Origin of the sequence: Methylophilus sp. OH31, from assembly GCF_000576615.1 — a bacterium.
Classification (GTDB): Bacteria; Pseudomonadota; Gammaproteobacteria; order Burkholderiales; family Methylophilaceae; genus Methylophilus.
Map to the genome: position 1 here is coordinate 169,245 of NZ_BAUS01000007.1, position 113,111 is coordinate 282,355.

General features: G+C 50.9%; 115 protein-coding genes and 1 tRNA gene (2 of these 116 cut by a window edge). 75 read left to right on the forward strand and 41 right to left on the reverse strand.

Annotation, left to right across the window (positions count from 1 at the left end):
• The 9 genes from OH31_RS10050 to OH31_RS10090 form a co-directional block, all read left to right on the forward strand.
• Positions 1-636 carry the end of a TonB-dependent siderophore receptor gene (locus OH31_RS10050; RefSeq protein WP_024930617.1) on the forward strand. 1,542 nt of this gene lie to the left of the window's left edge, so the window shows 636 of its 2,178 coding nt (coding positions 1,543-2,178); its start codon lies off the left edge, out of view; the stop codon is at positions 634-636.
• 8 nt (positions 637-644) lie between these two features.
• Positions 645-1,325 carry a Fe2+-dependent dioxygenase gene (locus OH31_RS10055; protein ID WP_024930618.1) on the forward strand — a complete coding sequence of 227 codons (681 nt, stop codon included), beginning with the start codon at positions 645-647 and terminating at the stop codon, positions 1,323-1,325.
• A 6-nt stretch (positions 1,326-1,331) separates the two neighbouring features.
• Entirely contained in the window at positions 1,332-2,372 is a 1,041-nt protein-coding gene (locus OH31_RS10060; RefSeq protein WP_024930619.1) for an alpha-hydroxy acid oxidase, read from the forward strand.
• A gap of 18 nt (positions 2,373-2,390) precedes the next feature.
• Complete coding sequence (locus OH31_RS10065; RefSeq protein ID WP_019883411.1) at positions 2,391-2,672, forward strand: PepSY domain-containing protein; 282 nt, start codon at positions 2,391-2,393, stop codon at positions 2,670-2,672.
• Positions 2,673-2,679: 7 nt separating this feature from the next.
• Entirely contained in the window at positions 2,680-3,225 is a 546-nt protein-coding gene (locus tag OH31_RS10070) for a cytochrome b/b6 domain-containing protein (RefSeq protein WP_024930620.1), read from the forward strand.
• 195 nt (positions 3,226-3,420) lie between these two features.
• A complete protein-coding gene (locus OH31_RS10075) occupies positions 3,421-4,836 on the forward strand; it encodes a TolC family protein (protein WP_024930621.1) in 1,416 nt (471 codons plus the stop codon).
• A 15-nt stretch (positions 4,837-4,851) separates the two neighbouring features.
• Positions 4,852-6,105: an efflux RND transporter periplasmic adaptor subunit gene (locus tag OH31_RS10080; protein ID WP_024930622.1), complete on the forward strand. Its 1,254-nt coding sequence runs from the start codon at positions 4,852-4,854 to the stop codon at positions 6,103-6,105.
• A 4-nt stretch (positions 6,106-6,109) separates the two neighbouring features.
• Entirely contained in the window at positions 6,110-6,826 is a 717-nt protein-coding gene (locus OH31_RS10085; protein ID WP_024930623.1) for an ABC transporter ATP-binding protein, read from the forward strand.
• Positions 6,819-8,048 carry an ABC transporter permease gene (locus OH31_RS10090; protein ID WP_024930624.1) on the forward strand — a complete coding sequence of 410 codons (1,230 nt, stop codon included), beginning with the start codon at positions 6,819-6,821 and terminating at the stop codon, positions 8,046-8,048. The genes OH31_RS10085 and OH31_RS10090 overlap by 8 nt, the downstream gene beginning before the upstream one ends.
• Positions 8,049-8,073: 25 nt before the next feature.
• On the opposite strand, the gene OH31_RS10095 is transcribed toward OH31_RS10090, so the two are convergent.
• Positions 8,074-9,864, reverse strand: coding sequence for a GspE/PulE family protein (locus OH31_RS10095; RefSeq protein ID WP_024930625.1), 1,791 nt, complete (start codon positions 9,862-9,864; stop codon positions 8,074-8,076).
• Positions 9,865-10,621: 757 nt separating this feature from the next.
• Complete coding sequence (gene nadC, locus OH31_RS10100) at positions 10,622-11,494, reverse strand: carboxylating nicotinate-nucleotide diphosphorylase (protein WP_024930626.1); 873 nt, start codon at positions 11,492-11,494, stop codon at positions 10,622-10,624.
• A gap of 176 nt (positions 11,495-11,670) precedes the next feature.
• On the opposite strand from nadC, the gene OH31_RS10105 reads away from it, so the two are divergent.
• From OH31_RS10105 to OH31_RS10120, 4 genes are all read left to right on the forward strand, one after another.
• Positions 11,671-12,294, forward strand: a complete 624-nt coding sequence (locus OH31_RS10105; protein ID WP_024930627.1) for a glutathione S-transferase family protein — start codon at positions 11,671-11,673, stop codon at positions 12,292-12,294.
• Positions 12,295-12,554: 260 nt separating this feature from the next.
• Positions 12,555-12,743 (forward strand): hypothetical protein, encoded by a 189-nt coding sequence (locus tag OH31_RS10110; RefSeq protein ID WP_019883400.1) that lies wholly within the window; start codon positions 12,555-12,557, stop codon positions 12,741-12,743.
• Between the two features lie 158 nt (positions 12,744-12,901).
• Positions 12,902-13,564 carry a PEP-CTERM sorting domain-containing protein gene (locus OH31_RS10115; protein ID WP_019883399.1) on the forward strand — a complete coding sequence of 221 codons (663 nt, stop codon included), beginning with the start codon at positions 12,902-12,904 and terminating at the stop codon, positions 13,562-13,564.
• Positions 13,565-13,649: 85 nt separating this feature from the next.
• Positions 13,650-16,004: a TonB-dependent receptor domain-containing protein gene (locus OH31_RS10120; RefSeq protein WP_242402256.1), complete on the forward strand. Its 2,355-nt coding sequence runs from the start codon at positions 13,650-13,652 to the stop codon at positions 16,002-16,004.
• Positions 16,005-16,071: 67 nt separating this feature from the next.
• Here OH31_RS10120 and OH31_RS10125 read toward each other — a convergent pair whose 3' ends face one another.
• From OH31_RS10125 to OH31_RS10145, 5 genes are all read right to left on the reverse strand, one after another.
• Positions 16,072-17,004 (reverse strand): PEP-CTERM sorting domain-containing protein, encoded by a 933-nt coding sequence (locus OH31_RS10125; protein ID WP_024930629.1) that lies wholly within the window; start codon positions 17,002-17,004, stop codon positions 16,072-16,074.
• On the reverse strand, positions 17,001-17,669 hold the full coding sequence (locus tag OH31_RS10130) for a PEP-CTERM sorting domain-containing protein (protein WP_024930630.1): 669 nt from the start codon (positions 17,667-17,669) through the stop codon (positions 17,001-17,003). The genes OH31_RS10125 and OH31_RS10130 overlap by 4 nt, the downstream gene beginning before the upstream one ends.
• Before the next feature lie 472 nt (positions 17,670-18,141).
• The gene (locus OH31_RS10135) at positions 18,142-18,471 is read right to left on the reverse strand and encodes a hypothetical protein (RefSeq protein ID WP_024930631.1); all 330 of its coding nucleotides are present in this window, start codon (positions 18,469-18,471) and stop codon (positions 18,142-18,144) included.
• An 80-nt stretch (positions 18,472-18,551) separates the two neighbouring features.
• Positions 18,552-19,646, reverse strand: a complete 1,095-nt coding sequence (mnmA, locus tag OH31_RS10140) for a tRNA 2-thiouridine(34) synthase MnmA (RefSeq protein WP_019883394.1) — start codon at positions 19,644-19,646, stop codon at positions 18,552-18,554.
• The gene (locus tag OH31_RS10145) at positions 19,643-20,074 is read right to left on the reverse strand and encodes an NUDIX hydrolase (RefSeq protein WP_019883393.1); all 432 of its coding nucleotides are present in this window, start codon (positions 20,072-20,074) and stop codon (positions 19,643-19,645) included. The genes mnmA and OH31_RS10145 overlap by 4 nt, the downstream gene beginning before the upstream one ends.
• Before the next feature lie 281 nt (positions 20,075-20,355).
• On the opposite strand from OH31_RS10145, the gene OH31_RS10150 reads away from it, so the two are divergent.
• Together OH31_RS10150 and OH31_RS10155 are read left to right on the forward strand one after the other, a co-directional pair.
• Complete coding sequence (locus tag OH31_RS10150; RefSeq protein WP_024930632.1) at positions 20,356-21,405, forward strand: ATP/GTP-binding protein; 1,050 nt, start codon at positions 20,356-20,358, stop codon at positions 21,403-21,405.
• A 2-nt stretch (positions 21,406-21,407) separates the two neighbouring features.
• Positions 21,408-21,914, forward strand: a complete 507-nt coding sequence (locus OH31_RS10155; protein WP_024930633.1) for a hypothetical protein — start codon at positions 21,408-21,410, stop codon at positions 21,912-21,914.
• 143 nt (positions 21,915-22,057) lie between these two features.
• On the opposite strand, the gene OH31_RS10160 is transcribed toward OH31_RS10155, so the two are convergent.
• Together OH31_RS10160 and OH31_RS10165 are read right to left on the reverse strand one after the other, a co-directional pair.
• Positions 22,058-22,693 (reverse strand): YchE family NAAT transporter, encoded by a 636-nt coding sequence (locus OH31_RS10160; protein ID WP_024930634.1) that lies wholly within the window; start codon positions 22,691-22,693, stop codon positions 22,058-22,060.
• Between the two features lie 72 nt (positions 22,694-22,765).
• Positions 22,766-24,700: a U32 family peptidase gene (locus tag OH31_RS10165; protein WP_024930635.1), complete on the reverse strand. Its 1,935-nt coding sequence runs from the start codon at positions 24,698-24,700 to the stop codon at positions 22,766-22,768.
• A gap of 110 nt (positions 24,701-24,810) precedes the next feature.
• Between OH31_RS10165 and OH31_RS10170 the strand changes: the two genes are divergently transcribed.
• From OH31_RS10170 to OH31_RS10205, 7 genes are all read left to right on the forward strand, one after another.
• Complete coding sequence (locus OH31_RS10170) at positions 24,811-25,095, forward strand: CopG family ribbon-helix-helix protein (protein WP_024930636.1); 285 nt, start codon at positions 24,811-24,813, stop codon at positions 25,093-25,095.
• Positions 25,095-25,394, forward strand: a complete 300-nt coding sequence (locus tag OH31_RS10175) for a type II toxin-antitoxin system RelE/ParE family toxin (protein WP_019883388.1) — start codon at positions 25,095-25,097, stop codon at positions 25,392-25,394. The genes OH31_RS10170 and OH31_RS10175 overlap by 1 nt, the downstream gene beginning before the upstream one ends.
• Positions 25,395-25,528: 134 nt before the next feature.
• The gene (gene bioA / locus OH31_RS10180) at positions 25,529-26,782 is read left to right on the forward strand and encodes an adenosylmethionine--8-amino-7-oxononanoate transaminase (RefSeq protein ID WP_024930637.1); all 1,254 of its coding nucleotides are present in this window, start codon (positions 25,529-25,531) and stop codon (positions 26,780-26,782) included.
• On the forward strand, positions 26,782-28,191 hold the full coding sequence (gene dacB / locus OH31_RS10185; protein WP_024930638.1) for a D-alanyl-D-alanine carboxypeptidase/D-alanyl-D-alanine-endopeptidase: 1,410 nt from the start codon (positions 26,782-26,784) through the stop codon (positions 28,189-28,191). The genes bioA and dacB overlap by 1 nt, the downstream gene beginning before the upstream one ends.
• Before the next feature lie 112 nt (positions 28,192-28,303).
• A complete protein-coding gene (locus OH31_RS10195) occupies positions 28,304-28,717 on the forward strand; it encodes an FKBP-type peptidyl-prolyl cis-trans isomerase (RefSeq protein WP_198289772.1) in 414 nt (137 codons plus the stop codon).
• A 135-nt stretch (positions 28,718-28,852) separates the two neighbouring features.
• Positions 28,853-29,278, forward strand: a complete 426-nt coding sequence (locus OH31_RS10200) for an OsmC family protein (protein ID WP_019883384.1) — start codon at positions 28,853-28,855, stop codon at positions 29,276-29,278.
• 9 nt (positions 29,279-29,287) lie between these two features.
• Complete coding sequence (locus OH31_RS10205) at positions 29,288-29,692, forward strand: VOC family protein (protein WP_024930639.1); 405 nt, start codon at positions 29,288-29,290, stop codon at positions 29,690-29,692.
• A gap of 86 nt (positions 29,693-29,778) precedes the next feature.
• Here OH31_RS10205 and OH31_RS10210 read toward each other — a convergent pair whose 3' ends face one another.
• Genes OH31_RS10210 through OH31_RS10220 form a run of 3 tightly spaced genes read right to left on the reverse strand, consistent with a single transcriptional unit; the run spans position 29,779 to position 32,268 of the window.
• The gene (locus OH31_RS10210; protein WP_024930640.1) at positions 29,779-30,096 is read right to left on the reverse strand and encodes a DUF2322 family protein; all 318 of its coding nucleotides are present in this window, start codon (positions 30,094-30,096) and stop codon (positions 29,779-29,781) included.
• 25 nt (positions 30,097-30,121) lie between these two features.
• Positions 30,122-30,781 carry a 2-polyprenyl-3-methyl-6-methoxy-1,4-benzoquinone monooxygenase gene (coq7, locus tag OH31_RS10215; protein ID WP_024930641.1) on the reverse strand — a complete coding sequence of 220 codons (660 nt, stop codon included), beginning with the start codon at positions 30,779-30,781 and terminating at the stop codon, positions 30,122-30,124.
• 59 nt (positions 30,782-30,840) lie between these two features.
• Positions 30,841-32,268, reverse strand: coding sequence for a S41 family peptidase (locus tag OH31_RS10220; RefSeq protein WP_019883378.1), 1,428 nt, complete (start codon positions 32,266-32,268; stop codon positions 30,841-30,843).
• Positions 32,269-32,441: 173 nt separating this feature from the next.
• Here OH31_RS10220 and OH31_RS10225 point away from each other — a divergent pair, with 173 nt between their 5' ends.
• Positions 32,442-32,738, forward strand: a complete 297-nt coding sequence (locus OH31_RS10225) for a SelT/SelW/SelH family protein (RefSeq protein WP_024930642.1) — start codon at positions 32,442-32,444, stop codon at positions 32,736-32,738.
• 35 nt (positions 32,739-32,773) lie between these two features.
• On the opposite strand, the gene OH31_RS10230 is transcribed toward OH31_RS10225, so the two are convergent.
• Positions 32,774-33,328, reverse strand: a complete 555-nt coding sequence (locus OH31_RS10230; RefSeq protein ID WP_024930643.1) for a C40 family peptidase — start codon at positions 33,326-33,328, stop codon at positions 32,774-32,776.
• A gap of 186 nt (positions 33,329-33,514) precedes the next feature.
• Between OH31_RS10230 and OH31_RS10235 the strand changes: the two genes are divergently transcribed.
• Both OH31_RS10235 and arfB read left to right on the forward strand, forming a co-directional pair.
• Complete coding sequence (locus tag OH31_RS10235) at positions 33,515-35,467, forward strand: ATP-dependent DNA helicase (RefSeq protein ID WP_024930644.1); 1,953 nt, start codon at positions 33,515-33,517, stop codon at positions 35,465-35,467.
• Positions 35,464-35,865, forward strand: coding sequence for an alternative ribosome rescue aminoacyl-tRNA hydrolase ArfB (gene arfB / locus OH31_RS10240; RefSeq protein WP_024930645.1), 402 nt, complete (start codon positions 35,464-35,466; stop codon positions 35,863-35,865). The genes OH31_RS10235 and arfB overlap by 4 nt, the downstream gene beginning before the upstream one ends.
• A 672-nt stretch (positions 35,866-36,537) precedes the next feature.
• Here arfB and argJ read toward each other — a convergent pair.
• Positions 36,538-37,764 (reverse strand): bifunctional glutamate N-acetyltransferase/amino-acid acetyltransferase ArgJ, encoded by a 1,227-nt coding sequence (gene argJ / locus OH31_RS10250; RefSeq protein WP_024930646.1) that lies wholly within the window; start codon positions 37,762-37,764, stop codon positions 36,538-36,540.
• 208 nt (positions 37,765-37,972) lie between these two features.
• Between argJ and OH31_RS14425 the strand changes: the two genes are divergently transcribed.
• On the forward strand, positions 37,973-38,668 hold the full coding sequence (locus OH31_RS14425) for a hypothetical protein (RefSeq protein WP_024930647.1): 696 nt from the start codon (positions 37,973-37,975) through the stop codon (positions 38,666-38,668).
• On the opposite strand, the gene OH31_RS10260 is transcribed toward OH31_RS14425, so the two are convergent.
• Positions 38,669-39,610, reverse strand: a complete 942-nt coding sequence (locus tag OH31_RS10260; protein WP_148296205.1) for a hypothetical protein — start codon at positions 39,608-39,610, stop codon at positions 38,669-38,671. It lies immediately after the preceding gene.
• A 15-nt stretch (positions 39,611-39,625) separates the two neighbouring features.
• A complete protein-coding gene (gene cysS / locus OH31_RS10265; protein ID WP_024930649.1) occupies positions 39,626-40,984 on the reverse strand; it encodes a cysteine--tRNA ligase in 1,359 nt (452 codons plus the stop codon).
• A gap of 263 nt (positions 40,985-41,247) precedes the next feature.
• On the opposite strand from cysS, the gene OH31_RS10270 reads away from it, so the two are divergent.
• The 6 genes from OH31_RS10270 to OH31_RS10295 all read left to right on the forward strand — a co-directional run bounded on the left by OH31_RS10270 (position 41,248) and on the right by OH31_RS10295 (position 48,613).
• A complete protein-coding gene (locus tag OH31_RS10270; RefSeq protein ID WP_024930650.1) occupies positions 41,248-42,339 on the forward strand; it encodes a tetratricopeptide repeat protein in 1,092 nt (363 codons plus the stop codon).
• A 109-nt stretch (positions 42,340-42,448) separates the two neighbouring features.
• Entirely contained in the window at positions 42,449-43,696 is a 1,248-nt protein-coding gene (locus OH31_RS10275) for a L,D-transpeptidase family protein (RefSeq protein WP_024930651.1), read from the forward strand.
• Complete coding sequence (locus OH31_RS10280) at positions 43,696-44,265, forward strand: peptidylprolyl isomerase (protein ID WP_024930652.1); 570 nt, start codon at positions 43,696-43,698, stop codon at positions 44,263-44,265. The genes OH31_RS10275 and OH31_RS10280 overlap by 1 nt, the downstream gene beginning before the upstream one ends.
• 45 nt (positions 44,266-44,310) lie before the next feature.
• Entirely contained in the window at positions 44,311-44,805 is a 495-nt protein-coding gene (locus OH31_RS10285) for a peptidylprolyl isomerase (protein WP_019883364.1), read from the forward strand.
• Between the two features lie 3 nt (positions 44,806-44,808).
• Positions 44,809-45,567 (forward strand): UDP-2,3-diacylglucosamine diphosphatase, encoded by a 759-nt coding sequence (locus tag OH31_RS10290; protein ID WP_024930653.1) that lies wholly within the window; start codon positions 44,809-44,811, stop codon positions 45,565-45,567.
• Between the two features lie 205 nt (positions 45,568-45,772).
• A complete protein-coding gene (locus tag OH31_RS10295) occupies positions 45,773-48,613 on the forward strand; it encodes a diguanylate cyclase domain-containing protein (protein ID WP_024930654.1) in 2,841 nt (946 codons plus the stop codon).
• 74 nt (positions 48,614-48,687) lie between these two features.
• On the opposite strand, the gene nusB is transcribed toward OH31_RS10295, so the two are convergent.
• From nusB to OH31_RS10310, 3 genes are read right to left on the reverse strand one after another with little or no spacing between them, the layout of a single operon-like run.
• Complete coding sequence (nusB, locus tag OH31_RS10300; protein ID WP_024930655.1) at positions 48,688-49,167, reverse strand: transcription antitermination factor NusB; 480 nt, start codon at positions 49,165-49,167, stop codon at positions 48,688-48,690.
• Positions 49,164-49,613 carry a 6,7-dimethyl-8-ribityllumazine synthase gene (gene ribH, locus OH31_RS10305; RefSeq protein ID WP_024930656.1) on the reverse strand — a complete coding sequence of 150 codons (450 nt, stop codon included), beginning with the start codon at positions 49,611-49,613 and terminating at the stop codon, positions 49,164-49,166. Before ribH ends, nusB begins: the two co-directional genes overlap by 4 nt.
• A 60-nt stretch (positions 49,614-49,673) precedes the next feature.
• Positions 49,674-51,236 carry an OFA family MFS transporter gene (locus OH31_RS10310; RefSeq protein ID WP_036299090.1) on the reverse strand — a complete coding sequence of 521 codons (1,563 nt, stop codon included), beginning with the start codon at positions 51,234-51,236 and terminating at the stop codon, positions 49,674-49,676.
• 267 nt (positions 51,237-51,503) lie between these two features.
• On the opposite strand from OH31_RS10310, the gene phoB reads away from it, so the two are divergent.
• The 6 genes from phoB to lnt all read left to right on the forward strand — a co-directional run bounded on the left by phoB (position 51,504) and on the right by lnt (position 57,670).
• On the forward strand, positions 51,504-52,208 hold the full coding sequence (phoB, locus tag OH31_RS10315) for a phosphate regulon transcriptional regulator PhoB (RefSeq protein ID WP_019883356.1): 705 nt from the start codon (positions 51,504-51,506) through the stop codon (positions 52,206-52,208).
• 112 nt (positions 52,209-52,320) lie between these two features.
• The gene (locus tag OH31_RS10320; RefSeq protein WP_024930658.1) at positions 52,321-53,949 is read left to right on the forward strand and encodes a hypothetical protein; all 1,629 of its coding nucleotides are present in this window, start codon (positions 52,321-52,323) and stop codon (positions 53,947-53,949) included.
• A gap of 47 nt (positions 53,950-53,996) precedes the next feature.
• On the forward strand, positions 53,997-54,974 hold the full coding sequence (locus OH31_RS10325; RefSeq protein WP_024930659.1) for a glycosyltransferase family 2 protein: 978 nt from the start codon (positions 53,997-53,999) through the stop codon (positions 54,972-54,974).
• Positions 54,975-54,981: 7 nt separating this feature from the next.
• Positions 54,982-55,356 (forward strand): GtrA family protein, encoded by a 375-nt coding sequence (locus OH31_RS10330; RefSeq protein ID WP_024930660.1) that lies wholly within the window; start codon positions 54,982-54,984, stop codon positions 55,354-55,356.
• 8 nt (positions 55,357-55,364) lie between these two features.
• Entirely contained in the window at positions 55,365-56,195 is an 831-nt protein-coding gene (locus OH31_RS10335) for a ChbG/HpnK family deacetylase (RefSeq protein WP_024930661.1), read from the forward strand.
• A complete protein-coding gene (gene lnt / locus OH31_RS10340; protein ID WP_024930662.1) occupies positions 56,192-57,670 on the forward strand; it encodes an apolipoprotein N-acyltransferase in 1,479 nt (492 codons plus the stop codon). The genes OH31_RS10335 and lnt overlap by 4 nt, the downstream gene beginning before the upstream one ends.
• Positions 57,671-58,296: 626 nt before the next feature.
• On the opposite strand, the gene OH31_RS10345 is transcribed toward lnt, so the two are convergent.
• The 4 genes from OH31_RS10345 to OH31_RS10360 form a co-directional block, all read right to left on the reverse strand.
• Positions 58,297-61,371 carry an efflux RND transporter permease subunit gene (locus tag OH31_RS10345; protein ID WP_024930663.1) on the reverse strand — a complete coding sequence of 1,025 codons (3,075 nt, stop codon included), beginning with the start codon at positions 61,369-61,371 and terminating at the stop codon, positions 58,297-58,299.
• A 3-nt stretch (positions 61,372-61,374) separates the two neighbouring features.
• Positions 61,375-62,463, reverse strand: coding sequence for an efflux RND transporter periplasmic adaptor subunit (locus OH31_RS10350; protein ID WP_024930664.1), 1,089 nt, complete (start codon positions 62,461-62,463; stop codon positions 61,375-61,377).
• A complete protein-coding gene (locus OH31_RS10355) occupies positions 62,460-63,740 on the reverse strand; it encodes a TolC family protein (RefSeq protein WP_024930665.1) in 1,281 nt (426 codons plus the stop codon). Before OH31_RS10355 ends, OH31_RS10350 begins: the two co-directional genes overlap by 4 nt.
• A 63-nt stretch (positions 63,741-63,803) precedes the next feature.
• The gene (locus OH31_RS10360; protein WP_024930666.1) at positions 63,804-64,238 is read right to left on the reverse strand and encodes a hypothetical protein; all 435 of its coding nucleotides are present in this window, start codon (positions 64,236-64,238) and stop codon (positions 63,804-63,806) included.
• A 153-nt stretch (positions 64,239-64,391) separates the two neighbouring features.
• On the opposite strand from OH31_RS10360, the gene glyQ reads away from it, so the two are divergent.
• From glyQ to OH31_RS10385, 5 genes are read left to right on the forward strand one after another with little or no spacing between them, the layout of a single operon-like run.
• Complete coding sequence (glyQ, locus tag OH31_RS10365) at positions 64,392-65,333, forward strand: glycine--tRNA ligase subunit alpha (protein WP_024930667.1); 942 nt, start codon at positions 64,392-64,394, stop codon at positions 65,331-65,333.
• Positions 65,330-67,426: a glycine--tRNA ligase subunit beta gene (glyS, locus tag OH31_RS10370; protein WP_024930668.1), complete on the forward strand. Its 2,097-nt coding sequence runs from the start codon at positions 65,330-65,332 to the stop codon at positions 67,424-67,426. The genes glyQ and glyS overlap by 4 nt, the downstream gene beginning before the upstream one ends.
• 24 nt (positions 67,427-67,450) lie before the next feature.
• Positions 67,451-67,993, forward strand: coding sequence for a D-glycero-beta-D-manno-heptose 1,7-bisphosphate 7-phosphatase (gmhB, locus tag OH31_RS10375; protein ID WP_024930669.1), 543 nt, complete (start codon positions 67,451-67,453; stop codon positions 67,991-67,993).
• Positions 67,993-68,706: a 1-acyl-sn-glycerol-3-phosphate acyltransferase gene (locus OH31_RS10380; RefSeq protein WP_036299102.1), complete on the forward strand. Its 714-nt coding sequence runs from the start codon at positions 67,993-67,995 to the stop codon at positions 68,704-68,706. Before gmhB ends, OH31_RS10380 begins: the two co-directional genes overlap by 1 nt.
• Complete coding sequence (locus tag OH31_RS10385) at positions 68,703-69,416, forward strand: M48 family metallopeptidase (RefSeq protein ID WP_024930671.1); 714 nt, start codon at positions 68,703-68,705, stop codon at positions 69,414-69,416. The genes OH31_RS10380 and OH31_RS10385 overlap by 4 nt, the downstream gene beginning before the upstream one ends.
• 12 nt (positions 69,417-69,428) lie before the next feature.
• Here the strand turns inward: OH31_RS10385 and OH31_RS10390 are convergent, their stop codons facing one another.
• The 6 genes from OH31_RS10390 to OH31_RS10415 all read right to left on the reverse strand — a co-directional run bounded on the left by OH31_RS10390 (position 69,429) and on the right by OH31_RS10415 (position 73,137).
• Entirely contained in the window at positions 69,429-69,935 is a 507-nt protein-coding gene (locus OH31_RS10390; RefSeq protein WP_024930672.1) for an SRPBCC family protein, read from the reverse strand.
• Positions 69,936-70,001: 66 nt separating this feature from the next.
• Positions 70,002-70,925 (reverse strand): DMT family transporter, encoded by a 924-nt coding sequence (locus OH31_RS10395; RefSeq protein ID WP_024930673.1) that lies wholly within the window; start codon positions 70,923-70,925, stop codon positions 70,002-70,004.
• A 114-nt stretch (positions 70,926-71,039) separates the two neighbouring features.
• Complete coding sequence (locus OH31_RS10400) at positions 71,040-71,267, reverse strand: bacterioferritin-associated ferredoxin (RefSeq protein WP_019883336.1); 228 nt, start codon at positions 71,265-71,267, stop codon at positions 71,040-71,042.
• A gap of 133 nt (positions 71,268-71,400) precedes the next feature.
• Positions 71,401-71,877, reverse strand: coding sequence for a bacterioferritin (bfr, locus tag OH31_RS10405; protein WP_024930674.1), 477 nt, complete (start codon positions 71,875-71,877; stop codon positions 71,401-71,403).
• A gap of 9 nt (positions 71,878-71,886) precedes the next feature.
• Entirely contained in the window at positions 71,887-72,375 is a 489-nt protein-coding gene (gene bfr / locus OH31_RS10410; RefSeq protein ID WP_024930675.1) for a bacterioferritin, read from the reverse strand.
• Between the two features lie 171 nt (positions 72,376-72,546).
• Complete coding sequence (locus OH31_RS10415) at positions 72,547-73,137, reverse strand: SCO family protein (protein WP_024930676.1); 591 nt, start codon at positions 73,135-73,137, stop codon at positions 72,547-72,549.
• A gap of 130 nt (positions 73,138-73,267) precedes the next feature.
• Between OH31_RS10415 and OH31_RS10420 the strand changes: the two genes are divergently transcribed.
• Entirely contained in the window at positions 73,268-74,185 is a 918-nt protein-coding gene (locus OH31_RS10420; protein WP_019883331.1) for a branched-chain amino acid transaminase, read from the forward strand.
• 46 nt (positions 74,186-74,231) lie between these two features.
• Positions 74,232-74,420, forward strand: a complete 189-nt coding sequence (locus OH31_RS10425) for a zinc-finger domain-containing protein (protein ID WP_019883330.1) — start codon at positions 74,232-74,234, stop codon at positions 74,418-74,420.
• 825 nt (positions 74,421-75,245) lie between these two features.
• On the opposite strand, the gene murI is transcribed toward OH31_RS10425, so the two are convergent.
• Positions 75,246-76,028 carry a glutamate racemase gene (murI, locus tag OH31_RS10430; protein ID WP_024930677.1) on the reverse strand — a complete coding sequence of 261 codons (783 nt, stop codon included), beginning with the start codon at positions 76,026-76,028 and terminating at the stop codon, positions 75,246-75,248.
• A 62-nt stretch (positions 76,029-76,090) separates the two neighbouring features.
• On the opposite strand from murI, the gene OH31_RS10435 reads away from it, so the two are divergent.
• The 5 genes from OH31_RS10435 (at position 76,091) to panB (ending at position 80,044) form a co-directional block, all read left to right on the forward strand.
• Positions 76,091-76,642, forward strand: coding sequence for a cob(I)yrinic acid a,c-diamide adenosyltransferase (locus OH31_RS10435; protein WP_024930678.1), 552 nt, complete (start codon positions 76,091-76,093; stop codon positions 76,640-76,642).
• A gap of 37 nt (positions 76,643-76,679) precedes the next feature.
• Positions 76,680-78,026 (forward strand): polynucleotide adenylyltransferase PcnB, encoded by a 1,347-nt coding sequence (gene pcnB, locus OH31_RS10440; protein ID WP_024930679.1) that lies wholly within the window; start codon positions 76,680-76,682, stop codon positions 78,024-78,026.
• On the forward strand, positions 78,026-78,511 hold the full coding sequence (gene folK / locus OH31_RS10445) for a 2-amino-4-hydroxy-6-hydroxymethyldihydropteridine diphosphokinase (RefSeq protein WP_024930680.1): 486 nt from the start codon (positions 78,026-78,028) through the stop codon (positions 78,509-78,511). The genes pcnB and folK overlap by 1 nt, the downstream gene beginning before the upstream one ends.
• Before the next feature lie 22 nt (positions 78,512-78,533).
• The gene (locus OH31_RS10450) at positions 78,534-79,172 is read left to right on the forward strand and encodes a deoxynucleoside kinase (RefSeq protein WP_081755152.1); all 639 of its coding nucleotides are present in this window, start codon (positions 78,534-78,536) and stop codon (positions 79,170-79,172) included.
• Positions 79,173-79,234: 62 nt separating this feature from the next.
• Positions 79,235-80,044, forward strand: coding sequence for a 3-methyl-2-oxobutanoate hydroxymethyltransferase (gene panB / locus OH31_RS10455; RefSeq protein ID WP_024930682.1), 810 nt, complete (start codon positions 79,235-79,237; stop codon positions 80,042-80,044).
• A 791-nt stretch (positions 80,045-80,835) separates the two neighbouring features.
• Here panB and OH31_RS10460 read toward each other — a convergent pair.
• Positions 80,836-81,513, reverse strand: a complete 678-nt coding sequence (locus OH31_RS10460) for a PEP-CTERM sorting domain-containing protein (RefSeq protein WP_024930683.1) — start codon at positions 81,511-81,513, stop codon at positions 80,836-80,838.
• Positions 81,514-81,681: 168 nt separating this feature from the next.
• On the opposite strand from OH31_RS10460, the gene tsaB reads away from it, so the two are divergent.
• The 9 genes from tsaB to OH31_RS10505 all read left to right on the forward strand — a co-directional run bounded on the left by tsaB (position 81,682) and on the right by OH31_RS10505 (position 88,693).
• Positions 81,682-82,383, forward strand: a complete 702-nt coding sequence (gene tsaB, locus OH31_RS10465; protein ID WP_024930684.1) for a tRNA (adenosine(37)-N6)-threonylcarbamoyltransferase complex dimerization subunit type 1 TsaB — start codon at positions 81,682-81,684, stop codon at positions 82,381-82,383.
• A 5-nt stretch (positions 82,384-82,388) separates the two neighbouring features.
• A complete protein-coding gene (rimI, locus tag OH31_RS10470) occupies positions 82,389-82,850 on the forward strand; it encodes a ribosomal protein S18-alanine N-acetyltransferase (RefSeq protein WP_024930685.1) in 462 nt (153 codons plus the stop codon).
• Between the two features lie 13 nt (positions 82,851-82,863).
• Positions 82,864-83,517 carry a hypothetical protein gene (locus OH31_RS10475; protein WP_242402258.1) on the forward strand — a complete coding sequence of 218 codons (654 nt, stop codon included), beginning with the start codon at positions 82,864-82,866 and terminating at the stop codon, positions 83,515-83,517.
• Between the two features lie 78 nt (positions 83,518-83,595).
• On the forward strand, positions 83,596-84,192 hold the full coding sequence (locus OH31_RS10480) for a LemA family protein (RefSeq protein ID WP_024930687.1): 597 nt from the start codon (positions 83,596-83,598) through the stop codon (positions 84,190-84,192).
• 8 nt (positions 84,193-84,200) lie between these two features.
• On the forward strand, positions 84,201-85,070 hold the full coding sequence (locus OH31_RS10485) for a YgcG family protein (RefSeq protein WP_024930688.1): 870 nt from the start codon (positions 84,201-84,203) through the stop codon (positions 85,068-85,070).
• A gap of 17 nt (positions 85,071-85,087) precedes the next feature.
• Entirely contained in the window at positions 85,088-85,597 is a 510-nt protein-coding gene (locus tag OH31_RS10490; protein ID WP_024930689.1) for a TPM domain-containing protein, read from the forward strand.
• Entirely contained in the window at positions 85,503-86,210 is a 708-nt protein-coding gene (locus tag OH31_RS14440) for a hypothetical protein (protein ID WP_242402259.1), read from the forward strand. The genes OH31_RS10490 and OH31_RS14440 overlap by 95 nt, the downstream gene beginning before the upstream one ends.
• Before the next feature lie 67 nt (positions 86,211-86,277).
• Positions 86,278-87,987: a proline--tRNA ligase gene (locus tag OH31_RS10500; protein ID WP_024930691.1), complete on the forward strand. Its 1,710-nt coding sequence runs from the start codon at positions 86,278-86,280 to the stop codon at positions 87,985-87,987.
• A 64-nt stretch (positions 87,988-88,051) separates the two neighbouring features.
• A complete protein-coding gene (locus tag OH31_RS10505) occupies positions 88,052-88,693 on the forward strand; it encodes a lytic transglycosylase domain-containing protein (protein ID WP_024930692.1) in 642 nt (213 codons plus the stop codon).
• 63 nt (positions 88,694-88,756) lie between these two features.
• Here the strand turns inward: OH31_RS10505 and OH31_RS10510 are convergent, their stop codons facing one another.
• Together OH31_RS10510 and queA are read right to left on the reverse strand one after the other, a co-directional pair.
• Positions 88,757-89,629, reverse strand: a complete 873-nt coding sequence (locus OH31_RS10510) for a hypothetical protein (RefSeq protein WP_024930693.1) — start codon at positions 89,627-89,629, stop codon at positions 88,757-88,759.
• 56 nt (positions 89,630-89,685) lie between these two features.
• Entirely contained in the window at positions 89,686-90,726 is a 1,041-nt protein-coding gene (gene queA, locus OH31_RS10515) for a tRNA preQ1(34) S-adenosylmethionine ribosyltransferase-isomerase QueA (protein ID WP_024930694.1), read from the reverse strand.
• Between the two features lie 56 nt (positions 90,727-90,782).
• On the opposite strand from queA, the gene OH31_RS10520 reads away from it, so the two are divergent.
• The 4 genes from OH31_RS10520 (at position 90,783) to OH31_RS10535 (ending at position 92,317) form a co-directional block, all read left to right on the forward strand.
• Positions 90,783-90,867 (forward strand) — tRNA-Leu (locus OH31_RS10520).
• 165 nt (positions 90,868-91,032) lie between these two features.
• On the forward strand, positions 91,033-91,248 hold the full coding sequence (locus tag OH31_RS10525) for an Arm DNA-binding domain-containing protein (protein ID WP_024930695.1): 216 nt from the start codon (positions 91,033-91,035) through the stop codon (positions 91,246-91,248).
• Positions 91,242-91,943 (forward strand): hypothetical protein, encoded by a 702-nt coding sequence (locus tag OH31_RS14585; protein WP_024930696.1) that lies wholly within the window; start codon positions 91,242-91,244, stop codon positions 91,941-91,943. The genes OH31_RS10525 and OH31_RS14585 overlap by 7 nt, the downstream gene beginning before the upstream one ends.
• Before the next feature lie 140 nt (positions 91,944-92,083).
• Complete coding sequence (locus OH31_RS10535) at positions 92,084-92,317, forward strand: hypothetical protein (protein WP_024930697.1); 234 nt, start codon at positions 92,084-92,086, stop codon at positions 92,315-92,317.
• A gap of 110 nt (positions 92,318-92,427) precedes the next feature.
• Here the strand turns inward: OH31_RS10535 and OH31_RS10540 are convergent, their stop codons facing one another.
• Both OH31_RS10540 and OH31_RS14450 read right to left on the reverse strand, forming a co-directional pair.
• The gene (locus OH31_RS10540) at positions 92,428-92,952 is read right to left on the reverse strand and encodes a hypothetical protein (RefSeq protein WP_024930698.1); all 525 of its coding nucleotides are present in this window, start codon (positions 92,950-92,952) and stop codon (positions 92,428-92,430) included.
• Positions 92,953-92,982: 30 nt separating this feature from the next.
• On the reverse strand, positions 92,983-93,474 hold the full coding sequence (locus OH31_RS14450) for a hypothetical protein (protein ID WP_148296206.1): 492 nt from the start codon (positions 93,472-93,474) through the stop codon (positions 92,983-92,985).
• Between the two features lie 332 nt (positions 93,475-93,806).
• On the opposite strand from OH31_RS14450, the gene OH31_RS10550 reads away from it, so the two are divergent.
• On the forward strand, positions 93,807-95,063 hold the full coding sequence (locus OH31_RS10550; protein WP_024930700.1) for an AAA family ATPase: 1,257 nt from the start codon (positions 93,807-93,809) through the stop codon (positions 95,061-95,063).
• 330 nt (positions 95,064-95,393) lie between these two features.
• Here the strand turns inward: OH31_RS10550 and OH31_RS10555 are convergent, their stop codons facing one another.
• Positions 95,394-96,212: a DUF2189 domain-containing protein gene (locus OH31_RS10555; protein WP_242402260.1), complete on the reverse strand. Its 819-nt coding sequence runs from the start codon at positions 96,210-96,212 to the stop codon at positions 95,394-95,396.
• 568 nt (positions 96,213-96,780) lie between these two features.
• On the opposite strand from OH31_RS10555, the gene OH31_RS10570 reads away from it, so the two are divergent.
• From OH31_RS10570 to OH31_RS10590, 5 genes are all read left to right on the forward strand, one after another.
• Positions 96,781-97,242: a DUF2244 domain-containing protein gene (locus OH31_RS10570; protein WP_024930702.1), complete on the forward strand. Its 462-nt coding sequence runs from the start codon at positions 96,781-96,783 to the stop codon at positions 97,240-97,242.
• A 20-nt stretch (positions 97,243-97,262) separates the two neighbouring features.
• A complete protein-coding gene (gene coxB / locus OH31_RS10575) occupies positions 97,263-98,429 on the forward strand; it encodes a cytochrome c oxidase subunit II (RefSeq protein WP_019883304.1) in 1,167 nt (388 codons plus the stop codon).
• A 26-nt stretch (positions 98,430-98,455) separates the two neighbouring features.
• Entirely contained in the window at positions 98,456-100,051 is a 1,596-nt protein-coding gene (ctaD, locus tag OH31_RS10580; protein WP_024930703.1) for a cytochrome c oxidase subunit I, read from the forward strand.
• Positions 100,052-100,247: 196 nt separating this feature from the next.
• Positions 100,248-100,784, forward strand: a complete 537-nt coding sequence (locus OH31_RS10585) for a cytochrome c oxidase assembly protein (protein WP_019883302.1) — start codon at positions 100,248-100,250, stop codon at positions 100,782-100,784.
• A 45-nt stretch (positions 100,785-100,829) separates the two neighbouring features.
• The gene (locus OH31_RS10590; protein ID WP_019883300.1) at positions 100,830-101,762 is read left to right on the forward strand and encodes a cytochrome c oxidase subunit 3; all 933 of its coding nucleotides are present in this window, start codon (positions 100,830-100,832) and stop codon (positions 101,760-101,762) included.
• Between the two features lie 50 nt (positions 101,763-101,812).
• Here OH31_RS10590 and OH31_RS10595 read toward each other — a convergent pair whose 3' ends face one another.
• The gene (locus OH31_RS10595; protein ID WP_024930704.1) at positions 101,813-102,013 is read right to left on the reverse strand and encodes a twin transmembrane helix small protein; all 201 of its coding nucleotides are present in this window, start codon (positions 102,011-102,013) and stop codon (positions 101,813-101,815) included.
• Positions 102,014-102,062: 49 nt separating this feature from the next.
• On the opposite strand from OH31_RS10595, the gene OH31_RS10600 reads away from it, so the two are divergent.
• Genes OH31_RS10600 through cyoE form a run of 4 tightly spaced genes read left to right on the forward strand, consistent with a single transcriptional unit; the run spans position 102,063 to position 105,311 of the window.
• A complete protein-coding gene (locus OH31_RS10600; RefSeq protein ID WP_024930705.1) occupies positions 102,063-102,788 on the forward strand; it encodes an SURF1 family protein in 726 nt (241 codons plus the stop codon).
• Positions 102,789-102,790: 2 nt separating this feature from the next.
• Complete coding sequence (locus OH31_RS10605; protein ID WP_024930706.1) at positions 102,791-103,411, forward strand: hypothetical protein; 621 nt, start codon at positions 102,791-102,793, stop codon at positions 103,409-103,411.
• A 3-nt stretch (positions 103,412-103,414) separates the two neighbouring features.
• The gene (locus OH31_RS10610) at positions 103,415-104,398 is read left to right on the forward strand and encodes a heme A synthase (RefSeq protein ID WP_024930707.1); all 984 of its coding nucleotides are present in this window, start codon (positions 103,415-103,417) and stop codon (positions 104,396-104,398) included.
• Between the two features lie 16 nt (positions 104,399-104,414).
• Positions 104,415-105,311 carry a heme o synthase gene (cyoE, locus tag OH31_RS10615; protein WP_024930708.1) on the forward strand — a complete coding sequence of 299 codons (897 nt, stop codon included), beginning with the start codon at positions 104,415-104,417 and terminating at the stop codon, positions 105,309-105,311.
• Between the two features lie 51 nt (positions 105,312-105,362).
• Here cyoE and OH31_RS10620 read toward each other — a convergent pair whose 3' ends face one another.
• From OH31_RS10620 to OH31_RS10630, 3 genes are all read right to left on the reverse strand, one after another.
• On the reverse strand, positions 105,363-106,943 hold the full coding sequence (locus OH31_RS10620) for a bifunctional diguanylate cyclase/phosphodiesterase (RefSeq protein ID WP_024930709.1): 1,581 nt from the start codon (positions 106,941-106,943) through the stop codon (positions 105,363-105,365).
• Positions 106,944-107,127: 184 nt separating this feature from the next.
• Positions 107,128-107,415 carry a PsiF family protein gene (locus OH31_RS10625; RefSeq protein WP_019883291.1) on the reverse strand — a complete coding sequence of 96 codons (288 nt, stop codon included), beginning with the start codon at positions 107,413-107,415 and terminating at the stop codon, positions 107,128-107,130.
• A 139-nt stretch (positions 107,416-107,554) separates the two neighbouring features.
• Positions 107,555-109,498 (reverse strand): SMP-30/gluconolactonase/LRE family protein, encoded by a 1,944-nt coding sequence (locus OH31_RS10630; RefSeq protein WP_024930710.1) that lies wholly within the window; start codon positions 109,496-109,498, stop codon positions 107,555-107,557.
• Positions 109,499-109,650: 152 nt separating this feature from the next.
• On the opposite strand from OH31_RS10630, the gene OH31_RS10635 reads away from it, so the two are divergent.
• Positions 109,651-110,649 carry an AraC family transcriptional regulator gene (locus OH31_RS10635; protein WP_024930711.1) on the forward strand — a complete coding sequence of 333 codons (999 nt, stop codon included), beginning with the start codon at positions 109,651-109,653 and terminating at the stop codon, positions 110,647-110,649.
• 183 nt (positions 110,650-110,832) lie between these two features.
• The gene (locus tag OH31_RS10640) at positions 110,833-111,876 is read left to right on the forward strand and encodes an NAD(P)-dependent alcohol dehydrogenase (protein ID WP_024930712.1); all 1,044 of its coding nucleotides are present in this window, start codon (positions 110,833-110,835) and stop codon (positions 111,874-111,876) included.
• Between the two features lie 65 nt (positions 111,877-111,941).
• Here OH31_RS10640 and OH31_RS10645 read toward each other — a convergent pair whose 3' ends face one another.
• Positions 111,942-113,111 carry the 3' portion of an ABC transporter ATP-binding protein gene (locus OH31_RS10645; protein WP_242402261.1) on the reverse strand. The gene runs 627 nt beyond the window's last position, so the window shows 1,170 of its 1,797 coding nt (coding positions 628-1,797); its start codon lies off the right edge, out of view — the gene reads right to left on this strand; the stop codon is at positions 111,942-111,944.

The window sequence follows — 113,111 nt, forward strand, 5'->3', positions numbered from 1 at the left end:
GGTAGCAAATGGCTGTTCCTGGATGGCGACCTGTCTTTCCGTACGGCTTTGTTCAGTACAACAAAAGACTGGGAGCGTAACCAGGACTTGGAAGCAACGGCTGCAATCCTGACCAACCGTCGCCGTACCAATGGTGTCGAGTTTGAAATGACCGGTAAGTTGACCGATCGTTGGGATGTGTTTGCAGGTGTTGCTTTCCTGGATGCACGTATTATCAACGTAGCGCAGATACTGAATACCACGACAGGTGCGGTGACTTATGCAGACGAGCGCCTGGCCGGTCAGCGTGCACGTAACACCCCAATTGGTACGTTCAACTTGTGGACAACCTATGCATTGAACGATGCGTGGAAAGTCGGCGGCGGTGTTGAAGCCAAAGGCGAGCGTTATGCTTACAACCCGAGTGCAGCGAACGCCAATGCCAGCTTTACGAATGGTCACTTCAACCCGAATGCTGCACCAGGTTACGCTCGCGTTGACTTGATGGCCGCATACGAGCAACCTAAATGGGCCGTGCGCTTGAACATCAAAAACTTGCTGAATAAAGAGTATTATGATGCCGTGTATGACAACGGTGGTTTGGTGACTCCGGGCAATAAACGCCAGGCGATCATCACTACCGAGTATAAATTCTAGGAGTTGATTTGCTGCTGACGTTACCGGATGTATTGCTGAAAGAAGAACTAACTTCCATCCGAGGCCTGCTTAAACAGGCGCAATGGATAGATGGTCGCAATACTGCCGGGGCGCAGGCAGCACAAGTCAAAAATAACCAGCAACTGGCCGAACAGGATCCGTTGCTGGCAAACATTCGAGGGATCGTGTTGCAGGCATTGCATCGCGATCCTTTATTTTTTTCGGCGGCCTTGCCGGACAAAATTCTGCCGCCGTTTGTGAACCGTTATGCGGGGCAAAACAATCACTACGGCTTTCATGTGGATAGTGCGATGCGTAGCATGCCGGATGGCAGTGCGCGCGTGCGGGCAGATGTGTCTGCCACCTTGTTTTTTAATGATCCGGATGAGTACGATGGCGGCGAACTGGTGGTGCAGGATGTGTTTGGCGATCAGCGCATCAAGCTCAAGGCCGGGTCTATTGTGATTTACCCTTCCAGCTCAGTGCACGCGGTGACGCCTGTGACGCGTGGTGAGCGCTTGGCCAGTTTTATGTTTATCCAGAGCATGGTGCGTGACGCCGCACACCGGCGCATGTTGTTTGATATGGATATGGCGCTGGTCAGGCTGCGTCAGCAGCATGGTGAAACGGCTGAAGTGGTTCAGCTCACTGGGGTTTATCACAATCTTTTACGGCAGTGGGCTTTATAAACACGCATGCAAGTACTTCCCTTATTGCAACACTACGCGCAACAAGCGCAATCTGGTTTAACTGCTGATATCTGGCACTATTTACAATCTGATGCAGGCAGCGGGCAGCAGAGCCTGGCGAATGTGCAAGCCTGGCAGTCGATCAAGCTTTACCCGCGACCGCTGGCGACTTTAAACCATCCTAATACTCGTTGCGAGCTGTTTGGTGAGCGTTGGGAGCACCCGATTATGCTGGCGCCGGTGGCTTATCAAAAGTTGTTTCATGCCGACGGCGAAGTAGGCACTGCGGTGGCGTGTAATGCCCAGCAGGGGCAAATGCTGGTGAGCAGCCTGGCTAGCCAGCCACTTGAAGAGATTATTACGCAGGCACAGCAACCATTATGGTTTCAGTTGTATTGGCAGGGTGACCGTCCGCGCACATTGGCCTTGCTGCAAAAAGCCCTGGCTGCCGGATATAGCGTCGTGGTGTTTACTGTGGATGCGCCAGTCAAGCAGGCGGTGATGGATTTGCCCGAAGGTATTGCTGCTGTTAATTTGAGCCAACCCTTGACGCCTAATGCGATTGGGCCTGGGCAAAGCCAGGTGTTTGATGGCTGGATGTCGCAAGCCCCTGATTGGGAGGATGTCGCCTGGCTGCGCGAGCAATGCCCCGTGCCGTTTTTACTTAAGGGTCTGATGCATGTCGAAGACGCCATACAAGCCGCAGGCCTTGGCTGTGATGGGCTTGTTATTTCCAACCACGGTGGGCGCGTACTGGATACGACGCCCACCGTGGTGGACGTATTGCCTGCGATTGCGGATGCTGTCGGCGGACAATGCAAACTGATTGTCGATAGCGGTATACGTAGTGGGCAAGATGTATTTAAAGCGCTGGCATTGGGCGCGGATGCAGTCTGTATCGGGCGGCCTTATGTCTGGGGGCTGGCAGCAGAGGGGGCGTTGGGCGTCGCTAAAGTCATCCGCACACTACGTGATGAACTGGAAATGACCATGGCATTGACCGGGGTTGCCAATTTAAAAGCGCTACACAAAGTAGCCCTGTTTTAATGATTGAAAGGAAGTAACGTGAATACATTATTCATCCGCATAGTATTGGCTGCAACACTCTCTATCTCAGCCACGAGCGCGTTTGCCGCTGCAGACTGTAAATCCTACCCTAAAGAAGAGTGGGCTTCTGAAGATACGCTGAAAGAGGCGATGGAAGCCGAGGGTTATACCATCAAGAAATTCAAGATTGATGGTAACTGCTATGAAATTTATGGCCGTAGCAAAGAGGGTAAAAAGGTCGAGATTTATTTCGATATGAAAACCCTGGCGATTGTGAAAGCGATTGGCCTCAAAGACTAGTACTTTCATGCAAACACGCGCGGATATCTTGTGGCCCTGGTGGCTGCGGCTTAGTCACTGGCTGGTGGCTGCGGGCGTGATTGCTTTGTGGTTGATGAGCTATGCTTGGTATGAAACCGACTGGATACATCGTTCAGTCGGCTATATGGTGCTGGGCATTGTGGCTGTGCGTATCGCGCTAGGCTGTTGCACTAGGCTAAGCAGCGCGCGTTTTTATCTGCCGCGCTGGCGTGCTATACGCACGCATATCGCCGAGATGCGGCAAGGACATCTTAGTCCTCATCAAGGGCACAATCCCTTGGGGCAATGGTCAGTCTACCTGATCTGGCTACTGATTGCCGCGCTCTCACTGACTGGCTGGCTCAGCCGTATAGATGCTTTATGGGGTGAAGACTGGCCGGTAGATCTGCATGCTGTGCTTAGTCTGGGTTTGCTTGGTCTGATTGTGATACATGTGCTGGCAGTGGTTGTGGTGTCACGGCTGTCTGGCCAGCATTTGTTATCACAAATGCTACATGGGCGTTCGGCGCCACTTAAACGCAAATCTCGCTGAATGCGGATGCCAGCTGGCATGATCTCCGTATTCTCCCCCCAAATCCTGCCTGTTTTTACTTTGTATAAAAGTATCAAAATGTATCGCTCTCTTTAGTCGCGCAGCGGCTTCATTTAAGATGGCACATCTGCTGATATCCGTGATGACTTATGAATCTTATTCTGTGGCGCTGTCTTGTTGATTTCGAGTGATCGCATGCGCAAATATTTATGTTTAATCTTGCTGCCGGGCCTGGTGTATGCGCAGGAGTCGCTTTGGTACGATGATGGTGATCCGCTGGACACACAGGTACACACGCTGCCAAAAATCCCGGGTGAGTATCGTGGCAATGCCGCTGACTGCAGCCCTGTAGACTTGCAGCAGCCACTGACGCTGGCCGATGTGGTCGATATCAGTTTGTGCCATAACCCGCAGACCAGCGAAGTCTGGGCCAGCGCCCGTGTGCAGGCAGCGCAATTGGGTGTGGCTAAATCGGCCTATTTACCCAGCGTGACCAATACTGTTTCTAGTAATATGGGCGTGCTCAGCCCTGAATCTGCGACGCGCGGTAATCCCAACCTGAATATCGCTAACAGTGTGGTGGCGAGCTATCTTTTGTATGACTTCGGCAACCGTAAAGCCAATGTAGAGAATGCGCGCCAGTTACTGCTAGCTGCCAGTGCTACCCAGAGCAGTACGGTACAAACCGTGTTGCTGAATACGATTATTGCTTACTACCAGGTACAGGCCAATATTGCGGCACTGACAGCCGCCCAACAGGCAGAGCGTGCAGCAGAAGAAAGTTTTAAAGCGGCCAATGCGCGTTACCAGGCTGGTGTGGCGACGCCCGCCGATAAATTGCAGGCGCAAACTGCCTATGCCCAGCTCACGTTGCAACGCATTACCATAGAAGGCACACTCCGCGTCGCTTATGGTGCATTGGTGAACCTGATGGGATTGCCTGCCAACCGGCCAGTGAAGTTAGCCGCTAGTATGAATGACGCACCGCCCAGCATTCTTGACGATGTCAGCGCATTGATTGAGCAGGCCGGGCAGCGCCGCCCGGATTTGATGGCCAGTGAAGCACAGGTACGCGCGGCCGAGGCCAGCATTGCTGCCAGTCAAGCGGCCAGCAAACCGACCATCAGCATGGGTGTTTCCAATAATCTGCAAGATGGCTCACAGTATGCAGCCAATAGCGCAACCACATTGGGCGTCACCGTTTCTATTCCACTGTTTGCTGGATACGCGCCCACCTACCGCATACGCGCGGCTGAGGCGACGGCTGACCTGCGGCTTGCCCAGCGTGACCGTTTACGTTTGCAGATTTCGCTGGATGTGTGGAGTGCCTATCAAAACTTGCGCACCGCATTGCAAGCGATGACAGCCAGCAAAACCCTGCTGGAAAGTGCCGAGCAATCGTATCGGGTGGCGCTAGGGCGGTATAAGGCCGGTGTCGGCAATATCATTGATACACTCAATGCGCAAAGCGCACTGGCGTTGGCACGTCAGCAAAACATCCAGGCCGGACTGAATGCCAATATCGCACGTGCCACCCTGGCACAAGCCATTGGCGAGCTTGACCATGCCATGATTCAGTCACTGCCAGGCGCTCACGCGACCTCTAACTAAAACGGACACGTATTTATGAAGCGCATCAAAAACATACTGGTGGTATTGCTGTTAATCGCGATAGCCGCGGCAGCCTATTGGTATTACAAGCAGACTCACCAGCCCAAGCCGGAAGATTTATACCGCCTGGATGAAGTGACACAAGGGCATGTTGAGCAAACGGTATCGGCGAATGGTACGCTCAACCCGGTTAGCCTGATCAGCGTTGGTACCCAGGTCTCGGGTATTGTGAGAAAAATGTATGTCGATTTTAATGATGTGGTTAAAAAAGACCAGGTGCTGCTAGAGCTGGACAGTACTTTATTCAATGCGCAGATTGCGCAATCTAAAGGCAGCGTCAGGAATAATGAGGCTGCGGTGGAACTGGCGATTGCCAATGAAAAACGTATGCGCCAGTTATATGCGCAGGAGTATGTCTCTAAGCAGGAGCTGGATACCGCCGTGCAGGTATTGAAGTCAGCCAGGGCGCAACTGGAGACTGCACGCGGCTTACTGGCACGCGATGTGACCAACCTCAATTTTAGTATTATCCGCTCGCCGGTATCTGGTGTTGTTGTCAACCGGGTGGTCGATGTAGGGCAAACTGTCGCTGCCAGTTTCCAGACGCCGACCTTGATCCAAATTGCACAAGACTTGGCCAATATGCAGATTGACACCAGTTTTGCCGAGGCGGATATCGGCAAGATTAAAGAAGGGCAGAAAGTGAATTTTAATGTCGATGCCTTCCCTGACCGTAGCTTTGAAGGGGTAGTGAAACAACTGCGTTTGAATTCAACCAACACTTCGAATGTGGTGACCTATAACGTGGTGGTGTCGGTTGATAACCAGGATCTAACCTTGCTGCCTGGCATGACTGCCTACGTGAATATTATCGTGGATAAAGCCCGGCATGCTTTGCTGGTACCGAATGCCGCCTTGCGCTATAAACCCAAACTGAGTGCCTCTGCGACGCCCGATCGGTCAGTACCAGAGGTGGGTGGCGGTGAAGGTAAGCGAGGCTGGCGCAAGCATGGTGCTAAAGGCGAAGGGCAAGGCCCATCTACTAGCGCAGCGACTGGTGGTGCCATGGGCAAGATTTATGTATTGAGGGCTGGCCAAGCAGTGATGGTGCGCGTGCATACCGGCATTACCGATGGCCGCTCAACCGCGGTGTCTGGTGAGGGTCTGGCTGCGGGTGATAAGGTGATTGTCAGCGAGTTGCAAAGTGACAACGCTGCCAATAAAGGGCAGGGTAATAATAATGGCCCGCGTGGGCCGAGAATGTTCTAAACGCATGCAAAAATCAGTGATTGAGGTACATCATCTCTACAAAGCCTATCAAACGGCGGCAGGTGATTTTCCGGTATTAAAGGACGTCAACTTGCAGGTGTTGGCTGGGGATTATGTTGCCATCATGGGTCCTTCCGGCTCCGGAAAATCGACCTTTATGAATATTCTGGGTTGCCTCGACATGCCTACGGCAGGCAGTTATGTGCTGGATGGCTACGCGGTGGCGACCATTGCTGCGGACCAGGTGGCAAAGGTGCGTAATCAAACGATAGGTTTTGTGTTTCAGGGCTTTAACCTGCTGGCGCGCGCGAGCTTGCTGGATAACGTGGCCTTGCCGCTGGTTTATGCCGGTGTGAGTAAAGAAGAGCGTCATGCACGTGCCAGGGTATTGCTGGAGAAAGTGGGGCTGAGCAAGCACATGCATTCCCATCCCAACCAGATTTCTGGCGGGCAGCAGCAGCGGGTCGCCATTGCCCGTGCTTTGGTTAATCAGCCACGCTTGATTCTGGCTGATGAGCCCACTGGTAACTTGGACAGTACCACCAGTGAAGAAATCATGGCCATTTTTGATAGCCTCAACCAGGAAGGTATCACCATTGTGCTGGTCACACACGAAACCGATATTGCTGAACATGCCAAGCGGCAGGTACGGTTTCTGGATGGCAAGATAGTGCAGGATACCGGTAGTGCATCAAGTGTCGCCGGGAGTGCGTATGTTTAGCGCCATGCTGGGGGAAGCCTGGCACGCCATGGGCGCTAATCGCTTACGCACGTTTCTGACCATGCTGGGGATGGTGATCGGTGTGGGCGCGGTTGTGCTGATGATGGCGATCGGGCAAGGGGCTGAAGCCTCGGTCAAACGTTCTATCAGCGCCATGGGCAGCCATTTGTTCGTGGTACTTTCCGGCCCACCAAGAATGGGCGGTGCCCGCACCGCAACCGGTAATGCGCCTTCGCTCAATGTGCGCGATGCGAATGCGATTGGTGAGCTATATGGCGTGGTCGGCGTCGCGCCAGTGACCATGGGCAAAGGGCAAGTCGTCTATGCCAGCAATAACTGGAATACCGATATTATTGGCACCACGGCAGAGTATATGGACATCCGTGGCTGGGGATTGTCGGCCGGCTATCCGTTTTCAGCTTCGGACACCCGCTCTGCCACACGTGTTGCCTTGCTGGGCAAAACCGTGGTGCAAAACCTGTTTGGCGAAGACGAGGATGTTGACCCTATCGGTAAAACAATCCGTATTAACCAGCGCCCATTTGTTGTGCTAGGCGTGCTGGATAGCAAAGGTCAAACGCTGGACGGGCGTGACCAGGATGACACTATTATTGTGCCGCTGACAACGGCGCAGCGAAAGCTGTTTGGTAACCAGCTGCCCGGTACGGTGCGGCAGATTATGGTGCAGGCCGAGTCTGATAATGTGATGAGTATGGTAGAAGAGGCGCTGAATAGCTTGCTTAACCAGCGTCATAATATTCGCGAAGGCGCTGATAGCGATTTTTCGGTACGTAACCTGACGGCGATTGCCAATTCGGCGGCTGAAACTGCGCGCACCATGTCTTTGCTGTTAGGGGCGATTGCTTCAGTGTCTTTACTGGTCGGTGGCATCGGCATTATGAATATTATGCTGGTGTCGGTGACTGAGCGTACGCGCGAAATTGGTATCCGCATGGCCATTGGGGCGAGGGAAACAGATATTCTGATGCAGTTTCTGCTGGAGGCCATCATGATCTCCATCGTTGGCTGCTTGATCGGCATCGTCATTGGTGTGACGGGCGCGGTGCTGGTGAGTGTGTTCACGCAGGCCGAAGTGATTATCTCAAGCGCATCAGTATTGATTGCATTTAGCGTCGCCGCCAGTATTGGTGTGTTTTTCGGCTTTTATCCGGCCAGAAAAGCGGCCCGCTTAAATCCGATTGAAGCTCTGCGCTATCAATAGCAATGCATTGTTTGGGATAGGACTGCTAGTCCATTTCAATCGGTGGGGCGACTTTAAGCACTTCTTCAACCGTGGTCAGGCCCGCTGCCACTTTTTCTGCCCCATTTAACATCAATGGTTGCAGGCCTGCCTGTGTGGCGGCTTGCCGCAACTGCAACAAGTCCGTTTCCGGGGTAATCAGTTTGCGCAAGGCCGGTGTAAGGGTCAACATTTCATAAATGCCGGTGCGGCCACGGTAGCCGGTTTTCCGGCACTCCTGACATCCCACTGCCTTCATGACTTTTGCCGGTTTCTTGGCTTTAAACGGGCGCGTGACGCTGGCCCATTCATCCTCTGAAATCTCGGCTTCGGTTTTGCAATGCGGGCATAGCGTGCGCACCAGACGTTGTGCCATGATGCCAAGCAAACTGGAGTGAATCAGGTAAGCCGGCACGCCCAGGTCCAGTAAGCGGGTCACGGCAGAAGGCGCATCGTTAGTGTGCAGGGTAGATAACACCAGGTGGCCAGTCAGCGCAGCCTGGATCGCCATATCCGCGGTTTCCTGATCGCGAATCTCGCCGACCATAATAATGTCCGGGTCCTGCCGCATCAGGGTGCGTATGCCTTCGGCAAAGCCCAACCCGATATTTTGTGTCACCTGCATCTGGTTGAAAGCAGGTTCAATCATCTCAATCGGGTCTTCCACCGTACACACATTCACTTCATCGGTCGCCAGTTGTTTCAGCGTGGTGTAGAGCGTGGTGGTTTTACCAGAACCCGTCGGCCCGGTGACCAGAATGATGCCATTCGGTTGACGCGTCCATTGCGCCCATTGTTCACTCTGGCGTTTAGAAAAACCGAGTAGCTGGAAGTCCTGTACCAGAATATCCGGTTTGAAAATCCGCATCACCAGCTTCTCGCCAAACGCAGTGGGCATGGTCGATAAACGCAATTCGATTTCCTTGCCATCCCCGCTGACCGTTTTGACACGGCCATCCTGCGGGCGGCGTTTTTCCACCATGTCCATGCGGCCCAGCAGTTTAATACGGCTGGTAATCGCGTTCATGATATTGCTGGGCAACTGGTACACCTGATGCAATACGCCATCAATACGAAAGCGCATCAAGCCCATATTGCGGCGCGGTTCAAGGTGGATATCACTGGCACGTTGCTCAAACGCATATTTAAACAGCCAGTCGACGATATTCACCACATGTTGTTCATTGGCATCCAGCTGGCGGTCCTTGCCTAGCTCGATCAATTGTTCAAAGTTTTGTACGCCGACAATTTGCCCGGCCTTGGCCGCGTTGGCAGATTGAATTGCAGCAGAGAGTTGGTATATCTCGGGCAAATAGCGCTGTAAGTCCAGCGGATTCACCATCACCACCTGTATGCGCAATTTGAGCAGGCGCTCCAGGTCGTGCAGCCACTCCTGGTGAAACGGGTCGGCGGTGGCAATAGTCGCGATGCCATCCTTGACCGTGATTGGCATAATGCGCAAACGTTCGGCATAGGCTTGCGACACAATTTGCGCGGCAGCACTGAAGTCGAGTTTCAGCGGGTCAATATGGTAGTAAGGGACTTCGGCCTTATCCGCCACATAGCGGCTTAGGCTCTCCACCGTCAGTAATTGTGACGACTGTCGCTGGTCTGGCCACTTTTGTTCGGCCACAATTACAATCGGGTGGATTTTGGAACTATCGCGCTTGCGGTCCTGATGCAATTTCTCTGCCCATGCCTTGTCGATGTGACCATCTGAAACCAGCATGCGTAGCAAATCACCCAGACGCAGGCTTTCCAAGGTTTTGGGTAGATTAAATGGGGCTGGGCTATTCATGTCATGTTTGGGCAGGAGTACCAGCCTATGGTGCAAAAATCATGCCATGGAAAAGTGGCAGGAATGGTCACTTTGGGGTAAGTGATCATGCAGAGAAAAAGTATTCTTTTTTCAGATTGTGTGAGGACTCTTTTCGCCTTTTTGGCGAGTTACTTTTCTTTGCTTGCCCAAAGCGAAGACTATTCTATGATTGATCTATTTCGCCCTTTCGGCGACCGTTCTTTCTTATGCTTGTCCATAAGAAAGAAGGCAAAGAACAAGACACCCCAGCTTCCGCTTGTATCCTGCGCTACTCGGCTTGTCGGGCGGCAATCAAAAACTCGCTCCTACGGAGCTCAAACAGTTGCTTGCCGAAAACTCCCGTCAACCCTGCGTTGCTCGGCGCGGCAGATGGGGACCCCGAACACCCGCGAGCGCCATCGTTTAGCGGGTTTAATAAAATAATCTGGTTTTTGAGCTATCCACATTTCTTCGATGTGAGTTTGGCGAGATAAATCCCATCCCATCACGCTGAGTAGCGGAGACAAAATAAGAGTAGAGGGAGCGACTGTTCGAATCCCGCGGTGGGCTGCGTATTGTGCAGCCCGCTAGGATGAGTTTCGTGACCGCTTATTTTGTTGAGCAACGCAAGGGAGCCGCAAGGCCGTGATGGCTGGGTGTCTTCCTCTTTGGTTACTTTCTGGGGGACAAGCACCAGAAAGTGACTCGCCTAGAGGCGAAAAGGAGTTTCTGCTCAATGAATTACTTTTAAGCTGATCTATAGCTTCATCTGAATCCGCATACTTAAGTCCACCGCTTGTATATTTTTAGTCAGCGCACCAATCGAAATTCTGTCCACGCCTGTTTCTGCAATCGCCCGCACCGTCGTTAAATCCACATTGCCCGAGGCCTCGAGCAAAGCGCGTTTCTGATTCATGGCGACGGCTTGACGCAGTGCTTCCAGCGTAAAGTTATCCAGCAAAATGCTGGTGGCACCAGCAGCCAGCGCTTGTTGCAGCTCATCCAGGTTTTCCACCTCAATCTGGATATTCTCAGTCTGCCGTAATGCAAACGCGGCTTGTAACACGGCGGTGATTGAGCCCGCGGCAGCGATATGGTTTTCCTTGATTAAAATACCATCGTACAAGGCTAGCCGCTGGTTGGCGCCACCGCCGGTGAGCACGGCGTACTTTTGCGCCAGGCGTAAGCCGGGCAGTGTTTTTCGCGTGTCGAGAATCTTTGTCGGCAAACCAGCAATGGCATCTACATAGCGACGGGTATGTGTTGCCACGGCCGACAAGGTTTGCAGGAAATTAAGGGCTGGCCGTTCTGCACTCAGCATGGCGCGCGCATTCCCCTGAATATTGACCAGCGGCTGGTTGGCTTGCACACGCTCACCATCCTTTACCAGCCAGGTCAGTTGTATCGCCGGGTCCAACTGCTCAAAGCACTGTGCGAGCCAGGCAGAGCCACAGATGACGGCGTCTTCGCGGCTAATGATGGTCGCCGAGGCTTGTGTGCCAGCCGGGATCAGGGCGGCTGTCAGGTCGCCGTTACCGATGTCTTCTGCCAGGGTCGCGCGTACCTGTTCAGCGATGATGGCCTGGTCAAGATAAGCGGGTAAGTGTTGGTAAAGCGGGAATGTGGTCATCTGGTTGCCAGCAAGGTTAAAAAATATGCATGTGACATTCTAAGCCCATGCCAAAAGCTATTATAATAAAAGCGCCCCAAGACATACGATAAGATCAGCGTTTTTTAAGCATAAGCTTTTCGTGATGGGGTATTTTTTTCGGTTAAAAGTATCAATCTTCTGGCTCACATCACACTATGCAGCTTTTATATACGGTAAACAGTCCTTACGCGCGCAAAGTGCGTATTGTGGCCATCGAAAAACATGTCGATCTGACCTTAACCGAGGTGGTGTTGTCGGCACCTGATTGCCCGGTGAGCCAGCATAACCCCTTAGGTAAAGTGCCTGTGCTGGTGCTGGATGATGGCGATGCCTTGTATGATTCGCGTGTCATTGTTGAATACCTGGATCACCGTACGCCGGTGGCGCACCTGATTCCACAAGATCATTCAGCCAAGATTAAAGTACGCCGCTGGGAAGCCCTGGCGGATGGCATCTGTGATGCGGCGGTCGCGGTGATGCTGGAACAACGCAAACCAGAGGCACAACGGTCTGCTAGCTGGATTGAAAAGCAGTTTGCCAAGGTGACCGCTGGTTTGACCGCCCTGGATGAAGATTTGCTCAAAAAGAAGTGGTGTGTCAACGAAACCTTCAGCTTGGCCGATATTGCGCTGGGCACCGCGCTGGGTTACCTGGATTTGCGTTTTAAGAGTGTCCAGTGGGAAGGTAAATACTGGCAAGAGAAGTTTCCCAACCTGGCCAAGCATTATGGCGTGCTGGTGAAACGCCCTAGCTTCAAACAAACCATGCCACAGCCCTAACCTGGCTTCATGAAAGAGTGCCTGCTATCAATGCGGGTATTCTGCTTCGTTTTTCCTCTCATTCACGGTCTTGTTCCTGACGATAGTCACAGGGTGAGACGCTATTCTCCTAAGCCATTGTTCCGGTTTTGTTTTTCTCTGAAACTCGCATTTTTACCATTAACCATTCTTTACGCGTGCACTTTGTTAATTTATTATTGATAAACTAAATGATAATTGTTATCATTTAAAAATAAACAAGACAATGATGAATAAATTCTATGCAAGCTGTCAATGCGCCGGTCAAAAAAAGATTGCTCGAATTACTGGATGAGCTGATTGCTCATGATGGTTTTGGCAGCATCAAGGTAGACATCCGCTTGTTAAAACGCGGGCAAAAAGAAGTGATTATCGATTGCGGCAAGCAGTACCGCTTTGTGGTCGACTTTGACGCCATCGTAGAAAAATAAGCAGAACTTATTCTCTCCATTTCAGTTTTACAACCATGCGAATATCAGCATGGAGATTGAAATACTCAACGGTGTGGGTCCGTGAGACTTAATTTTAGAGGTAGCGCGATGGCCTTCGAGAGGAAGGGGAACAAGCGCTCGTTGAGGAGAATTAAATTATGAAAGTTTCAGCGTTAATTATCGCTTTGGGTATGGCATTCAGCAGTTCTGCTTTTGCGACGACGGAAAAATGGGACTCAGCAACCCCTTGGGGTAGCGCGACTACTGCGCAATATGCAGAGTGGAATGTATTTTCTTATGTAGATCCTTTCGTCAAGCAAGACAATACACCTGACGTTGCATTGACTGGCGCCACTGCCACGCTGACCGAAACGTCTGGTACAAGCTTTATTACCGGCAGCCAGAATATTTACAGCTTCTCATCTCCAACTGCCTTCACAGCAACGTTAACTGGCGCCACTAGTGGTGTTTTTGATGTTTACCTGCGTGTGGCTGCATTTGGTGTGATGCCTTCATTGACTGCAACCTTAAACGGTACTTCTGCGACGGCAGTGACTCAGCTTTTAGGTACCACTAACAGTTCATTCGGTACTGTGGATGAAGGTGAGTACTACTGGAAATGGAGCAATGTCACAGCTTCGTCCTTGTATACCTTTAAATTCAACGCTTCTAGCTCAAGCATGAGCTTGGATCAGTTGGCATTGGCTACTGTTTCTGTTCCAACGGTGACACCTGTTCCAGAACCAGAAGCATTCAGCATGATGGCCTTGGGCTTGGGCCTGATGGCATTTGCTGCACGCCGCTCTGCAAAAAAAGCCTAATTTAGCTTAGTGCGATGACAACAAAGGGGCTGATAAAGCCCCTTTGTTTTTATATACCGCTTATGAATGAAGTAGTGAACGCTTTATGATGACACGTCTCAACGATTACTGGCGATTGATAATAAAAAACACTTACGCTGTTTGCCAATGCGGTCTGGTCTGTTTAGTGTTGGTATTTTCGCTGCAGCATCAGGTGCTAGCAGCAGAAGATATTGTGAAAGATAAAGAGTCTGACACAGTTGAGAACTCTTCAGACAATCTCGAACAACAGGCAGTCACGCCTAAGCAGAATAAAAAAGCGGAGTTGGACGATGTTGATACCTTACCTGAAGTGTCCGTCAAAGACGTCAGAGTAAAAGAGGATTCTGGGATTAACTCAACGCAATCCATCACAACAATTACCTCAGAACAATTACAACGATCACAGTTCAGTAATATTTTTGAGGCAGTGCGATCCGTGCCTGGCGTTTCTACCTCTGGCGGACCACGCGCCAGCGGCATGACTTTCAGTATACGTGGCTTTGCGGATAACGAAGATGTTGTGGTTAAAGTAGATGGCGCACCGAAGGCTTTTGAGAAGTACCGAATGGGAGGGACTTTTATTGAGCCAGAGCTGCTTAGAAGTATTGAAGTGCAACGTGGGCCTCAAATTTCCAGTGGCTCTGGTGCCCTGGGCGGCACCATTATTGCGCAGACAAAAAATGCTGCCGACTTTTTGCGGCCGGGGCAAACCGTGGGTGCTAAAGCCAAATTCGGCTATGGCAATAATAATGATGAATATTCGCGCTCATACATGCTTTATGCACGCCCTCATGAGCGTATAGATATTCTTTACAATTACTCTAACCGTCAATCCAATAATATCACCTTAGCAGACAAAACTAAGCTCGACAATTCTGCCATTGAGTCCATCTCGCAGTTACTTAAAGTTTCAATCTTTCCTACAGATGATCTGGAAATGATTACCTCTCTGGTGAAGTTTACTGATACAGGCATGCAGCCTTATGATGCCACTGGCGGCCAACCAGGGTTTTTTGGATATGTGCGTCGCGCGACTGATGATTTCAGTTGGACCGAAACTTTAAATTACACGCCGGACAATCCCTTGCTTAATCTGAAGGCCGTGTTTGCCGGGGGCTATACAAACTTACACGATCTTCTGAAACCTGGCTGGTCCAACATTAACCCCAGCAATAGTTTCTGTAATGGCATCATTTTTACACCTAATCCCAGTAATAAAACAATCTGTCCGGGTGACCTGAATGATTACTACAATTACAAAACCAGAACGATAGATTTGAGTAATACCGCTATCATTGCCAAAACTGACAATGTGGAGCTGAGCCTTCTGGCTGGCTGGCAATACAATAGTCGCGAGCGCGAAGTGTCAAGGTTCTATGAGAACAGTAATTCATCTGTCCAGGTGAATAGTTATCCCGGAGGGCAAAACCTCACTGCGCCATCAGGTAATCGGTCCTATAAGGCGTTTTATCTGCAGCCAAATATACAATGGGGGCAGCTCAATATTAAACCCGGTTACCGGCGAGATGATTATGAGGTGGAGGTCACTGGTGCACTCACGAAAAAGAGGCTGGCTCAATTTGGCCAGTCAGACAAAATAGAGTTTACTGCGGAGACTTTTAGTCTGGGTCTCGCTTATGACCTGTTCCGGCGTAATAGCCCTGAAAAATTGACGATTTATAGTAATTATGCGCAAGGTTTCAGGCCGCCTTTGTTAGATGAGTATTTTACTGCTGGTGGTTTTGGCAGCAGATGCCTGTTTCCACAAACACCGTCAACAATCTGTGGTGATTTATATAATTTGCAGAATTCCGAGTCAACTGAGGCAGGCATCAGTTATCAGAACCCAAGGCTATGGGGGACGAATGTTTTTCTGAGTAGCAAACTTAACTTTTACCATATCTATACTGGAAATTTATTTACTTCAATGCGCTATGATACCGCGCAAGGAAAATATACGCAGGATGGCTGGGAGCGGCGTAATGGCATAGAGTTTGAGAGTTTCCTGCAATACCAAGGGTGGTTTATGCGAGGATCTTACTCAAAAATCTCGGGTGAGTTGAACAATGGATTAACGGCTGTGCCTTTGTATACCGTTCCTGGCAATGCATTGAATATCAATATCGGTAAAGAAATTACGAGCAGTATTGATGCCAATCTGACTTTCCGTAAGATATCAGATCGTGATGTGATTTTGTCAGGGGACGGCAGCGCTTCTTCCCCTTACAACTATGGTATACAGAACGGTTATGTATTATGGAATGCGGGTGTTAACTGGCGAGCATCGCCGAATGTGACTTTGCGGTTGATTGGTGAGAATTTGACTAACAATCAATATCGATTTGACAACGCCATGGGAGGTTCGGGTATTCTTGGCCCCGGTCGTAATGTGAAGTTTTTTGCTGAACTCATGTATTAATCTTGCAAAAGAGCTGGTCAGAAAAAGCCCCAGAAAAATTCTGGGGCTTTTTTTACGGATGGCGAACTTAAGCTGCCCGGCGACGCGATGATAAACCGATCAAAGCCAACCCTGTCAGTAGCAGGGCGTAAGTATCAGGTTCAGGCACAGTGGTTACATTGACCTGCCAGCCAATATCTTTGAAGGCGGCATAATCTAATAGGGTTGGTAGTTCACGGGTGCCTGGCATTGTGCTTGGATCCATCAATGTTTCCTGTGCCACGCCCTGATAGGTGCTCATGGTGTCATTGGCCCAATGACTGCCATATTGATCAAGTGGCACGGCGCTGCCGTAAGCAGCCACGGAGGCGGCTCCGGTGAAGTAGCCGTTATCAATTTGTGCCAGCCAGGAGTCTGCTTCGCCGTAACCCAGAATGTGCCCAAGTTCATGTGTTGCTGTGGTCAGGAAGTCTGGGTGGCCTGCGGTCAAGCCGCTGGTATCACTGCCAAAATACCAGTCATTGGCAGCATTGAACCAAATCATCCCGCCCCAAACTCCATAATCTGTTGCTGTTGATCCAGTGGTATTTTCTTGTCCACGTGTGGTGACTGCATCAATAAAAGTATCAGAACCACTGGCTGTCAGATTGAATCCTGTGTTGGCAAAGCCCAGAACGCCGGGCGCAGAGTTTGAGCCGCCGACATAAATGCGCAAGGTGTCCGCAGCAATATCGATATTGCTCAGTGTGATCAAGGGGCCGCCTAAGCTTGGATGCGTGATTTGCACCGACCAGCTATCGCCTGCTTGGGGTGTAATGGCGGTCAGGGCGTCTGTAAAGCCACTATAGAATGACGCAGCTTGCTCTAGTAAGGCCCTGCGTTCAGTCATCGGCGTGCCTGTCGTCAGGTCGGTAAAAAAGCCTCTGGTGTCATAAGTGTAGTCAAACTCTATGGTCAAGGCATGTGCGGGCAGGGCGAGCAGCAAGCCTGCTGCCGTGAGTACTTTGTGTAATGATTTCATGTGGGCTTTCTTTCTCGTCGGCCAAGTATTAACAGTGACAGTCCGGCCAGCAGTAATGCCCAGGTGTTCGGTTCAGGCACCGTTGACAGTGGTGTGACTGAACCAAGCCCTGCGCCATATACATTTTGGAGTGCCGTGATCATCATGCTATCTAATGGGAAAATGGGGCCGGTATATGCAGCATTTGCTATTGTGTCGTCAGGCGACTCATCTGCATTGATGTAATGACCCATGCCTAAAGAGTGTCCAAGTTCATGTTGGGCAACTGAATAGAAGATTGTTTGTGTCCAGCCCAGGCCAAAACGCTGGCCATTAAAGACGACATCACCAGCCAGTCCATTGACCGCTGTATTTTGTGGAAAATAAGCGTAGGCATTTGCATCGCTGATGTAAGGGACGACACCGATACGGATATCTGCCAAGCCTGTGGGGTCGTATTGTCCGGTTTCCGGCAATGGGCCGCCGGCGTCAGCAACTTCAATAAAGTGAATGGGCAAGACTGCAGCATAGTCAGCAAACGCCTGTTCAAACGCGCTGCGCATGATGTCTACTGAAAGCGATTGCCCATTGGTGCTGATTACGCCGCCGTCGAACAGATTGCTGAAGCTGTAGGTCAGCGTGATGTCTGAGCCTATGCCATTAGGCTGTGGCCAGCTCGCGTACATAGGATAGTAACCACCCCACGCGGTGCCAGAGAGCAGGCATGTCAGTAGCGATGCGTTTCGTATATGTTTCAACCAGGGGCTCATCGCTGCCCCCCGTTTCTTTTCGCGGCAAATATGCATGCCAGTGAAATCAGTACGCTGTGAGTGTGTGTCATGTGAACCTCTCCTCATTATTTTATAAATCCTTTGGGAATCTATATGCTAATTGATAATGAGAATGATTGTCAATTTCATGTATGGGTGACAATAGGCATTGAGGTTATGCGACATGGGTGAGCAATGATGCTGAATTAAAAGCTTTGTCGATTGCTGAGGCAGGGTATAAGTGAGTGGACACTTTTATAGCTGGTGAAGCTGTCTGCGCTTGTAAACAAAGCGCTATATGTATAGATATCAGGCAGAAGGGCGGGGCGTACAGTATTGTTGCAGGAATTTTCTGATTAAGCAGACAATTCCTGCACGTGCATAGGGATTACAGCGGCGGTATGTCGTCGTCAGCCAGCAGATGCAGGTTGTTTTTATGACGCAGGGTTTGCCGCTCATTCAGGCGTTTTTGCGCCGGGCTTGGGAAGTCGGTAAAGCTGATCAGGCTGCGATCAATCAATATGCTGATTAAGTCTTCCAGCACACGTGCCAACTGGATATCACTTTCACGAAAGGTGTGGTGTTTTTTTAGCTCATCATCCAGAAAACACAGATATTCGGTATCTGCATTATCAATTTCAACCCAGTCCGCGGCCACTTGCGTATCTGGGCTTGCCGCAATAATTGCACCTTCTTTATTTTTTAATACGTAGGCCATTAGGTGTCATTCCTCGTCACTTGGCGTTCATTTTGATTATATTATGCAAGCAGAAGCAATAACCATGCCTTGCGAATGGGTTAAATGGCACCGGTAATAATGCCGCCGCCCAGGCAGACATTACTTTCATACACCACCACGCTCTGGCCTGGGGTGATTGCCCACTGGTGCTGGCCAAAGCGAATGGTGGCTTCTTCAGCATTCACCGCATCCACTTCACAAGGCGCATCGGGTTGGCGGTAACGTGTTTTGGCCGCGTATACCCAGTTAGTTTGAGGCTCTTCACCGCTGATCCAGTGTAACTGGCCCGCTTTTAAACCATCGCTTTGTAGCAGTGGGTGATCATGACCTTGCACGACAATCAACTCGTTATCCGCCATATGCTTGGCGGCAACAAACCATGGCTCGCCATTGCTCTCGCGGCTACCGCCAATTTTAAGGCCCTGGCGCTGGCCGATGGTGTAATACATCAAGCCTTCGTGTTCACCAACCACTTTGCCTTCAGGCGTGCGCATGATGCCAGGATGACGTGGTAAATAGCGTTGCAAAAACTCCTGGAACGGACGTTCGCCAATAAAGCAAATACCGGTGGAATCCTTTTTTTCTGCATTGGCCAGGCCATGCTCACGTGCAATTTCACGTACTTCACGTTTAAGGTGTTTGCCCAGCGGAAACAATGTTTTTGAAAGCTGTGCCTGATTCAGGCGCGACAAAAAGTAACTTTGGTCTTTACTGCCGTCATCGGCTTTGAGCAGTTGAAAGTTGCCAGGCTGAATCGGGTTTTCACGTACTTGCGCATAGTGGCCGGTGGCGATCAAATCCGCCCCCATGCCCATGGCATGATCCAGAAATGCCTTAAATTTGATTTCGGCATTACACAGAATATCCGGGTTAGGCGTACGACCAGCCTGGTATTCCTGTAAAAAGTTAGCGAACACTCGCTCTTTATACTCGGCGCTAAAATTCACGGTTTCGATGTCGATACCGATCTTGTCAGCCGCAGACACGGCATCAATCAAATCCTGACGTGAAGAACAGTATTCGTCAGTATCATCGTCTTCCCAGTTTTTCATAAACAAACCGGTGACCTGGTAGCCTTGTTGTTTTAACAACAAGGCCGTGACGGAGGAATCTACGCCGCCGGACAACCCGACGATGACATGTGGCTTACTCATAATGCTTGGCCCAAATGCTTCAAAATGTCTAAAGAATAACGTTTACCTGCCAGGTAATCCTGCACACACAATAACACTTGCGGACTACGCATCAGCTCGCCTTCCGCAGCGATCTCGGCTTCAGATTTCCACACCGTGCGGAGTATGCCATCGTCCAATGCCTGCGCTGGGTAATGCGCGCCCAGCTTGCCAGTAAAGGCAAAGCGCAAATAGGTAATACCGTTGAGCGGATGCTGCCAGTGATAAATGCCCACCAATGCTTCAGGCGTGAAGTCGTAAGCGGTTTCTTCCAGCGTCTCACGGATCGCCGCAGCGATAATCGTCTCGTTTTCTTCCAGGTGCCCGGCAGGCTGGTTAAAGCGGTTACCACGGTCTGTGGTTTCTTCAACCAGCAAAAACTTGCCGTCCTGTTCAATGATGGCAGCCACGGTGACGTTGGGCTTCCATTGCTGGGAGGATTTCGATGGATTTGAAACAGTGGAATTCAAAATGCGCAGGTTTCGTTAAAAGCGCTATTTTACCGCTAAGTGGTTGATTGGGGGAGTAGTAGTTAGAGTCTGAATGTTAAGAGGTTGATTAGGGGCGATTGATGATTACTGAAAATGAAGTTCTGTATATACTCTGTGAAGTATAATAAATGGTGAATCGGTTAGTTCAAAGATATTATGTTTGCTTACTTAACTATTAATAGTGGCTACAGAGGACCTACATGCTCAAAAAGATGACTCTCAGAAATTTGACCGTATTTTCTGATGCTAATCTAGATTTCGGCAAGAACCTAAATGTAATCGTTGGAGAAAATGGTGCGGGCAAAACCCATCTTTTGAAAATGATCTATGCAGTATTGGCGGTCAGTGCCGACAATGCTCGGAAAAATCAAAATCTCCTGCCTACTAAAACAGCACTGCAAACTCAACTTGCCAATAAACTTGTTAATATCTTTCGTCCAGAGTATCTAGGGAGACTCGCCAGACGCAAGCAAGGCAGAGAGCGTTGCGATATACACCTAAAATTCTCCGATGCAAGTCAAAACATTAGTTTTGGATTTGCAACTCAGAGTAAATCAGAGGTCAATATTGACGATCTTCCGAAGGCTTGGGTTGATACGTCTCCAGCATACTTGCCAACGCGAGAACTACTCACAATTTTTCCAAACTTCATTTCAATATACGAGGGTCATTACCTTGAGTTTGAGGAAACTTGGCGGGATACGTGTTTGCTTCTTGGTGCGCCTCTACAAAAAGGTCCAAAGGAAGAGCGAATTAGAAAACTATTGCAGCCCTTAGAAGAGGCTATGGATGGAGCAATAGAGTTAGATAAAAATGGCCGATTTTACTTAAAAAACCAAGCCGGCCGCATGGAAATGCCATTGGTAGCTGAGGGGTTGCGGAAACTTGGAATGTTGGCACGACTGATTGCAACTGGTGCATTATTGGATAAAGGATATTTATTTTGGGATGAGCCAGAAGCAAATCTCAATCCGCGTTTAATCAAAGGAATCGCCCGCAGCATTCTCGACTTAAGTACTAGCGGTATTCAGGTTTTCATTGCCACACATAGTCTATTCTTACTTCGGGAAATCGAGATGCTGCTTACCGAGAAAAAGAATGAGCAGCTCAAATCAAGATTCTTTGGTCTTCACGCCTCCGAAAATGGTGTAATTGTGGAACAAGGTAACTCCGTGGATGATATTGGTGATATTGCCGCACTCGATGAAGAGTTAGCTCAATCTGATCGTTACCTAGCCAGTGAGGTTTAGCGATGCAGCGTTTAAATGTGGATGGACTGGATTTTGATTTTCTTGATGATTGGCAAGTTGGTAAGTTTGATGAGTGGGTGTTTTACCGTAATCAGTTTTCGCGGATGCGGAATGGTATAAAGTCTATTGACTTGCTAGTTGTCTGCCCGGCCCAAACATCTTGGTTCATCGAAGTAAAGGATTATCGAGATCACCAACGTACCAAGCCAACTGACTTGGCTGATGAAGTGGCTCAAAAGGTATTTGATACCCTAGCTGCCTTACTCCCCGCCAAACTCCACTCCACCGAAGCAGAGGAGCAGGCATTGGCCCAAGTGGCTTTGGAGGCGAGTCGTATTCGAGTGGTTTTGCACCTTGAGCAACCTGCCAAGCACTCCAAGTTAAGGCCTCGAGCGATTAATCCTGCTGATGTAAAACAAAAGCTATCCAAATTACTCAAACCCATCGATGCTCATCCGATCGTTTCTGAAAAGGCAAGAATGGGATCACTGCAATGGGATGTGACCTAACGTGGTTGGGTGCAGGACCTTAGCGCAGATTCTCGCCATTAAAGTAACTTCTCTCATTTGTCGCTAATTGTTGGCAATCAATGGATTCAGGCAAATTACATCGCAACAATCTAAACCTATTTATTCTAAGTATCATAAACTAGCTATCCAATTAGCCTAGGAAACAATCCTGTCAGCCCATGCGCGATAAACTCCACTGACATGGCTGCCAGAATTAGCCCCATCAGGCGCGTCACGATATTAATGCCTATGGTGCCGAGGTAGTGAGTGATGCCATCGGCCAATTGCAGCAGGCCCCAGATAAATAAAGCAATTAGCGCGACAGGCAGCACTAGGCTTAAATGCCCCCAAAAGCCCGGGTGTTGTTGTGCGGTAAGAATCATGCTGGAAATAGCCCCTGGCCCGGCCAGTAGCGGGATGCTGAGCGGCACAATGGCGATCACTTCACGCTCGGCCATGTCTTGTGCCTCTTCAGCAGTTTGGCGCGTCCCGCCTTGCTTGCCATGCATCATGGAGATCGAAATCAGTAGCAGCAGGATACCGCCGCCGACCTGGAATGAGGGAATGGTGATGCCGAAGAAGTCTAGAATGAGGTCACCAATAAAAGCGGAGACGCACAGCACGATCATGACAGTCATGGCGACCGTGCGTGCAGTGCGCGCCCGTTCTGCCTTGCTCCAGCCGCTGGTAGCACTGATAAAAATAGGCAGGCAACCGATGGGGTTAACGATGGCAATTAGGGCAATTGCTACTTTGAGCAGATAAGCGTATTCAGTCATGGCTAGGATCTTTTAAGCGTGGCATCAGCTTGCCTGAAAACAACAACGTTGGCAATTTAATGCCGCCGCACCTTAGGCTGGGCGTTTGTCGAAGAAGGTAATCGGCTGCGGTGGTGCAATCTGCAGGATATGTTTGCGCACTTTGCCCATGACATGCATTTCGCATGGTTTGCAGTCAAATTTGAGCGTATAGCGATCGTTGCCGCTGATAAGCGTCATTGGCTCCGCCGTGACAGTGCCTTGTACGCCAATCACGCCTTTAGCCTCTTTAGGGCACAAGCCATGGCTAAAGCGTAAACAGTGTTTGGTGATCATCACCGGCACTTCGTCCAGTTCTTCATTGGCTTCATAAGCGCTGGCGATCAGTTTGACACCGTGCTTGTGATAAAAGTCGCGTGCTTTCTGGTTGTAGACGTTGGCCAGGTAGCTCAGGCTATCTTGCGGGTAAATGGCTGATGGTTCGGCTGCAGCGCGTAGTGGCGGGCGCTCATAGCCCATGGTTCTGATTTCCAGCAATTGTTCAACAGCATCGCGGCGTAATTGATTGACCACAGAGGCAGGCAAGAACCAGAATTGAGTGAGCTCCAGGCTGATTTCTCTGGCAACAAAGTCGGTATTGCCTAGTTTGGCTAGATTCTCCCTGAGCGAGGCTTCGGCTTTTTGCGTGTCGTTAGCAAGCTGTTTCTCGGCATCGTATTGAGCCGTGGCGCTAAAGCCTTGTTCGTCATTCAGTGTGAGTGCAAAGCCATCTTTGGTTTCGTAAAACACGGCATCCAGTGCGATTTTGCGTGTGGCTGAGTCTTTTTCCAGCAGGCGCATAAACGCATGGTCGCGGTTGCGATACAGTTGCGTATTGTTGCGGATATCCGCTGGCATTTCGTTTGGAAACAGACGGTACGTGTATTTGTCCAGCGCCTGCACCGTGTTCACGCGCAAGCCGACCAACTCTTTATGCACATCAAAAAAGCAGACGCCGTCGCCATTGTGCAATGCAATGTCAGTGGCAACATCGATAAAATCCTTACCGACTTTGCGTACCGTACCCAATGTTTCTCCCGAGAATTTTGGAGTATCAAACGCACCAATATCCGCCTGGCGGCCATTGGCAAAATAATCGGTGGCACTACGGTTAAAGGTTTTTTCCGGCTGCGGCGTGAAGGTGTAAGTAGCGTGACCGGCGGAAGATTTAGCGTATTGCGGCATCTCTTCCAGAATCTCGTCCAGCAACTGGCGATAATGCGCCGTGGCATTTTTGACATAAGGCAGGTCTTTGTAGCGACCTTCAATCTTGAAGCTGCTTACTCCCGCTGCGATCAGGGCGCGCAGGTTGGCACTCTGGTCGTTATCTTTCATCGACAGATAATGTTTGTCTTTGCCGATGATGCGGCCTTTCTGGTCTTCCAGCGTATAAGGCAAGCGGCATTCCTGCGAGCATTCGCCGCGGTTGGCGCTACGCCCCGTATGCGCGTGGCTGATAAAGCACTGACCGCTAAACGCCACACATAGTGCGCCGTGGATAAAGTATTCCAGATTGGCAGTGGTCGCGTCTGCGATTTTTCTCACCGTGGCAATATCCAGCTCACGCGCCAGCACAATCTGGCTAAAACCTACCTGGTCCAGAAACTGCGCTTTTTCAACGGTGCGGATATCAGTTTGTGTACTGGCGTGTAGCTGGATCGGCGGTAAATCCAGTTCCAGCAAGCCCATGTCCTGCACGATCAGGGCGTCGACGCCGCTGTCATACAGTTGATGCACCAGCTGGCGTACGCCTTCAAGCTCGTTATCGTGAAAGATGGTATTCAGTGCGACAAACACTTCGGCATGAAATTTATGCGCATGTTGCACCAGGCGCGCAATGTCCTGCACCGTATTCGGCGCCTTGGCGCGCGCACCAAAGGCCGGGCCGCCGATATACACCGCATCGGCGCCGTGATTAATGGCTTCAATGCCGTAATCGGCATTTTTGGCCGGGGCGAGCAGTTCGAGATGTTTGCGGGTTTTTTGCATGGATTATGCATATAAATCAATAAGATGCGAACTATATCATAAAGCGGCGTTTGACAGGTAAAGGTTGAGGTGTTACCTTGGTAACACTTTTGTATGTGAAAGGCCTTGCAATGGCTACAACCAGTTTAAAGCTTTCGGACGAACTTAAAGAGCGCGTGGCGAAACTTGCAGAAGCGAGTGGCAAAAGTGCGCATGCATTCATGGTGGATGCGATTGCGACGGAGGCTCAGCGCATCGAAGAGGATCAAGCATTCTTGGCGCGTGCAGAAGCTTCGCTCAAACATTACAAAGAAACTGGTATTTCTTACGCTGCAGAGGATGTGCATGCTTACATCTATGCAAAGCTCAAGGGTGAACCACTGCCAGCGCTTATCCCGGTAAGAGATAAGAAATAATGGTTGCTAAAGCCACACTTGAATACTCGTTAGAGTCACAAAGTGACCTTCTCAGATTAAGTCTTTTTCTGTTTGAAAAAGATCCAGAAGCGGCCTTGGACGTATTTGAAATTATCAAAAGTGCGATAGCAATGCTTGCAGACCACCCGTTGGCCGGTCGCTTAGTCGGACTTGCATTGAGAGAGCTAGTGATTTCTCACGGAAGGACTGGATATGTGGCCAGCTACCATTACGACAGGCTGGAACATAAAGTACTCATTCTTGCGATCAAACACCAGCGGGAAAATGATTACCATTAGTCGCATGCACATGGTGTTACCTACTGCCGCTCAAGTCATGGAACTCAAAGCTCTTGAAAAATAATAGCCAGCCTTTATCAAATCAATTTCTTCTGTCTCGCTCCCTGCAAGCCGTCTGGCATCCTTGCACGCAAATGAAACACCACGAACGTTACCCGCTGGTGCCTATCGCCCGCGGCGAAGGTGCATGGCTGTTCGATAGCGAAGGCAAAGCTTATCTGGATGCGGTGAGTAGCTGGTGGGTGAATCTGTTTGGGCATAACCAGCCGGTGATTAAAGATGCGATCAAAGCGCAGCTTGATCAGTTGGAGCACGTGATGCTGGCCGGGTTTACACATGCGCCCGTCGTTGAGTTGTCAGAAAAACTTGCCGCGTTAACCGGCTTGGGCCACGCGTTTTATGGCTCAGACGGCGCCAGTGCTACCGAAATTGCACTGAAGATGAGTTTTCATTACTGGAGCAATATCGGGCAGCCGCAAAAAACCAAATTTATCAGCCTGCAAAACAGTTATCACGGCGAAACATTAGGGGCGCTTAGTGTCACTGATGTAGCGATTTTTAAAGATACCTATGCGCCATTGATTCTACAATCGGCGCAAATGCCGAGTCCGGATAGTCGTTTGGCTGAATCAGGTGAATCAGACGAGGCTTACGCTTTACGTTGTGCTGAAGCGCTTGAAGCCTATGTCGCTGAGCATCATGCCGAATTAGCCGCGTTTATTATTGAGCCGCTGGTACAAGGTGCTGCGGGCATGGCAATGTATCACCCGGTGTATTTGCAGCGGGCGCGTGAAATTTGCAGCCGTTACCAGGTGCATATCATTGCTGATGAAATCGCCGTCGGTTTTGGCCGTACCGGTACCTTGTTTGCGTGTGAGCAAGCGGGTGAACGCGTGAGTGATATTGCGGATTTTATCTGCCTTTCAAAAGGTATTACCGGCGGTTATTTGCCGCTGTCGGTGGTGCTGACGACCGATAAGGTTTATCAGGCCTTTTATCATGACCAGACAGTAAAAGGTTTTTTGCATAGTCATAGCTACACCGGCAATCCCTTGGCGTGTGCTGCCGCATTGGCAACCTTGAAACTGTTTGAAACGCGTGATGTACTTGGTGATAACCAGCACACTGCGCAGCAATTATGGTCGGCGGCCACAGGATATGATTTGCCGCTGGGGCATGTGCGGCAACGCGGCATGATTACTGCATTTGAAGTGGATACCCGGAACCAGCAATTTGCCCGTGACTGCTATGCCACTGCCTTGAAGCATGGCTTGCTGTTAAGGCCGATAGGCAACACGGTGTACTGGATGCCGCCCTATTGTCTGACCGCAGCCGATATTGCGCATCTGGTACAAACAACGCGAGCCGCCATCGTGGAGAGCTTGTAATGCGCTGGCTGCTGATATTGTGTGGTTGCTGGGTGACCGTGGCCCACGCTGTGTTACCAACCAACTTGCAAGAGGCGTTAAACAAAGCACAATTGCCTGCTGATAGCGTGGCAGTCGTGGTGCAGCCTGTGGATGGCGGCGGGCCTATCATCAGCCATAATGCCGCCAAAGCCATGAATCCGGCCAGCGTGATGAAGCTGGTCACCACATATGCAGCACTTGAAGCACTCACGCCCGCTTACCGCTGGAAAACAGAGGTTTATCGCAATGGCACACTGAATCAGGGCGTGCTCGATGGTGATTTAATCATCAAGGGCTATGGCGACCCCGCATTGAATATCACTGAGTTTTGGCGCCTGTTGCAACAAGTGCAGCAGCAAGGCATCCGTCAGGTCAAAGGCAATCTCATTCTGGACTTGTCCGTGTATGCGCCAGAAGTCAGCCAGCGGCCCGTGCTGGACGACGAGCCCTGGCGTGCCTATAACGCTAATCCGAGCGCCTTGTTGCTCAATGGCCGCAATACCAGTTTCCGTTTTGCGGTCTCTAGTCAGGCCAATAAGCCAGTGGTACAAATCTCGCAAGAATTCGAGTTACCGCAAATCCGTGTGATTAATACCATGCAGACTCGCAAAGGGGCGTGTAACGATTGGCGTGGCGACTTGCATTACAGCATCACGCCGCAAGCGGATGGCGTGACGGTGGCGTTTAGTGGTACCTTGCCTGACCAGTGCGATGAGCGCTACCTGGAGCTAAGCGTGCTTAGCGACACGCAATATGTATTTTTCAGCTTTAAAAAATTGTGGGCGCAATTGGGTGGGCAGTTCAACGGCCAGTTAGTGCTGGCGCCAGCGACGGACGCCAATACACTGGTGACGACCTGGTTATCTCCACCTTTGGATAGCGTGGTGCGCGATATCAATAAGTGGAGCAATAATGTGATGGCGCGCCAGTTGCTGCTGACCATCGGGCAAGAGGCTGGATTTACTCCAGCAGATGAGGCAGGTGCGGCATTGGCGCTTAAACAGGTCTTGCGTCAGCGTGGCTTGCAGTTCCCTGAGCTGGTGCTGGAAAATGGTTCCGGCTTATCGCGCAATGAGCGTATCAGTGCGGAACATTTGGCACAGTTGCTCGTCACAGCCTACCAGCGCCCGCTGATGCCGGTACTTATGGCATCTATGCCCATACTCGGCATGGACGGCACTACCAAAAAGCGCTTGGCAGAGGGGAGTAGCAAAGGCATGGCTTACCTCAAAACTGGCTCGCTGGAGGGGGTGAGCAGCATTGCGGGGTATGTGCAGGATATGGCTGGTAAACGTTATGTGCTGGTGGTGATTGCCAATCACGCGCGTGCTTCTGCAGTACGCGCGGTGCAGGATGCCTTGCTTAAACAATTGATTGAAGGCCGTTAGCCTGTGTCTGATAATTTGTGGTTAAAAACGCGTAAAATAATGGTCGTTTTCTGGGAGTAAATAAGTGAAATCTGCAATCAAACTAATCGGTCTCAGCGTATTGCTGCTGGCCATGACAGGTTGCCAAGCGCAATCTAACTCGTCAAATACGAAGGAATCTGCACAAATGTCTGCCAATGTGACTGAATTACAAAAAATTGATACGGTGGTCGGTTCAGGTCGCGAAGCTGAAGTCGGCTTTAACGTCACCGTGCATTACACCGGCTGGCTGTATGACGCCAGCAAAGAAGACCACAAAGGCCAAAAGTTCGACAGCAGCCTGGACCGTAATTCGCCATTCAATTTCTTTTTAGGTGGCAGCCAGGTCATCGAGGGTTGGGATGTCGGTGTGCAAGGCATGAAAGTGGGAGGCAAGCGTACGCTGATTATTCCTTCTGACATGGGTTATGGCGCACGTGGTGCAGGTGGCGTGATTCCACCGAATGCGGCCTTGGTGTTTGATGTTGAACTGCTGGGCGTGAAATAAAAATAATTCTGTTTATCGCAACAACTTGGTGGGCATGGTGGGCAGCAATACTTTGTGTGGCTTGTGTCTATGGTGCATCGCCCCCAAGTAGAGAATGTTGGCGATAGATAAACACTCAATGATTGGAAAGTCATAATGCAAGTCCAAGTGAAATGGATAGATGGTGTCAGTTTTGTCGGTGAATCCGAAACGGGTCATGCAGTGGTATTAGACGGCGCGCCTGAAAATGGCGGCCGCAATATTGGCATGCGCCCAATGGAAATGTTGCTGATAGGCATGGGCGCGTGTACTTCGTTTGATGTGGTGACCATATTGAAAAAATCCCGTCAGCCGATTGTCGATTGTGTAGCCGAGATTCAGGCGGAACGTGCTGACACGGTGCCTAAGGTGTTCACCAAAATTCACGTGCATTTTGTGGTGACCGGTGAAGGCTTGAATGAGTCACAGGTGGAGCGTGCAGTGAAACTATCTGCTGAGAAGTATTGCTCTGCCAGCATCATGCTGCAAAAGGCGTGTGAGATTACGCACGGTTATGAAATCAAAGCGCCAAGTTTTGAGTAACGGAGTCGCATGAGCATTCCTAAAGGCATGGTAGGCATCCGCCATGTGGCCTTGTTTATCAAAGAGCTTGAGTCTGCGATTGATTTTTATACGCGGATTGTCGGTATGCACATTGAGTGGCAGCCTGATCCAGACAATATTTATTTAAGCAATCATGGCGATGTGTTTGCCTTGCATCGCGTAGATTACAAAGCAGACCCATTGCAGCGACTGGATCATATCGGCTTTGTGCTGACAGATGCGCAGGCCGTGGATGACTGGTATACGCACATGGTCGCCCATGGGGTGCGGATTACCGAGGCGCCAAAAAGTCATCGCGATGGTTCGCGCGGATTTTATTGCCTGGACAGTGTGGGGCATTTGCTGGAGTTTATTTACCACCCGCCTATTACACGCCATTTGCAAAGTGCATGATGTCTGGTGTGTCGGCACATTGACCTTGCCAGATAGTAAAAAAGCCTCCAACGATTGGAGGCTTTTTTATGGCTGCTTGTGCGGGCTTATTCGGTCACAAGCTTGATTGAAAGCGTTTGCTCTTTATCCAGTACATTGAGCAGGCGATCAATATTCGGGTGTTTGCCCGGGTGGTCTTCGGCGTCCTCGGTGTGCTCGGCGTAAAGCGCCAGGCCTTCTACCGCTGCATCGGTATTGATCTCACCAAACACCTTGAACAGGTGATGATAGACCTTGATGGAGCCCTGGGTGCCTGGCTTGTTTTCAAGCACACCAACTGGCTGATTGTTTTCATCATACAGTTCAATGCGTTTCACGTGCTCGGCATTGTCCAGTGTGAGGAGGTTGTCACTAAATTTTTGCATGGTTGACTCTAGGTTACTACAAATCTTACAAGTGATACGCCGTGCGGGTCATCACTTTTGAGGCCAAGCGCATCGCTAGCTTGACCGGGGCAGGTAAGGCGGCACCGCCCAATTGTTCGGCTGTTTGCGCGTGGTGCTCTTCGTCTTCTTTCATCTGAGCGACAATGGCGCGCGAAGCATGATCTTGTGCGGGCAGTTCCTGCAAATGGCTCTGCAAATGTGTTGAGACCTGATGTTCAGTTTCTGCCAAAAAGCCCAGGTTCCATTTGTCGCCCAGCAGGCCTGCTGTGACGCCCAGGCCAAAGCTGGCGCCAAACCACAGAGGATTCAACAGGCTCTTGCGGCCACCCAATTCCTGCATGCGCTGTTCACACCAGGCCAAATGGTCGACTTCATCCCGTGAGGCTTGTTTCAAGGCTTCCACATTGGCTTGGTCACGCGATACCAGTGCCTGGCCGCTATACAGTGCTTGTGCACAGACTTCACCGACATGATTGATGCGCATCAGTGCTGCCGCATGTTTGCGTTCACTCTCCGTGAGTGTCGAGTCAGCGCCGATGTCGGCCGCCGGATAAGGCCGACTGGCAATGGCCGGGCTAAACACCGTGCGCAGGCCCATATCCAGCACATTGATGGCTTTATCCAAGCTTAGTGGAGGTAGGCTCAATGGTGGTAAAGTCAACATGTACGCTTCCTTAGAGTGGCGTCTGCTTACCGAGCTTGGGCTGGTAAGCAGAACAGGCATCATGGTTTCGCTGTGCTTACTTTAGCAGGTTCTTGCGACTTCTGAACTGGCAAGCCTTTTAACAAGTTCATGGCTTGCGTGAACTGGAAGTCATCTTTGCTGGCTGGTTCAATCGGGCCGCGTGTTTCAGCATGCTTCTCTTCTTTCAGCTTTTCAGCGGCTGCACGAGATTTTGCTTCATCCGCTGCTTTGCTGTCCACATTGCCTTTGGCATCGGTCGGGTTAGACAGGTGACGTTTCAGGTCGGCTTCATGCAAGCTCAGGCTTGGATCAGAACCGTCATCTACCGTGATATCCGGCACAATGCCCTTGGCCTGAATCGAACGGCCGTTAGGGGTAAAGTAACGTGCTGTCGTCAGTTTGATGGCGCTGCCGTTATTCATCGGCAGAATGGTTTGTACTGAACCCTTACCAAAGCTCTGGATACCCATGATGGTGGCGCGCTTATGGTCTTGCAAGGCACCGGCCACAATTTCAGATGCAGAAGCAGAACCGGCGTTAATCAGCACCACGATAGGCACAGACTTGAACTCTTCAGGCAAGTCTTTCAGGTAATCTGATTTGCCGCGACGCGCATAATCCATAGGCGTTGCATTCAGGCGCATTTTGGAATCGACTACACGTCCTTCTGTGTACACCACCAGGTCATCTTTAGGTAAAAATGCGGCCGATACACCAACGGCTGCATCCAGCAAACCACCAGGGTTGTTACGCAGGTCGAGTACCAGGCCTTTCAGTGGCGTTTTGTTTTCAGTCTGCAAGCTTTTCAACGCTTTGGCCAGGTCTTCACCGGTGCGTTCCTGAAACTGTGTGATGCGGACATAGCCATAGCCTTGTTCAATCCATTTGTTTTTCACGCTTTGTGATTTGATGATGGCGCGGGTCAAGGTGAAAGTGAGTGGTTTGTCCTCGCCTTTGCGAATCACCGTCAACACGATTTTGGTATCCGGTGTGCCGCGCATGCGTTTCACTGCATCGTTAAGTGTCAGGCCACGCACCTGGGTGTCATCCAGTTTCATGATCAGGTCACCAGACTTCAGGCCTGCTTTGTAAGCAGGGCTGTCTTCAATCGGTGTCACTACTTTGACCAGGCCGTCTTCCATGGCAACTTCAATGCCCAGGCCGCCAAACTCACCTTGTGTGCCTGCCTGCAGTTCTTTGTAAGCATCGGCATCCATAAACGTAGAGTGCGGGTCCAGGCCTTGCAACATGCCGGACAATGCCTCGTTGATCAGTTTCTTGTCTTCTACCGGTTCAACGTAGTCAGATTTAACTTTAGCGAACACTTCGGCAAATACACGCAACTCATCGATAGGCAGTTGCGACACGGAGGTTCTGTCTGCCCAGGCGGAAATGTTGATACTCACCAGGATACCTACAAACACGCCTGCACCCAGCAAGCTGAATTTTTCTAATTTGGAACGCATACCATGCCTTGTGTGATCAATTAAGCGAAGAATATTACTTTAATAAGAGTCAAGTTGCATCTGTTGATGACAGCCTGTTTGCAGAGAGTGGACAGAACGCTGTTAAGTTCATTTTCCGCTATTTCAATAAAATTGACTATACTCTTCACGCAAATAAATGTTTAGAGTGAAATATGCAAAAGCCTATCGTAGAAATTGAGTTTTGTACACAGTGCCGTTGGTTGTTGCGCGCCGCCTGGCTGGCGCAGGAGTTGTTGACGACGTTTGATACCGATTTAAAATCGGTGAGCCTGGTGCCGGGGACCGGCGGTGTTCTTGAAGTGCGTTGTGATGGCGCCGTGATTTTTTCACGCAAAGAAGCCGGGCGTTTTCCCGAGGCCAAAGAACTGAAGCAATTAATCCGCGACCTTATCGATCCAGAGCGCTCGCTGGGGCATAGTGATACGCCAGTGAAAGGTGCTGGCGAGTAAAGGTAGTGAGTAAACGCGTGCTGTGCAGAGAGGCGTTATTTTGACGCTTCTACTTCCATGCGCTTGGCGCCGTTGTAGCGAGTGCTCCAGTAGCGTTCGTCCATGTTTTCAATACGCACTTTGGCGCCCGCTCTCGGGGCGTGAATAAACTGATTGTTGCCGACGTAGATGCCGACATGCGAAAACGCTGATTTCAATGTGTTGAAAAATACCAGGTCGCCGGGCTGTAATTCTTCGCGTTTGACGGTATTGCCCATTTCGCTAATGGTGCGTGCCGAGGGCGGCAGGGAAATCTGGGCAGCGTGTTTAAATACATATTGCACGAAGCCACTGCAATCAAAGCCGGTTTCCGGGCTGCGGCCGCCATATTTATAGTCAACGCCAGTCAGGCTCAGGGCGCGAATCATGATTTCTTCCACTTTTTCTGACCAGGAACCCGCAATGCCGGACTGGCTTTCCATCACTTGCTCTTGTGAGTAGCTGTAAGCGTTTTGCCAGCGCTTATCATCGCCGGGCGCGGCGACACTTTTGCATTGGCATAACAGCATGCTGACCAGTAAAGCAGCCAGCCGAATAAATGATTTATTCATCACAATCAAGGGCTTGGATAAGAGGATTTTTGGTGACACAGAAGTGACTACGGCCTAAACCTTGCCATACTTTAACAGCATGCGCAAGTTTTTTAGCCTTTTTGCTGCTGTTGTGGCTGCTTTTAATCGATGTAATTCTTGAAAAATGCTTGTCTGATTTATTCTGGCTCGTGGGATAATTAGCGTATGTCTTTACAGCAACAGGTCAGTTCCGCGTTTTTAGAGAATGGGTGTTTGGCGCAAGCCATGCCTGATTTCCGCAGCCGTCCGCAACAGCAGGAAATGGCACAAGCGATTGCTGAAGCCATTGAACAGCAGCAGCAATTGGTGGCCGAGGCGGGCACCGGTACCGGTAAAACGTATGCTTACCTGGTACCTGCCTTATTGTCTGGCGGTAAGGTGATTATTTCTACCGGCACCAAAACCCTGCAAGACCAATTGTATCAACGCGACCTGCCCGCAGTGCGCGAAGCACTTAAAGTGCCAGTGACGGTGGCCATGCTTAAAGGCCGCGCCAACTATATCTGCCACTACCATTTGCAACGCGCCAGCCAGGAAGGCCGCTTTCAGTCGCGCGAAGATGCGCAATACATTCCCATCTTGCAAAGCTTTGCCGAGAACAGCACAAGTGGCGATAAAGCTGAACTGGTTGAAGTCCCTGAACAGGCGACCGTCTGGCAGCAGGTCACCTCTACGCGCGATAATTGCGTGGGTCAGGATTGCCAGTTTTACAAACAATGTTTTGTGATGGAGGCGCGCAAGCAAGCTCTCGCCGCCGATGTGGTGGTGGTCAATCACCACCTGTTTTTTGCCGATGTCATGTTGCGTGATGAAGGCGTCGCCGAGTTATTGCCTAGCGCCAATACCGTGGTGTTTGACGAAGCGCACCAATTGCCGGAAGTCGCCGGCCTGTTTTTTGGTGAAGATATTTCCACCTCACAATTGATGGACCTGGCGCGTGATAGCCAGATGGCCTACCTGACGCTGGCCAAAGACTGCGTGCCGCTGAGTGAGGCTGTGCCGCCACTGGAGAAAGCCTGCCGTGATTTCAGGTTGGTATTCCAGTTTGAAGGTGCGCGCATGCCGGTGCAGAAAGCGCAATCATTAAAGAACTTTGATGATGCTTACCAACGGTTGCTGGAAACGTTGAGCACCCTGACCGCAGTGCTCGAAACACAAGCAGGGCGAGATCCTTTGCTCGAAAAATGCTGGCAACGTGGCGAGGCGCTGTTGGCCTTGCTTGAGGCCTGGTTAAAAGGTAATCATGCCAATCTGGTACGCTGGGTCGAAGTATTCAGCCAAAGTGTGCAATTACACGCGACGCCACTCAGTGTGGCCGATGGTTTTGGCAAGCAACTCAATGCGCAGCCGCGCGCCTGGATTTTTACTTCCGCGACGCTGGCGGTGAAAAGTGACTTTACCCACTACCAAGGCCAGATGGGCTTGCTGGCGGCACAGACCAAACATTGGCAAAGCCCGTTTGATTATGGCCAGCAGGCCTTGCTCTACGTGCCCTCCGGCATGCCTGAGCCCAACAGCAGCGCGTACACGGCGGCAGTCGCGGCCATGAGTTTGCCAGTATTGCAAGCCAGCCGCGGTCGTGCCTTTGTGTTGTGCACCTCGCTCAAAGCCATGCGCGAAGTGCATGCGCTGCTTAAGCAGGCATTTGAAGAGCAAGGCATGGACTATCCGCTGCTTATGCAAGGCGAGAGTAACCGCACCGAATTGCTGGATAGATTCCGCGCCCACGGCAACGCCGTGCTGGTCGGCTCGCAAAGTTTCTGGGAAGGTGTGGATGTGCGTGGTGAAGCCTTGTCATGCGTCATTATCGACAAGTTGCCATTTGCGCCGCCAGACGACCCGGTGCTTTCTGCGCGCATCGAAAAAATGAACGCCGAAGGCAAAAATGCTTTTATGGACTATCAATTGCCTTATGCCGTGATCACGCTCAAGCAAGGTGCCGGGCGCCTGATTCGCGATGAGCAGGATTTCGGTGTGCTGATGATTTGCGATCCGCGCCTGGTCGATAAACCTTATGGGCGCCGTATCTGGCAAAGCCTGCCACCCTTCAGGCGCACCCGCGTGCAGCAAGAAGTGGATGACTTTTTTACTTACATCAATAACGCCCTGCAAGCATGATCACGATCGCCGCCCACGAGTACACACTCAGCGCCATACGTGCACAAGGGGCGGGTGGTCAAAACGTCAATAAAGTCTCTTCAGCCATCCATCTGCGCTTTGATATTCACAGCTCTAGCCTGAGTGAAGTGATTAAAGCACGGTTGTTGCATAGCACAGACCAACGCATCACGGCGGAAGGTGTGCTGGTGATCAAAGCCCAGCAATACCGTACGCAAGAGGCCAATAAACGGGATGCGATTGCACGGTTGCATGAGGTTGTACGTGCGGCTAGCCATGTGCATGCGGTGCGCTATGCGACACGGCCGACGCTGGCATCGAAGAAACGGCGGGTAGCGGGGAAGATGCAACGTGGGGTGGTGAAGCAGGGGCGGGGTAGGGTTGTTGGGGATGATTGATAATAAGGTCATTCTTTCTACGCTTATTGGTAAGGCTGCTTTTCGCCTTGTTGGCGAGTTACTTTTCTTTGCTTGCACAAAGAACAAGTAACCAAAAGAAATGCACCCCAGCTTCCACTTGATTCCTGTGCTACTCGGTTTGTCGGGCGGCCATCGAAACTCGCCCTGGCTGCTTGCACAAAACGCAAGCCACTGCGGAGCTCAAACAGCCGATGGCCGACTACCCCCGCCAACCCTGCGTTGCTCGGCGCGGCAGATGGAGACCCCGAACACCAACTGAGCGCAACCATTCTTGGTGGTTATCGGCAAAGCTGAAGAATTATGCTTCCGTTAAATTTTCACTAATGGTCGTTTGGCGAGATCAATCCCATTCATCACGCTGAGTAGCGGAGACAAAATAAGGAAGAAGGGAGCGACTGTTTGAGCACCGCGGCGGCTTGCGCAGTGTGCAAGCTGCTAGGGCGAGTTTCGTGACCGCTTATTTTGTTGAGCAACGCAAGGAAGCCGCAGGCCGTGATGGCTGGGTGCCCTCCTCTTTGGTTACTTTCTGAGGGGCAAGCATCAGAAAGTGACTCGCCTAGAGGCGAAAGAAAAAAGCCACCCAAACTGCCTAAGCGTTAAGGTGGCTTTCTAGTGCCATGAAGGAACTCAGTGCGAGTTCATTTCTGCGTATTACGATCTGTAATCCGCATTAATCTTCACATAATCATAAGAAAAGTCGCAGGTCCACACCGTGGCATCAGTATCGCCACGATTCAACACCACGCGCACCAGAATATCGCTTTCCTTCATCACGGCTGCGCCTTGTTCTTCAGCATAACTCGCTGCACGACCGCCTTTTTCGGCGACCAATACATCACCCAGATATAGCTGCATGGTGTTCACGTCCAGGTCATCAATGCCCGCGTAGCCAATTGCGGCCAAGATGCGGCCCAGGTTTGGGTCTGAGGCGAAAAATGCGGTTTTAATCAGCGGCGAGTGGGCGATGGCGTAAGCGACTTTGCGGCATTCTTCTTCATTTTTACCCGCTTCAACCTGGATAGTCATAAACTTGGTGGCGCCTTCACCGTCGCGCACAATGGCTTGTGCCAGTTCTGTTGCGACTTCGGTCAGCGCATCACGCAAGGTTACAAAATCAGCGCTTTGCTCGTTGATGACTGCGTTGCCTGCCTGGCCGGTGGCCATCAGAATCAGGCTGTCGTTGGTGCTGGTATCGCCATCGACCGTGATGCAGTTAAATGATTTATTCACGGCGTGCTGGATGATGCTGTCGAGCGCGGCCTGGCTGATGGCGGCATCGGTGGCGATATACCCCAGCATGGTGGCCATATTGGGGTGGATCATGCCGGAACCTTTGCTGATACCAGTAATTGTGACTGGTTTGCCGTCAATGATTAATTGACGTGAAGTACCTTTGGCCACAATGTCGGTGGTCATAATCGCTTCTGCGGCATTCAGCCAGTTGTTTTCTTGCAAGTTGTCGACAGCCGGGGCGATGCCTGCCAGCAGTCTTTCCATTGGCAGGGTTTCCAGAATCACGCCAGTGGAGAAGGGCAATACTTGTTCTGGGCTGATGTTGAGTGCTTGTGCGACGCCGATACAGCTGGCGCGGGCATCGTCAAGGCCTTGCTGGCCGGTGCCTGCGTTGGCACAGCCGGTATTCACCAACAGCGCGCGGATGCCTTTGTTATGCTGCAAATGCTGTTTGCAGACCGTCACGGGCGCCGCACAAAAGCGGTTAAGCGTAAACACGCCAGAGACACTGCTGCCCTCAGGCACAGTGATGACCAGCACATCTTTGCGGTTGGGTTTGCGAATATGCGCCTGGGCAAAACCCAGTTGTACGCCTTTGACGGGCAATAACGTTTCGGCAGCAGGGGCAGACAGTTTGACGGGCATTCGATTTCTCACATGGATTTAGTTTTTAAGCAGCTTGATATTTTACAAGAGAATTGTGACGGAAAACGTTTTCAGTTGGGGTGATAAGCACACATGTAGGTAGCACGGTTTTAAATTACTGCTAGTGCTGTGGTAACCTTTAATTGTTAAAACTTAACAGGTAAGCAAGTTTTGACGGTCGATTAATCTTAATAAAAATGGAAGAAAAATGAGAAGAGTAGTTTCGATAGTATTGATGCTTGGGCTTGTCGGGTGTGCGACAGTACAAAAGCCCGTTGCTTTGGATAATCATTTCTGGGAGAACCGTAAACCGGTGATTGGACTGGCGAAAACAACAGTACCAAAACCGGATGCATTTATGACGGGTAATATGGGTTTGCTGGATATAGCTATTAATCGTGGTAACGCAAAGTCGCTGGTGACGCATCTGGAAAAGCTTGATACATCCAAGGTGCAAGCAATGGATAGCGAATTTGTGGCGCAATTGCAGGCTAGAGGATTTCAGGTTAAAAAGATTGATCAGACGATCGATTTACAAAAGATGCAGAAGTTTTCCGGTAAGTCTGAGACTGTTCAATATGCGGAGTACGACTTCCGTAGCTTGAAATCGAATGATGTTGATTATGTGTTGCTGTTGGCCGTCGAACGGGTTGGTACGATTAGAAACTATTATGGATTTATGCCTACCGGTGCCCCAATGGCTGATTTCAAGTACAAGGGTTTTTTGGTTGATTTAAATACAAACGAACTCAAGTGGTACGTGGATGATGTGAGCAACATGCCTATTTCTGAGCCTTGGGATCAAGCGCCCGGCTTTCAGAATGTCACTACCGCTGTGAGTACCAATGTGGATCGAGGGATTGATAGTCTTGGTAACGCCTTTTTTGGCGGTAATTTGAAGTAATTAAGGCGCTGCTTGACTAATGATTTGTGATTTAGGGATTGAAATGAGTTGAGCAGCATCGTGTGCAAACATTCGGCCAGCAATCCGGTCGGATGTTTCCACCAACGGAAATAAATTGTTTTTGGTTGTTTTACCGGAATGCGTGTCAATAAAAGAAACTTCTCTGGCAATGGATTCCGGCCCGGTTTTCCAAGTTTTGTCCAGAAAGTCTTGGGTGAACATGTCAACAGATGCTTGTACGCCATCTCTGATGGATTGCTTCAGGCGCTCACCATCGTTTTGCGTCCAACTTGTTTTTAACAGGCTTTTGTCCTGGCTGATGACCTGATGAGAGATGTATTTGATCTCGGATAAATAGAACGGATTGACTTTATCTTTCATCCATAAGCGGGGGCTGGTTTCAAAGCAAAGCGATTGAAGCTTGCTATCAAAGTAGATGCGGTTTTCGAAGGTTAGGATGTAGTTTTGTTTGATTCTGACAAGTAATCCTGCCTGATTGAGTGTATTTCTGGACTCTACACTTTCAAACTCGAATTGCGCAAGTGTAAGTCGTTCCGATAACGTGCGTTTTAACGCTAAACTAAACTCCTGACTAATGTCTATTGTTTGCAGTATTGCGCTGAGCTCTGCAGTAAACCTGGCTGTTGCGTCATTTTCTTTTGAGTTTTGACTGTTGATGATGCTGGTTGCAATCAGCGCTCCGACCAAGGATGAGATGGGGTCCGCGCCTGGGACCTGGGGTGTCGTAATATATGCCGCGTTGTGGCGCGATACAGGAAAAATGCTGAATTTACTTGTATGCGTCATGACATGTAACGTATCGACTTTTTCTAAAAACGCCGGAATGTCCATCGCAATCGAATGCTGATAACTTATTTCTTCAGCATTGATTGTGGTTGTCAGTGCGATGAGCAATAACGCTATGTGTTTTGGAAAGCGCATATTGAGGCCTTTCAATTATGCACGGCGCCAAGTAGTACCTTGCGCAGAGTCTTCCAATACGATGCCTGCATCGGCCAGCTCTTTGCGGATACGGTCAGCTTCAGCGTAATTTTTGGCTGTTTTGGCAGCAATGCGCGCTGCGATCAGGCTTTCGACGTCGAGCGTGCCGTCGCTTTCGCCTTGCATAAAGCTTTCCGGGTCACGTTGCAACAGGCCGATAATCGCAGCCAATTGTTTCAATAATGCGGCAGTAGCGGCGGATTTGTCTTTGTTTAAATCGTTGGCGAGTTCAAATAAGACGGCGATGGCTTCTGGTGTATTGAAGTCGTCGTCCATGGCGGCCTTGAATTTGGCGGCCTGTGGCTGATCCCAGTTGATGGCGCTGTCAGCAGCGTCTATGCCACGCAATGCGGTATACAGGCGCGTCAAAGAGGCTTTGGCGTCGTCCAGGTGTTTGTCGGAGTAGTTGAGCGGGCTGCGGTAATGTGCGCGCAGAATGAAGAAGCGCACGACTTCCGGGTCATATTTTTCCAGCACTTCACGGATGGTGAAGAAGTTGCCCAGGGATTTGGACATTTTTTCGTCATCAACGCGGATAAAGCCGTTGTGCATCCAGTAGTTGGCCATGGTGCAGCCATGGGTGGCTTCGGATTGGGCGATTTCGTTTTCGTGGTGCGGGAACTGCAAGTCCTGGCCGCCGCCATGGATGTCAAAGTGCGCACCAAGGTGTGCCGCGCTCATGACTGAGCATTCAATATGCCAGCCCGGGCGGCCATTCCCCCAGGGCGATTCCCAGTAAGGTTCGCCCGGCTTCACCGATTTCCATAATACGAAGTCCAGCGGATCTTGCTTGAAGGTGTCGACATCGACGCGTTCGCCTGCGCGCAGGTCCTCCAGTGATTTGCCGGACAGTTTGCCGTAGTCGTTGAAACTACGCACTTTGTAAAACACATCGCCATTGCTGGCCTGGTAGGCAAAGCCTTTTTCTATGAGCTGGCTAATCATGTCCAGCATGCCTTGCACGTGCTCGGTGGCGCGTGGCTCAATGTCGGGGCGGATAATGCCGAGTTTGGCCGAGTCTTCATCCATTGCGGTAATAAAACGCTGCGTCAGGCTTTGGATGCTTTCGTTGTTTTCATTGGCACGTTTGATGATTTTGTCGTCAATATCGGTGATATTGCGTACGTAAGTCACTTTATAGCCGCTGGTGCGAAACCAGCGTGCCACCATGTCAAACACCACCATGACGCGTGCGTGGCCCAGATGGCAAAAGTCATATACGGTCATGCCGCAGACGTACATGCTGACGGTTTTTTCTGTGATGGGCTGGAAGACTTGCTTGCTGCGGGAAAGGGTGTTGTGTAGTTTTAACATGCTAACGAAATGTAAAAAGGATTAATGCGTGATAAAATTAGCAGAAATATTGTAGTGTTTAATTTATGTTAACACGTGTGGTGCTTTTTGTTTTTGCGTCGGCGAGGGTTGCCATTGCTTGATTGTTTGTTGTCAGGTAAACCACGCAGGACACAAATTGGTGCTGAATCATCGTGTAATAATCACCTAAATACGCACTGTCTCTTGTACAATCCAAGTATAACATACTGCTAAAAATCAACGATTGCTCAGGTAATAAACTCATGAACGCAACATTAAAAAAATCTTTGCTGGTGTTGGCTGTCCTTTTAAGCCAGGTCGCCTTGTCTCATTCTACTTTTGCGGGCCAAACCAATGTGGAACTACGTGAGATCAACCAGTTGTCCGAGCAGGGCAACCAGGCGGCCGCTTTGGAGCGTGTGAATAATTATCTGTCTGCCAACCCTAAAAACGCTGAAGCCATGTTTATGCGTGGCGTGATTCTGGTAGAACTGGGTAAGCGCGATGAGGCGATCAAGTCATTTACCGAACTCACTGAAAAATACCCTAACCTGCCTGAGCCTTATAACAATCTGGCCGTGCTGTATGCGGATCAAGGTCAGTATGATAAAGCCAGAAAAGCGCTGGAATCTGCGATCAAAACGCATCCTAGCTACGCCACTGCGCATGAGAATCTGGGCGATATTTATGCACGTTTGGCATCAGAAGCTTATGACAAGGCGCTAAAGCTTGATACTTCCAATAGCCGTGCGCAAAGCAAGCTGGCCATGATTACCGATTTGTTCGGTGGCAAGCGTACTGTGGCACGTACTACAGCGACTGTGCCGCCTGCGCCAGCAGCCACTACGCCTGCGGTGACCCCGCCGCCAGTCAATACTGCGGTAGTGAATCCGCCTTCAGCAGCGCAGCCATCGACACCGCCAACGGTTACACCGCCTGTGGTCGCTGAGACCAAAAAACCAGCGGTGGTTGAATCCAAGCCTGTGGAAGCAAAGCCAGCCACTGATCACCAGGAACGTGTCGTGCTGGATGCTGTGAATGCCTGGGCAGATGCGTGGGCAGCACAAAATGTAGACAAGTATCTGGATAGCTACGCCAAAGACTTTAAAACACCAGCAGGCGAATCACGCAAGCAGTGGGAGTCTACCCGTCGTGATCGCGTCAGCCGCCCAAGCAAGATTTCAGTCAAGCTGAGTAATCTGGCAGTTAAAATCGAGAGTGACAGTGCAGCCAAAGTGACCTTCCGTCAGGCCTATAAAGCCACTGGCCTGGATGCAAACTCGAACAAAACACTGAATCTGGTGAAAGAGGGCGGTCGCTGGTTAATTCAGCAAGAGCGCGTCGGTAAGTTCTAAAGTTGTTCTAAGCTAAATTAAAGCGTGCGCTGTTCGATGGCACGCCTTTAAAATCGCTAAATAAGGGGCGAATTTGGCTGGTTAAGCGCGCAAGATTTTAATTAAACAAATGTATAATATCGGTATGAGGAGTTTAAGAAAGTACTGCTATATTGCGTTTGTCAGTGCTGCGTTATTGCCTTGGAATGCAACCGCGGTTAACCACGAAGCGTTAACTGCGCGTTTGTTCGTCCAAAATAAAAACACCAATGCGGTTGAACGCATGTTGGTGCAAACTCTGCAATCGATTAAAGAAGGCCGTTTGCAACAGGCGCTGGATTATGTTGACCAGTTGCTGACGATCTCTCCCAACTTTGCCCTTGCCCATCTGATTCATGGCGATTTGCTTTCTGCCAAAGCCAGGATTCTAAACAGTTTTGGTGATGCTAATACGGCAGATGTCACCCGCATTCAGGATTTCAAAGAAGAAGCTGAAATCCGTATCCGCAATTATTTTGACCGTAACCGTGGCTTGACCCAGCCCAATATGCTGGTGGAGTTGTCAGAAAAGCAAAGCCACGTCCTGTTTGTCGATACCGCGCGTTCACGCCTGTATGTCTATGAAAAAGGGCAGGGCGATGTGTTGCGCTATGTCGCTGATTATTATGTCACTATCGGTAAAAACGGTATCGGCAAAAAAGACCAGGGTGACAAGCGTACGCCAATAGGCGTTTATTTTGCCTCGCGTAAACTTAATCGCCCCTTGCCGGACTTGTATGGCGATGCAGCGTATCCGCTCAATTATCCAAACGAGATTGACAGCTACGAACGCAAGACTGGTTCCGGTATTTGGATACATGGCACGCCCAGGGATACTTACAGCCGTCCGCCGCGTGCCAGTGATGGTTGTGTGGTGTTGTCCAACCCTGACATGAAAGCCCTGCAAGAAGTGTTGCAGGCGGGCAATACGCCGGTCGTGATTGGTGTCAATTTTCAGTGGGTGAATCCAGATTCTGTGCGACATCAGGACCGTCACAAAGCGGATCTTAAATCAGCGATCGAACAGTGGCGTAAAGACTGGGCCGCACAAAATACCGACGCTTACCTGTCTCATTACACCAGCGACTTCTTCTATTCTGAAGGCGATTTGTCCAGATGGACGAGTTACAAGCGCCAGATTCAAGCGGCCAAGCCCAAGGTGAGCGTCAACTTGTCTGAGGTGAGCATGTTCACTTATCCTAACTCCAAGCGAAATATGGTGGTCGTAGACTTTGAGCAGGAATATGTGAGCGCTGCATTACGTAATGTCATGAAAAAACGACAATACTGGGTGCAGGAGAATGGTGAATGGAAAATTTTGTACGAAGGATCAGCGTGATGCGTGTGTTGTCTTGGGTATTAGGGTGTTGCTTGTTGGCCGCAGTGGGTGTGGCGAATGCGGCAACGCAAGTGCTGTTTGAAACCAATCAGGGTAACTTTGCGGTTGAGGTGTATGCTGACAAAGCGCCTAAAACGGTGGAAAACTTTTTGCAATATGTGAAAGACGGTTTTTATACCAATACCATTTTTCACCGTGTGATTGGCCGTTTCATGATCCAGGGCGGCGGTTTTGACCGTGAGCTGACAGAAAAACCAACCCGCGCACCGGTTATCAATGAAGCTGGTAACGGCCTGGTCAACCAGACCGGCACCATCGCCATGGCGCGGACGCAAGATCCTAACTCAGCCACTGCGCAATTTTTTGTCAATGTCGCTGATAACCAGTTTCTGGATTACAGCAGCCCGGAACCGGACAGAATCGGTTACTGTGTGTTTGGTAAAGTAGTGTCTGGCATGGACGTAGTGTTTAAAATAAGCAATTTGCCTACTGGCAACCAACGCGGCTTTTCAGATGTGCCGATTCGGTCGGTCATCATTAAACGTGCAACGATAGTGACTAGCAAGTAACGGTTAGCAAATCACTATCATCATCCTCAATAAACGGAGAATATTTTGGTCAAACTGACTACCAATTTTGGCGATATTACGATTGAACTCAACGCAGAAAAAGCCCCGATTACCGTGGCTAACTTTTTGAGCTACGTTGAAAAAGGTTTTTATGATGGCGTGATTTTTCATCGCGTGATTAACGACTTCATGATTCAGGGTGGCGGTTTTGACACCAACATGAAGCAAAAAGCGACTGACGCAACCATCAAAAACGAGGCTGACAATGGCTTGTCTAACGACAAATACACCTTGGCCATGGCGCGTACCATGGTGCCGGATTCAGCGTCTGCACAATTCTTTATCAACGTGAAAGATAACGACTTCCTCAATTTCACTGCACCAACCAGCCAGGGTTGGGGTTACTGTGTCTTCGGTAAAGTGGTAGAGGGCATGGACGTGATCGACAAGATCAAAGCCGTACCAACGACCAATCGCGCTGGCCACCAGGATGTGCCAGTGGAACCAGTGATCATTGAAAAAGCTGTTGTGGTTGCCTAAGGCATGACCACATGGATCATTTCTGATCTGCACTTATGTGCGCAAAGGCCTGCGGTAACGCAGGCTTTTTTGCATTGGTTGCGGACGGAAGTTACGACGGCTGAAGCGCTGTATATCCTCGGTGATTTTGTTGAAGTGTGGGTGGGCGATGATATTCTCGCTGACCCGCAGCATGGCGCGGAGTTTGTACCGATTGTGCAAGCATTGCGTGCGCTCTCGGACCAGGGCGTGAAGTTATACTTTATGCATGGCAACCGTGATTTCTTAATTGGCCAAGGTTTTGCGCAAGCCAGTGGCTTGCAATTGTTGCCTGATCCAACCTTACTGACATTAGGCGAAACACGCATTCTTTTGAGCCATGGTGATGCCTTGTGTACCGACGATGTGGCTTACCAGCAGTTCCGCAGCCAGGTACGCACACCGCAATGGCAGCAGGCTTTTCTCGCACAGCCGCTTGCCGCCCGATTGGCCTTTGCCGAACAGGCGCGCCAGCAAAGTACACAAAACAAGGCGATGCACGCCCAAACCACGCAACCCATGGATATTATGGATGTGAATGCAGCAGCTGTGCTGGCTTTGCTGCGCCAGTATGATTACCCGGATGTGTTGTTACATGGTCATACGCATAGACCAGGCCGTCACCGGCTGGAGATTGATGGGCATGTCTGCGAGCGCATGGTGCTCGGCGACTGGCATGATCAGGCGGTTTGCGCCCGCTGGGACCAACATGGTTTGCAGCTATCCCTCTTATCGCTGACTTAAGTGCAGGCAAGCGCCACGCCACGATAGTGCAGAAAAAGCGCCATTTAGGCAGTTAATTCATATCATGGCAGCGCAGCGCAGGCTGTTAAACTGGTGATATTGCTATTCAATGTCCGATTGATGTTATTGTTTTTGCGCTATCAGTGTTAGACGTGTTTAGATGCTTCATATTTAAAAATCGTTTTTGGTTTGGAAATTGCTTTTAATGCTGCCAGGACTTTCCACTTACCGCGAACGCATTCTTTTTAGTCTGGCCTTGGTGTTGATCTACATCATCACCGGCAAGCTGGGCTTGATGCTGGCCGTCCCTCCCGGGTATGCCTCCGCCATTTTTCCGCCCGCTGGTATCGCGATTGCGGTGACCTTTGTCGTCGGGCTGCGCGCACTGCCTGCGATCTTTGTCGGATCGTTGATGCTCAACCTTTGGGTCGGTTATAGCGGTAGCCATCATTTCAGTTGGATAGGGCTGGCCGTCGCGCTGTTGATTGCAATCGCTTCCACACTCCAAGCATTATGCGGCGGCACATGGCTACGGCGTAAAATTTCTTATCCCACCACACTGGATGCGCCCAGGGAAGTCATTTCTTTTCTACTCTATGCACCACTGATTTGTCTGGTCAGTGCCAGCCTGTCGGTTGCCGGTTTGTTTGCGCTAGGCCTGGTCGATCAGCAGAGCGTTGTCACCAGTTGGTTGTCGTGGTGGGTAGGCGACTTTCTGGGACTGGTGGTGATGTTGCCATTAACACTAGTTGTCCTCGGCCAGCCGCGAAAATTGTGGAGAAAGCGCCTGCACACAGTCGCAGTGCCTATGCTCATATTGTTTGCCTTGCTGGTGTTGGCTTTTATTACAGCCAGTAAGTGGGAGCGTAAAGAGTCGCTGACTGAATTTGAGGGCCTTGCCAGCCAGTTATCCGAGCAATTGCGCGTGCGACTGGAGTCACAAGAGGCCGTGCTGGCGCAAATCAGTGCCTTGTTTACTTACCAGCAGTCAGATGTGAGGCAGGAGGACTTTCACAACTTTGTCAAAGTGACGCTGGATAAATACCCGATGATTTATGCTCTTGAGTGGGTACCCAAGGTGAGCCATGCCAAGCGCGACAGTTTTATCGCAGAAATGCAGACTGAGTTTCCGGGGTTTGAGATCAAAGAGCCTGGTGCAGATAACCAATGGCATCCTGCCAGAGCACGTTCTTATTATTTTCCATTGACCTATATTGAGCCAGCCACTGTGCAGTCGCAACGCGTGGTCGGCTTTGATCTGGCTTCGATGGATAATCGTAAAATCACCCTTTTGCAGGCGTTTAAGCAAAACCGGGCAGTTGTGACTTCGCCAATCAAGCTCTATGTGGGCTCGGGTCGCCAAGATGGTTTGCTGTTGATGTATCCCGTGCATGGGCACCGCTATGATGGTGTTGTGCAAACGGTGCTGATTTCCAAAGATTTTTTTGGGGCATTGTTTTCGCGGTCACAATCACTGCTGAATGTGCGGTTGATTGAAAAAGAAAGCCAGGCGGTGCTTTATGCCGCAACGACAGATCAGTCGTCTGATATTGTCTTTAGCCGGGATTTCAGGTTCGGTGATAAGCATTACCGGCTCGACCTCTCGCCATCTGCCCGCTATTACGCTCAGCATAGAGGCTGGCAAAGCTGGAGTATGCTGGCGGTGGGTATCTTCTGTACCGGGCTGGTCGGCGCCATTTTGTTGATGGGGACTGGCTATACGGCCAGGGTGGTGGCGCAAGTGAATGAGAAAACGCTGGCGCTCAAGGAAAGTGCGGCCAGGTTCCAGGAGATCACTGACACCTTGGGTGAGGGGATTTATGTGACCGATATGTCGGGCTTGATCACGTTTGTCAATCCCGAGGCATTGCGTTTGCTTGGTTGGCGCAAGCACGATTTGCTGGGTAAAAATGCGCATGCCCTGTTCCATTATCAAAAAGTCGATCACTCACATTATGCCGAGCATGAGTGTTTGCTATGTAATGTCATGAACAGCGGGCAGGCGCTGAAAACTTCAGACGAAGTGCTGTGGCGGCGCGATGGTCGGCCTATTCATATTGATGTGACCTCGGTGCCGATTGTTCGTGATGGCAAAGTCAGTGGTGCTGTGGTGGTATTTGATGATATCAGCAGCCGCAAAAAGACAGAGTCAGCGCTACGCGCCAGTGAGAAAAGCTTTCGCGAGATTATGGAGTTTGCACCGATTGGCATGGCGATTGTCTCGCTGGAAGGCCGCTTTACTAAGGTCAACCAGGCCTTGTGCAACATCGTCGGTTATAGCAACGACGCGCTGGTGGCAACCACCTTTCAGGAAATCACCCATCCTGACGACTTGGCCACCGATTTGGATTATGTGCAGCAGTTGCTGGATGACAAGATAAATGCCTATCAGATGGAAAAGCGTTATATCCGTCGTGATAAAGCGGTGGTGTGGGTGCAATTGTCGGTGTCTATTTTCCGTGATGAGGAAAATGCACCGCAATATTTTATTGCCCAGATTGAGGATATTACGGCGCGCAAACATCAATATGACGAGGTCACGCAAGAGGCTTATTTTGATGCATTGACTGGCTTGCCCAATCGCCGGATGTTGCTTAGCAGGTTGCATCAGGTGCATGCGCGCTTGCCGCATGCGAAGCAGGCAGCTGCTTTACTGTTCCTGGATATCGACCATTTCAAGCAGATTAACGATACGCTAGGCCATGATGTCGGTGATGCGATTTTAAAAGAGGTCTCCACGCGGCTGCAGGGCTGTTTGCGGCAAAGCGATACGGTGTCCAGGCTGGGTGGTGACGAGTTCGTGATTCTATTGCCAGAGCTCACGCAACGTGACGATGCTGAGCATGTGGCACAAAAAATCCTGAATAGCTTTGTATTGCCCGTGCAAGTGAATGAACGCAGCGTTCATATTGGCGTCAGTGTCGGTGTGGCTGTCTGTGCCGCAGGGGGGCAGGTGGCGGTGGCGGAGTGGATGAAACAGGCCGATACAGCGATGTATGAAGCTAAAGGAGCAGGTCGCAATGGGTACCATGTGTATTCTGCATAGCATGCTCACGCTGAGCAATAAAAAAAGCCCTGCATGCAGGGCTTTTTTTATTGCTGGTCCACGGCCTTAGGCGTCTAGCGCTTAAATTCGTGTGGTCTGACCTGGGCCGCAATTTTATCCAGTACGCCATTGATGTATTTGTGGCCATCAATGCCGCCGTAGGCTTTGGCTAGCTCCACTCCTTCGTTAATGGCAACGCGGTAGGGGATGCTGACATCAAACATCAGCTCATAGCCGGAGATGCGCAAAATGGCATGTTCGATCGGGCTCAGTTCTTCCAGTTGGCGGTCAATAAACTGGCTGATCATGGCGTCAATGTCGGCTGTGTGATCAAGCACGCCAGTCAGCAATTGCTTGAAATAGGTTTCATCGGCCTTGAAGTAGTCAGGGTCGTCCAGGCTATCGAGGCGCAGTTGTTTCACATCGCCCGCATTCATGCGGTTGCGGTAGAGCGCTTTGAGTGCCAGTTCGCGTGATTTGCGGCGGTTTTTGCTGCCTTTGCTTTTGGCAGGCGCCGCTTTTTCCTGGCTCACCGCTGCTTTATCTTCACTCATAGTGCGCTCACTAAATTCGCCATTTCAATGGCTGCTTGTGCGGCTTCAGCACCTTTTACTGCCACGCGGACTTCCGCTTGCTCATCGTTTTCTGTGGTGAGAATCGCATTGGCAACCGGCACGCCTGTATCGCGTTGTACTTCTGAAATGCCACGTGCAGACTCATTGGACACCACTTCGAAGTGGTAGGTCTCACCGCGGATAATCGCACCCAGTGCGATCAAGGCATCGTACTTTTCAGTCATGGCCATGTGCAACAGCACCAGCGGGGTTTCCAGCGCGCCAGGTACGGTGGCGAGGGTGATATCTTCAGCGTTGACGCCCAGTTTGAGCAGTTCCTGTTCGCAGGCTTGCAACAAGCCTGCGCCAATGTTTTCATTAAAACGGGAGAGAACGATACCGATTTTCTTACCGTTACCGTCCAGGTTTTGAGCAATTTTGTTCACTTGTGCGTCCGTGGGTTAAAACATAAAGCGCTATTTTAACCCAAACGGCTACGTTACGGATTATGCGAATAGTGACCAGGCTTTTTGTACCGTCATCCAGATGCCATAACTGATGGGAATCAGGACAGCCAGCCACGCCAGTTTGACCAGAATCGCAGGTGTTTTATGGTCGTCCTGCTTGATGTTCACCGCCTGCTGGGTGGTGTTTTTGCCACCACTTTGTTCTGCTGCCAATTCGCTGTCTGACATGAAGTATTTGTCAGCCACTGGCCTGACCAGCAAGTTGGCAATAAAGCCGACGCCGAGCAAGGCCGCTAGCGTCATAAATATCGGCGCATAAATATCGGCATAGGGGACGTTGGCTTCCAGCCGCACATCGTGCAGGTAGTTGACGATGACTGGGCCTAGAATGCCTGCCGTTGACCAGGCAGTAAGCAGGCGGCCGTGAATAGCGCCTACAAACTGTGTGCCGAACAAGTCAGCCAGATAGGCTGGAATGGTGGCAAAGCCACCGCCATACATGGAGGCAATGATGCAGAACACCAGCAGGAACAAGGCCAGTTGATGATGATTGGCTGCATAAGTGCCGCAGACATACATCATGATGCCGAGTACAAAAAAGATGAAATAGGTCGTTTGGCGACCCAGTTTGTCTGACGAGGTGGCCCAGCCGATACGGCCGAAAATATTAAACAGTGAAATCAGCCCGACAAAACCTGCGCCCACCGCTGCGGCTGCGGCGGTCAGCGCTTCATCTGCCTTGATCTCGGCAAACCCAAGTGCAGGCTGGCCGATCAGTACCCCGCCAAACGTTTCCTGCAACATGGGCGCTGCGGCACCGATAATGCCGATGGCAGCAGACACATTCATGCACAAAATCAGCCACAGCAACCAGAATTGCGGCGTTTTGTGCGCATTTTTCAGGTGCACATGGCGGGTGGCAACCAAGCGGTTGTGTTGAATGTCTGGCGGTGTCCAACCAGCAGGCTTCCAGTTGGCTGCGGGCACGCGGTAACCCAGTGAGCCACAGGTCATAAACACGGCATAAATCACGGCCAGTACGACGAAGGTTTGCCACACGCCGGGGGCGGTGGGCGTCGCGAATATACTCATGAGTTTGGTGGCCAGTGGTGAGCCTATCATGGCGCCGCCGCCAAAGCCCATAATGGCCAGGCCTGTGGCCATGCCGCGGCGATCAGGAAACCATTTGATCAGGGTGGAGACGGGGGAAATATAGCCCAGCCCGAGGCCGATGCCACCAATGACACCGCTGCCCAGCCACATCATCCATAGCTGGTGTTGATAAACACCGAGGGCGGAAATGAGCAAGCCACCACACCAGCAAAGCATGGCAACCAGACCTGCCTTGCGCGGACCTGCCCGCTCCAGCCAGGCGCCCCAGACGGCCGCAGAGCAGCCCAGCAGGACGAAAAACAAGGTATACATCCAGCCCAGGTCAAACTGGGTCCAGTTGCAGTCGGTGGCGGTCAGCGCTTTGGCGGTGCCTGCCAGTTTATCTGCAAAGGTGCTTGCCCCCGCGGCGCAGGCTGCCACTGGTTTGCCATCTGGCCCCGTGAGCGCATTGCCCAGCGGTTTCCAGAATACGCTGAAGCCATAAGCCATGCCGATAGAGAGATGTACTGCCAGTGCTGCCGGTGGTACCAGCCAGCGATTGAAATGGCTGCCAGCGGTGATGTGTTCTTTGGAAAGATTAAGCAAGATTAAAAACCCCTTTATTTTTTGCCGTTACATCTTGTTACAATTCGGCCTAAAAGGCAATAACAGCAAAATTAAATTTATGTGATGTTGTCATTAAAATGTCATAATTAATTCATAAACTGGCGAGCATTCAATCAATACTTTGATCTCATATTGCTTAAAGGGAGTGTCATGGCAGCAGCGAATATTTTGGTGGTAGAAGACGAACCGGCGATTCAGGAATTGCTGGCGTTAAATATCAAGCAGGCGGGGCATCACGCTATCCGTGCCACCAGCGTCGAACATGCACAAATGTTGTTACGTGAAACCATGCCAGACCTGATCTTGCTGGACTGGATGCTGCCTGGCATGAGCGGCATTGAGTTTGCCCGCCGCCTGAAATCTGACAGCCTGACTAAAGAAGTACCGATTATCATGCTGACGGCACGTGGTGACGAGTTTGATAAAGTACGCGGCCTGGAAGTAGGCGCAGACGATTATGTGACCAAACCATTCAGCCCGCGTGAGTTGAATGCGCGTATCAAAGCCGTGTTGCGCAGACGCGCACCGCAAATGACTGATGATCCGATTGAAATCGCCGGTTTGCACCTGGACCCGACCACACACCGCGTGACTGGCCATAATGTGCATATCCCGCTGGGCCCGACAGAGTTTAAATTGCTGCACTTCTTTATGACCAATCCTGAGCGCGTGCATAGCCGCACACAGCTGTTGGATAAGGTATGGGGTGACCGCGTGTTTGTCGAAGACCGTACGGTCGATGTGCATATTCGCCGCCTGCGCAATGCACTGGTAGCTTCCAAGCATGAGGAAATGATCCAGACCGTGCGTGGTTCCGGTTATCGCTTTTCCGTGCATACTGATCCTGGCAATTAAGCCGCTTTCGCCTGGCCAAGATTTATTTGAGCGTGATAGGGGTCGCGCTCTATCCTCAGACAGGGTGTCGTGATACGCTTGCGCGTGTTGATTTTTCACGATTAAATAGCCCATGAAACACCTTTTTACCCAAGCTTGCTCAGCTGCTACGTATCGCTGGTTGATACGTTTCTTTTGGCTGGCATTAATTATTTGGGTAGCCCTCACTTTCCGCCAGCACGGCATCAGCAACGACGAGTATGTACAGCATACTTATGGCCAGATGCTGCTCGACTGGTATCAGTCCGGTTTTAAAGACCAGGACGCGTTCCACTACCGGAATCTCTATCTGTATGGCGGCCTGTTTGACATTATTGCCGCTGCGCTGGATCCGTATATTCCGATCATGATCTGGGATATCCGCCACTTGCTCTCGGCCTTGTTTGGTTTGCTGGGTTTTTACGGCGTGTCCAGATTCGCGCATTTGCTGGGCGGCGAGCGCCTGGCGTTGCTGGCCATGACCCTGCTGTTCCTCACCGTATCGTGGTCTGGCACCATGTTTACCCATACCAAAGATGTGCCGTTTGCCACGTGCATGTTGTGGGCGCTCTATGCCACAGCACTGGTGGTGCGCGATATGGAAAATGTCAGTGGCAAAGCGATTGTATTGCTTGGGTTCGCAGTCGGCGGCGCATTAGGCTTGCGCGTTGGCGGCGCTTTTGCCGTGATCTATCTGGTGTTGCTGGTGCTTGTGCGTGTGTTGCTCGACCACAAATATGAACGCACGCCGATATGGTCGCGCTTGCTGCGCATGGTGGTTGTTTTGCTGCCAGCGGCGGTGTTGGCATTCGTATTCATGGCCATGTGCTGGCCGTGGAGTGTGATTGAGCCGGACAATTTGCTGGAAGCCGCCAAGTCCTTCTCGCACTTTGACTTTAATATGCAAACCATTGCCAATGGCGTGGTCTACAACATCAGCGAAGTGCCGCGCAGTTATCTGTTTCAGTATCTGGCGGTTAAATTACCTGAGGCGGCTTTGTTAGGCATCTTCAGCCTGCCTTTGCTGTGGTTCGCCGACCGCCAGGCTTTGCAACTGGCTGATCAGTCTACACGCATGGTCATGTACACCCTGTTGGTGGGTATCTTGTTTCCTCTCGTCTTTGTGATGGATGACCGGCCTGCTTTGTATAACGGCGTGCGTCACTTTACCTTTTTATTGCCTTTGTTAGCGATCTTCTCCGCCTGGGCGATCGTGGCCGTATGGCAGGCATTGGCGCACAGTCATCTGCACGCAAGAGTCGCGTACCAGGCCATTTGGGCTGGCGTGATTGGTGGCCTGATGCTGGTGACCTTGGTCGATATTGTGCAATTGCATCCATACCAATACGCCAGACTCAACCGCCTGGCAGGCGATCAAACCCAGGCGCAATTTAAGTGGGAAGGCGATTACTGGTCCAGCGCCTTACGTGTGGCGACTGATCAGCTCACCGAGATGCATTTGCCTGCGCGCACCAAACCTTACTGGGTGGCGGCCTGTGTCGATACACCACAAATTGAACCCTATCTCGATGGCCGCTTTAGTGTGACCCGTCGTTGGGAAGAGGCCGACTTTTTCTTGTCTACCACCAATATGCATTGCCACGAAGTCATGAAGGGCAAGCTGATTGGCGGCGTACAGCGGCAGGGCATGTGGCTGGCGGTGATTAAAGACCGTCGCCATTTACAAGGCGCTGACCGCCTGGCCACGCCGGCCAAAAACTAGTAGCAATCCGCTACAATAACCGTATCGAACCTGCTAATCTGATTGCCATGACCACAGTTGACTCTCACCGCCTCACCGCCCAACCGCATATCACGGTGATGGTGCCTGCTTACAATGAAGAAAAAAACATTGCGCATACACTGCAAAATATCCGCGGCGTGCTACAGCAGATGTCACCGCATTGGGATATGGTGGTGGTCGATGATGGCAGCCGTGACCAAACCGCACAGGTTGTACAGTCACTGGTCGAGGATTGCCATGTGACCCTGGTCAGGTTTTCGCGTAACTTTGGCAAAGAAAACGCCATTAGCGCCGGCCTGAGTTATGCCAAAGGCGATGTGGTGATTTGCATGGATGCCGATGGTCAGCATGCCTCTGAACTGATGTTGACCATGCTGGAAAAGTGGCGTGAAGGCTACGACATGGTATATGCCGTGCGTCAGGACCGTGAGCAGGAGTCCTCCTTCAAGTTATGGGGTTCGCGCCTGTTTTACCGCATGATGAGCGCCAGTACCCATGTGGAAATCCCGCGTGATGCCGGGGATTTCCGCCTGATGAATCGTAAAGTAGTCGATGCCTTGTGCGCCTTGCCCGAGCGTAACCGCTTCATGAAAGGGATTTATGCCTGGGTGGGTTATAAGTCTATCGGTATTCCTTACACACCCTTGCCGCGCTTGCACGGGGAGAGTGCTTATTCAAAACTCAAATTGATTGCGTTAGCCTGGACAGGTATTACCAGTTTCTCCGTCCTGCCATTGCGCCTGGCCAGTTTAACCGGTGCGACATTGGCTTTGCTGGCATTTGCCTATGGTGCAGTGGTGGTGGTGGATGCCTTATTTTTCCATGAGTCTGTGCCTGGCTGGCCGACCGTGGTGGCCAGCATGATGTTTTTCGCCGGGGTGCAGTTGTTATTTATTGGCGTGCTGGGCGAATATCTTGCCCGCGTCTATGACGAAGTCAAAGGTCGTCCGCCTTACATTGTGGCTGAAGTCGTTGCACCGACTGCGTCCGGTCACCAGCCCTGAGGTTAAGATGCGTGCCTCGGTATTAGGGTTTGTCAGTGTGGGTGCGTTGGCTGCAGGCGTGCATTACATCGTGGCATTGTTGACGCACGCCTGGGGCTGGCAGCCTGCCGAGGCCAACTGGCTAGGTTTTTTATGCGCCTTCCCTGTGAGTTATATCGGGCATCGCCGCTGGTCGTTTCGTGGCACACAGGCAAGTCATCTTGCCGCATTTTTCAAGTTTCTGGCAGTGGCTTTGCTCGGTTTTTTTGGCAACCAGGCCTTGTTGTGGCTGGCTCTGACTTACACGCCGTTGCCATTCTGGTTTGCGCTTGGCGTGGTGATGGTGTTGATCGCAGTCAGTACTTGGCTGCTGAGCCGCTTCTGGGCTTTTCAGCATGATTAAGGTGTTACATGGCTAAGGTGATTATTTGTGCCGATGACTATGCACAATCGGCGGCGATTGATGCTGCCATTTTGACGCTGATTGAGCGCGGTATATTGACAGCCACCTCTTGCATGACGTTGAGTTCACGCTGGCCTGACAGTGCCCGGCAGCTCACCCCGCAATTGCGTACCAAAGCTGATCTAGGCTTGCACCTCGATTTCACCCAGTTTTCACGCACCATGCGAGTCTCTCACCCCGTGCTGGTGTTGCGTAGCCTGACTGGATTGCTCAGCACACAAAAGGTGATGGCGAATATCAAGCAGCAGCTGGATGCTTTTGAGGACGCGTTGCATACGCGGCCAGATTACATTGATGGCCATTTACACGTGCATCAGCTGCCCATCATCCGCGAGGCACTAATCACCATTTTGCAACATCGATACGGCCACTTGGCTCCAGCCAAACGACCATGGTTGCGCATATCAAGCCCCCCGGTAGGTAGTGGCCTCAAGGCTCGAATGATCCATTGGCTAGGCGCAGAAAAATTAAAACAGCTTGCCAAGGCCGCTGGATTCCGCGTTTCGCCCGTATTACTGGGCGTCTACGATTTTCAGGGCGATGCGGCGGCCTATCAGGCACGTTGGCTATACTGGGCCAGGCAGCTCAAACAACTGCTCATCTCTGAAAAAGACCTGCCACCCGTGCTCATGTGTCATCCGGCGCGTCCCACGCAAGTCATTGATCCGCATGACCCGATTGCCATCGCCAGGATGATTGAATGGCAAGTCATGCAGTCGGCTGATTTCTCCGCCTGGCTATCCATGGCGGATATCCAGCCAGTGAAAGGCTTGCATTGAGCTCTGTTCAAGCCTGGGCAAGCCATGCCCCACTGTGGCAACGTGCCGCGCTGGCGCTTTTGATCGGTGCACTCACGGTGCTTGGTTTTGCGCCTTATGGCCTGTTCTGGTTGCCATGGTTAACCCTGGCCGCTTTGCTGTGCTTATGGCAGCAAGCCGCAACGCCTGCACACGTATTTAAACTGGGCCTGGCTTTTGGTTTTGGCCTGTATGGTGTTGGTATCTACTGGATTTATATCAGCCTGCATACCTTTGGCGGCATGCCCTGGTGGTTTGCCGGATTCTGCACTTTCTGCCTGTGTGCGTTTATGGCCTTGTTCCCGGCAGCTGCAGGCTATCTGGCCAAGCGCTTAGGCCATTTGTTATGGGCTGCGCCGCTATTGTGGGCCTTGTCAGACTGGGTGCGCAGCTGGATTTTTACCGGTTTCCCCTGGTTAACGCTGGGCTATAGTCAGGCACCAGACAGTCCATTGGCAGGTTTTCTACCTGTGCTGGGTGTCTATGGCCTCTCAGCATTGGTGATGCTGTTGGCCGCATGTGTACTTGCCTTGGCCACCACTCAGCAACGTCTACGCTCAGCGGGTATCCTCGCTGCGTTGCTCGTAGGCGGCAGCGCACTCACGCAGGTGCCGTGGAGCCAAGCTGTGGGCCAGCCGGTCAGCGTTGCCTTATTGCAAGGCAATATCAGCCAAACCATCAAATGGTCCCCTGAGCATGCTGAGCAGACCTTGCGCCAATATTTCGACATGGTGCAGCAAGCAAACGCACAATTGATCGTCTTGCCGGAAACCGCTTTACCCGTGTTGCGCGAACAGTTGGCGCCAGTGTATCTGGATGCACTTAAACAACATGCGCTCGACCAGCAAGGCGATTTGCTGGTGGGCGTGGTCGAGTCCAGGCAAGGCGAGTATTTTAATAGCGCGATCAGCCTCGGTTCTTCACCGACGCAAGCCTATTCCAAAAGCCATCTGGTGCCCTTCGGTGAATTTATTCCGCTCAAAAGCGTGTTTGGCTGGATCTATCGTGACTGGTTGCATATGCCGCTGAGTGATTTATCACGTGGCACTTCAAAACAGCCATTGCTGATTGCCGGGCAAAAAGTTGGCGTCAATATTTGCTACGAAGATGTGTTTGGTGAAGAGATTGCCCAGCAACTGCCGCAAGCCGAGTTACTGGTGAATATCAGCAACGATGCCTGGTACGGACAATCGTTTGCGGCGGATCAGCATATGCAGTTTAGCCAGGTGCGTGCGTTGGAAACCGGGCGTATGGTGTTGCGTAGTACCAATACCGGGGCGACGGCGATTATCGATAAAAATGGCCAGGTATTGCAGCATGCCGCACATGATCAGGCGGTGATTTTGACCGGTGAAGCGCAGAGCTATCGGGGGCAGACGCCTTATGTTTTTTGGGGGAATTGGGCGTTTCTGGTGTTGAGTGTGGGAGGCTTGTTGTGGATTGGATTTAGACGGTAATTGTTAGGTTTGTGCGTGTAGGGAAGGTTTCTTTTCGCCTTATTGGCGAGTTACTTTTCTTTGCTTGCACAAAGAACAAGTAACCAAAAGAAAGTGCACCCCAACTTCCGCTTGTATCCTGTGCTACTCGGCTTGCCGGGCGTCCATCGAAACTCGCCCTGACAAGCCACATAAGACGTGGCTTGTTGCGGAGCTCAAACAGCCGATGGCCGAGAACTCCCGCCAACCCTGCGTTGCTCGGCGCGGCAGATGGGGACCCCGAAAACCAGGCGAGCGCAACTGTTTTCAAGCTTTAGTAAAAGAATCTGGTTTTTGAACCGTTCAGATTTCTACAATGTGTGTTTGGCGAGATAACTCCCATTCCATCACGCTGAGTAGCGGAGACAAAATAAGAGTAGAGGGCGCGACTGTCCGAATCCCGCAGCAGCTCACGTTTTGTGTGAGCTGCCAGGTTGAGTTTCGTGACCGGCTTATTTTGTTGAGCAACGCAAGGGAGCCTTTAGGCCGTGATGGCTGGGTGCCCTCCTCTTTGGTTACTTTCTGAGGGGCAAGCATCAGAAAGTGACTCGCCGAGAGGCGAAAAAGAACCCCTCAACTCCTATCCCAACAACGAATCTCTTTTTGAATCAATCCATACTTTTTGAACCAAAAAAGTGTTGATACAAAATCGGCAATACAAACAACGTCAAGAACGTTGCTGTAATCAATCCCCCAATCACCACAATCGCCAATGGCCGTTGAATCTCCGCCCCCGGCCCCGTGGCAAACAGTAACGGAATCAGACCAAACGCGGTAATACTGGCGGTCATGAGTACTGGCCGCAATCGGCGTTTGGCGCCTTCATAAGCGATATGGCTCGCAGCCATGCCTTGCTCTGCCAGATGCTGGAAGTGGCTCACCATGACCACGCCATTAAGCACAGCAATGCCTAGCAAAGCAATAAAGCCAACGGAGGCGGGCACTGAGAGGTATTCACCCGATAACCACAGCGCAAACACGCCACCTATCATGGCGAACGGGATATTCGCGAGTACCAGCAGCGCTTTGGGGAATGAGCCAAAGGTCATGAATAGCAGCAGGGCGATCAGCACAATCGCGATCGGGATAACGATGCTGAGGCGCGCCGCGGCGCGTTGCTGGTTCTCGAACTGGCCGCCCCATACCAGCCAGTAGCCTTCGGGGAGTTTGACCTGTTGTGTGACTTTCTGTTTGGCTTCTTCGACAAAGCTCACCAGGTCGCGGTCTTTGACGTTGGCGGTGACGACGACCATGCGGTTGCCGCGTTCACGGTCGATTTTGACCGGACCTTCTTCACGCACAACATTCGCGACGCTGGAAAGTGGCACGGTGCCGCCTTGTGGCAGCGTGAGCATGAGTTGGCTGAAGTCTGAAGCAGATTCACGCACGACCTGGCTGCCACGCAGCAGTATCGGCGTGCGGCGGTTGCCTTCGAGCACGATGCCCAGCAGTTTGCCTTCGAGCTGGCTTTGTAGCAGGGCGTTGATGTCGGCGACGCTCAGTCCCAATCTGCCTGCTGCCACACGGTCTATCTTGATTTGCAGGTATTGCACACCGCTGTTTTGCGGTGTGTAGACATCCTGGTTGCCAGGGATGGACTCCAGCACCTTGATGATTGCCTGCGCTTTCTGATCGAGCACTTTGAGGTCAGTACCAAAAATCTTCAGTGCCAAATCTCCGCGTACGCCGAGGATCATTTCATTGACGCGCATTTCAATCGGTTGCGTGAAGTTGTAATCCAGGCCGGGAATGCCGTGCATGACCTGACGTAGCTTCTCAATCAATGTTGCTTTGTCAGGCACCTGCCATTGATCGCGGGGTTTGAGCACCAGGAAGTTATCGCTCTGGTTGATGCCCATCGGGTCCAGTCCGAGCTCATCTGAGCCCGCCCGAGAGTATACGCCCTGGATTTCCGGTACTTGTTGCAACAGGGTTTGCTGTAAGTGGCTGTCGGTGGCGACGCTTTGTGATAACGCAATGGATGGCAGTTTCTCTGTGCCGATAATGACGTCACCTTCGTCCATGGTGGGCATAAAGGTTTTGCCGATGAGCGGATATACCACCACCGTCAATGCCAGCAGGATAACTGCCACTATGAGTACGGGGCGTTTATGCTGCATGGCCGTGGCCAGGGTACGGGCGTACCAGCGATTGAGGTGGCGGATCAGCCACGGGTCTTCAGCGGCATGATCCTGTATCAGGAACGATGCCAGTACCGGGATGATGGTCAGTGACAGCAGCAGAGATGAGCCCAGCGCAAACATAATGCTCAGCGCAACCGGCGCGAACAGTTTGCCTTCCAGCCCTTGCAAGGTGAGCAGAGGGACAAATACGGTGATGATAATCACGATACCTGCACTGACCGGGATGCTGACTTCTCGCATGGCGGCGAGGATGATGTCGAGTTTGCTATGCTCTTTTGTGGCTGGCGCGTGAGCCAAATGCTCGACGATATTTTCCACCACCACTACGGCCGAGTCGACCAGCATACCGATGGCAATCGCCAGGCCGCCTAATGACATCAGGTTGGCCGATAGGCCGTATCGCTGCATCAGCCAAAACGTCGCCAGCATAGATAAGGGTAGCACGCAGGCCACGGTGAGCGCGGCACGCAGGTTGCCCAGGAATAATACCAGTAATACCAGCACCAGCACGACTGCTTCCATCAGCGCTTTATTGACGGTGTGCACGGCCTGCTCGACGAGGTTGCCGCGGTCGTAAAATACTTCGATTTTGACACCTTGGGGCAGAGCAGGTGCCATTTCCGCCAGCTTGGCGCGCACACCTTCCACCACTTGCCGGGCGTTGGCGCCACGCAAGCCTAATACCAGGCCTTCCACCGCCTCACCTTTGCCATTGCGGCTGACCGCACCATAACGCGTTAACTCACCGATGCGCACTTCAGCGACATCAGCAATGCGTACCGGGCTGCCCAGGCGGCCATGCAATACGGTATTGCGCACATCCTCCAGGGTCTTGAAAGCACCTTCAGCGCGCACCAGCAGGGATTCTTCACCATCTTTAAGGCGTCCTGCCCCGTCGTTGCGGTTATTATCACTAATGGCCTGTTGCAACTCACTGAGCGCGATGCCACGCGCTTGCAATTTGGCGTTGTCGGGTACGATTTCAAAACTGCGTACCAGCCCGCCCAGCGCATTTACGTCGGCGACACCGGGGACCGTGCGCAGGCGTGGGCGAATAACCCAGTCCAGCAGGGAGCGTTTTTCCTGCAAGCTGAGCTTGTCTGATTCAATGGTGAACATGAACATCTCGCCCAGTGGCGTGGTCATGGGCGCGATGCCGCCGGAAATCTCGGCTGGCAGGTTTGCCCAGGCGTTATTCAGCCGCTCGGTGACTTGCTGCCGTGCCCAGTAGATGTCGGTGCCATCTTCAAAGTCGATCGTGATATCGGTCAGCGCATATTTGGCCACTGCGCGCAAACTGGTCTGTTTGGGGATACCCAGCATCTCGACTTCAATCGGCGCAGTGATACGGGCTTCGACTTCTTCCGGGGTCATGCCTGGCGACTTGATGATGATTTTCACTTGCGTGGCAGACACATCCGGGAAGGCATCAATCGGGATGGTTTGATAAGCAGTCCAGCCAGCAAACAGCAGGCCAATGGCAAATACGCAAATGAGCAAGCGTTGCTTGAGTGAGGTTTCGATGAGCCAATGCAGCATGGTTTACTCCCCACCCAATCCAAGCCAGTGGCCTTTTAAGGCGGCCACGCCTTGCACGGCAATGGTTTCATTACCTCGCAAGCTGGCGCGTACGGTTAATTGCTGATCCTGCTCCAGGATGACTTTGACCGGGATCACAGCGATGCCTTTGGGCTGCTGTACAAAAATGACTGCCTGCTCGCCTTGCCTGGCCACCGCACTTCTCGGCACGGCAAAGCTGCCTTGCGTGGTTTGTTCAACCAGCGCCACATCGACGATCTGCCCGACGGAGAGCTGTTCGGCGCCCTGGCTAATTGACGCCCGTACTTGGGTGGTCTGGTTATTTTTATTGAGTTGACGTAACACCGTATCGACCTTGGCAGTCAGGTTTTGCTTGGGTAAGCGTACCGTTGTCCCTGCACTCAATTGCTGCGCTTGCACAATTGGCACCTGTATCATAAGCCACAAAGGTTTCGGGTTGCTGATGGTGAAGATCGGCATCGCCATATCCACGCGCGCCCCCACCTGTTGTTGTTGCTCCATGATCTGTCCGCTGATCGGCGCGACGATGGCCATACCGTTTTGCATGCTACGTTTTTGCGCCAGTTGCTTGATCTGCGCCTCGCTCATGCCTGCCAGTTTCAAGGTTTGCTGGCGCTCATGCATCAATGCCTGGCTGGTTTCATAGGCGCTTTGCGTTTCCTGCATACGGCGCTGGGCGATGATGCCATCCTTGAACAGTTCCTGATCGCGTTTGAGGGCTTGTTCGTGCAACCTGGCCTGGGTGTCGCTCTGCAAATAGTTGCTTTGCAAGGCCACCAGGTCCGGGCTACTGAGTTGGCCGATGACCTGGCCTTGTTTGACCGTATCACCCATGCTGACATCCAGCCTGGTGATCAGGCCACCTTGCGGGGCCGTGACCACGCGTGTTTGCGTTGGTGGCAATATCACTTCGGCCGGGTAATTGGCGGATAAACCTTCTTGCTGCGCTTGCAAATGTCCCCACTGCACCTGCATCTGTTTTAGTTGTGCCGGTGAGAGCGGTAACAGCGTTTCTGCCAATGTGTGAAACGACAGGCAAAGCGCGCTAATTAAAAACAGAATTCTTTTCATGGTAGGACTCCTACGGCCTGGTTATATTTGGCAATATTCGATTGCACTTGTAGCTGCTGGCTGCTCAAGCTGCGGTCAGCTTCAAAGGCCAGTAATTGCAGGCGTAATAATTGGTTGAGATCGAGTTCGCCTAAACGGTAGGCTTTACGTGCCAGGGCTGCGTTTTCGCTGGCGATGGCTTGTTGCTGTTGAATCAGGGTGAGTTCCTGACGGCTGACATGCAGGTTATGCTCGGCTTCGTGCAGGTTGTTTTCCAGCTGGCGGCGCAAGGTCTCCAGTTGGCTGCGGGCATCGCCTATGTTTTGCTCGGCGTTAGCCAGCAAGGGTGCACGGTGCACTTCGCTTTGCAGCGGAATATTAATGGCCACGCCCATGCTGGAGTTATAGGCGTAATCAAAGCCGCCCTGGATGGTGCGCGTGCTGAGCGTGAGCTGCGGATTTTGCCGTTGCTCAATTGCGGTTAAGTCACGCTGGCCTTCTGCCAGTTTGAGCCTGGCTTGTGCGGCTTGCCAGTAAGGCGAGACTGCGTAGTCTTCACGCGTAGACAAAGGTTCTTCCAGTCTGGCAGGCATTTCACTCAGCCCAGTGAGTTGCTGGTAGCGGAACTGCGCATGCATGAGTTCGGCGTGCGCTGTCACGCGCTGGCGTTCGGCTTGCAGGGTTTCCTGTTCGGCCTGCATCACGTCCAGCCTGGCTACTTCACCGGCTTTAAAGCGTTTTTGTACATCTTCGGCAATACTACGCATGGTGTCGCGGCGGTTTTCAACCAGGCTCACGTCATTGCGGCGCAAAGCGATCTCCCAGACAGCGTTACGCAACAAGTCCGCCGCCAGTTGTTGTAAACCCGCGCGGTCTTGTGCCAAGCTGTCGTCGGCCAGGCTAGCAACCTGACTGCGCGCCTGGCGCTGGCCGGGTAACCAGATTGGGATCTGCATTTGCGCCTGCCACTCACGCTCGTCACGATTGCTCATTAAAGCGTCGTTTTGATGTGAAAAGCCGACAGAAGGGGCTTGTGGTAACCAGCTATTGGCCATGGTTCTACGTGCCTGCACCATTTGCTGGTGGGCGGCCAGCAAGGACTGTTGCGGGTGGATAGCGACGACCTGCTGCAGTACTTCATGCAGGCTTAAACGCGGGTTGGCTGAAACGGTATCCTCGTGATCGCTGGCCAGATTGGCCATACTTTCGGCCATGGCAGGCGTTGCATAGCCCATCATCAGCCATACGCAGCATGCGATTAACCGGGAGTGAAGCACTCCCTGATATAAATGAAACATAGATTCTCCTGAACAAAACAGGCAAACGGATGGCAGATGCCAACCGCTGCAACAGGGTTAAGTTCAGGCGTGAGGTGGGCCGCGCGGGCTGTGGCGGCTAAGCGGGGATTGAAGTCGTGACCAGTCGACTTGCTGTCGCTGGTATTGGTGACGTGGTACCAGCAGGCATAACGATAGCAAAAACAGGGCAGGCAGCAGGGCGGCTAGCCAGAGGCTGGCGTAAGCATCAATGAGTGATAGTAGTGTGTTGCTTTCACTGATCGCCTGGCCCAGGCCTATGATCTGGCCATGCGATTTGCTGGAATGCATATGCCAGTGAAACGGATGCTTGGCATCCTGTGCTTCGGCATGCAGGGCGGGAATATCCACCATATGCATATGCGGACCATCATCGGCCGCGGTGTCGCCTGCGGCATGGGCGTGCAACAGCGGCGCAATGGTTTGCAGCAAGGCAAACCATAACGTCAGCAACAATACCCATGTGCGATAGGATTTCATGTGTCTAATCTATCAAACTTTGCGTGATGCCACAATCGCAAAAAACCGTAAAAAAACCATTCAACTCTTTCAACGGCGCTGCAATGCGATTTCTTAACCCTGTCTGAATCAGGTAAAATATTCGTTTTACAATCAACCGGATCAGGCGCGATGGTGCTGACCTTTCAACAAATTATTTTAAAGCTTCAGGAATACTGGGACAAACAAGGCTGCACTTTGTTGCAACCTTACGATATGGAAGTCGGCGCAGGCACCAGCCACACGGCAACTTTCTTACGCGCACTGGGCCCTGAGCCCTGGAAAGCTGCCTATGTGCAGCCCAGCCGCCGCCCGAAAGATGGCCGTTATGGGGAGAACCCTAACCGTCTGCAACATTACTACCAATACCAGGTGGTGTTGAAACCTGCGCCGGCCAATATCCTCGAACTCTATCTGGGTTCACTGGAAGCACTCGGTTTTAACCTGCAGGAAAACGATATCCGCTTTGTCGAAGATGACTGGGAAAACCCGACGTTGGGCGCCTGGGGCCTGGGCTGGGAAGTCTGGCTCAATGGTATGGAAGTGACGCAGTTTACCTACTTCCAGCAAGTAGGCGGCATTAACTGTAAGCCGATTACCGGTGAGATCACTTATGGCCTGGAGCGTTTGGCCATGTATCTGCAAGGCGTAGAAAATGTTTATGACCTGGAATACTCGCCCGGTGTGAAATATGGGGATGTGTTTCACCAGAACGAAGTTGAGCAGTCGACGTATAACTTTGAGCACTCGGATGCTGACTTCCTGTTCACGGCGTTTAATGCTTATGAAAAACAGGCCAAGCACCTGATGGAAGTAAAACTGGCTTTACCTGCTTACGAGCAAGTATTGAAAGCGGCGCATACCTTTAACCTGCTGGATGCGCGTGGTGCCATTTCCGTTACCGAACGTGCGGCTTATATTGGCCGTATCCGTAACCTGGCCCGCGCTGTGGCCGCCAGTTACCTCGATAGCCGCGCCCGACTGGGCTTCCCGATGGCGCCTAAAGCCTGGGCTGATGAAGTCATCGCCAAGATTGAGAGCGAACAAGCAGAACAAAACAAGAAAGCCGCCGCATGAGTACCCGCAACCTGTTAGTTGAATTATTTGTAGAAGAACTGCCACCAAAAGTATTGAAAAAACTGGGCGAATCTTTCAGTGGCGTGTTGGCAGAAAGCTTAACGGCCTCTGGTTTGCTGGTGGATGGTACGGTCACAACGTTTGCCTCCCCGCGTCGTTTAGCGGCGCATATCACTAATGTGTCTGCCAAAGCAGCAGACAAGCAAGTCGCGCAAAAGCTGATGCCCGCCACCGTGGGCCTGGATGCCAATGGCAACGCGACGCCTGCTTTGCTGAAGAAATTGCAGGCATTGGGTGAGGATGAAAGCGCAGTTGCCAAGCTGCGCAAAGAGCACGACGGCAAGGCCGATATCCTGTTCCTGGATGCTACGCAAGCTGGTGCAACATTGTCCGAGGGTTTGCAAAAGGCCATTGATGAGGCGTTGGCAAAATTACCTATTCCTAAAGTCATGACCTATCAAATCAATGATGGCTGGCAGAGCGTGAATTTTGTGCGTCCGGCACATGGCCTGGTGGCCTTGCATGGCAACGAGGTCGTGCCGATCTCAGTATTAGGCTTATCTGCGGGCAACACCACACAAGGGCATCGCTTCGAGGCGAAGCAGCCTGTGGTCACGCTCACCTCTGCCGATACCTATGCCCAGCAATTGGCGGACGAAGGGGCGGTGATTGCCAGTTTTGATGCGCGTCGTGCCGAAATTGTAAAGCAGCTGCAAGCTGCGGCCGATAAACAGGGCCTGAAGCCGATTGAAGACGATGCCTTATTGGATGAAGTCACTGCGCTGGTGGAACGTCCTAACGTGTTGCTCGGCCAGTTTGAAGAAGAGTTCCTGGCCGTGCCGCAAGAGTGCCTGATCCTGACCATGAAGGCCAACCAGAAATACTTTCCGTTGCTGGATACGAGCGGCAAACTGACGAATAAGTTTTTAATTGTCTCTAACATCAATCCCGCTGATGCCAGCAAGGTCATCGGGGGTAATGAGCGTGTGGTGCGTCCACGTTTGGCCGATGCTAAATTCTTCTTCGACCAGGACCGTAAGAAGACGCTGGAAAGCCGTTTGCCAGGCCTGGGTAAGGTGGTTTACCACAACAAACTCGGCTCACAAGGTGAGCGCAATGAGCGCGTGGTGGCGATTGCTTCTGCCATTGCCCAGCAGATTGGTGGTGACGGTTTTGTCGCTAAAGTGGCGCAAGCCGCACGATTGTCCAAGATTGACTTGCTGACCGATATGGTCGGTGAGTTCCCCGAGTTGCAGGGCATTATGGGCCGTTACTACGCCCAGCATGAAGGTTTGGCCGATGACGTGGCCTATGCGATTGAAGACCATTACCGTCCACGCTTTGCCGGTGACGAATTACCGCGTAGCCAGGTCGGTGTGGTCGTGGCTTTGGCCGATAAACTGGAAACGCTGGTTGGCCTGTTCAGCATCGGTGAAAAACCGACGGGTGATAAGGATCCGTTTGCCTTGCGTAGGCAGGCACTGGGGATTTTGCGCATGCTGATGGAAACCGATTTGCCATTGGCGTTTGACCAGTTGATCGCACAAACCCTGAGTGTGTTTAATGGTAGCCAAGAAGTGGCTGAAGCTATCAAAGCCTTCTGTTTTGACCGCTTGGCGGTGAACCTGCGTGACCAGGGCGCGAGTGCGCAAGAAGTCGATGCGGTATTGTCATTGTCACCGAATCAGTTGGCTGAAGTGCCTCGTCGTTTGAGCGCGGTACAGGCGTTTGCCAACCTGGCCGAAGCACCAGCATTGGCGGCTGCTAACAAGCGTGTGTCTAATATCCTGAAAAAGGTGGAAGGCGACGTGAAAGCCGAAGTGAAGGCTGAGTTATTGCAAGAGCCTGCTGAACAAGCCTTGCATCAGGCGCTGGCTGCCACCAAGCCTAAAGCGGATCAGCTGTTTGAAACCGGCGATTACACGGGTTCTTTACAAGCGCTGGCGGTGTTGAAGGCCCCCGTTGATACGTTTTTTGATGCCGTGATGGTGAATGCAGATGATCCGGCATTAAAAGCCAATCGTCTGGGCTTGCTGGCGACCTTGCATCAGGCCATGAATCGTGTCGCTGACTTGTCCAAGTTGGCCAGTTAACCTGTTGCCGTCAGGAGTTTATGCATGAAATTAGTCATTCTTGACCGTGACGGCGTGATTAACCGCGACAGCGCGACCTTTATCAAGAATCCCAACGAGTGGATTCCGATTCCTGGCAGCCTGGAAGCGATTGCGCGGCTCAATCAGCATGGTTATCGCGTAGCCGTGGCGACCAATCAATCCGGCATTGCGCGTGGCTATTTCGATATGGCCACGCTGAATGCCATTCACGACAAAATGCATAAAGCGCTGGCGCAAGTGGGCGGCCGCATTGATGCCGTGTTTTACTGCCCGCATGCCGCCGACGATCATTGCGATTGCCGCAAGCCCAATACCGGTATGCTGGAGGAGATCAGCCGCCGTTTTAATGTCGAGCTGGCCAGGGTGCCTGGCGTGGGCGATGCGTTGCGAGACTTGCAGGCGTTTGCCAAAGCCGGTTGCCAGCCCTACCTGGTGCGCACGGGCAAAGGCGAAGAAACCTATAACCTGGCTGATGTCCCCGAGAGTACCATCGTCGTTGCCGATCTGGCGGCGGCTGTTCAAGACATTATTGCAGGTGACAAATAATGCAAAAAGCCGTGTTGTATGTGCGCGCCTTGCTGTTTTATGTGGGGTTGTTTGCACTGACGATTCCATTTTCATTACTGGCAATTTTGCTGATTCCGCTACCGGCAGTGACTCGCTCACGTTGGGTCAGTGGCTGGGCGTATAGCGTGTTGTGGTGGCTCAAGGTGACGTGCAATTTGCGTTATGCCGTCACCGGGCATGAGCATATTCCTGCCAGCGCGCATATCATTCTGGCTAAACATCAGTCCGCCTGGGAGACCATAGGCTTGCAGTGTATTTTTCCGCCGCAAATCTGGGTGATGAAAAAAGAGCTGCTGATGATCCCTTTTCTGGGCTGGGCATTCTGGGCGCTGGATGCGATTCCCATTGACCGCAGTGCTGGCCGCGAGGCATTGAAAAAACTGGTCAACAATGGCAAAGACCGTTTGCGGCAAGGGTTAAGTGTGGTGATTTTCCCGGAAGGTACGCGTACAGCACCTGGCCATCGTGGTAAATATCATATCGGTGGTGCCTGGCTGGCATCGCATAGCGAAACCACCGTAGTGCCGGTCGCACATAATGCCGGGCGCTTCTGGCGCAAAAATTCCATCCTTAAATATCCAGGTGTGATCCAGGTGGTCATCGGCCAGCCCATTGATACCAAAGGCCTCAAGCCAGATGCGGTCAATAAACAGGTCGAGGACTGGATTGAAGCCGAGATGCTGAACCTGTGATTGAGCAACGCTTGCAATTGCCCAATGGGCAAAGCATCCAATATCTGCTCGACCTGCGCGCACGCAGAACCATCGGCCTTAAAATTACCGCCAATGGCCTGGTGGTACACGCCCCAAAACGTATTTCAGCCACGCAGCTGCAGCAAGTCCTATTAGAAAAATCCGGCTGGATACAGCAAAAGCTGGCCTTGCGTGAAGCCAATCAGGTCGCGCCCATGCAATGGCAGGATGGCGAACCGCTGTTATTTATGGGACAGGATATCGTGTTGACGCTACAACACCATGCCACCAATAAAGCGGTGACACTGCAAGGCAATCAATTGCTGGTCAGGTCTCCGCAGATCGACCAGCCAGCCTTTGTTGCGCGCAAAGTATTGCAATGGTACGCGCAACAAGCGCTACCGGATTTTACGCGTAGGGTGGAACTTATCGCCGCGCAAATGGGCGAGAAAGTCAGCGCTGTCGGGCTTTCCAATGCCAGGTCGCGCTGGGGCAGTTGTAATAGCCGCAAGCAAATCCGCTTGAACTGGCGCTTGATTCAAGCGCCGCCCCATGTCATTCAATATGTCGTTTGCCACGAAATGGCACATTTGAAAGAAATGAACCATTCGGCCAGGTTTTATGCCGTACAGGCCAGCCTGTTCCCACGCTATGTGCAGGCCGAGAAGGATTTAAAAGCGCTGTCGCCAATATTGCATCGCATGGCCTGAGTGTATTGCCGTTTACCTGGCTTTTTTGATTTCGGCCACTAGCTGGTCGAGTACGATTCCCCAACCCTCCTGAAATCCCATGGCTTCGTGACGTTGTTTAGACGTGGCATCTGCATGCAAGGCGTATGCTGTATATAACGTCCCGCGAGCTGTAGGCGTCAATACAATGCTGGCCGTCATCATCAGTTCAGCACACTCATGTCCAGGCGTTTGCTCGGGAATTTTTACCGGCCTGAAGTCGGCTTCAAGGGCGTTGGTCCAAGTCAGTTTCTGGTTGGAGATGACCTCCAGATAGCAGCCGCTGTTAAGGAAGTTCTGCCCTTCCGGGGATTGCATCGTGGTGCGGAAGACCCCGCCTGGCCGCAGGTCGATTTCGCAGTCTACCGCTTTCCAGGGGCGTGGACAGAACCAGTTTTTAAGGTGCTCAGGCGTTGTCCACGCATGCCAGATTTCAGCCGGGGAGACATCGACTTCTCTTTCCAAAACCAGGTCGAGTGCCGGATTAAGCGTGATCGACATTTCATTTCTCCTTGTGGGTAAATAGGCTGTCAAAGCTGGTCTATAAAAACAGACCTTTTTAAATGTTTAAAGTTTGGTGGGGGATGTGTTTGCCTGCCTGTTTGCTAGCCAGATACCGCAAAAGATGGTCAGCATGCCCACCAGTTGATAGCCATGAAAGGGTTCTTTTAACAGCAGGCTGGAAAGCAGCGAGCCAAAAATCGGCATGGCATGAATAAAGACACTGGCACGTACCGAGCCGACCAGGCTGACCGCTTTTGCATAGGCCAGAAAAGCAATCACTGACGGGAAAATGCCGATATATAACAGCGTCCATATGGTCTGCGCGTGTTCGATATGGGCAGTGGTGGTTTGGCTTTCCCAAACATAGAGCGGTAGCAGTAATGCTAAAGCGATGAGCACCTGGCAGAGCATCAGTCCGCTGCGGTCTATCGTGGCAGGAATCTGTTTGAGCCACAAAGTGAATAGTGCCCAGCAAATCATGGCTAAAAAGATAATCACGTCGCCGGGTGCAAAGGCCAGGGTGAGTAGTACCTGCAAATCGCCGTGAGAGACAACGGTGAGTACACCAGCGAGTGAGACCAGTAGCCCGAATAATTGATTGCCCGGCAAATGTTGCCGATAAAGCAGAAAGCCAAAAATTGCCACCAGGAATGGAATAAATGAATTAAGGATAATGCCGTTGGTGGCGCTGGTCGTGTGCAAGCCCCAATATACCAGCAAATTAAAGGTGGCAACGCCAGTAACAGCTGTGCCCAGCACATGCCAGCGATAAGCCAGGTAGTGGGTGCGATCACGTAAAAAAGGCTTGAGTGCAAACGGCAGCAGGCAGAGTGTGGCAAGCCCCCAGCGAATCAGTGATAAAGCGACGGGCGGCACATCGGCGCTGACAGCGCGTCCAGCGATAAAGTTACCTGCCCAGAACAGCGGAGGTAGCAATAATAAAACTAATGTGCGCCAGTCTAATTTGGTGCTTGAGGGGTTTGCCATGCCTATGGACGAATTAGGGATATGCGCAGATTGTAGTAGGCAATGCGGCTAGCAGCAAAGCATGTTTGGTGAAATAAAAAGGGGCCGAAGCCCCTTTTTTTGAAACTGGATAAATCAGGCAGCGCCTAATTGTACGGGTGTTAACTGAATCAGTTTTTTAACCAGGCCAGGATGCTGTTCTGCGTGCGCTTCTTTCAGGCAGGCTTTTGCGCAGCTGGCACATTTGCCGCATTCCGCCCCAACGCCTAATTGTTCTTTCAAATGCTTCACGGTTTTTGCACCATTTCTCACCGCCTGGTGAACTTGACGCTCAGTGACTGCATTACACACGCAAACGTACATATTGCCTCTCTAGGATTACTAATGATAATTATTATCATTTATTGAGAGTTTGTCAAGGTCAAATTGGTTCCTGACAGCCAAGAAAAAAGCCGCTTTCGCGGCTTAATTCAAAGGCTTAGCAACGCAGGGCGCGTTACTCGGATTCAATCTGTGATTGCAGATAGTTTGGTAAGGTCACGTCTATGATCAGGCGTTGCTGGGTTTCCAGCCAGTCGACGGCTTCTTCGCAGGCTTCCAGCAACTCGGTTAGCAAGTCGCGCGTGACGTAGTCTTGCAGTTTTTCTGCTTCAGCAATGGCTTCTACCAGTTGCGGGTGCTGCACTTCTTTTTCGAAGCTGAGGTCGCCTTGCAGGCATTCCACCACGTCTTCACCAATCAGCAACTTGCCCAAATTTTGCAGGTTGGGCAGACCATCAAGAAACAAAATGCGCTCAATCACTTCATCAGCTTCTTTCATCACGCGGATGGATTGCTTGTATTGGTAATCGTTGAGTTTTTCCAGGCCCCATTTTTTAAACATGCGCGCATGTAAAAAATACTGGTTAATTGAGGTCAGTTGATTTTTAAGCACCTTGTTTAAGGTGACGATGATTTGTTTATCGCCTTTCATGCGAACTCCTTATCCTGCCGCCGGGCTGTTATTCATTTGGCTTTGGCAATAGTTTTCCATGCCGACCAGTTTGATCAGGCTCAGTTGTTTTTCCAGCCAGTAAGCATGATCCATTTCGGTGTCATCCAGCTGCACCAGCAGCATTTCGCGGCTGACGAAGTCTTGTGCCTGTTCACAAGCCTCAATGGCTTTTTTCAAATGTTTGACCACGGTATATTCCAGCGCCAGGTCAGACTCCAGCATGGACTTCACATCTTTGCCGATAGTGAGTGCATCACGCTTGGCCAGGTTGGGCTTGCCTTCGAGGAACAGAATACGCTGAATCAGTGCACGGGCATGTTCACGCTCATGCAGGGACTCGTGCAAAATGCGCTCCGAGATCACGCTGAGCCCCATGTCAGCATACATTTCACCGTGAATGAGGTATTGGTCGGTGGCGGATAATTCGCCCGCCAGCAAGTCATTCAAAATGTCTATAATTTTTTTATCGCCTTTCATTGTCGGCTCCTGTTTGCATTTTTGATGCAGCCATCATACAGGAAAACAGAAATGATGCAATTAAAAATATCAACGTAACTATTTGATTTTAAATGGTATTTTAAATAAAAATCTAAATGAAAATCGTTCTTGATGTGGTTGGAGGGAGAGATTCCTGACAGCATTCAAGACTTACAGCAACAACTGTAAATCATGCGCAATATTCTCCGGTTTTTCGCCGTAACCCAGGTAGATACGCGGTGCGCCGGTTTTATCAAAGACATACAGTCCCGCGCTATGGTCCATGGTGTAGCCAGATTTGCCCGGTTCGCTGACTTTGGCGGCATACACTTTGTATTCACTCAGGTTGGCGGCGACTTCGGCTTCTGTGCCGCGCAAGCCGATAAATCGCGGGTCAAAGCCCGGCACAAACTGCGCCAGCACTTCCTGTGTGTCACGTGCCGGGTCGACTGTCACAAATAACACCTGCACGTCGTTGGATTTTTCTCCCAGTAATTGCATGGTTTTTTTCAGGTCAGACATGGTGGTCGGGCATACATCCGGACAATGCGTGTAACCAAAGAATAGCACCACGACTTTGCCTTTAAAGTCATTCATGCTGCGCAACGTGCCGGTATGGTCGGTCAGTGACAGCGGCTTGCCAAACTGGGTGCCGGTCAAATCGGTGCCGATAAAACTGGCAGAACCGCCTTGCTGGCAGGCGGTCAATAGTGTGACCAGCAGTACGAAGGCCAGGTAAACCCACTTAAAACGCAGTTGCATGCAAAAAATCCTTGTAAATCATCATTGAAATGGATTCTAGCATAGGCGAAAAGGGCACAGATTAGTTTACAATACTGGTTTTTGATGACTGACGGATTAAGGGCGAGTTTAAATGGCAATACCGAGTTCGATGGCAGACCGTGACGGCGTTATCTGGTACGACGGCAAAATGGTCAACTGGCGTGATGCCACTACCCACGTGTTAACCCACACTTTGCACTATGGCATGGGTGTGTTTGAAGGCGTGCGCGCCTACAAAACTGACAAAGGCACCGCTATTTTCCGCCTGAAAGAGCATACCGACCGCTTGTTCCGCAGTGCGCATATCCTGGGCATGAAAATGCCGTTTGATAAAGAGACGATCTCTGAAGCGCAAAAAGCTGCTGTGCGTGAAAACAAGCTCGAATCTGCTTACTTGCGCCCAATGGCGTTCTACGGTGCAGAAGCCATGGGTATCTCCGCCAAAACCCTGTCCACGCACGTGATTGTCGGCGCATGGAGCTGGGGTGCATACATGGGTGAAGAAGCCATCACTAAAGGTATCCGCGTGAAGACGTCTTCATTTGCACGTCACCACGTGAACATCACCATGTGTAAGGCCAAGGCCAACGGCAACTATATGAACAGCATCCTGGCTCACCAGGAAGCCGCACAAGATGGTTATCAGGAAGCCTTGTTGCTGGACGTAGACGGTTTCGTCGCTGAAGGTTCCGGTGAAAACATTTTCATCATCCGTAACGGCAAGCTGTATACACCAGACCTGACCTCCGCGCTGGAAGGCATCACCCGCGACACGATCATTCACCTGGCGAAAGTCGAGCTGGGCCTGGAAGTGATCGAAAAACGCATTACGCGTGACGAAGTCTACAGCGCTGACGAAGCCTTCTTCACCGGCACCGCTGCTGAAGTCACACCTATCCGTGAACTGGATAACCGTGCGATTGGCGAAGGCACGCGTGGCCCGATCACCGAAAAACTGCAAAGCCTGTATTTCGATGTGGTGAAAGGCAAAAATGCCAAGTACGCACATTGGCTGACATTGGTTTAATTTATAAGGTTTAATCAATTACGCGCCTGTTTGCTGGAGAGTTTGAATGTCTGATGTCAAAGAGTTTGAAGTAGACGGCAAAGACTTGCCATTGCATTGCCCAACCAAAGATACGCCTTTGTGGGATGCACATCCACGGGTGTTTCTGGATGTGGCGAAAACGGGGCAAGTGTCTTGTCCGTATTGCGGGGCTAAATATAAGTTGAAGCCGGGGACGCAGGTGCATCACCATTAAGTAGAAAAACCCACGCATTGCGTGGGTTTTTTGTTTGTGGGTTTTGCACGTGAATTGGGCGAGTTTGAAAAAATGATTCTTTGGATGGTTGAATAGCCTGTGCTTGTTGGATTGATTGTGGTGTAGGGCAGCGTTCTGGCTTTATTGGATGTTTTGTAAAAGTTCACTCTTAAGGTTTGTGCTTTGATGAGTGTTTTGTTTCGCCTTTAGGCGAGTTACTTTTCTTTGCTTGCACAAAGAATAAGTAACCAAAAGAAATGCACCCCAACTTCCGCTTTTTCCTTGCGCTACTCGGCTTGCCGGGCGTCCATCGAAACTTGCCCTGACAAGCCACACAAGGCGTGGCTTGTTGCGGAGCTCGGACAGCCGATGGCCGAAGACTCCCGTCAATCCTGCGTTGCTCGGCGCGGCAGATGGGGACCCCGAACACCAAGAGAGCACCATCGTTTAGCAGGTTTAACAAAAGAATCTGATTTTTGAACCGTCCTCATTTCTGCGATGTGAATTTGGCGAGATCAATCCCATTCCATCACGCTGAGTAGCGCAGGCGAAGTGGGGGATGTCGGCCATCGGCTGTTCGAGTTACGCAGTGGCTTGCGTTTTGTGCAGGCCGCCAGGGCGAGTTTCGATGGACGCCCACTTTGCCGAGTAACGCAAGGGAGCCGCAGGCCGTGATGGCTGGTGCCCTCTTCTTTGGTTACTTTCTGAGGGGCAAGCATCAGAAAGTGACTCGCCTAGAGGCGAAAGACATCGCCAAATCACCCCGCCAAAGCTAAGCGCTCTAAAGAATGACTTTCTAACGCATATCGGTTCAGCGCTGACAGTCTAGGCGGTGATCGTCCATAATTGCTGCATCACTCGCTGAGTTTCCTCCGTCCCGCTCGTTAAAAACACATAATCGCCAGCTTCCGTTGCTGCATTAAGCATTTGTCTTTGCTCTAACACCTGTTGCAAACGCTTTGCCACGGCAGCGCCAGTATCGATTAGGGTGACATCCGGTCCAACAATCTCTTGAATATATTTACGCACAAACGGGTAGTGCGTGCAGCCCAACACGATGGTATCCGCCCCTGCGGCCATGAGTGGTTTGCAGTATTGCTGCAGTAGTGCCAGCGTCTGCGGGGTGTCGAGTTGGCCTTGTTCTATGCACTCGACCAGGCCGACGCAGGCTTGTGTGACGACTTGCACGTTTTGGCCGTAATGTTCGAGCAGGGCGGAGAATTGTGCGCTTTGCAGAGTGCCGGTGGTGGCGAGTACGCCGATGATGCCGTTGTTGCTGGCAGCTGCCGCGGGTTTAACGGCGGGCTCCATGCCGATAATCGGCAGGGTGTAGTGTTGGCGCATGCTGCCGATGGCGGCGGCCGTGGCGGTGTTGCAGGCGACGACGAGGGCTTTGGCGCCTTTGGCAATTAATATATCGGCGACGATTGTGCAGCGTTGCTGAATTTCTGCGGCGGTTTTGTTGCCGTAAGGCGCGTGGGCGCTGTCAGCAAAGTAGATGAAATGCTCGTGTGGCAGTTGGCGGGTGAGGTGTTTTAGCACGCTGAGGCCGCCGACCCCGGAATCCATCACCCCAATGGGGGCATTGACTGCAATCGCTGGGCACATCGAAATGGCACGGTATGATTTATAATGGGGGGATTATATCGGATTTTAGACAGGTGTCAGGCATGGCCAACCGGCTGAGCAAGATTTACACGCGTACTGGCGATAGCGGCACAACCGGGCTGGGCGATGGCTCGCGCGTGGCAAAATCTGACTTGCGCGTGGAGGCCATGGGCGATGTCGATGAGCTGAATGCCGTGCTCGGTATGCTGCTGGTAGAAGACTTGGCGGACGATGTGCGTGACAGCTTGCTGGCGATTCAGCATGATTTGTTCGACCTGGGTGGTGAATTGTGTATGCCGGGGCATCACTTTATACAGGCGGGTCGGGTCACGTTTTTAGAACTGACGCTGGATGCCTGGAACGAAGCGCTCAGCCCGTTAAAAGAATTTATTTTGCCGGGTGGCAGCCGTGCAGCCGCCGTGTGTCATTTGGCACGTACGGTTTGTCGGCGTGCCGAGCGCGTGTTGCATGCACTGCATGCGCAATCGCCGGTCACCGCTGTGGCCTTGCAATACCTGAACCGATTGTCTGATTTACTGTTTGTCCTTTGTCGCACGCTTAACCGGCAGGCAGGTGTGCCGGACGTATTGTGGAATAACCAACATAAACTATAGCGTGGCCCTGGCTGGCGCTTGAAATGCAAAAAAACGAATGATTAAACAATTACTGCAAAAAGTATTCCGTCGTCGTGCCAGCGCGAATACCCACACTCAACTGCCTGCGGCGCAAGTCATCCAGGTAGGCAAGCATAAGATCAACCAGAAGCATATTAGCCAGGCCGCACTGAAGACCTGCGACCAACTGCAGAAGGCCGGTTTCCAGGCCTATATCGTCGGTGGTGCCGTGCGCGACTTGCTGCTCAATCATCCGCCTAAAGACTTTGACGTGGCAACCAATGCGACGCCTGAGCAGGTGCATAAGGTGTTTCGACGCTCGCGCATTATCGGTCGTCGTTTCCGGCTGGTACATGTGTTATGGGGGCATGAGACGATAGAAGTCTCTACTTTCCGTGGTCATCACTTAAGCGATGGTGACGCTGAAACCAACGATAGCGGCCGCATCATCCGTGACAACGTGTTTGGTAGTATTGAGGAAGATTCAGTGCGCCGTGACTTCACCGCCAATGCCTTGTATTACGACCCCAAGCGTCAGGAAGTGCTGGATTTTCATCATGGTGTGGCTGATGTGCGCGCCAAAACCTTGCGCATGATTGGCGATCCTGTCACGCGTTATCAGGAAGACCCGGTGCGCATGTTGCGCGCGGTGCGCTTGTCGGCCAAGCTGGGCTTGAAGCTGGAGCGTTCTACAGAAGCGCCAATACGCAAATTGGCTGATCTGCTGGAGGATGTGCCACCCAGCCGCTTATTTGACGAGATGTTAAAACTGTTCTTGTCCGGCCATGCCATCGAGAGCATTAACGCTTTACGTGCGCAGCAGTTGCACCACGGTTTGTTGCCTTTGCTGGATGTGGTGCTCGAGCAGCCACTTGGCGAAAAATTTGTCATGCTGGCGCTTAAAAATACCGATGAGCGCATTTTGTCTGGCAAGTCCTCTAACCCTAGCTTTTTGTTCGCTACCTTGCTGTGGCACGAGGTGCTGCAAGCCTGGCAAGAAAACCAGAAGCGCGGCGAGCATATGATTCCTGCCTTGCATGAGGCGATGAATGAAGTGATCGACAAGCAGGCCGAGAAAATGGCGATTCACAATCGTTATACCGCGACCATGAAAGAAATCTGGGTGATGCAGCCGCGCTTTGAGCAGCGCTCTGGCAAGCGCCCTTATGCCTTGTTGACCAACCCCAAATATCGCGCGGGGTATGACTTCTTGCTATTACGCTGTGCTTCCGGTGAATTACCACAGGAGCTGGGCGACTGGTGGACGCGCTTCGCTGATGCAGGTACCGATGAACGTACGGAAATGTTGCTGCCGGAAAGCGGCCCGAAAAAGCGCCGTCGCAAACCACGCAAGAAAAAGCCTGTGGGCGGAGACTTGGCTTAATGGCCATTGCGTTGATTGCGCTGGGCAGTAATTTGCAGCAGCCAGAAACACAGGTCAGCAAAGCGATTGCGGTGTTGGCCAGTACGCCAGGATTGACCTTGATGCAAGCCTCCAGCCTGTATGCGACGGCACCGGTGGGCTACGATAACCAGCCTGACTTTATCAATGCGGTGGTGCAGGTGGCGACCGAGATGCCAGCGCCGCAGTTGATGCAGTTATTGCTGGATATTGAGCAGACGTTTGGCCGTGAGCGCCCGTTTCCCAATGCGCCTCGCATTTTGGACCTCGACTTGCTGGATTATGAGGGCATACAGCTAGATACCGAGCTGTTGAAATTACCGCATCCGCGCATGCATGAGCGTGGCTTTGTCATTTTGCCGCTGGCTGAAATTGTGCCCGACTTTATGCTGCCACAAGGAAAGACTGTTGTAGAATGGACAGCAAAACACAAGCACGATGACGTGCGCAAACTGAATCCGAATTGAATCCGCTGAACGAGCAATCACCATGTTTACCCGCTTTCCTTATGTCGTTATTGAAGGTCCGATAGGCAGTGGCAAAACCACATTGGCCCGGATGCTGGCCGATCAGTTTTCAGTCGAGCTACTGTCTGAAAAGGCTGAGGCCAATCCGTTTTTGACCCGCTTTTATCAGGATGCACAGCGTTACGCTTTACCAACGCAGTTATTCTTCCTGTTCCAGCGTTCGCGCCAGATTGAAGATATGGCGCAGCGCGATATGTTTGGCCAGCCTACGGTGTCTGATTTCTTTCTCGAAAAAGACCCGCTGTTCGCACGTCTGAACCTGGATGATGAAGAGTATTCTCTGTATCACCAGATATATCAGCACCTGCAACTCAAAGCACCCAAGCCAGATCTGGTGGTGTATCTGCAAACGCCGGTAGACGCCTTAATGGATCGCATTGAGGAGCGCAATATCAGCTACGAGCAAGATATGCCGCGTGAGTATATTTCCCGTCTGGCCGAGGCGTATAGTGAATTTTTTCACGGCTACGATGCCTCACCTTTGCTGATTGTGAATAACGAAAAGCTCAATATTATTAAAGACCCGGAAGCGTTTAACTTGCTGATCGAGCGTATTGGCCAGATTAAGAGCAGCCGCGAATACTTTAACCCCAATTTTTAATTCAACCTGGCGGTATGGGCTACCATCATCGGCCCGTGTTGGCAGATTGATGGTGGAAACAGATGCTGAATACCCTTCTCACAAAAGCAGGTGCGGGCGAAAAAATTGCCATGCTCACTTGCTATGACGCCACCTTTGCCAAAGTGCTGGCATTGGCTGGTGTGGATGTCTTGCTGGTGGGGGACTCCCTGGGCATGGTCGTGCAAGGCGCGACCAATACGCTGGAAGTGACTATGCAAGACATGATTTATCACACCCGTCTGGTGGCCAGGGGCGCACCCGCCACTGTGATCATGAGCGACATGCCAGCGGGCAGTTATGAGCATGATCCGGCGACAGCACTCACCAATGCACAGACACTGATCGCGGCAGGTGCGCATATCGTCAAGATCGAAGGTGGTGGCAACATGGTTGAGACCGCACGTTACCTGGTCGACAATGGCGTGCCAGTATGTGCGCATCTGGGCTTTACGCCGCAGTCAGTCGAAAAGCTGGGTGGCTATAAAATTCAGGGCAAGACTGAAGAAGGCGCGCAAATTATGCTGGCCGATGCTCAGGCCATGGTGCGGGCCGGGGTGGATATGGTGCTGTTCGAGATGGTGCCTGCGGCGGTGGCTGCGCATATCACACAGCACATTGGTGTGCCAACGATAGGCATAGGCGCAGGCGCTGGCTGTAGTGGCCAGGTGCTGGTGTTGCAGGATTTATTGGGGATATATACTGGTCCGGCAGATAAAGCCCCACAAGACTACAAAGCACCAAGGTTCGCACAGAACTTCCTGCAGCAGGCGGGGAGTGTGCAACAGGCGGTGGTGGATTATGTGCAGGCAGTGAAGGCGGGGAGCTTTCCTGAGGCTAGGCATAGTTACTAGCTTGGTGTGGATGGGCTAAGAAGGTCATTCTTAGGTTTGTGTTTTGGTTAGTGTTTTGTTTCGCCTTTTCGGCGAGTTACTTTTCTTTGCTTGCCCAAAGCGAAGACTATTCTATGATTGATCTATTTCGCCCTTTCGGCGACCGTTCTTTCTTATGCTTGTCCATAAGAAAGAAGGCAAAGAACAAGACACCCCAGCTTCCGCTTTTATCCTGCGCTACTCGGCTTACCGGGCGTCCATCGAAACTCGCCCTGACAAGCCACACAAGACGTGGCTTGTTGCGGAGCTCAAACAGCCGATGGCCGAAGACTCCCGTCAACCCTGCGTTGCTCGGCGCGGCAGATGGGGACCCCGAACACCCGCGAGCGCCACCGTTTAGCAGGTTTAACAAAAGAATCCGGTTTTTAAACCGTCCAAACTAAATCCATGCAAGTTAGATGAGATAAGTCCCATCCCATCACGCTGAGTAGCGGAAACAAAATAAGAGAAGAGGGAGCGACTGTTCGAATCCCGCAGCAGCTCACGTTTTGTGTGAGCTGCCAGGTTGAGTTTCGTGACCGACTTATTTTGTTGAGCAACGCAAGGGAGCCGTAGGCCGTGATGGCTGGGTGCCCTCCTCTTTGGTTACTTTCTGAGGGGCAAGCATCAGAAAGTGACTCGCCGACAAGGCGAAAGAAACCGTACATAACTCAGCCAACATTACAGCCAAATCATTCACATATCAAACAACAAAAAAGGCGTCACCCCTCAGCATATTCGCTGGAGATAACGCCTTTTTCAGATCACACCAGTTATTGTTTGCGCTGGCGACGGCTAGCAGCCCCCATCAACAATAAACCAGCGCCTATCAGCGCGTAGGTTTCCGGTTCTGGTACCGTAGAAATGCTCACGCTGTCCAGGTCAAAACGCAGGTTGCTGCCACTGAAGCCTGCTGGCAGGCTGATGCCAAGCTGAACGCGGCCTACCTCATCAAATACCGCATCAAATGATTGGCCTGAGAAGCTGGTGAATGCCGGGTTGGATGGGTCAATGACCAGGTCGATGCGCGTCCAGGTGTTAGGCTCTACCCAGGTGGAAACAATCGCGCTGGCGCCAGGGTTGTTGGACGGGGCGGCAATACGGGCATAGGCTTGTAGGGCGATATCGGCATCGTGGCGGAAGTACCAGCTAAATACCAGGTCGTCACGCCAGTCACCTTGGAAGGCGCCATCGCTACAAGCTGCGCTCTCGCAGCGGAATAACACGGCTACCGAGCCAAAGGCGCTAGCTGTCGGGCTGGCGGTTGTGCTGAGATAGGCACCACCATCCGCGCCACCATTGGCAACAACCTGGTTAGGGTTGCTGCCGGTAGTCCAGCCGGAAAGACCGTCTGTGAAGGTTTCGGTGTATGGGGTGGTTAACGCGGCTGCCTGCCCGGCAAAACTCATGGTGGCGATCAACGCCAGGCTGGTAAATAAATGACGATACATGTGTTGTCCTCTTCGTGAAAATTATAATTAGTAATCAACTTGATAATGAGATTGATTATTATTTATTTTAACATGCGGTTTAACGTTAGCTCAAGGGAGTACTATCTGCAGTAATCGCTGCCTGAGCGGCCTTGCTTGTGGCAAAATAACGCCTTGGTTGCCGCTATGATGAATTTACTCTCACTCGAATCCTCCACCGAAACACTGTCACTGGCCTTGCAAACAGGGGCCGGCTTACACACATTTGATGAAGTCACCGGTCCTGCGGCATCGCAACGTATCCTGCCGGAAATTCAGCGTTTGTTGACGCAGGCAAATATCCAGCTGAGCGCATTGAACGGCATTGTGTATGGCACTGGCCCTGGTGCTTTTACCGGTGTGCGTGTGGCTGTCGGTGTGACGCAGGGACTGGCATTTGGTGCCCACCTGCCAGTGGTCGGCATCAGCTCTGTGCTGGCGGTGGCGGAGACTGCCTGGCAAGAGGCGCAGGCTGAAAAGGTGCTGGTATGCCTGGATGCGCGCATGGGTGAGGTTTATCATGCGGCATTTGTGCGACAAGCCGATGGCTGGCAAGAGGTTTTGCCGCCTGTGGTATGCAAGCCGCAAGATGTGCCTGCTGTGGAAGGCGCGGACTGGCTGGGCGCAGGGTCTGGCTGGCGTGTGTTTGAGCAAGTGTTGTCAGAAAAATATAGCGGCCAACTGGTGAGTGTGCGTCCGGAATTGATGCCTAAAGCTAGCGCGATGCTGATGTTGGCACAGCCATTGTTTGCAGCGGGCCATACCCAGGCTGCCCATGAAGCCGCACCATTGTATATACGTAACCGTGTCGCCTTGACGGCCGCTGAGCGTGCGCAAGGGCAAACGCTGTAACTGATATGAGCGCCTTGCCACAACAGCACGTCACGTTCCGCCCGATGTCTTATGACGACCTGGCTGCGATTAGCCGGATTGAGCCGACGATTTATAGTCATCCATGGACATTGGGAAACTTCAACGATTCACTCAATGCCGGGTATAGTGCCTGGGTGATGGAGATTGCCGAGGATATTGTTGGCTATGCTTTGGTGATGATGGTGCTGGACGAAGCACATTTGCTCAATCTCAGCATTGCCAAGCCATTTCAGGGCCAGGGCCTTGGACGTACTTTGTTGGCGCATATGGTCGATGTTTCGCAGCGTCATCAAGCGGCTAATATGTTTCTTGAGGTGCGCGTCAGTAATACCAAGGCGATTGCCTTGTATGAATCTATGGGGTTTTGTGAGATGGGCGTGCGCCGCAATTACTATCCCACCAAGACTGGCCGCGAAGATGCTGTATTAATGGGGTTGGCATTATGAACAGGAGTGCCTGGTGAGTTTAAGCCGTGAAGACATGTTGCGGGAATTGGAGTTGCTGCCCGTTTGGCGAGCACGCTCGCCTGCGCCTGCAAGCTTGTCGCCAGTGACGATTGCAGAACCCGTTGTCACGCTGGAAGCTGCTATAGCGGCCACCGCCGCGCCAGTCTCTGCGCCTGTTGTCGAAGCTGAAACAGAAGGGCTGAATATTGAAGCATCCCTCGCGGAGAGGCTTCAAGCGCCACTGGATGCATCGCCTGAGTTGAGTGAACCCAATTTGCCGGAAGTGGCCGCTGAGCCGTTGGTGCAAACGCCGTGGCTGCTTTATTGCCCGCACGCCAGTGATGCGCCGAGTCAGCGGTTGTTGCAAAATATTTTGCGTGCCTTGCAACTGCCGCTTGAGGAGATATCGCTGTATCAACAGTCATTGCAGCTGACACAAGTGAATACCCGCTTTTGCGTATTATTTGGTCTCGAGCAGGCAAATCAGTTTTTAGCGACAAATTATGCGGAAATGGCGGCTGTTCGTGGTCAGATATTGACATATGGCGACATGCTGGTGGTGGTTACTCATCACCCACAGGCCATGCTGGAAAATCCCTTGTTAAAGCGTGAAGTCTGGCAGGATATGTGTTTGTTGCTGGCCAGGCATGCAGCCGTGGCTGCTTGAAGAAATGTCTTTTAGCCCACATCTATAAAGTAGATGTGGTTTTATGATGAATTTATGTTTTTTTGACTGGAGTCTGACATGCGTCGATTATTAAATATGCTATTGCTGGTAGCTACCCTGAGCCTGTCTGGCTGTGGTTATAACCAGTTTCAAAGTCTGGATGAAGAAACCAAGGCCAACTGGTCTGAGGTATTGAACCAGTATCAGCGCCGTGCAGATTTGGTGCCTAACCTGGTGTCTACAGTGAAAGGCTACGCCAGCCATGAAGAAAAAGTGCTGACTGAAGTGACCGAGGCACGTGCCAAAGTGGGTAGCATGCAGGTCACGCCTGAGTTGCTGAATGACCCGGATGCGTTTGCCAAATTCCAGGCGGCACAAGGCCAGCTGACCAGTGCCTTGTCGCGTCTGATGGTGGTGTCTGAAAACTATCCTAACCTGAAAGCGGATGCCAGTTTCCGCGATTTGCAGGCCCAGCTTGAAGGCACTGAAAACCGTGTAACAGTCGCACGTAACCGTTATATTGAGTCTGTGAAGCAGTACAACGTGTCCGTACGTAGTTTCCCTAATAATTTGACCGCCATGATGTTTGGTTATCAGCCTAAGCCATCATTTACGGTTGAAAATGAAAAAGCGATTTCAACGGCGCCTAAAGTTGACTTTGGTGATGGTAAGTAATCGCTAACATGAGCGCTTGCTGGAAATCACTCCTGCTTGTCTGCTGCGTGCTGTTTGGCATTGCAAGCAGCCAGGCAGCCGATGGCCTGGTCGATATTCCGCCACTGCAAAGCGCAGTGACGGATTTGACGCAGACCTTGTCCGCTGAGGAGCAAGCAGCCCTGAATCAGAAGCTTAGCCAGTTCTCACAGCTGTCTGGCTCCCAAGTGGCTGTGCTGTTATTGCCTAGCACGCAGCCAGAGGAAATTTCGCAGTTTGGTATCCGCCTGGCCGATGCCTGGAAAGTGGGCCGCGAAAAGCAGGATGACGGCGTGATTATTATCGTCGCCAAAAACGATAGGAAAATGCGTATTGAGGTCGGTTATGGCCTCGAGGGTGCGATTCCAGATGCGATTGCCAAGCGCATCATCAGCGAGCAAATTGCACCTGCATTCAAGCAAGGCCAGTTTTACCAGGGCTTGAATCTGGCGACGGATACCTTGATCAAGCTGATTCAGGGCGAGCAGTTACCTGCGCCCACCAAACAAACGCGCCAGGCACATGCGGATGACTGGATGAGCATGCTGCCTATCCTGATGTTTGCCGCGATTATCGGCGGCGCCATCTTCAAGGGCATGCTGGGTGATTTTCCAGGTAGCCTGGTGACCGGCGGTTTGCTGGGTGGCTTGGCGGGCTGGTTAGGCGCGACAGCCTTGATTATGGGGCTGATCGGTTTAGCGGCATTTGTATTTACGCTGGCCATGGGTGGGCGTGGTGGTGGATCTTATGGCGCGTATCCTGGCGGCTTTGGCGGTTACTCCGGTGGTAGCCGTGGCCCGGATATTTTCAGTGGCGGCGGTGGCGGCTTTGGGGGCGGTGGCGCCTCCGGTGACTGGTAATCAACCTTGAGAGTCGTATGAAACCTGTACACCCGTTTAAACGCTGGTTCAAACATGCTTGGAGTCATCCTCGGCATGTCAAAGCCTTGTTTCCGCAGCACTCACTCAAGCAGATTGAATTGGCCATTGCACAAAGCGAGCATCATCACGCCGGTGAAATCCGCGTGGTGATTGAATCTGGTTTACCCACCTATGCTATCCTGCGGAGATTGGCGCCAAGGCAACGTGCGATCAATTTATTCGGCCATTTCAATATTTGGGATACCGAGCATAACAATGGCGTGTTGATTTACTTGCTGCTGGCTGACCATGATGTTGAAATTGTGGCCGACCGTGGCATACACCGACAAGTGGGAGACGCTGGCTGGCAGCAGATCTGCCAGCATATGGAAGGGATGTTCAGAAGTGGGCAGTTTGAAGCAGGTGTGGTCTATGGCATACAAGCAATTGGCGAGCAGTTGGCAAAGCACTTTCCCCCTGAGCACGTTCCGCGCAACGAATTACCTAATCGCGTGCTTATTCTCTAGTGGTGCGTGCATCCAAGCCGCTCACGCAGACCTGAACGATATCAACCGCATTTACCATACGGCGCCCTCATTAGCCTCTTTCGAGATTTGCCAGGGTGGCGGATGTGCTCAATTTGATACCCTCAGCCTGACCACTGCGGAATGGGAGAATGTCACGCGTTTATTTACCCCGCTACCTCACACTGCTGATGCTGAGCGCACAGCGATTGCCCAAGCCATCGGCATACTGGAAGATATTGTCGGTACTAAAATCGGCACCGCTGCAGACCGGGCTGGAACGTTTAACAATAGCGCCTACCAGCATCAGCAGGATTGCAACGACGAAGCCATCAATAGCACTACTTATATGCGCCTCATGCAGCAGGCTGGCCTGATACAATTTCACCAGATTTTAGATACCCGCACACGCAAGTTCTTTTTGACCGGTTGGCCACATAGTGCAGCGGTGATCCAAGAGGTCGACAGCAAAGCGGAGTATGCCGTCGACAGCTGGTTTTATGATAATGGTTACCCGGCAACGATAGTGCCCATGGCGCAGTGGAAGGAGGGCTATATTCCTACTGATAGCCCTATCTTGCATCGAGAAGCACCAAACGACCATTCCACCGAATAAGCGCGAGTGACTCAGCCCTGGTTTAAGGCTAAAATCGCGCTTTCAGATTCTAATTAAAAGTTATTTTATGCGCGCCTCACAATTTTTTATTGCTACCCAAAAAGAAGCCCCTTCCGACGCCGAGCTGATCAGCCACAAACTCATGGTGCGTGCCGGGCTGATCAAAAAGCTGGGCAGCGGTTTGTATAGCTGGATGCCGCTGGGTTTGCGTGTACTGCGCAAGGTTGAAAATATCGTGCGTGATGAAATGAACAAAGCGGGCGCGCTGGAGTTGCTGATGCCAGCGGTGCAGCCAAGAGAGTTGTGGGAGGAAACCGGCCGCTGGGCGGTGTTTGGTCCACAAATGCTGAAAATCCAGGACCGTCATGAACGTGATTTCTGCTTTGGCCCAACCCACGAAGAAGTAATTACTGACATCGCGCGCAAGGAAATCAGCAGCTACAAGCAGTTGCCGCTGAATTTCTACCAGATCCAGACCAAGTTCCGTGACGAGATCCGCCCGCGTTTTGGTGTGATGCGCGCGCGCGAGTTTTTGATGAAAGATGCCTACTCCTTCCATACCAGTGCAGACTGTCTGGTGAATACCTACAACAGCATGCACACGGCTTACAGCAATGTATTTACGCGCCTGGGCTTGAAGTTCCGTGCCGTGAAGGCCGACTCTGGCGCCATTGGTGGTGATGGTTCACAAGAGTTTCACGTGCTGGCAGATAGCGGCGAAGATGCGCTGGCGTATTGCGAGCAGTCTGACTACGCCGCCAACGTCGAGTTGGCCGAGGCGGTTGCTACCGGTAGCCGTGCCGCCGCCAGTGAAAGCATGCGCGAGGTTGATACGCCCAAGCAAACGAGCTGCGAAGACGTCGCCAAATTGCTGGATGTGCCAGTGAGCAAAACCGTTAAATCTGTTGCGCTGATGGTGGATGACGTATTTACCCTGGCCTTGTTGCGTGGCGACCACCAGCTTAACGAAGTGAAGTTTAGCAAGGTAGACGGCGCGAAGGACTTCCGCCTGGCGACTGAAGAAGAAATCCGTGCCAACTTGAGTTGCCCACCTGGCTTTATTGGCCCGGTTGGCGTTAACGCCAATGTGCGCGTAGTGGCCGATAGAACAGTGGCACTCATGAGTGATTTCGTTTGTGGCGCCAATAAACCTAAGTTCCACCTGGCGGGTGTGAATTTTGGCCGCGATTTGCCAGAGCCATCCATCGTGGCGGATATCCGCAACGTGGTGACTGGCGATGCCAGCCCGGATGGCAAAGGTACTTTGGATTTGTGTCGCGGGATTGAAGTTGGCCATATTTTCCAGTTGCGTACCAAATATTCCGAGGCCATGCAGGCGACTTACCTGGACGAAAATGGTCAGACACAAGTGATGGAAATGGGCTGTTATGGCATCGGCGTGTCACGTATCGTCGGTGCAGCGATTGAGCAGGGCAACGACGAAAAAGGCATTATTTTTCCATTGAGTATGGCGCCGTTTGCAGTGGTGATTTGCCCGATTGGCCTCGACAAGAGCGACGCAGTAAAACAGGCCGCGTTTGACCTCTATGCCCAGTTGCAACAAGCGGGTGTGGATGTGTTGCTGGATGACCGTGGTGAGCGTCCGGGTGTCATGTTCGCCGAAAGCGACCTCATGGGTATTCCGCACCGCGTAGTGATTGGTGACCGTGGTTTGGCTGAAGGCAAAGTCGAATATAAGGGCCGCACCGATGCTGAGGCACAAAACTTGCAAGTGATTGATTGTGTGACCTTTTTGCGTGACAAACTTGGTCAGTAATTAGAGGGATTTCATCCCTCTGTTTGGCGCCTGTGGCGGGATGAATTTGATTACAATAGACGCAATGAAAAAAGCATTCTTCTTTTTGTTTGCCTTGTTGCTGGCCGGCCTGTGTGCATGGTCAGCGCCGACTATGGCTGGCAACCAGAAAGAGGAGCCGCTTGCTAATAGCGTCAAGGCGCTGATGCAGAAGTCTGTCAGCGACCTCGCTGCGCCAAGATTGTTATTTGATAACGAGCTGTCGGCACAACAATGGTTGCAGGATATGTCTGCCCGCCTGGCCAAGCGTATGCCTGATGCGCAATACCGTGAAGATTTCCTTAAGTCTGTACACTACGAAGCCACACGTGCAGGGCTGGATCCGCAAATGGTGTTGGGCCTGATTCACGTTGAAAGTGGGTTTAAAAAATACGCGGTATCCAGCGTGGGCGCACGCGGGTATATGCAGGTGATGCCATTCTGGGTGAAGTCGATTGGTGTCAACGAACACAATCTGTTTGATATGCGTTTAAACCTGCGTTACGGCTGTACGATTTTGCGCCATTACCTGGATATCGAACGCGGCGATTATTACCGTGCGCTGGGCCGTTATAACGGCAGCCTGGGCAAACCGGACTACCCGAATCTGGTGGTGGGTGCCTGGCGTAATCACTGGCATTATGCACCTGCTTTAGATACCCCCAAGCTGAATGTTGCCAGTCAATAACCGAATAAAACAGATAATAAAAAACCGCGCCTAGGCGCGGTTTTTTATGATTGGCGTTCAAATTTATTTGACGATTTTAAAGCCATAGTAGGTGCCAAATTCACCTTCTGGCTCGTGGTAGACAAACATCATGCCGTTGGTATATCCCAGGCCATTAAAGTGATTTTGTGAACGTAACTTCATGGTGGCAGGCAGCGCACTTCTGCCGACAAACTGGCCATTCAAATCAAAAATCAATACGGCTTTGTGATCGACATCCAGCAAGGCTAGCTCATTGCCAGCCACGCCTGTAAAGGCAATGTAATGATCACTGACATCGTCGTGTGCGACTTGTGCTTTGGCAAAGTCGAGTTTGATTTCCTGCAGTTTTTCGCGTTGTTTGGCATCGACGACAAATACCAGGTTGCCTCTGTCCTGCTTGGCATAATAATGCTTGCTGGCCGGGTCGTAGCTGGGCATGGTGCCCGCATCGCCAAAGGCAGGGTTAAACTGCGCCACATCGCCCGAGGTGCCTAATAACTCGCCTTTGTCGCCAACAGCCAGGCTATAAATGCCAGTGTTGGGTGAAAAACCTACCGCGCTGGAAATATTATAGGTAATGGTTTCCAGCTTGCCGGAATTCGGGTTGTAGTACAGAGAGCGATTGTCATAGCCAGGTTTTGCCGAGTTGACATAGCTGCCGTCTGCCGTAAACGCATGCACCTCAGACTTTGAAATTGGCGCCTCGAACTCACTGCCCATCGGGGCCAGGCCACCATCGGCAATGTAATAGTGTTGATTGCTGGGCAGGTAGGCCACTGACATTGGACGTGTGGTTGGCTTTTTGACCAACGGGATTTTTACGCCGACTTCTGCCTCAGGCAGAATCTCAGCATGGGCGGTGAGCGTCAGGCAAGAGAGTGCCAGTGCGCTCAACGTTTTTTGGGGGAATTGCATATCTCCGTCATCCTGTTTTTATTGGTGATTGATAGACTCTATTTTAACGTGCAAGTTTAAGATTTTGCTGACGGCATGCGCGTAATCAGCATGGCATCGCCATAACTGAAAAAACGGTAAGACTGGTCAATTGCATGCGCATAAGCCTTGCGCATCAAATCATAGCCGCCAAATGCGGATACCAGCATCATCAAAGTGCTTTTCGGCAGGTGAAAGTTAGTGATTAATCTATCCACCAGCTTGAACTCAAACCCAGGCGTAATAAAAATATTGGTGTCACCATGATGCGCAAACAACTTGCCCACATGTGCCGCACTTTCCAGTGTGCGTAGCGAAGTAGTGCCGACTGCCGTAACGCGTTTGCCATTGGCGCGTGCGTTGAGAATCGTACTAATCGTTTCCTCAGGCAAATGATAAACCTCACTATGCATATGATGCTCGGCAATATTGTCCACTTTCACTGGCTGGAAAGTACCCGCGCCCACATGCAGCGTCACGTAGCGTACATGCACGCCTTTGTTGATGAGCGCCTGTAGCAAGGCTTCATCAAAATGCAGGCCAGCCGTCGGTGCCGCCACTGCCCCCGCATGCTTGGCAAACACGGTTTGGTAACGGGTGTCATCTGCGGCATCCGCCTTGTGCTCAATGTAAGGCGGCAGCGGCAACTGGCCATATTGCTCCAAAAAGTCATACCATGACTCATTGCCCAGCAGGCGGATATGAAACATATCAGCATGCCTGCCTAACACCTCAGCCTGATAGTCGCCCGACAAATGCAACAAACTGCCCGCTTTGGGCGAGCGTGAAGACTTGATTTGCGCATAAGCCTCTTGTTCAGACAGTACGCGGTCTATCATCACCTCAATCTGGCCGCCAGTGGCTTTTTGCCCAAACAGTCTGGCTTTGATGACTTTTGTGTCATTGAGAACGAGCACATCGCCCGCCTCAAAGTGGTCGGCAATCTGGCGGAAATAACTGTCCTGTATAGTTTGCTTTATCGCATTGACCTCCAGCAGGCGACTTTCTGAGCGATTCGGCAGTGGATGTTGTGCAATCAGGTGTTGTGGAAGATAAAAATCGAAATCTAGAGTTTTCATAAATCAAAATTATGGTTATAATAGCTGTCTTTGAGATGTCCAACATTATATCCCATGCCGGGATGGCGGAACTGGTAGACGCACTGGACTCAAAATCCAGCGCCGCAAGGCGTGCCGGTTCGATTCCGGCTCCCGGCACCATGTAGTTGTACAAAGAAGTCCAAAGCAATTCAATTTAGCCCGTAAATCAATGACTTACGGGCTTTTTTGTGTCCAAAGCAGTCCAAAGTCGTCGTTTGACATCCAGTATTAAACAGGGGTAACTTAGGGTGTAACAAAATCTACCCCATTAGGAGTTACCCCGAAATGGCACTTTCTGATACAGCTATACGGAATGCAAAACCTGCCGAGAAGCCATATAAGCTCTATGATGAGCGCGGGCTGTACTTGATCGTCAATCCCAACGGCGGCAAATGGTGGCGTTTGAAGTACCGTTTAGATGGTAAAGAGAAAACAATCTCACTTGGCACTTACCCCGAAGTTACCCTAAATGATTTTATCCCATGCGATCCCGAGTGTTAGTGATCAAATCAGGCCGTACTCTCATTGGAGGGATTGCCTCTTTATGCTGGATAGGGATTGTTGGCTTCATAGCTCTTAAAGACCCAGAAGCGCTTCATAAAATGACCCCAAATGAGTGGGGCGATTTTTTAGCCGGCTCCTTCGCGCCTCTGGCATTTCTCTGGCTTGTACTGGGATACTTGCAACAAGGGGATGAGCTTCGCCTCAGTACGGATGCTCTACGTCTGCAAGCTGAAGAGCTGAAAAACTCCGTCCAACAGCAACGGGATTTAGTTGAGATCTCGCGTCAGCAAGTTGAGAGTGAACGTGAGACACTTGCGTATGAAAGACGGCTCAGAGAGGAACTTTCAAAGCCTAGTTTTTTGGTGTTTGGTGCTGGGGGGTCTTTTCACGGAAATGGGTATTCTACGTACAACATTTCTATAAGTAACTCTGGCCATGATGCTACAGCCTTTTCGGCAAAAATAAACTTTATGGGCGAGGGTTGGCGTGAGGTAATGAGTTATCCACTTTTTTCTAAGGGTGCTATTTACACTGCTGGAGTGGCTCGTGCCACTCCGTTAGTAGATGGTGACTCATTTATGGTACTGAGTTTTGCAGATGGCCTGGGAAAATCAATAGAGCTTACCTACCGAGTAGGGCTTGATAGCAACAATTCCAATGCATGTTTAATTTTTGAGAACATAAATGGCTGACTTGCTTTCCAAAGCTACCATTAAGAGAGTTTAAAAAGAATCGATATTTAGTTACGTCCAATCTTAGTGCGGCTCGCCTCCGGGCCGTAGATTAGGTCAAGCCTGAGGGTATAAAAAATATTCTGAAATTTGGAGAAAATATGTCTTACAAAACCATAAAATCAACTCAAGAAATTGAAGCAGTAGACATTCCAACTATGGCCGACATGCCTCTCGACGAATATAAGGACTATTTGAGGTTTGGTTTAATGTCAGTTGATCACCATGATAATTTAAGATCAGCAGTAGCTGGCTATCCCTTAGCAACTAATCAAGAGCAACTGAAAGCTCTCATAGCCTACCTTAATGAAATTGCATCAAAGGTTGGCTCATAAATATCCAGCGGCTTACCTAACCGTAGAAGAAAGCTATGGTAGGCGCGGGTACCAGTCCTCAACTTGTTTTGTCTAGATCGTGGGCTTAACAAAATTTTTTCGTGCGGGAGTTACAGGGGGGAGAGGGGTATTATGTTCAGATGGTGAGAGTACGTTGATTTTTCGTCATAAAGGCATCTGTAAAAAATGTGTATTGTTGTTTCATCAATCAAGCTAGTGATGATTTCAAAGTTATCACTGTCATCTGCGTGAAGCTCAAACTTCAGAAGCTTCATTTCTTTTCCTGGAGGAATAAGGCTTTCCCCTTGAAATACATTCGTTGCCCATGTCACTTTCGCAGGCTTCATTGATAGTATGATTTTGTTTAGTAGGTCATCTACGCTAAGCTTTTCTGTGCTCCACGGTGCTGTAAAAAAGACTGATTCATAAACTGCAGGTCCCAAACCGTGATTAATAACCGAAATCATCACATGTTTTCCTGGAAATCTTTCTACGCTATGTTCCATAAAAGGACGAACCATAAGCTTATTGTGTTTTCTTGCAATATGGGCTTGCCAAAATGTGGCAGCCATTGCAAGGATTGCAATTATTACCGAACTGATTGCGATGATTTCCGCACTGTACAATTTCCACATAATATTTGACCAAGTATTTTTAAAGAAAAGCTATGGTTTTGATGGCGTTATAGATTGCGTATGATTGGGAGTCTTAAGTGCGCCATTAGTCTCAAACTCAATACCCCAATAAGTTGTTAAGTCTAGAGGTAAGGTTTCGTCATCTAAAAGTAACTTTCGGGCAAGAAGTAGTATTTCAAAAATGGTCTTAGCTTCGGGCCGAAGTTGAAGCGCTTTACTTAACTCCTTTGCCAAATCTGATGGTAACCATAAGCAAGCTTGAAAAGATAGATTGTTTAGCTTTGTCCTGTGGTCTTTTGGCATTACTTCATAACTTGAGTATTTTATCCATTCGGCAAGCAACTCAGAAACCAACTCAATTTTTTGCTTACGGTCTAACTCTCTTTTATAAACTTCAAGTTGGCGGTCATACTCATTTTTAATCGAGTGTGTAATTCGTGCAGTTATCCAGGTTTTTAATAGAAATGCTGAGGTAAGGCCGCCAATTGTTGATGCCATTAATACTTTGATGAGATCTTCCAAGATCATCTCCCTAAATCTTAGACGTTGAGTTCTTTGTGGCAGATTCTAAACTAAAGGAAATGTAATGAATAATATTCACCATAATTTAGATGAGGTGGTTATTAAGGGATTTTTGGGTGGTCGCCACAAGATCTAGTGGCCGAAAATTTATGGGTCCTTCCTGAAGCTTTCCACTCTCGGCACAAGAACCATAAGCTTTCTACAGCCGTGAGAGTTCTCTAAGGGAGTCATAATTTTGAAATGATTGAATTCCTCAATACTTGTATTTATTCAAGTAAATTAGTCTAATAGTGTAAAAGTAAACATAACTGGAAAGATATAAAGGAAGCTAAATGGCTATTAAGTGTTTATCAGTCTCAAACTTTAAAGGGGTTGCAGGGTTAACAGACTTCGAGTTAAAGCCGATTACGGTCTTCATAGGGGCAAACTCATCTGGAAAAAGTTCATGTTTACATGCCTTGGCGAGTCTTGCGCAGACATTAAAACTTGGCAATAGTATTCCTGCTTTAACATTGGATGACGATTATGCGCAAGTACACTTGGGAAGATTCGTTGAGATCGCGCATTCAAGAAACTATAAACTGCCAATTCATTTAGAAATAAATACTGGCATGGCACAAATGGCTTTACATTACAGTGAGTACAGTGGGGATTGTGTAGCTAAATACGAATTTAAATGTTTAAAAGAGACTGAAGAAATTTACATCGACTCTGCTGAATTAGCGGTTGGAGATAATTGGATTAAATTTAAGAAAAAAGCTAAATCTGATCAGTATAAAGTTACTAGTAATATCACTAGAACCGAGCTAGTCGGAATGAGAAAATCAAATTTCTTCTTTTCTGTAGATCCAGTACGTAATGAGGTTCCTACCTCTGAATGGATTGATGTTTATTTTCTGGTTGATGCTATACAAAGAGTCATTGAAAGCAAACTAAGGCAGACATTGTATTTGGGACCTTTTAGGCAATCTCCACTTAGGCGCTACCCATTCAGAGGATCTACCGCCAATGAAGTTGGGGCTCAAGGGGAAGCAACAATCACTATGTTGGCAAGTGAATATGTGCAGTCAGGTGATAAATCACATTTAGCGCAGATTAATAAGTGGCTATCGACACTTGGATTAGCTAAGAATGTTGGTGTTAAGAGAGTAGGGGCATCGGATCTCTTTGATGTTTCATTAACACTGGTGGATGATAGGGATTTACCAATTGCTGATCTTGGTTATGGTTTATCTCAAGTTCTTCCAGTATTGACGCAATGTAGCTTTGCAACAAATGGCTCAACACTTCTTTTTGAGCAGCCGGAATTACATTTGCATGAGGGAGCCGGAAAGAAGCTTGCTCAAGTATTTGTTGAAACAGCCGCACTAAAACAATCGAATATTCTCATTGAAACGCACTCAAGAGAGTTAATTTATGAGTTGTTTGACATGGTGAAAATTGGAACACTTAAAGTTGAGGATTTAGTAATTTTCTCAGTTAGAAGAGAAGGTGGTAAGAGTCATTATGACAAGGTGAAAATGTCTATTGATGATAGAGGTAATTTTGAAGTCGAGAACGATAATCCGTGGTTTAATAGTCTTCTTTAATCTCAATCTACTTGTGTCGAAAATTTGATTTAAAGGTCGGTCACTTTTTATCTTTAGGGGTAACTTTAGGGGTAACTTTAGGGGTAACTTTAGGGGTAACTTTAGGGGTAACTTTAGGGGTAACAAATATTTTTTATTTCCTTCGAATGGCTTAAATATTAGTGTTTAAAGCAACATTCGGTTCAGGCTCCCGCACCATGTATTGCTCTCAAGTAGCACGAAGAGGATTCAAAAAGTACAAAAAATTAAAAGGCTTAGATGATGATCGTCTAGGCCTTTTTTATATGGTGCTTCAGTTGGCTGCTCCACCAACGGATTACGAGGGCGGGATTAATTTTTTATGGCAATGAGGTCGCGATACACGTGCCAGCTGGCATGACCAACCACAGGCATGGTGAGAATCAAGCCTAGAAAATTGGTCGCCAGGCCAAAGCCGACGAGTACCACGATACAAAAAGCCCACAGTGCCATGGTTATCGGATTGCGGGCGCAGGTGCGCAGGCTGGTGATGGCTGCGGTCCAGGCGCTTGCATTGCGGTCTAGCATGAGGGGCATGGCGATGACGCTGATGCTGAAAATAAAAGCGGCAAACACGGCACCGGCAGAAAAATAAACGAACAGGAAGGTGGGTTGCTTGAAGGTGAATACGTTGATAACTACATCCGCGAAAGTGGGCAGTGCATCATGAAAGTAATGCGCGAATATACTCATTGAAAGGCGCACCCAGCTGAGAAAAACAAAAATCAGCAGACCTGTAAACAGGGTGATATTGAGCAGGTTGGGTAGCCAGGCGGTGAGGGTGGGGCGAAGGGAAGGTCGTTCGCCGGATTCTATGCGTCTGCTTAAGTCATATAGCCCGACGGCCAGGAATGGGCCTAGCAAAAAGAAGCCGGTTGATACCCCGGCCAGTAGCCAGTAATTATCGGCAAAAACGGTATGTATGATGACGCCGATGGCGGCAAAAATGATCCCGTAAAAAAGACTGGCGCGGCCGCCTAAGTGGATGTCAGTGACGCCTGCATGCAGCCAGTCTAGAATGATATTGGTGCCAACTTGGCGGATGGAAATACCGTCGTCAGCACGGACTTTGGTGGCGGGTATATGGTTAATGTTCATGTGTTTAGCCCCTTTAAAAATGATGGCTGCCATCAATCAGTGCTTGCAGATTGCATGACCGATCTTTAAAGCTGAAAAGCTCTTGATGATGGCTTGCCACAACTACTTGCATTGCTAATTCATTCACACAAAAAACGGTCCCAATGGCTTACTGCGCCTCATCTATCGCTAATCTGGTGTCGGCAAGATTGTGCGATGACATCGGGATACGATTAAGAATCTACCACAAAAAACTTTTGCATGCAGTCGTCATATTTTTTTGATTCCAACATGCTTGATTGGTGGTGGCATGCAAAGTCTCCCCCAAAAAAGTAGCTGCTTGGGTGATACGCAACAACATTTTTTTGCTACTCATCCTCATCGATTCTTTGTTGCTCCGGCACCATTCAGAATGCCAGCTGGACTAGTCTGGCCCAGTATTTTGTGCACCTTTTTGATCGCGTCGCTTTAACCCCAACTCACCATAAATTTACATTGATGACAGGGGGAATCCCGGTTTTTTGTCTTGTCACTAGGTTGGTCTTGTGCTAATTTACAACATGTAACAAATTTGTAACTAAACGTAATTTAGTTGCTACAGGCTAAATTTGGGTTGGCAAGCATGTTATCTATTTGCGAAACACAATGCATCACAAGGCCGAATGCATCCGCTTCTACAGAAAGTGTATGCAAGTTGTTGTTGAGTCTGGTGGTGTTTTCGGGGCTGATTGCTTTAGCTTTTTTGCATGTAGGTGCCTGGATGGTGTTGCCGTTTGCTGGCTTGGAATTAGTGTTGGTGGTTCTGGCGTTTGTGGTGGTATTGCGTCACAGCAGTGATTACGAAAAAATTACTTTCGTTCAGGATCAGGTTGAAATCGAGCAAAGTGTGTTGGGAGAAATAAAACACGTTCGCTTTCAATCCTATTGGACCCGGATAACGCTCAGGGAAGGTGAGAACGGTAAAACGTCACTGTGGATTGGGTCCCATCATCAAGAGGTTGAGTTTGGTCGAGATACCATGGACAACGCGCAACGCGAACAAGTGGCTTCTCATCTCAAGCGGGTACTTCTGAAAACTAAATAACTGGATTTTGGAGCGATTAGATGCAAGGGATGAAGAAACTCGGGGTTGGTGCGTTTGCATTGTTCTTGTCTTTAAGTGCACGTGCTGACTTCACCTGGAATTTTCCAGAGCCGGTCACGCCGATGGCTTTGGATACCTTACACGTACACAACAAATTTATGCTGATTACTGCCGTCATCTTTGTGGCAGTGCTGGCAATCATGATTTACTCCATTGTGACTCACCGTCACAGCAAGGGCTACAAACCTGTAGCCGACAAAGCGCCTTCAACTGCGGTTGAAATTTTCTGGACGCTGATTCCATTTGCGATTTTGCTGCTGATTGACTTTGTCATCATGGGGATTCCGGCTTACCACAGTGTGGTGATGATGGAAGATACACGTGACCAGTCGACCATGGTGATCAAAATCACCGGTTCCCAGTGGCGCTGGCAATATGAGTACCTGGATGGCGATGCCAAAGGCATCAAGTTCGTTAGCAACCTGGCAACCAGCAATGACCAAATGCATAACGAAGCCGATAAAGGTGAGCATTACCTGTTAGAGGTTGATAACCCGCTGGTGCTGCCGGTTGGCGAGAAGGTGCGCATTCTGATGACGGCTTCTGACGTGTTACACAACTGGTGGGTACCGCAGTTTGGTTCTTCACGTGTGGCTGTGCCTGGCTTTATCCGCGAAACCTGGGTGCAGGTTGAAAAGGCGGGCGTGTATCGTGGCCAGTGTAAAGAGCTGTGCGGTAAAGGCCATGGCTATATGCCGGTGGTGGTGAATGCGGTGTCTAAAGAAGAGTTCGCACAATGGGCGAACAAAAAACAAGATGAGCAAAAAGCCGCGAATGATGTCAAAGAGATGACCAAAGACGAACTGGTCGCTCAGGGTAAAGTGGTCTACGAGAAAAACTGTGCGGTGTGCCATCAGGTGACGGGTGCAGGCTTGCCTCCGGCTTTCCCAGCACTCACCGGCAGCAAAATCGCCACTGGCCCGATTTTTGGCGCAGATGGCAAATATCAAAAAGACAGTCATCTGGACCGTGTGCTCAATGGTAAAGGCGTGATGCCTGCCTGGAAGGCCACATTGAACGATACGGAAATTGCTGCAGTGATTACCTACGAGCGCAATGCGCTGGGTAATACGGCGGCTGTGGATGCACTGGTGCAGCCAGCGCAAGTTAAAGCTGCACGCGAATAATATTTGAGCGATTTTAGGAGAGCACTATGAGTACTACAACCGTAGCACATCATGATGAGCATCACGACGACCATCCGACCGGGATTATGCGTTGGTTAACGACGACCAACCATAAAGATATCGGCACCATGTATTTAACCTTTTCACTGGTGATGTTTTTGGTCGGTGGTTCGATGATTTTGGGCATCCGTGCCGAACTGTTCAAACCAGGGTTGCAATTAATGAACCCTGAGTTTTTTAACCAGCTGATTGGTGTACATGCATTGATCATGATTTTTGCTGCATTGATGCCTGCCGCAACGGGTTTTGCCAACTGGATGCTGCCATTGCAAATTGGCGCACCTGATATGGCCTTGCCGCGTTTGAATAACTGGGGCTTCTGGATTCTGCCACCTTCAGCCATCCTGTTAACGTTGCCATTCACGTTGGCGTTGTTTGGCGTTGGTGACGGTGCACTGGCCACGGGCTGGACATTCTATCCGCCACTTTCTGTGCAAGGTGGGATTGGCGTCGACTTCGCTATTTTTGCTGTGCATTTGCTGGGTATTTCGTCAGTATTGGGTTCTATCAATATTATTGTGACGATTTACAACATGCGCGCACCTGGCATGACCTTGATGAAAATGCCAATGTTTGCCTGGGGCTGGTTGATTACTGCCTTCTTACTGATTGCAACGATTCCAGTGCTGGCCGGTGCGGTCACCATGTTGCTGACTGACCGTCACTTTGGTACCCACTTTTTTGACGCGGCTGGTGGCGGCGACCCGATCATGTTCCAGCATTTGTTCTGGTTCTTTGGTCACCCAGAGGTCTATATTCTGTTGCTGCCAGTGTGGGGTTTCATTCCTCAGATTCTGCAAACATTCAGCCGCAAACCAATGTATGGCTATAAAGCGCAAGTCTATTCACTGTGGGCAATTGGCGCTTTAGCGGTTGTTGTATGGGCGCACCACTTCTTTACTGCTGGTATGCCTGTGCCTGCGCTGCTGTACTTTATGTATAGCACCATGGCGATTTCTTTGCCGCTGGCCGTATTGTTCTACTGCTGGATCCGCACCATGTGGAAAGGCTCCATGAGTTTTGAAACGCCTATGTTGTTTACTGTCGGCTGGATTATTCTGTTTGGTATCGGCGGCTTGACTGGCCTGGTGCTGGCTGACGTGGCTGCGGATGCGCAATACCACAACAGCTACTTCGTCGTGGCGCACTTCCACTACACCCTGTTCGCTGGTGGCATCATGGGCATTATGGCCGGTGTGTACTACTGGCTGCCAAAAATGACCGGCCATATGTATAACGAGAAGTTAGGTAAAACACACTTCTGGTTAACCGCCATTTCATTCAACGTGACGTTTATTCCGCAATTCTTTGTTGGTCTGGCCGGTATGCCGCGTCGTATTCCTGACTACGCATTGCAGTTTGCCGAGTTCAACATGATTTCTACGGTAGGCGCGTTTGTGTTGGGCCTGTCACAACTGCTGTTTGTGTACATTATTCTCAGCTGTGTCAAAGGCGGCAAGAAAGCCACGGACCAGGTTTGGGAGGGTGCACAAGGGCTGGAGTGGACATTGCCTTCACCACCGCCATACCACAGTTTTACTGAGCAGCCTGTTGTTAAGTAAGGACAGAGCTGAAGTAAATTTGAAGCAAAAGCCAATCTGTCTGTGATTGATTGGCTTGTTTAAAGGTTGATGTATTTTGAGTGATCCCAAGCAGTCAAATAATCGGAAAATTGCCTGGCTGTTAGCTGCCGTGGCCATTATCTGGTACCTGATTTCGATGTTTACGATTTGGAAGTAAGCGGCGCTTGCAACGGTTATGGCATTAGAACAAGCGCAGGTAGCAGCCAATAAGAAATTGGCGTTGAAATTAGTCTGGATTATTGCCGGTGCATTGTTGTTTGCTTTTGCACTGGTACCGTTGTATGACGTGATTTGTTCGGTCACGGGCTTGAATGGCAAAACAAACAATACGGCTGAGAGCGCAAGCAAAGCGGTTGTTGATTTGAAGCGTGAAGTCACGGTGCAATTTGTGTCATCGGTGATGCCAGGCCTGGGGTGGAATTTTTACCCCAAGCAAAGCAGTGTGGTTGTGCATCCGGGCCAGGTGACCACGGTGATGTTTGAAGCAAAGAATATTACCAGTGAGGAAGTGGCCGGACAGGCGATTCCAAGCGTGACGCCAGGCAAAGCATCGGCACACTTGAAGAAGATTGAGTGTTTTTGTTTTGTCAGGCAGACACTCAAACCTGGGGAAGTAAAGGCGTTGCCACTGCGGTTTTTTGTCAGTGCCGATTTGCCAAAAGATGTACAAGAAATGACCTTGTCGTATTCGTTTTTTCCGGCAAGTCAGTAAACACAATAATTATGAGCACTAAGTTAAAGGATAGGGAGTTAATGCATGGCTAGTCATTCAGAAAATCACTATTTTGTCCCGCATGGCAGCATATATCCGGCACTGATTTCTGTCGGTTTGCTGTCTATGGCCAGTGGTTTTGTTTTTAATGTTACCGGTTCTGATACGCGCCTGGATGGCTCCATCAAGAATCCGGCGCTGTCTTACCTCGCAACCCCGGGCAAATACATGATGTATCTGGGTCTGGCGATTATCCTGACCATGATGTTCAAATGGCTGAGCACGGTGGTCACTGAGAGCATCACCGGGCAATATAAAAAGTGGGAAGATAAATCTTTCCGCATCGGCATGATTGTCTTTATCTGTTCAGAGGTTGCCTTTTTTGCGGCTTTCTTTGGCGCGTTGTTTTATATGCGGGTGCTGTCGGTGCCTGATCTGGCCTCCTATGCGCCGGATATTACACCGTATAAAGACTTTTTGAGTGCCTGGCCGTCACAAGGGCCTGGCGGTACGGTGCTTGGTGAGGCTTATAAGCCCAACCCTGAATTCCATCCGATGTCATGGAGTGGTTTGCCGCTGATTAACACCTTGCTGCTGCTGAGTTCTGGCGCAACCATTACCTGGGCGCATTGGGGCTTGATCAAGAATAACCGCAAGCAATTGATTATTGGTCTGTTTTTGACCATTGCGCTCGGTGTGACTTTCCTGTGCTGTCAGGCGGCTGAATACCATCATGCCTATACAGAAATGGGCTTGACGCTTAAATCAGGCGCCTACGGTGCGACGTTCTTTATGTTGACCGGGTTTCACGGCTTTCATGTGACGATTGGTACCCTGATGCTGATCGTGATTTGGCTGCGTAGTATTAAAGGTCACTTTACGCCTGAGCATCACTTTGGCTTTGAAGGTGTGGCCTGGTACTGGCACTTTGTGGATGTGGTGTGGTTGGGCCTGTATATCTTTGTTTACATGCTCTGATGAATGAAAAAAGGGCGCACTGAGCGCCCTTTTTAGCAAGCGTAATATTGTTAAAGTGTATGGCCTATGTAGCCGAAATGTGCTGCGAGAATCAAAGCCAGAAACAGGAAAATGGATAAGCCGATACGCATGGTCAGGGCTTTCACGGTGCGATCGGAACCACTCTTGTCTTTGAGCAAAAACAGCAAGGCTGAAAACAGGCTGCCCACAATGACAATCAGTATCAAAATGGTGACAATTTTAATGAACATGATGTGATCTCGCGTTAAGTTGATCACATTATGGGCTGTAAGCTGGAAAATGCAAATACCCTTGGGAAATTATGTCGTTCGTGTGCGCTGGCTGGTGGTGTGTGTCATGGTAGTCGCAATCTGGGGTTGTGTCCGGCTTGGCTTGTGGCAATGGCACAAGGCAGAACAAAAGCAGGAAATTACCCGCGCATTGACGCATCATGGCGATGCGGTTTGGCCGCAAGCGCAAGACTTGGATTCCCCGGCTAAAGTCGAAACTTTGCATTTGCAGACAGTTGCATTCAAAGGGCATTACCTGCCCCAATATGCTTTTTTTCTTGATAATCAGGTGGAGCAAGGCCAAGCCGGATTTCATGTCATTACGCCTTTCTTGCTCAGTGACCAACAGCATGTGATCTGGGTAAACCGTGGCTGGATAGCCGGGTTTGCTGACCATCAACAAACACCAAAAATTTCCACTACTCAAGCTGAGCAAGTGATTAAGGGCTTGTTCTGGCAGCAAACCAAAGTCGGCTTCAGACTGGATAAACCTGGCCAGGCCTGGCAACCCGTGCAGCCTGTGCTCGACTTTGCTTATTTACGCCAGCATGTGCCTTATATTTTTCCGGATGTGATCCTCAAACTCGCCCCAGCGGTTGGTGAGGGGTATGTGCGGCATTGGGATGTGCCTGCCGGGCAAGTGGAAAAGCACCTGAGTTATGCTTACCAGTGGTTTGGTTTTGCTGTGGCTAGCCTGGTGATTGGATTGACTCAAATGGTGGAGAAACGGGCTTGAATATGACCCATGAAGAAACGAATCCTTTAGTGGTGCTGGATCCTGTGCAGCAGCGCAAAGGGCGCATGATTTTTTTGTTGCTGGCGATCTTTTTTACCGTGCCGCTATTGGTGGTGGTGGCGATGATCAAGTTTGACTGGCGTCCTACCGGCAAGAGCTATGGTCAATTAATTCAACCGCCCGTTTCTATGGCCCATACAACCCATTGGGTGAATGACCAGCAGCAGGCATTGCCGGCATTCTGGCAGGATAAATGGAATATCGCCCTGATCGCACGCGAGTGTGATGCGCCTTGCATGCAGCGTTTGTACGACATGCGGCAGATTTATGTCTCGTTATACAAAGACATGATACGTGTGCAGCGTGTATTGATTACACAACAAGCAGATACCTCGGCGATTCGTGCCCGCTATCCGGATTTGCTGATTATTAATGGCCAGGCTGAACAAGTGGCCATGCTTGGCAGTATGTTGAGTGGCGGCGGCCAGAATACACTGGATGCACAACGCGTTTATTTTATCGATCCGCTGGGTAATATCATGATGCAATATGGCCCTGAGATGGAGGCCAAGTGGATCCGCAAGGATCTGGTGAAATTGTTAAAGGCTTCCTGGGCAGGCTAGTACATGTTTAAAGCGTTAAGTGTATTGGCTGCTATTGTGGCTTTTTGTGTGGTGGTGCTTGGGTCGTATGTGCGGCTTTCAGATGCAGGTTTGGGCTGTCCGGATTGGCCAGGCTGTTATGGCGCGTTGACGGTGCCGCAGAGTGAGTCTGCAATCCAGTCGGCACAGCAGGCGTATCCCGACAAGCCCGTTGTGCATGCCAAAGCCTGGAAGGAAATGGCACATCGCTATCTGGCGGGCAGTTTGGGCTTGCTGGTGGTGGCTTTGGCCGTGTTGGCGTATCGTCAACGGCATGCCATTCAAACATCCTGGCAGTTATCTGCCGGTTTGGTGGTGCTGATTGTATTCCAGGCCTTGCTGGGGATGTGGACGGTGACCTTGTTATTGAAGCCGGTGATCGTGACCTTGCATTTGCTTGGCGGCATGACGACGTTGGCGCTGCTGAGCTGGATTGCTTTTCGTCATGGCAGCAAGCAGGACATTGCATTGCCAGGCAGTCAGCAATGGTGGTTGCGCCTCGCGTTGTTGATCTGGATCGCGCAAGTGCTGTTGGGAGGGTGGACCAGCAGTAATTATGCTGCCTTGGCCTGCACTGATTTTCCGACCTGTCATGGCTTGTGGTGGCCGGACATGGATATCGGCGAGGCATTTCACCTCACGCGTGCTTTGGGTGAAAGTCGCGATGGCGGACAGTTGCACCTGAATGCGCTGACAGCCATTCAATGGATACATCGTTTGGGTGCATTCGTGGTGCTGGGCTGGATGCTGGGGAGCGTGAGATTGTTGCTGCAACGACCTGTTTCACGTGGCCTGGCTTGGGGGCTGCTGGCGATTGTACTGTGCCAGGTGGCGATTGGGGTTGGTAACCTGTTGTTGCAACTGCCGTTGGTACTGGCGGTGCTGCATAACGCAGGGGCAGCGTTATTGGGCGTATGGCTGGTAGCCATCAATGCCAGATTGTTGAATACATCATCAAATGTCATATAAAAAATAGGGGAACAGTATGCAAGCAGCATGGATGACACAGTTGGCCTCAGCCAGCATGGGGATGCGCAGTTTTTATGCGCTATGCAAGCCGCGCGTGACGGCATTGATCGTGTTTACCGCCATCATCGGTATGCTGATGGCGACGCCAGGCATGGTGCCGCTCTCGGTATTGTTGGCCGCCACGGTGGGGATTGCCTTTGCATCGGGGGCAGCGGCGGCGTTTAACTGCCTCATCGAGCATAAGATTGATGCCATGATGGCGCGCACCCGCGCGCGCCCCTTGCCAACCGGTCAACTGTCACAGATGGAAACACTGCTGTTTGCCAGCGTACTCGGCGGCATAGGCTTAAGCATTCTGTATTACTGGGTCAACCCGTTGACCATGTGGCTCACTTTGGGCACTTTTGTCGGCTATGCGGTGATTTATACCGTATTCCTCAAGCCTGCCACGCCGATGAATATTGTGATTGGTGGGGCTTCTGGCGCCATGCCGCCCATTCTGGGATGGGCTGCGGTTAACAATACCGTGTCGCCAGAATCACTGGTGATGTTCCTGATTATTTTTGCCTGGACGCCGCCGCATTTCTGGGCGCTGGCTTTATACCGTCGTGAAGAGTATGCCAAAGTCGGCATGCCCATGTTGCCAGTCACACACGGTGAGCAGTTCACCTTGCTGCATATCGTGCTGTATACCGTTATTCTGGTCGTCGTTTCTATGATGCCTTATGGCTTGGGCATGAGTGGCTGGTTGTATCTGGCATCGGCGGCCGTGTTGAATCTCATTTTTATGTATTATGTGGTGAGCTTGTATCGTCACTATTCAGATGCACTGGCTAAAACGACCTTTAAATATTCGATTCTTTATCTTAGCCTGATGTTTGCGGCATTATTGCTGGATCACTATCTGGTCTAGTCTGGTCGTGAATGTAGCCAGGGTGCGCATATGCGCACCCTTTTTTCTGCTCTAATGTTTGGTTTCATTATTCATCAGGCTATGCACACGCTGGTGCGCAGTCTGCTGGTAGACCTGCTCCAGCAGCGAGCTGAACATGGTGGGTCTGCCATGTAAAAATCCCTGGATAAAGTCGCAGTTAATCACTTTGAGAATGCTCTCCTGGCGGGCATTCTCCACGCCTTCCGCAATCAGTTTGATATTCAGTTCATGTGCCATCTGAATGATAGAGCGGCACAGAATGAAGTCGTAATTGTCGACCTCCAGATTCTTAATAAATGACTTATCAATTTTGACGTAGTCGATCTGGTATTTTTTGAGATAACCGAGCGCAGAGTAGCCGGTGCCAAAGTCGTCTATCGAGAGTTTGATGCCTGCGTGCTTGACGTTCTTTAAAGTGTCTTGCGTTACTTTGGATGGTTCCAGTAACAAGCCTTCAGTAATTTCGAAACAAAAGCGTTCGCATGGGATGTTGGAACGTTGCAGGCGCTTGATAAAGGCCATCAGGTGTTGTGGATGCGCAAATTGTACGGGCGAAATATTGAGGCTGATTTGCGTGCCTTGCAGGCGTAACAGGTCAATGGCTGATAAGTCATGGAGCACCTCATCAAAAATCCATTTGCCAATTTCGATAATCACGCCGGACTCTTCTGCCAGTGGAATAAATACATCAGGCGGAATGGCGCCGCGTGTCGGGTGTTGCCAGCGGATTAACGCTTCCGCTTTAATCAGGCATAAGTCGCTCAGGCGATAAATGGGTTGGTAAACCAAATGTAGCTCACCATTGGCGACAGCTGAGCGCAAGTCATGCGTGAGCGAAATACGGTCGCGTATTTCCCGCTGCATGGTTTGCGTAAAGAACTGATATTGATTTTTGCCGGCACGTTTGGCGGCGTAAAGCGCCTGATCGGCGAACATCATTAACTCTTCGCCGGATTTGCTGTGATCGGGAAACACGGCAATGCCGATGCTGGCGGTGACAAAGTATTGGTTATCTTCAATGTAAAACGGTGAGCGTATGGTGTTTACAATCTTGGCGCCAATCTCGTGTAGCACCTGAATATCCCGCAGCTTGGGGATGACCACCACAAACTCGTCTCCGCCCAGCTTGGCGGTGGTGTTGCCACTGCGCGCGCAAGACTGTATGCGCAACGCTGCATTTTGCAGCAAGCGATCCCCCACCGCATGACCGGCAATATCATTCACATCCTTAAAGCCATCCAGGTCAATCAGTAATAAGCCCAATTGTTGTTGCGATTGCTGGCAATCAATAATCGCTTCTTCCAGGCATTTTTGCAGCAGGTAGCGGTTAGGCAGTTGCGTCAGGTAATCGTAATTGGCCTGCCGCCAGAGTTGCTGGCGAATGTCGGCTTCCCGGCGCTGTGCGCGCTGGTAGAAGCGCCAGAATTGATACAGCAATAATACGCAGACGATCGCGACGGCTGTGATGCTGGTAGTCACCATCATGTGGTTAAACGAGGTGCTGGTATGTGTGGTTGCCAGAGGGACTGGCACGGCCGCCGCTGTTTGGTGCGTCAGCGCAGCAACGGCGGGGATCAGTTTGCCAGCCAGTCTTTTAATAGTGGTATTCATACCATTCTGTCCCAGTATTGGAGCACAATTGAGGCCTTGTATTGGTACGCCATTTTTAGCGGCTACAACAAGGGCTAACTCAATTAACGGCTGAATATAAAGAAACTTTAGAACGGATTTGAAAAAATAATAAAAAATCGCCTGTTGCAGGACAACAGGCGATGGTTGAGGTGTGTTGCTGAAATTATTTGGCTGACAAGCAGGATTTCATAAACGCTTTACGTTCATCACCAGCGAGCGCTTTGGTTTTGGCATCGGCATTACAGGTTTTCATTTTGTTTTGCTGTGCAGTCAAGCCAGCACTGGCACCATCTGCAGATAAACATTCTTTCATAAAGGCTTTGCGCTCATCGCCTGCAAGTGCTTTGGTTTTGGCGTCGGCATTACAGGTTTTCATTTTTTCCTGCTGCGGGCCCGCATTGGCAGAGATACAGACGCAAGACAACAACAAGGCAATCACCAGTTTATTCATGAAAGTCTCCAAACAAAAAAGATAAGTATTTTTCGAATTCAGGCCGCTGGTTAGCAGGCCTGTGCCTGGCATTGTGACATAGAGATTAACGGTTGGGGGAATAAAAAAGCCCGGTGAAACACCGGGCTTTGACTAGCAATTAATGAATCGGCACGCTGTGTAAAGTGCCCGCTTTCATGTCAGGAATCAACAGTGATTTGCCATCTGCCGACAGGCTGATATCTGCTGCGGACTGATACCCCTGAATAATGCGTTGTGGCGTTGCTTTGGGTTCAGTCAGTTGCCAGACATTACCACCTGCCCAGTCGCTCACATACAGCAGGCCGTTGGTATCTCTGACCAGGCCATCTGCACCGCCAAAGCCTTGATTCAACAAGGTGACGCTGGTTTTTTTGCTACCGATTTGCACGCTGAATAGTTTGCCAGTGCCAAAATCAGCCACCAGTAAACGATCCGGGCCATCCATCAGTAAACCATTCGGGCGCTTGATGCCTGCTTTGGCTTTAAGCACCTGCGTCAGTTTGCCATCTGGCGCAATCTTAAAGATGCCTGCACCGTTGCCGTGGTCATCGCCACTGTCTGACACATATACATTGCCCAGGCCGTCGATTTCAATGTCATTTAAAAACACTGGCTTTTGCGGGAAAGCACTGGCCGCAGCAATCACGGTTTGGGTGCCGCTAGCTGCGTCAATGCGTACCACACGATCCATGTCGGCCACATACAACTGGCCATTAAACAGATCCAGGCCTTTCGGGTCGTTTAAGCCATCCGCCAGTGTGCTACGTGTACCGTCAGCGGCAATGCGTGTGATTTTGCCATCGCCCAATTTGCCAAATTCACCAATTTCAGAGATGTAAGTCACGCCTTCCGGGGTGGCAAATACAGACTCCGGCATGACAAAACCGCTCAAGGTGTTGGTTTCGCTGGCAGGGGATGCTGCTACGCTGTGTGTTTTGCCATCATAGCTGACACGGTAAATCACGCCATTGTAGTCATCCGATACCAGTAAAGAGCCATCCGGTAGTTGCAGCACATCATTCGGGCGGCCCCATACTTCGCCTTCAGCACTCAGCCAGCCGTCGATAAATGGTTTGGTTTCCTTGACCTGGTGCTGGGCGTCAAATGTCACGCGTACCAACTGGTAGCCGACCGGTACTTTACGGTTCCAGGAACCATGTTGCGCAATCACAGCATTGCCCTGATATTCGGCTGGAAACTGTTTGCCGGTATAAAACTTAAAGCCCAGATTGGCGGTGTGCGCCTGGAATTCGGCTACGGGTTTGGTCACGTCAGCTGGCGGCGTTTTGTTTTTCCAGTTCGGGTCACGCGCATCGCCACCGGCATAGTAAGGAAAGCCAAAATGCAAACCGGCTTTAGGGGCCGCATTCAGTTCGTCATGTGGCACATCGGCACCCAACAGGTCGACACCGTTGTCGGTGAAAAACAGGGTGTTAGTGCCTGGCTGAAAGTCCATACCTACCGAGTTACGCACACCTTTGGCAAAGATTTCTACCTGGCTGCCATCCGGATTCATGCGAATAATCGAGGCTTCAATGCCGACCGGGTCACAAATATTGCATGGCGCACCCAGGGTGACATATAACTTGTTGTCCGGGCCTGCCGCCAGGTAGCGCCAGCCGTGGTGGGCCTTGTCTGGCAACTTGTCGTAAATGACTTCACGCATGGCCTTGAACGGCAGGGTTAAATCGAAATCGGGTGCGGCATAACGCGTGATGCGATGTTGCTCGGCGACATATAAATGGCCATCCACCATGGCCACGCCATTGCCTACACTCAGGTCATCTAGAATAGTGACGACCTGGTCGGCTTTATGGTCTTTGTTTTTATCGACCACGGCGTATACTTTGCTGCCGCGTGTGCCGACGTAGACATTGCCGTTGGTGCCCAGCGCCATTTGGCGCGCACCGGGTACTTCTGCGTAGACTTCAACATGAAAGCCTTCCGGCACATGCAGTTTGCTCAAATTTGCGCGCACATCGTTAATATCTGCCCAGGCAGAGGTGGCCAGTGTGGCGAACATGGCGCTGACCAGGCCTGTGATCAGTGGATTCTTTTTCATTTGTATCCCTTTCTCCAAAAGTATTGCAATCAATCCAACTGCAATAGGGCCAGTGTAAGCAGTTGTATCTGCCGTGAAAAGTTAAAAGATATGAAATGATTGCCTAATTCTATGGCGGTGGTGATGGTTATTGCTAATTAGGAGTAATATGAATGCCTATTTATTTTAATCGCACTTATATTATGAATGGTAACGAATGCTGGCATGCGCACGACAAAGACCGCACGATTACGCTGCTTTCGGCACTGACACCGACAGAGGGATTTACCCTGACTGCGCTGGATGGCGTCAAGCTCATGCGCTGGAACCGGGCGATTCCACGTAGCCCGGTATTTTATGAGCCTAGTATTGTGTTTGTCTGCCAGGGTCGCAAAGTGGGCTACCTGGGCGGTGAGGTCTATCAATACAATCCGCAACAGTTCCTGATCCTGTCGGTGCCGTTGCCATTTGAAAGTGAAACCATCGCCTCCGCCGAGGAGCCATTACTCGCTATTTCCATCCGCATCAATCTGTCTATGGTTTCCGAGCTGTTGTTGAGTGTGGAGCATGCGACGCCGATGAATATTAACGGTAGAAGTGGCATCAGTTCGACAGCGCTGGATAAGCAATTGTCGAATGCCGTGGTGCGATTGCTCGAGTGCCTGCAATCTAAAAATGAAGCCGCCGTACTCGGACAGGCGATTATCCGCGAGATTCATTACCGTATCCTGCAGTCTTCGCAAGCGTCGGCCATTTTGGCAGCGCATAGCACCCACAACAATATGGGCAAAATCAGCAAGGCGCTTAGGTTGATTCATGCCGAATATGCCAATGAGCTCAATGTCGATACGCTGGCGGCGGTGTCTGCCATGAGTGTGCCGTCTTTTCATGCTGCATTCAGGGATGTGACGGCTACTTCACCGATTCAATATTTAAAAAAAACACGCTTGCATAAAGCCCGCTTGCTTATGGTGCAGGACGGTATTAATGCAACCTTGGCTGCGACTAAAGTCGGCTACGAGAGTGCCTCACAGTTCAGCCGCGAGTTCAAGCGCATGTTTGGCAAAAGCCCGATGGAGGAGGTGAGTGCCGTACGCAGCGCATTGATCACATCGCCCGGCGAATTTGTAGCCAATCAGATGGTTGACCAGTATGTGACTGTTCAACAGTAAAACGGTCATTGTGACAATGAAATCACTTTTTCTTGCGTTAAATATGCCGACATCGCAGAGGATTAGGCAAGCATTTGATAAAAGCAGGCAAGCACTTTTGTGTGATCATGTTTAGACTGTTTGGCAATACGGTGGCGTTGTTTTGCCATTGGTTAACACGTAACAATAGATGATGGAGATGCTATGAAAACTGCCGCCTATGGTGTACAAAATGCGACCTCACCGGTCGCGCCCATGAGTATTGATCGCCGCGAAACTGGCCCGCACGATGTCCTGATCGACATCGAGTACTGTGGCATTTGCCACTCGGATATCCACCAGGCCAGGAATGAATGGGGTGGTGGTTCTTTGTATCCCATGGTGCCCGGCCACGAAATTGTTGGCCGTGTGAAAAATATCGGCAGTCATGTCACCAAATTCAAGCTGGGGCAACTGGTTGGGGTCGGCTGTATGGTCGACTCCTGCCGCCACTGCGAAGACTGTGACGCTGGTGAAGAACAATATTGCAATGGCTCTGTGTTTACCTACAATGCCAAAGACACCAAGCATGGTGGCCTGACCTTTGGTGGCTATGCCGAGCGTATTACAGTCGATGAAAATTTCGTTGTCAGCGTGCCAGAGAATCTGGACACCAAAGCCGTGGCGCCACTGTTATGTGCCGGTATTACCTTGTATTCACCACTCAAACACTGGGATGTACAGCCCGGCCAGAAAGTGGGCATTATCGGCCTCGGTGGCCTGGGTCATATGGGCGTGAAATTAGCCGCCGCCATGGGCGCGCACGTGGTCATGATTACCACCTCAGCCAGTAAAGCAGCGGATGCTACCAAGTTGGGCGCACATGAAGTGCTGATCTCCAAAAATGCGGATGACATGGCCAAACATGCGGCCAGTTTTGATCTGATTATTGATACCGTGCCAGTCGCACATGACCTCAATCCTTATATCGGCCTGCTCAAGCGCGATAAGACCATCGTGCTGGTCGGCCCACTGGATCCGGTCGAAGTGCATGGCGCCAACCTGATTACCAAGCGTCGCCATGTCGCCGGTTCACTGATCGGTGGCATCGCCGAGACCCAGGAAATGCTCGATTTCTGTGGCAAACATAATATCGTCAGTGATGTAGAAATGATCGATGCCAATTACATTAATGACGCTTACGAGCGCATGCTCAAGAGCGATGTGAAATACCGCTTTGTGATTGATATCAATTCAATGAAAGCTTAAGCAAGCGCTTAGCAAAAGCCCTGTTCGGTTGAGCAGGGCTTTTTTATGGATGCAACAGTTTACTTTCAGCTAGGGTCCGTGGTTGCCAGCTTATCGGTTGCCTGCGGGTCAAGGCTGTTAGCCTGTAGTTGCCATGCCTCAGCAAATGGGCCGCCATTCGCGCGCAACACGTCTGGCGGGCCATCTTCAATAATCACCCCATTTTTCAACACGATGATTCTATCGAATGAGGCCAGTGTAGAAAGCCGGTGTGCGATGGCTAACACGGTCCGCCCTTGCATCAGCGAGGCTAACGCTGACTGAATTTCTTTTTCAGACTGGGAGTCCAGCGCAGACGTGGCTTCATCCAATATCAAAATTGGGGCGTCTTTGACAAAAGCCCTGGCGATGCCCAGACGTTGCCTTTGTCCACCCGACAGGCGGATGCCTTTTTCACCCACGATCGTGCGATAGCCTTTGGGCAAGCCGCGAATGAAGGCGTCACAATAGGCACTGCGTGCCGCGCTATACACCTCTTCGTTTGAGGCATCTGGGTTGCCGTAGCGGATATTCTCGAACACCGAGCGGTGGAACAGGGCAATGTCTTGGGGGACGACGGAAATGTTTGCCCGTAAACTGTCTTGTGAGACCTGGTCGATGCGCTGGCCGTCAATCAGGATCTGGCCGCCCTGAATATCATCCAGGCGCTGAATCAGGCTGATCAGGGTCGATTTCCCGGCACCGGAAGCCCCCACCAGGCCGACTCTCTCACCGGCCTTGATCTCAAATGACAGGTTGTCAAACACTTTGTGACCATCCGGATAGGTATAAGACACGTTGTCAAACAGGATATTACCGCTTTCGACTTTAAGTGGTGAGGGTTCAGCCGGGTCTTTGACCAAGTGTGGCAGCGCAATCACTTTGAGTGTTTCATTGATGATGCCGAATTGTTGGGCAGTGCCGACTAAGGCAAGGGCAAGGTCTCGCGAACCATGCAGTATCCTGAAGGTGAGGGTGCTGACGATGACCACGTCGCCGGTACTGATGCTGCCGGCGCGCCAGAGTAATATGGACCAGACCAGCATGCCGGCGCCGGTCACGACCAGGCACATGTCATGGATCACGCGGGCCAGTTCTACATACATCCAGCTGCGCCGGTGCGCTTTGGCTTCGCGGTTTAACTCACGTGACAGCCTGTGTTTTTCGCGATAGCGGGCGGAAAACGCTTTCACTGTCCACACGTTACTCACTACATC

Bases quoted from the DNA above. Each gene is read 5' to 3' on its own strand.
- OH31_RS10060 (WP_024930619.1), top strand. From the start codon at position 1,332: ATGCAAGTACTTCCCTTATTGCAACACTACGCGCAACAAGCGCAATCT.
- OH31_RS10070 (WP_024930620.1), top strand. From the start codon at position 2,680: ATGCAAACACGCGCGGATATCTTGTGGCCCTGGTGGCTGCGGCTTAGT.
- OH31_RS10075 (WP_024930621.1), top strand. From the start codon at position 3,421: ATGCGCAAATATTTATGTTTAATCTTGCTGCCGGGCCTGGTGTATGCG.
- OH31_RS10080 (WP_024930622.1), top strand. From the start codon at position 4,852: ATGAAGCGCATCAAAAACATACTGGTGGTATTGCTGTTAATCGCGATA.
- OH31_RS10085 (WP_024930623.1), top strand. From the start codon at position 6,110: ATGCAAAAATCAGTGATTGAGGTACATCATCTCTACAAAGCCTATCAA.
- OH31_RS10090 (WP_024930624.1), top strand. From the start codon at position 6,819: ATGTTTAGCGCCATGCTGGGGGAAGCCTGGCACGCCATGGGCGCTAAT.
- OH31_RS10095 (WP_024930625.1), bottom strand. From the start codon at position 9,864: ATGAATAGCCCAGCCCCATTTAATCTACCCAAAACCTTGGAAAGCCTG.
- nadC (WP_024930626.1), bottom strand. From the start codon at position 11,494: ATGACCACATTCCCGCTTTACCAACACTTACCCGCTTATCTTGACCAG.
- OH31_RS10105 (WP_024930627.1), top strand. From the start codon at position 11,671: ATGCAGCTTTTATATACGGTAAACAGTCCTTACGCGCGCAAAGTGCGT.
- OH31_RS10110 (WP_019883400.1), top strand. From the start codon at position 12,555: ATGCAAGCTGTCAATGCGCCGGTCAAAAAAAGATTGCTCGAATTACTG.
- OH31_RS10115 (WP_019883399.1), top strand. From the start codon at position 12,902: ATGAAAGTTTCAGCGTTAATTATCGCTTTGGGTATGGCATTCAGCAGT.
- OH31_RS10120 (WP_242402256.1), top strand. From the start codon at position 13,650: ATGATGACACGTCTCAACGATTACTGGCGATTGATAATAAAAAACACT.
- OH31_RS10125 (WP_024930629.1), bottom strand. From the start codon at position 17,004: ATGAAATCATTACACAAAGTACTCACGGCAGCAGGCTTGCTGCTCGCC.
- OH31_RS10130 (WP_024930630.1), bottom strand. From the start codon at position 17,669: ATGTACGCGAGCTGGCCACAGCCTAATGGCATAGGCTCAGACATCACG.
- OH31_RS10135 (WP_024930631.1), bottom strand. From the start codon at position 18,471: ATGGCCTACGTATTAAAAAATAAAGAAGGTGCAATTATTGCGGCAAGC.
- mnmA (WP_019883394.1), bottom strand. From the start codon at position 19,646: ATGAGTAAGCCACATGTCATCGTCGGGTTGTCCGGCGGCGTAGATTCC.
- OH31_RS10150 (WP_024930632.1), top strand. From the start codon at position 20,356: ATGCTCAAAAAGATGACTCTCAGAAATTTGACCGTATTTTCTGATGCT.
- OH31_RS10155 (WP_024930633.1), top strand. From the start codon at position 21,408: ATGCAGCGTTTAAATGTGGATGGACTGGATTTTGATTTTCTTGATGAT.
- OH31_RS10160 (WP_024930634.1), bottom strand. From the start codon at position 22,693: ATGACTGAATACGCTTATCTGCTCAAAGTAGCAATTGCCCTAATTGCC.
- OH31_RS10165 (WP_024930635.1), bottom strand. From the start codon at position 24,700: ATGCAAAAAACCCGCAAACATCTCGAACTGCTCGCCCCGGCCAAAAAT.
- OH31_RS10170 (WP_024930636.1), top strand. From the start codon at position 24,811: ATGGCTACAACCAGTTTAAAGCTTTCGGACGAACTTAAAGAGCGCGTG.
- OH31_RS10175 (WP_019883388.1), top strand. From the start codon at position 25,095: ATGGTTGCTAAAGCCACACTTGAATACTCGTTAGAGTCACAAAGTGAC.
- bioA (WP_024930637.1), top strand. From the start codon at position 25,529: ATGAAACACCACGAACGTTACCCGCTGGTGCCTATCGCCCGCGGCGAA.
- dacB (WP_024930638.1), top strand. From the start codon at position 26,782: ATGCGCTGGCTGCTGATATTGTGTGGTTGCTGGGTGACCGTGGCCCAC.
- OH31_RS10195 (WP_198289772.1), top strand. From the start codon at position 28,304: ATGACAGGTTGCCAAGCGCAATCTAACTCGTCAAATACGAAGGAATCT.
- OH31_RS10200 (WP_019883384.1), top strand. From the start codon at position 28,853: ATGCAAGTCCAAGTGAAATGGATAGATGGTGTCAGTTTTGTCGGTGAA.
- OH31_RS10205 (WP_024930639.1), top strand. From the start codon at position 29,288: ATGAGCATTCCTAAAGGCATGGTAGGCATCCGCCATGTGGCCTTGTTT.
- OH31_RS10210 (WP_024930640.1), bottom strand. From the start codon at position 30,096: ATGCAAAAATTTAGTGACAACCTCCTCACACTGGACAATGCCGAGCAC.
- coq7 (WP_024930641.1), bottom strand. From the start codon at position 30,781: ATGTTGACTTTACCACCATTGAGCCTACCTCCACTAAGCTTGGATAAA.
- OH31_RS10220 (WP_019883378.1), bottom strand. From the start codon at position 32,268: ATGCGTTCCAAATTAGAAAAATTCAGCTTGCTGGGTGCAGGCGTGTTT.
- OH31_RS10225 (WP_024930642.1), top strand. From the start codon at position 32,442: ATGCAAAAGCCTATCGTAGAAATTGAGTTTTGTACACAGTGCCGTTGG.
- OH31_RS10230 (WP_024930643.1), bottom strand. From the start codon at position 33,328: ATGAATAAATCATTTATTCGGCTGGCTGCTTTACTGGTCAGCATGCTG.
- OH31_RS10235 (WP_024930644.1), top strand. From the start codon at position 33,515: ATGTCTTTACAGCAACAGGTCAGTTCCGCGTTTTTAGAGAATGGGTGT.
- arfB (WP_024930645.1), top strand. From the start codon at position 35,464: ATGATCACGATCGCCGCCCACGAGTACACACTCAGCGCCATACGTGCA.
- argJ (WP_024930646.1), bottom strand. From the start codon at position 37,764: ATGCCCGTCAAACTGTCTGCCCCTGCTGCCGAAACGTTATTGCCCGTC.
- OH31_RS14425 (WP_024930647.1), top strand. From the start codon at position 37,973: ATGAGAAGAGTAGTTTCGATAGTATTGATGCTTGGGCTTGTCGGGTGT.
- OH31_RS10260 (WP_148296205.1), bottom strand. From the start codon at position 39,610: ATGCGCTTTCCAAAACACATAGCGTTATTGCTCATCGCACTGACAACC.
- cysS (WP_024930649.1), bottom strand. From the start codon at position 40,984: ATGTTAAAACTACACAACACCCTTTCCCGCAGCAAGCAAGTCTTCCAG.
- OH31_RS10270 (WP_024930650.1), top strand. From the start codon at position 41,248: ATGAACGCAACATTAAAAAAATCTTTGCTGGTGTTGGCTGTCCTTTTA.
- OH31_RS10275 (WP_024930651.1), top strand. From the start codon at position 42,449: ATGTATAATATCGGTATGAGGAGTTTAAGAAAGTACTGCTATATTGCG.
- OH31_RS10280 (WP_024930652.1), top strand. From the start codon at position 43,696: ATGCGTGTGTTGTCTTGGGTATTAGGGTGTTGCTTGTTGGCCGCAGTG.
- OH31_RS10290 (WP_024930653.1), top strand. From the start codon at position 44,809: ATGACCACATGGATCATTTCTGATCTGCACTTATGTGCGCAAAGGCCT.
- OH31_RS10295 (WP_024930654.1), top strand. From the start codon at position 45,773: ATGCTGCCAGGACTTTCCACTTACCGCGAACGCATTCTTTTTAGTCTG.
- nusB (WP_024930655.1), bottom strand. From the start codon at position 49,167: ATGAGTGAAGATAAAGCAGCGGTGAGCCAGGAAAAAGCGGCGCCTGCC.
- OH31_RS10310 (WP_036299090.1), bottom strand. From the start codon at position 51,236: ATGGCTTATGGCTTCAGCGTATTCTGGAAACCGCTGGGCAATGCGCTC.
- phoB (WP_019883356.1), top strand. From the start codon at position 51,504: ATGGCAGCAGCGAATATTTTGGTGGTAGAAGACGAACCGGCGATTCAG.
- OH31_RS10320 (WP_024930658.1), top strand. From the start codon at position 52,321: ATGAAACACCTTTTTACCCAAGCTTGCTCAGCTGCTACGTATCGCTGG.
- OH31_RS10325 (WP_024930659.1), top strand. From the start codon at position 53,997: ATGACCACAGTTGACTCTCACCGCCTCACCGCCCAACCGCATATCACG.
- OH31_RS10330 (WP_024930660.1), top strand. From the start codon at position 54,982: ATGCGTGCCTCGGTATTAGGGTTTGTCAGTGTGGGTGCGTTGGCTGCA.
- OH31_RS10335 (WP_024930661.1), top strand. From the start codon at position 55,365: ATGGCTAAGGTGATTATTTGTGCCGATGACTATGCACAATCGGCGGCG.
- OH31_RS10345 (WP_024930663.1), bottom strand. From the start codon at position 61,371: ATGCTGCATTGGCTCATCGAAACCTCACTCAAGCAACGCTTGCTCATT.
- OH31_RS10350 (WP_024930664.1), bottom strand. From the start codon at position 62,463: ATGAAAAGAATTCTGTTTTTAATTAGCGCGCTTTGCCTGTCGTTTCAC.
- OH31_RS10355 (WP_024930665.1), bottom strand. From the start codon at position 63,740: ATGTTTCATTTATATCAGGGAGTGCTTCACTCCCGGTTAATCGCATGC.
- OH31_RS10360 (WP_024930666.1), bottom strand. From the start codon at position 64,238: ATGAAATCCTATCGCACATGGGTATTGTTGCTGACGTTATGGTTTGCC.
- glyS (WP_024930668.1), top strand. From the start codon at position 65,330: ATGAGTACCCGCAACCTGTTAGTTGAATTATTTGTAGAAGAACTGCCA.
- gmhB (WP_024930669.1), top strand. From the start codon at position 67,451: ATGAAATTAGTCATTCTTGACCGTGACGGCGTGATTAACCGCGACAGC.
- OH31_RS10380 (WP_036299102.1), top strand. From the start codon at position 67,993: ATGCAAAAAGCCGTGTTGTATGTGCGCGCCTTGCTGTTTTATGTGGGG.
- OH31_RS10390 (WP_024930672.1), bottom strand. From the start codon at position 69,935: ATGTCGATCACGCTTAATCCGGCACTCGACCTGGTTTTGGAAAGAGAA.
- OH31_RS10395 (WP_024930673.1), bottom strand. From the start codon at position 70,925: ATGGCAAACCCCTCAAGCACCAAATTAGACTGGCGCACATTAGTTTTA.
- OH31_RS10400 (WP_019883336.1), bottom strand. From the start codon at position 71,267: ATGTACGTTTGCGTGTGTAATGCAGTCACTGAGCGTCAAGTTCACCAG.
- bfr (WP_024930674.1), bottom strand. From the start codon at position 71,877: ATGAAAGGCGATAAACAAATCATCGTCACCTTAAACAAGGTGCTTAAA.
- bfr (WP_024930675.1), bottom strand. From the start codon at position 72,375: ATGAAAGGCGATAAAAAAATTATAGACATTTTGAATGACTTGCTGGCG.
- OH31_RS10415 (WP_024930676.1), bottom strand. From the start codon at position 73,137: ATGCAACTGCGTTTTAAGTGGGTTTACCTGGCCTTCGTACTGCTGGTC.
- OH31_RS10420 (WP_019883331.1), top strand. From the start codon at position 73,268: ATGGCAGACCGTGACGGCGTTATCTGGTACGACGGCAAAATGGTCAAC.
- OH31_RS10425 (WP_019883330.1), top strand. From the start codon at position 74,232: ATGTCTGATGTCAAAGAGTTTGAAGTAGACGGCAAAGACTTGCCATTG.
- murI (WP_024930677.1), bottom strand. From the start codon at position 76,028: ATGTGCCCAGCGATTGCAGTCAATGCCCCCATTGGGGTGATGGATTCC.
- OH31_RS10435 (WP_024930678.1), top strand. From the start codon at position 76,091: ATGGCCAACCGGCTGAGCAAGATTTACACGCGTACTGGCGATAGCGGC.
- pcnB (WP_024930679.1), top strand. From the start codon at position 76,680: ATGATTAAACAATTACTGCAAAAAGTATTCCGTCGTCGTGCCAGCGCG.
- folK (WP_024930680.1), top strand. From the start codon at position 78,026: ATGGCCATTGCGTTGATTGCGCTGGGCAGTAATTTGCAGCAGCCAGAA.
- OH31_RS10450 (WP_081755152.1), top strand. From the start codon at position 78,534: ATGTTTACCCGCTTTCCTTATGTCGTTATTGAAGGTCCGATAGGCAGT.
- panB (WP_024930682.1), top strand. From the start codon at position 79,235: ATGCTGAATACCCTTCTCACAAAAGCAGGTGCGGGCGAAAAAATTGCC.
- OH31_RS10460 (WP_024930683.1), bottom strand. From the start codon at position 81,513: ATGTATCGTCATTTATTTACCAGCCTGGCGTTGATCGCCACCATGAGT.
- tsaB (WP_024930684.1), top strand. From the start codon at position 81,682: ATGAATTTACTCTCACTCGAATCCTCCACCGAAACACTGTCACTGGCC.
- rimI (WP_024930685.1), top strand. From the start codon at position 82,389: ATGAGCGCCTTGCCACAACAGCACGTCACGTTCCGCCCGATGTCTTAT.
- OH31_RS10480 (WP_024930687.1), top strand. From the start codon at position 83,596: ATGCGTCGATTATTAAATATGCTATTGCTGGTAGCTACCCTGAGCCTG.
- OH31_RS10485 (WP_024930688.1), top strand. From the start codon at position 84,201: ATGAGCGCTTGCTGGAAATCACTCCTGCTTGTCTGCTGCGTGCTGTTT.
- OH31_RS10490 (WP_024930689.1), top strand. From the start codon at position 85,088: ATGAAACCTGTACACCCGTTTAAACGCTGGTTCAAACATGCTTGGAGT.
- OH31_RS14440 (WP_242402259.1), top strand. From the start codon at position 85,503: ATGGCATACAAGCAATTGGCGAGCAGTTGGCAAAGCACTTTCCCCCTG.
- OH31_RS10500 (WP_024930691.1), top strand. From the start codon at position 86,278: ATGCGCGCCTCACAATTTTTTATTGCTACCCAAAAAGAAGCCCCTTCC.
- OH31_RS10505 (WP_024930692.1), top strand. From the start codon at position 88,052: ATGAAAAAAGCATTCTTCTTTTTGTTTGCCTTGTTGCTGGCCGGCCTG.
- OH31_RS10510 (WP_024930693.1), bottom strand. From the start codon at position 89,629: ATGCAATTCCCCCAAAAAACGTTGAGCGCACTGGCACTCTCTTGCCTG.
- queA (WP_024930694.1), bottom strand. From the start codon at position 90,726: ATGAAAACTCTAGATTTCGATTTTTATCTTCCACAACACCTGATTGCA.
- OH31_RS10525 (WP_024930695.1), top strand. From the start codon at position 91,033: ATGGCACTTTCTGATACAGCTATACGGAATGCAAAACCTGCCGAGAAG.
- OH31_RS10535 (WP_024930697.1), top strand. From the start codon at position 92,084: ATGTCTTACAAAACCATAAAATCAACTCAAGAAATTGAAGCAGTAGAC.
- OH31_RS10540 (WP_024930698.1), bottom strand. From the start codon at position 92,952: ATGTGGAAATTGTACAGTGCGGAAATCATCGCAATCAGTTCGGTAATA.
- OH31_RS10550 (WP_024930700.1), top strand. From the start codon at position 93,807: ATGGCTATTAAGTGTTTATCAGTCTCAAACTTTAAAGGGGTTGCAGGG.
- OH31_RS10555 (WP_242402260.1), bottom strand. From the start codon at position 96,212: ATGGCAGCCATCATTTTTAAAGGGGCTAAACACATGAACATTAACCAT.
- OH31_RS10570 (WP_024930702.1), top strand. From the start codon at position 96,781: ATGTTATCTATTTGCGAAACACAATGCATCACAAGGCCGAATGCATCC.
- coxB (WP_019883304.1), top strand. From the start codon at position 97,263: ATGCAAGGGATGAAGAAACTCGGGGTTGGTGCGTTTGCATTGTTCTTG.
- ctaD (WP_024930703.1), top strand. From the start codon at position 98,456: ATGAGTACTACAACCGTAGCACATCATGATGAGCATCACGACGACCAT.
- OH31_RS10585 (WP_019883302.1), top strand. From the start codon at position 100,248: ATGGCATTAGAACAAGCGCAGGTAGCAGCCAATAAGAAATTGGCGTTG.
- OH31_RS10590 (WP_019883300.1), top strand. From the start codon at position 100,830: ATGGCTAGTCATTCAGAAAATCACTATTTTGTCCCGCATGGCAGCATA.
- OH31_RS10595 (WP_024930704.1), bottom strand. From the start codon at position 102,013: ATGTTCATTAAAATTGTCACCATTTTGATACTGATTGTCATTGTGGGC.
- OH31_RS10600 (WP_024930705.1), top strand. From the start codon at position 102,063: ATGCAAATACCCTTGGGAAATTATGTCGTTCGTGTGCGCTGGCTGGTG.
- OH31_RS10605 (WP_024930706.1), top strand. From the start codon at position 102,791: ATGACCCATGAAGAAACGAATCCTTTAGTGGTGCTGGATCCTGTGCAG.
- OH31_RS10610 (WP_024930707.1), top strand. From the start codon at position 103,415: ATGTTTAAAGCGTTAAGTGTATTGGCTGCTATTGTGGCTTTTTGTGTG.
- cyoE (WP_024930708.1), top strand. From the start codon at position 104,415: ATGCAAGCAGCATGGATGACACAGTTGGCCTCAGCCAGCATGGGGATG.
- OH31_RS10620 (WP_024930709.1), bottom strand. From the start codon at position 106,943: ATGAATACCACTATTAAAAGACTGGCTGGCAAACTGATCCCCGCCGTT.
- OH31_RS10625 (WP_019883291.1), bottom strand. From the start codon at position 107,415: ATGAATAAACTGGTGATTGCCTTGTTGTTGTCTTGCGTCTGTATCTCT.
- OH31_RS10630 (WP_024930710.1), bottom strand. From the start codon at position 109,498: ATGAAAAAGAATCCACTGATCACAGGCCTGGTCAGCGCCATGTTCGCC.
- OH31_RS10635 (WP_024930711.1), top strand. From the start codon at position 109,651: ATGCCTATTTATTTTAATCGCACTTATATTATGAATGGTAACGAATGC.
- OH31_RS10640 (WP_024930712.1), top strand. From the start codon at position 110,833: ATGAAAACTGCCGCCTATGGTGTACAAAATGCGACCTCACCGGTCGCG.